Consider the following 113,272-nt stretch of genomic DNA (forward strand, 5'->3'; position numbering starts at 1 on the left):
GACGACGACGTTGATAGGCCGGGTGTGTAAGCGCAGCGATGCGTTGAGCTAACCGGTACTAATGACCCGTGAGGCTTAACCTTACAACGCCAGAGGCGTTTTTGAGAGACAGATTTTCAGCTTGTTACCGGATACGTTTGTGTCCTGCGGACCCGGGTCCGGAGGATTTTGCGCTGAGGCAAGGCGGCAACCGAGCGATACGAAGGAGCATACTGAAGTATGTGACGGAGTAGCGGGAGGGCGGCCAACGCAGCATCAGCACAAAAGACACAGGACAGAGCACAAAGAATTTGCCTGGCGGCTGTAGCGCGGTGGTCCCACCTGACCCCATGCCGAACTCAGAAGTGAAACGCCGTAGCGCCGATGGTAGTGTGGGGTCTCCCCATGCGAGAGTAGGGAACTGCCAGGCATCAAATTAAGACCAGCACGCTGGTCGTGACCACTCCGGTGACGCGGAGCGGGCGAAACACCTGAGGTCAGCGAGAGCGGGCCGCAGTACAGAATCGGTGGAGCGGTAGTTCAGTTGGTTAGAATACCTGCCTGTCACGCAGGGGGTCGCGGGTTCGAGCCCCGTCCGTTCCGCCACTTAATTGGAAAGCCCTGACTTAACGGTCAGGGCTTTTTCCATTGCGGTGAAGAAAGCTGGCGTGGTCTTACGGCAGCGCTGCGAAAATCTGCAATCGCACGTATAATCGGGCCAGTTAAGGTGATTCTGTCGCCGAACGATCCTCGATCCGCCAGGGTTGATCGGCGGTCCACTCACTGAGAAAATCGATAAAGGCGCGTACCCGCTGACTCAGACCAGTGTCACTGTAATAAACGGCATTAAAGGGCATCTCAACCGGCAAACGCTGCTCTGCCAGCACCTCAATCAGTTCCCCCTCAGCAATTTCGCGATCGATCATATAGTCAGACAGGCAGGCAATGCCGTTACCGTTCAGGCTCAACTGCTTGATGGTTTCACCGCTGTTAGACGCAATTTCCCACCTGATATCGTAAAGTTCGCCATTTTCCTGGGCGACAGGCCAGCGGTTGAGACGTGACGGGTCAGCGAAGCCGAGACAGCGATGTTGAGCCAGATCCGCGACTGTTTTCGGCATGCCGTATTCTGCCAGATAGGCTGGCGACGCAACCAGCTTGCGGTAGCTATTAAACAGCAGTCGTGCGCGCAGCGTAGAATCCGTCAGGCTGCCTGCGCGAATGGCCACATCAACTTTGCGTTCAATAAGGTTGATAAAGCTCTCTGAAGAGATAAGAGATAGCGTAATTTCCGGATAGCGCGCACGGAACGGTTTGATCATCGGCATCAGTAAATGCAGGATCACTGGCGTCGCGGCATCGATACGCAACAACCCTTTAGGTGCCTGCAGGCTCTCAATCAACTCGCTCTCCGCACGGGTCATCTCTTGCAAAAAGCGTTGCACATGACGGAAATAGCGCTCGCCCTCCTGAGTCAGCGCCAGTTGACGAGTAGTCCGGGTAAGTAACGCAATGCCCAGCTTGCCCTCAAGCTTTTTTATCGTCCGGCTGACAGCAGAGTTCGCCATCTGCATCTGCTCAGCAGCACGACTGAAGCTGCCACTTTCTACTACACTGACAAACACTTTCAGCTCGTCGGAAGACGCCTTCATGACTCCTCTCCGTATAGTGACGTAAAATCGGTTACCGGACCGATAGACTGGGGTGTGAGGCCATTATTTGTCATCATTATAGGGGCTTGTTCAACCTCTGGCCGAATAGCGCGGTGCCTTTTAGCGGGGTAACAGAGCCAGACCGGACAAAAAAGGCGGATTTGCTGATGAAAAGCGGCATGGATTCCGACATTGATCAGCATCCATTGAAACCCCGGTCTAAAATCCCTATAACAGATCAGTGTTATCTGTTTTTGAATCATCAGCCAGGCGGGAAAGTGCGCAAAAAAACTTATGCAATGCGATATGTTGCGGGACAACCAGCGGAACAGATTTTTCCGCCGGGCGCGATGCTACATCTCGGTCAGGGACTGCCACCCGGCGCGCCATTGCCCGCTCATCCCAACCTGAAAGTTCTGGTATGGAATATCTTCAAACAGCAGCGTGCCGACTGGATGTCAGTACTGGAAGGATTCGGCAAAGACGCTCATCTGGTGTTGTTGCAGGAGGCGCAGACCACACCGGAGCTGGTGCAGTTCGCCACCAGCAATTATCTGGCTGCCGATCAGGTGCCCGCCTTTGTGCTGCCTCAGCACCCCTCAGGCGTGATGACGCTGGCTTCGGCTCACCCAGTCTACTGTTGTCCACTGCGCGAGCGTGAGCCGCTTCTCAGGCTGGCAAAATCGGCGCTGGTCACCGCCTACCCGTTACCCACCGGCGATATGCTGATGGTGGTGAACATCCATGCGGTCAACTTTAGTTTAGGCATCGATGTCTACAGCAAGCAGCTGGGACCGATTGGCGAACAGATCATGCACCATCGCGGACCGGTGATCATGGCAGGGGATTTCAATGCCTGGAGCCGCCAGCGCATTAATGCGCTCTATCGCTTTGCCCATCGGATGAAGCTGGAGGAGGTAATGTTTACCGCCGATCATCGCCGCAAAGCATTTGGCCGTCCGCTGGACTTCGTCTTTTATCGCGATCTGGCGGTGAGTGAAGCCTCGGTGCTGGTCACGCGTGCGTCTGACCATAATCCGTTACTGGTGGAGTTTAACCCGAGAGGCTAATCGGTGCGGATGGCGTAAGTTAATCCGGCTGTCGCGGCAGGGCAGGAAGGGTGAACAAGCGGGGCAAATAAAAGAAAAAGGCTGACATTTGTCAGCCTTTTCAACGTATCAGGTATCAGGATTCGCGTTATTATTCACAAACAGCGTTAAGTTATCGCCGGGCTGAATATCTTTCGCATTGTCCAGCACACTGTTCCAGCGCATCACGTCTTTGATATTGACGCCGTGATGCCGTGCAATACTGGCAAGAGAATCACCCTTACGAACACGATAGGTGATGCTGTTGCCGTTATCAGCCAGTCGGGTGCCATTCGAACCGATAGTCAGAGTCTGACCCGGTCGGATATCAGCACCGCGCAGGTTGTTATCCTGCTTCAGTGTGCTCACGCTAACGCCAAGTTTCGAGGCAATCCCTGACAGGGTATCACCCCGTCGCACTTTGTAACCGCCACTGGCGCTGGCTTTCGCCAACTGGGTTGGTTGCACGGCTGCGATATCACCCGATGCCAGTGAGTTACGCAACTTCGCGACGTTGGACTTGGGCACCATAATATAGTGCGGTCCGTTTGGCGCTGTTGCACCGCCTTTGTAGCCAGTATTGAAGCTCTTTAACTTAGTGAGCGACATACCCGCCATTTCGGCAGCCTGCGTCAGTTTAATCTGCTGACCCACTTCCACCCGTGCCAGAGCACGGCTTTCGTTCGGTGTCGGCAGTTTGATACCGTAACGCTTGTTATTCTTGAGCAGCTCACTCAGGGCTAACATTTTCGGCACATACACCGTCGTTTCGCGTGGCAGCGATAAGTGCCAGAAGTCCGTCGGCTTACCGCGCGCCTTATTCTGCTTAATCGCCTTGAGCACCCGCCCTTCACCACTGTTGTAGGCGGCAATGGTCAGTAACCAGTCACCGTCAAACATGGTGTTAAGACGCTGCATCATATCCAGCGCAACTTTGGTGGATGCGACCACATCGCGTCGCCCATCGTAATATTGGTTCTGTTTCAAACCATAGTTTCGACCCGTTGCCGCAACAATCTGCCAGATACCAGCGGCATTGGCGGATGAGGTTGCATGAGGATCAAAAGCGCTCTCCACTATGGGTAGCAGTACCAGTTCCATCGGCATTTTACGTTTCTGTATCTGCTCGACTATCCAGTACATGTACGGCTCTGCCCGTAATGTTACATCGTGGAGATAGCTCTTATTTTTTAAAAATTTTCTTTTTTGTTCGCGGATTGCCGGGTTTTCCGGAATCCCCATCTTCAACTCGTCACTAATGAAACTCCAGAGATCTGCGTCTGCTGCGAGGCCAGTTCCATCTTCCTGCCAACGCGGCGACAAAAACTCGTCTCCGTACTTTCCATTTTCACCTTGACCAGCTGAAGACAGACTCTGGGCATGCTGTTCGGGGATATTGGCGTCATTCCGTGATGCCTGACATCCCACCAGCAAGACCGAGGCGAGTAATATCGCTTTAGCCTTCATGTGTGTGTCAATAGTTCGCTTAAAAGACGAGCAACTATACGTGACGACTTTTCACAACACAACCCGAAAAATCAAAAAGCGTCTTTCTTCTCGCGTAGAACGGCAAATGTTTGCCATACCGGCTCTGCAGGTGAATTAACGCTTAAAGCCCTTTGCAAATCAGGATCTTGCGTACGAAGAAATAAATTTATTGACCGTTCGTGCGCCAGTTTTGTTGGCAAACTAATGCCATTTTCGGCGCGTAAGTCCTTAATTTTCTGATATTCAGCCGTTATTTGCGGGTCATGGGGCAGAATAGCCGCAGCAAACTTCAAATTGGATAAAGTATATTCATGTGCGCAGCAGACCAGTGTTTCGCCCGGTAACTGATTAAGCTTTTGAAAGGAATGGTACATTTGCTCGGCGGTCCCTTCAAAAAGACGTCCACAGCCGCCTGAAAACAGCGTATCACCACAAAAAAGATAAGGTGCGCTGTAATATGAGATATGTCCTAAAGTGTGTCCCGGCGTGGCGATCACCTCAAAGGACAAACCCATTACCTCGACCCGATCACCTTCGCGAACCTGGGTTTTTGCCCCTTTACTGACGGTTTCCTCTGGACCGAAAACCTCAAGCTGCGGGAACTGCTCACACAGCGCTTTTACCCCACCGGTGTGATCGTTATGGTGATGGGTTAACAGAATGGCGACCGGTTGCCAGCCGTTGGCGGCCATTTTTTCCAACACCGGCTGTGCCTCGCCGGGATCGACAATCAGGCATTTCCCGTCATCATCTGTCAGTGTCCAGATGTAGTTATCCTGCAACGCAGGAATACTGGTAAGATTCATCATCACCTCTCGCAGGCCGAAGGAAAAGGAAGAGGGTAACGCATGAAGCCCGCTAAAACACGCCAGATTCTGAATGCGCCGCTCTCATGGCGCGATATGCCATGGGGAGACTATTTTCGTGACGCGCTGACGCAGCAGCTTCAGCCTTACCTCGGAAAGCTATATGGCTTTCATATGCTTAAGCTTGGCAACCTGAGCGCAGAAATCAACACCGAAAACTGCGCTATTTCACATCAGGTCAACGTCGGCAGTGAGGGCGAGCTGTTACAGGTGCTGGCCAATCCGATGCAGCTGCCGTTTGAATCGAAATCCATTGATGCCTGTTTACTGGCGCACACTCTGGCATGGAGTCAGGACCCGCATCGGGTATTACGTGAAGTCGATCGGGTGTTAATTGACGATGGCTGGATGATCATCAGTGGCTTTAACCCATTCAGCCTGCTCGGCGTCAGTAAAATCGTGCCGGGTTTACCGCGCAAAGCGCCGTGGAGCGGCAGGATGTTCAGCCAGATGCGGCTACTGGACTGGCTGGGATTGCTCAATTACGAAGTGGTCTACCGCACCCGCTTTCAGGTGCTGCCGTGGCACCGGCAGGGCGGGAAATTGATCAGCGCCCATCTGCCGGCGCTGGGATGTCTGAATATTGTGGTGGCGCGTAAACGCACCTTCCCGCTGATTCCGACCCGGGCGAAGAAAAGCCTCAGCACCAGTAAAATTCGTCAGACGGTCAACGCCACGCGCCAGTTCCGGCAGAAAGAGGATCAGGATTCGGTTTTATAACCGATGTCATCAAAGGCGGGATTCTCAGCGGCACTGCGCGCCAGTTCATCACAGCGCTCATTTTCCGGGTGACCGGCATGGCCTTTAACCCACTCCCACTGGATTTTATGGGTGCTGAGCGCCAAATCGAGACGCTGCCAGAGATCGACATTCTTCACCGGTTTTTTGTCGGCCGTCTTCCAGCCGCGTTTCTTCCAATTGTGGATCCAACTGGTAATACCCTGACGGACATACTGACTGTCGGTGCTGAGCACCACGTCGCACGGCTGTTTCAGCGCCTCCAGCGAGACAATCGCCGCCATCAGTTCCATCCGGTTATTAGTGGTAAGGTGATAACCGGCGCTGAAGGTTTTCTCATGCTGGCCGTAACGTAAAATGGCACCGTAACCACCGGGGCCGGGATTTCCAAGACAGGATCCATCGGTGAATATTTCTACCTGTTTGCGCATCTCTGGTAGACTTCCTCTCAAAAACGCTAAGTCTGACATAAAACGGGTCTTATGAGCACTGCAAATAACCGCCAGATCGTACTCGATACTGAAACCACCGGCATGAACATGATCGGGGTGCATTATGAGGGTCACCGCATCATTGAGATTGGTGCGGTCGAAGTGATCAACCGCCGCCTGACCGGTAACAACTTTCATATGTATCTGAAGCCCGATCGGCTGGTGGATCCGGAAGCCTTTGGCGTGCACGGCATTGCGGATGAGTTCCTTGCTGATAAACCGACGTTCAGCGAGATCGCCGATGAGTTTCTCGACTACATCCGCGGCGCTGAGCTGGTAATTCACAACGCGCCGTTTGATATCGGCTTCATGGATTACGAATTTGCCAAACTGCAGCGCGGCATCGAAAAAACCGAAACCTTCTGCAAAATTACCGACAGCCTGGCGCTGGCGCGCCGGATGTTCCCGGGCAAGCGCAACAGCCTTGACGCGCTCTGCTCACGCTATGAGATCGACAACAGCAAACGAACCTTGCACGGCGCACTGCTCGATGCCGAGATCCTGGCTGACGTCTTTCTGACCATGACCGGCGGGCAGACTTCACTCTCATTTTTATCGGAGAGTGAAAGCGCACGCCAGGCGCAGGGCGAAAGCATTCAGCGTATCGTGCGTCCGGCATCCGCCTTACGGGTGGTGACCGCCAGCGATGAGGAGATCGTTGCGCATGAATCGCGTCTCGATTTAGTAATGAAGAAGGGCGGTAGCTGCCTGTGGCGCGGCTGAGATCGATGATTTTGCGGGTAAAATCAACGAGAAGGTGAAAAAACCAGCAAACGATTTCTGCTGCCGGAAAAAGCGTTGACGTGTTAACAGCCTGCCATTAATATTCGCCTCGTTCTCGACGGGGAACAAAGCGCGGAGCGGTAGTTCAGTTGGTTAGAATACCTGCCTGTCACGCAGGGGGTCGCGGGTTCGAGCCCCGTCCGTTCCGCCAATCTCTTTAAAGAAGCCGATTCAGAAATGAATCGGCTTTTTGCTGTCTGCGCGCCAGGCCTTTAGGCGTGCTTAATCCTTCTGCACCGCCACATCACTGCGCCAGGCTGCAACGTCTTCTCCTTCACGCTCGTCACGGGCGATAAAGCGATAACAGCCGGCTGCCAGACCTGCACCGATAAACCAGCTAAAGTTCGCAACCTCATGCAGTGACGGAATAAAACTGATCACCAGACAGATCGCCACCGACGGCAGCAGGGCGCCAATGGCTTTAGGGTTAAAGCCGCCGCGATACCAGTAACGGCCTGCCGGAGTATCATTGAAGAGATCGTCGACATCGATCCGGCCACGTTTAATCAGATAAAAATCAGTCAGCAGGATGCCGAACAGTGGCCCGATAAAGGAGCCCAGCACGTCGAGCGTGTAGTGAATCAGTTCCGGTGACTGGAACAGGTTCCACGGCGTCAGCAGCACCGAACCCACCGCGGCGATCATCCCGCCCGTCCGGAAGCTGATCTTCTGCGGCGAACAGTTAGAGAAGTCGAAGGCGGGTGAAACAAAGTTGGCAACGATGTTGATGCCGATGGTGGCGATGATCATGGTCAGCAGGCCAATCGCCACCGCCAGATCGTTGCCGACCCGGCTGACCGTTTCGATCGGGTCGGTGATCATTTTGCCGAACAGGGACTGCGTACCTGAGACAATCACCACCGTAACAATCGAAAACAGCAGGAAGTTGAACGGTAAACCCCAGCGGTTGCCGCGACGGATCTCCGACATGCTTTTACCATAGCGTGAGAAATCACCAAAGTTCAGCAGCGGACCGGAGAAGTAAGAGACCACCAATGCGGTGGCGGTAATCATCTGCCAGGTCTGCTCACCCGCCGACAGCGACTTGCTGGCAAGGGTGAATGAGATACCATCAAAACCGGTCTTGTATACAATCCAGCCCGCCAGCGCCACCATCACGACATAAACTGCCGGTCCGGCAACATCAATAAAACGCTTAATGGCGCTCATGCCGTGCCAGAACACCATCGCCTGCAGCAGCCACATCGTACCGAAGCAGCACCAGCCCAGCAGCGACAGGCCCAGCCAGCTGCTTTCAGTCATGGATGACAGCGACGGCACAAACTTCAGCAGCACCAGCATCAGGGCGTTGGCGGCTAAATAGGTCTGAATGCCATACCACGCAAAGGCGATCAGGCCGCGAATCACCGCCGGAATATTGGCGCCAAACACGCCAAACGCCTGGCGGCAGATCACCGCGTAAGGTACGCCCGCCATCTGACTCGGTTTCGCCACCAGATTGGCGCAGAGCTGCACAATACAGATGCCGACCAGCAGACACAGCAGCACCTGCCAGCTGGCTAACCCCAGCGTAAAGAAGCTGGCAGCCACCACATATCCGCCCATGCTGTGCACATCTGACATCCAGAACGAAAAGATGTTGTACCACGACCAGTTCTGATCGCGGGTCGGTGCCAGGTCGTCGTTACACAGCCTTGGGCTGTAGCTGGCGTTGGCTTCAGAGGCCTTGCTGGCCACCGTTGAATGATTTGGCATGAAACCTGCTCCTCTACCCGGGAATGGAATGAATAATTGCGTGAAACGCTACTGCAGGATTCAGGCCAGATTTGATTTCTTGTATACAAAAATTATTGTTCACGTATACGATATGAGTGCGCACAGTCACCTACCGGAGCGGGTAATGAAGAGTGAAACAGGCCAGAGACAGGCTACCGAACGGCATGATAAAGATGAGGTTATCTACCAGGCGTTGATGAACGCCATCGTTGAACATCAGTTGCCGCCCGGCAGTAAGTTGCCGGAAGAGGCCCTTTCTGCGGTGTTTGGCGTCAGTCGGACCGGGATTCGTAAAGTGCTGCAACGCCTCGCCGCAGTGCAAATGGTCACGCTGACGCCCAAACGCGGTGCACAGGTCACCACCCCAGGCGTCGATGAGGCGCGCGATATTTTTCGTACCCGCAGCTTATTGGAGTGCGCCAATCTGCCTGCGGTGCTGGCGCATCTGCAGGCCCCGCATCTGGCGGCGCTGGCACAACTGATTGAGCAGGAGAATCAGGCGCACGCCGATCGTGACGGCGCGGCCGCGATTCGGTTATCGGCGGCCTTTCATATACAGCTGCAGGCGATCTCAGGTAACCAGGTGCTGACCGGGATCGTAACCCGCCTGACGCAGCGCTCATCGCTGGTGATTGCCGCCTATGGCGCGCCGTGGCAGCACGGCTGTCGCTGCGACGATCACAGCCGGTTGCTCAGCCTGCTGCGGGAACGCGCCTTAGCGCCGCTGACCCAGGCCCTGCAACACCATTTTGATCATATCGTCTCCAGCCTGCACTTTGAGCGCAGTGGCGAGACGCTGCCCGATTTCAGCCGGCTGTTTGGCAGCGACAAAGGAAACGCATCATGAGCCTGATTCAGGTCATCAACCCGAATACCAGCCTGGCAATGACCGAAACCATCGGTCAGGCGGCCCGCGCCGTGGCGGCACCCGGCACCGACATTCTGGCCGTCTGTCCGGCACACGGCGTGCCGTCGATTGAGGGGCACTTCGATGAAGCGATAGCCGCTATCGGCGTGCTGGAGCAGATCAAACTGGGTAAAGCGCAGGGTGTCAGCGGTCATGTCATTGCCTGCTTCGGCGATCCGGGCTTACTGGCGGCGCGGGAGCTGGCCAGCGGGCCGGTGGTGGGGATAGCGGAAGCAGCGATGCACACCGCGACGCTGCTGGCGACGCGTTTCTCGATTGTCACCACGCTGCCACGCACCCTGGTCATTGCGCGTCATCTGCTGCAACAATATGGCTTTACCCATCACTGCGCGGCGCTGCACGCCATCGATCTGCCGGTACTGGCGCTGGAAGATGGCAGCGGTGTTGCGCAGGAGAAGGTACGTCAGCGCTGCATTCAGGCGAAGCGTGAAGATGGCAGCGGGGCGATTGTGCTGGGCTGTGGTGGCATGGCAACGCTGGCCGCTTCGTTGACGCAGGAACTCGGTTTGCCGGTGATTGATGGCGTGGGGGCGGCGGTCAAAATGGTGGAGTCGCTGGTGGCGCTAGGCTTTGGCACCAGTAAACATGGCGATCTGGCCTGGCCTTTGCAGAAACCTCTCTCAGGTGCGTTTCAGCATCTAAACTAACGGAACTCTCCCGATTGATCACAGGAAGCGAGTAATGACTGACGCTGCAGAGAAAAAAGAGTACAGCTTTAACAAAAACTATCCGCGCGATTTAATCGGTTATGGCGCTAACCCGCCGCACGCCGCCTGGCCCAACAACGCCCGCGTGGCGGTGCAGTTTGTCCTGAATTACGAAGAAGGGGCGGAAAATAGCGTGCTGCACGGCGATGCCGGCTCAGAGCAATTCCTTTCCGACATCATTGGCGCGGCCAGTTATCCGGATCGCCACATGTCGATGGAGTCGCTGTATGAGTACGGCTCACGCGCGGGTTTCTGGCGCATCCATAACGAATTTCAGAAGCGCGGTCTGCCATTAACCGTGTTTGGCGTGGCGATGGCGCTGGCGCGTCATCCGGAAATCGTTGAGGCGATCAAACAGGCGGATTACGACGTGGTGAGCCACGGCTGGCGCTGGATCCACTATCAGGGCATGGACGCAAAAACCGAACGCCAGCACATGCAGCAGGCGGTGGACGTTTTGCTCGACCTGTTTGGTAAAGCGCCGACCGGCTGGTATACCGGGCGCGACAGCCCGAATACCCGACGTCTGGTGGTGGAGCAGGGCGGTTTCAGCTACGACAGTGATTACTATGGCGACGACCTGCCGTTCTGGACCCAGGTCACCTGCCAGGATGGTACGGTCAAACCGCATCTGATCATCCCTTATACCCTGGAGTGCAACGACATGCGCTTTGCCTCGCCACAGGGCTTCAACACCGCTGAACAGTTCTTCACTTATCTGCGTGATACCTTTGACGTGCTGTATGAAGAGGGCGAAACCGCACCGAAAATGATGTCGGTGGGGATGCATTGCCGCCTGCTGGGCCGTCCGGGAAAATTCCGTGCCTTACAGAATTTCCTCGACCATATCCAGCAGCACGATGACGTCTGGATTTGCAGCCGTCAGCAGATTGCCGATCACTGGATCAAAACGCATCCGGCACCCGACGCGTCCTGATGACTGCAAGGCGTTTCATTCAGCCGTCAGGGCGGATGAAACGCCTCGCCAGCCCGCTTAACTCATCAGGCTTACCTGCGCCGCAACGATGCACCAGCCGTGCGGCAACCGCACCCAGGTTTGCTGCTGGCGGCCGATTTTATCGCTGCCGGCGCGGGTAAACTCGGTGCTGCACACCGCGTAATCTTCGCCAAAGGTGGTGATCACCGTGTTGCGCAGCGTCCGGTCCAGCCCGGCGGAAGGGCGAGCCGCCCGGAATGCGCGGATCTCATCAATGCCATACAAATTCTCACCGGCACCCAGCCGCACGGTACGGGGATCATGCCAGAACAGCGCATCCAGTTCGGCGATATCGTTGCCGATCAGCGCCTGCTCGTAGCGGGTAAACTGCGCCGTCACTTCACTGACTATCTGCGGTAAATTGATCTGTTGAATGTCCATCAGGCTCCTGCCATGTTGATTTGCGCCACGGTGAACCCTTGCTGCTCCAGTACCCAGGCAGCCCGCAGCACCGCGGCTTCATTAAAGGGACGGGCGATTAACTGCAGGCCAATCGGCAGACCGCTTCGGGTCGCCAGCGGCACGGTACAGACCGGCAATCCCAGGAACGAGATCGGCTGCGTCAGCATACCCATGCTGGCTTTGGCGGGCAGTTCCTCCCCATTAATGGTGATCGTTTGCTGTCCAATGGTGATCGCGCTGCACGGCGTCGCCGGGGCAATCAGCAGATCAAACTTGCTGAACAGCGGCAGCACCTGCTGCTGGAAATGGCGGCGGAAACGCTGCGCCTGCAGATACCAGGCTGCGGGCATCATCGCCCCCGCCAGTAAACGCTCGCGCGAGTTGGGCTCAAACTGTTCCGGCATCTGGCGCAAGGCGGGCAGATAAGGCGTGCCGCCTTCCGCCGCCGTCATGATAAAGGCCGCAGAGCGTGCCAGCTCGGCTTCCGGCATCATCACCTCGTCCTGCGCGTTGAGCGCGGCGGCAACAACGGCCACCGCAGCCCGCGCCTCCTCATCACACCATTCACTGAAAAAGCCGCCCAGTACGCCGCAGCGTAGCCCTTCCAGACCCCGGGACAAGCCTGGCAGCGTCGCGGCAGCAGGACGACTGGCCTGAAACGCATCGGCGCTGTCTGCGCCCTGTAGCTGGTCATAGACCAGCGCCAGATCGTCGACCCGACGGGCGAAGGGACCGATGTGGTCAAGGCTGGCGACAAACGGATGGCTGCCGCTACGCGACAGGCGGCCAAAGGTGGGCTTCAGGCCAAAGGTGCCGCACAACGAGGCGGGAACCCGGATCGAGCCGTTGGTGTCAGTGCCAAGTGAAAAATGGACCAGACCGGCCGCCACCGCCGCGGCTGAACCGCCCGATGAGCCACCAGCTACGCGGCTCAGGTCGCGCGGATTACGGGTCGCGCCGTAGTGGCTGTTTTCGGTGGTAAAGCCATAGGCGTAGGCGTCCATATTCAGCATACCCGACAGCGTCGCGCCCGCCTGCCGCAGCCGGTCGATGGCAAAGGCATCGGCACGCACCGCGGGCCGCTGGCTGAACAGGCTGGCACCGGCCAGCGTACTGTAGCCTGCAACGTCAAACAGGTTTTTTACCGCGTAGGGAATGCCCGCCAGCGGCGGCAGATCTTCACCGCGCTGCCGCTTTGCATCAATACTCTCTGCCTCTTTCAGCATCCGCTGCCCGGTCACCTCAGTCCATGCATTGAGCTGTGGATTGTGCTGCTCAATCGCCTGCAGTGTGGTTTCAGCCACCTCTCTGGCGCTGATCTCACCGCTGTGGATCGCCAGCCGTAATGCCTGAATCGAAACGTCGCTCAATTTCATGCCTGATACACTCCCGCGACGTCCAGCCGATCGTCGAGCGGATAAGCCATCAGCGGCTCCGCCATCTGCGCAATTCGCGTGAGCTGGATTAATAACTCTGCGCGCCGGGCGTCATCCAGCTCCAGTTGCAGTATCTGCTCCATATGAGCGATGTAGTGGGTCCAGTCTGGTGAGTTCATGGTGGGCTCCTGTTAAAAACCGGCGGCGCTGCCGTTGCTGCGCGGATCGCTGGCGCCTTCAAACATGCCATTGCTGTGACGCACAATTGCGCCCGCATGGCCGACAAATTCACTGAAGGCCGGCAGCAGTTCGACCTGATGTCCCCACTGGCGCAGCTGCTCCACCGTTTCCGGTGCCAGGCGGCTCTCCAGTTTGAGCGAGTCGGAAGACTGGCCCCAGGTGCGGCCCAGCAGCCAGCGTGGCGCGCTCACCGCCTGCTGCAGCGGCAGGCCCTGAATCACATGACGGGTAAAAATCGCCGCCTGGGTCTGTGGCTGGCCGTCGCCTCCCATCGAGCCATAAACCAGCGTGCGGCCATCTTTCAGCCGCGCAGCCGCGGGATTCAGGGTATGGAACGGCTGCTTGCCAGGGGCCAGCGCCAGCAGATGATCGGGATCGAGACTAAAGGCCGCACCGCGGTTCTGCCAGGTGATACCGGTGCCGGGTAGCACCACGCCGCTGCCAAATTCGTGATAGATACTCTGAATAAACGATACTGCGAGGCCGCTGCTGTCCATCACGCCCATCCAGACCGTATCGCCCGGCCCGCGGCCGTTGCCCCAGGGCGCCGCCTGGCGATCGTCAATCTGGCTGGCGAGCGTGCGAAGATGATCGCTGTCGAGCAGCGCCTGCAAATCTTCGGTAACGTGACGCGGATCGGTGATGTGTTTGTCACGCAGCGCAAAGGCTTTTTTGGTCGCCTCAACGATGCGGTGGATAGTCTGCGCTTCAGTGGCGTCGCCCATCTCCAGCACGTCGGTGATGCCCAGGATCGCCAGCGACACCATGCCCTGGGTCGGCGGCGTCATATTCCAGATATCGCCTTCGCTGTGTGACAGATGCAGCGGCGTACAGCGGCGGGCGCGCTGCTGTTGCAGATCCTCAAGGGTGATCGGCATACCCAGCGCTGACAGCTCACTGGCGAGATGGCGCGCCAGCGGACCGCGATAGAAACTGTCGAGTCCCTGTTCCGTCAGCTGACACAGCGTTTGCGCCAGCGCTGGCTGAGTAAAGCGGCTGCCCGGTTGCGGCACATCGCCATCGGGCATAAACGTGGCGGCAAAGCCGGGCTGATGCTGCAACTCGTGGCGGAATGTCGTCGTGGCGGCGGTCTGCGAAGCGGTGACCGGAATGCCATCGGCGGCATAACGAATGGCATCGCGCAACAGACGCGCCAGCGGCAGCGGCGTACCGCCCAGCTCCGCGCCCAGCTGTAACGCTTCCTGCCAGCCGCTGACCGTGCCGGCAACGGTTAATGCGGCTTTCGGACCGCGATGCGGGATCTGTTGATGATCGGCGTAAAAGTCGAAGTGGGCCAGCGATCCGGCGGCGCCGCTGGCATCAATCGCGACAGGATCGCCGCCCGGCGGCATAATCAGCCAGAAGCCGTCGCCGCCAAGGCCATTCATGTGCGGATAGACCACGGCGATGGTTGAGGCCGCCGCCACCATCGCTTCAATGGCGTTGCCGCCGTCACGCAGCACCGCCAGCGCACTTTCACTGGCCAGATGGTGCGGCGTCACCGCCATCCCCTGCGGGGCCATATTGCTTTGATTCATGCTTTTCTCGTTCTGTTATCGGGTGACAGAACGGTATACAAAGCAAGAGCTGTTCCAGTTTTCATTCCGGCCGTTATGACAGCCGCGTTAACCTGGCGCAAATTATGCTAGCTTCAGCTGAAACAAAAGTTACAGGACCTGTTATGCAACAGCTTGATGAACGACTCAGAAGCCACTATTCCCAGCTCTCACCGCAAGAGCAGCGTATTGCTGACTTTGTTTTTGACCATTTTGACGATCTGATCAGCTACAACAGCGCCGAGCTGGCGCGGCTCAGCGGCGTGTCGAAAGCCACCGTCAGCCGGTTGTTCAAACGGCTGGGCTATGAAAAGTATAAAGAGATGCGCGATGAGCTGCGTACCCTGCGACAGAGCGGTATGCCGCTGACCGATAACCGCGATGCGGTGCAGGGCAACACCTTGCTGTCGCGCCACTATAAGCAGGAGATGGCTAACCTGACGCAATGGGTCAATAGCCTGGACGCGCAGCATTTCGGCGAGGTGATCCAGCAGCTGGCGCAGGCAAAACGGGTGTTTATCATTGGGATGCGGAACGCTTATCCGGTGGCGCTGCACCTGCGTCAGCAGCTGATGCAGGCGCGGCCGCAGGTGCATATTCTGCCGCAGCCAGGCCAGACGCTGGCCGAGGAGCTGGTGGATATTACGCCGGACGATATGGTGGTGGTGATGGCGTTCCGCCGTCGCACCCGGATGATTCGCCCGCTGATGCAGCAGCTACAAACCGCCGGCATCCCGCTGCTGGCGCTGTGTGAGCCGCAGGCGCAAACGGTGATTGCGCTGGCACGCTGGCAGCTCTGTGCGCCGCTCGACAGCGTCTCGGCCTTTGATAGCTACGCCTCGGCAATGAGCCTGATCAACCTGATCGCCAACGCGCTACTGCATGAAATGCTGGCGCAGGGCCGCCAGCGCATTCATCAGATTGCCGACCTTTACCAGCAGTTTGACGAGCTGGAGCACCGCTAACAGGCACCGTTTTGGTGCCTTGCCCCATTTTAGTACAACCTTTCCCGACGGCGTATCGCGGCGGATAACGCCGCTTTTCTCACCATCTCATTGCCACTCCACCTTTTTTCTCCCGCTGCGCTCATTGGCACATTAGTTGCAGATTGGAAGCTAAAGAATCTTTTGTTTCACACAATCTCACCGGGGTGCATAATGAAAAAAGTTTTGATGGCGGTTGCCGCAGCGGCATTACTGATGGCACAGGCGGGCAGCGCGCTGGCCGATCAACTGCAGGATATCCAGCAGCGTGGCGTGATCCGCGTGGCTGTGCCCCAGGATTTCCCGCCGTTTGGATCAGTCGGCACGGATCTGCAACCGCAGGGTTACGACATCGACATGGCGAAGTACCTGGCGAAGCAGATGAAACTTAAGTTACAGCTGGTGCCGGTCAGCAGTGCTAACCGGGTGCCTTATCTGCAAACCGACAAGGTCGATCTGGTGATCTCCAGCATGGGCAAAAATGCTGAACGTGAAAAAGTGATCGATTTCACCCGCGCCTATGCGCCGTTCTTCCTTGGCGTCTTTGGGCCGAAGGGCGAAGAGATCAAATCGGCGGCGGCACTCAGCGGCAAGTCGATTGGCGTCACACGCGGTGCGGTGGAGGATATGGTGCTGAGTGAGGTGGCACCGAAGGACGCCCAGGTAAAACGCTACGAAGATAACAACACCACGCTGTCAGCCTACCTCTCCGGTCAGGTGCAGTATGTGGCGACCGGTAACCTGGTCGTGGCCGCGATTGCCCGCCAGAACCCGGCCAAAGCCCCGGTGGCGCAGTTTATGCTGAAAGATTCGCCCTGCTTTATTGGCCTGAAGAAAGACCAGCCGGCACTGAAAGCGAAGATTGATGCGCTGATTGAGCAGGGTATCAAAGATGGCACCCTGAATAGCCTGTCAGAACAGTGGCTGAAAGCCCCGCTGCCCGCCAGCCTCGGCGCCTGAGGAACGGATAATGATCGGGCAACTTAACTTTCCCGCCCTGTGGCCTTACTGGCCGGAGCTGCTCTCCGGCCTGTGGGTCACCATCCAGTTGACGCTGCTGGCCACCGTCGGCGGCGTCAGCCTTGGCATTGTCGGCGCAGCATTGCGCAGCGGCAAACCGAGCTGGATGAGCCGTCTGTGGGGCGTCTACGTCGAGCTGATCCGCAATACGCCGTTCGTGGTGCAACTGTTCTTCATCGTGTTTGGTCTGCCTAACCTGGGCCTGAAACTCACCGCTGGCGAAGCGGCGCTGCTGGCGATGCTGATCAACCTCGGCGCCTACAGCACCGAGATCATCCGCGCCGGTATTCAGGTGACGCCAAAAGGGCAGTGGGAAGCGGGCCGGGTGCTGGGCTTAACCCGTAGCCAGACCTTTTTGCGGGTGGTGCTGCCACCGTCATTGCAGCGCATTTATCCGGCGCTGGTAAGTCAGTGCATCATTGTGATGCTCGGATCGTCGGTGGTGTCGCAGGTCTCCTACGAGGAGCTCACCTTCGCCGCTAACCTGATCCAGTCGCGCACCTTTTTAAGTTTTGAGGTCTATCTGGTGACCACGTTGATCTACCTGGCGTTGTCGATTGCGATGCGTCAGCTGCTGCTGGCCATTGGCCGTAAATGGTTTGGAGTGCAGGCATGATGACAACCTTCACCGACTGGGACATCGTGCGCAACCTGCTGCTGGCGGCGCGCTGGACCCTGCTGCTCTCTCTGGTGGCGTTTGTCGGCGGCACGCTGGTGACGCTGCCGCTGCTGTTTATGCGGCTGCTGCAGCGTAAATGGCTGACGCGCTGGGTGCGCGGCTATACCGCGCTGTTCCAGGGCACGCCGCTGCTGATGCAGCTGTTTCTCGCCTTTTTTGGCGTCGGCCTGTTCGGGATTGACGTCGCGCCCTGGACGGCGGCCTCGCTGGCGCTGACCTTCTACACCAGCGCCTTTCTGGTCGATATCTGGTACGGCAGTATTCGTGCGTTGCCGAAAGGGCAGTGGGAAGCGTCACGCTGTCTTGGCCTGAGCTTCGGTCAGACCCTGGCGCGGGTAATTGCGCCGCAGGCGATCCGCATCGGCATCGCCCCGACCGTGGGCTTCGCTGTGCAGGTGATCAAAGGCACGGCGCTGGCGTCGATTATCGGTTTTATCGAGCTGACCAAAGCCGGCACCATTCTGAACAACGTGACCTACCAGCCATTTAAAGTCTTTGGGCTGGTGGCGCTCGGTTACTTCCTGATGTGTTATCCGCTGTCTCGCTACAGCCAGTATCTGGAGAAAAAATTCAATGCCGCTCATCACCATTAATCAGGTACAAAAATATTACGGCGACAACCATGTGTTGAAAGGCGTGGATCTGGATATCGACATGGGCGAGGTGATCTCGATTATCGGTCGCAGCGGCTCAGGCAAAAGCACTTTGCTGCGCTGCATCAATGGGCTGGAAGGCTATCAGGAAGGCAGCATCAAACTGGGCGGAATGACTATTACCGATCGCGATTCGCAGGCCCGCGAGATCAGCCGTTCAGTCGGCATGGTGTTTCAGAGTTTCAATCTGTTCCCGCACATGACCGCGCTGGAAAACGTGATGCTGGCACCGCGTCGGGTATTGAAAAAGAGCGAGGCGGAGTGCCGGGCGCTGGCGACGCAGATGCTGGAGAAGGTCGGCCTGGGCGAACGCCTCGATTACTATCCCGCCAGCCTCTCTGGCGGCCAGCAGCAGCGGGTAGCAATCGCCCGGGCGCTGGCGATGACGCCGAAAGTTTTACTCTGTGATGAGATCACCTCTGCGCTCGATCCTGAGCTGGTCGGCGAAGTGCTCAAAGTGCTGGAGCAGCTGGCAGCAGAAGGAATGACGCTGATCCTCGTCACCCATGAAATGAACTTCGCCCGCGACGTGGGCGATCGCGTGGTCTTTATGCATCAGGGGCGCGTCTGGGAGCAGGGCGACAGCAAAACGCTGTTTGCACAGCCGCAATCGCCAGAGCTGAAACAGTTTATCTCCTCGGTCCGCCTGTAGGTCTTCAACAAGGAATTTATCATGGATATCACTCGCTACCCGCAACTCAATCCACCGCAACGTCTGCTGATGGGGCCTGGACCGATCAACGCCGATCCGCGCGTGCTGCGCGCCATGTCGAGCCAGCTGCTCGGCCAGTACGATCCCGCCATGACCCACTATATGAATGAGGTGATGGCGCTCTATCGCGGCGTGTTTCGCACTGAAAACCGCTGGACGCTGCTGATTGATGGCACCTCGCGCGCCGGGATCGAAGCGATTCTGCTCTCCGCCATCCGGCCCGGTGACAAAGTGCTGGTGCCGGTGTTTGGCCGCTTTGGTCATCTGCTGTGTGAAATCGCCCGCCGCTGCCGCGCCGAGGTCCACACCATTGAGGTGCCGTGGGGCGAAGTTTTTACTCCGGATCAGATTGAAGATGCGATCAAAAAGGTGCGGCCACGGCTGCTGCTGACGGTGCAGGGCGACACCTCTACCACCATGCTGCAACCGCTGGCGCAGCTGGGCGCGATTTGCAAACAGTATGGCGTGCTGTTCTACACCGATGCCACCGCGTCGCTGGCGGGTAATGCGCTGGAAACCGATGCCTGGGGGCTGGATGCGGTCTCAGCCGGGATGCAGAAGTGCCTGGGCGGGCCATCCGGCACCTCGCCGATCACCCTGAGCGAACAGATGGAAGCGGTGATCCGCAAGCGGAAGTGCGTCGAGCAGGGGATCCGCACCGCCGCGCATCAGGATGGCGAAGAAGAGATGATCTACTCCAACTATTTTGATCTCGGCATGATCATGGATTACTGGGGACCGGAGCGGCTTAATCATCATACAGAGGCGACCAGCGCGCTGTTTGGCGCCCGCGAATGTGCCCGTCTGATCCTGCAGGAAGGGCTGGATAACGGCATCGCCCGCCACAAACTGCACGGAGAGGCGCTGCTGAAAGGGATTCAGGGCATGGGCCTGGAGACCTTTGGCGATCTGCAACACAAAATGAATAACGTGCTGGGCGTGATGATCCCGTCCGGCGTGAACGGCGACCAGGTGCGCAAGCTGATGCTGGAAGATTTCGGCATTGAGATTGGCACCTCGTTTGGCCCGCTGCACGGTAAGGTGTGGCGCATCGGCACCATGGGTTATAACGCGCGTAAAGATTGCGTGATGCAGACGCTGGCGGCGCTGGAAACGGTGCTGACCTATCTGGGCTATCGCACGCCGCAGGGCGCTGCCGCGCAGGCGGCCTGGGACTACTACGGGAGCCAGGCATGATGATGAATGCCAGCGAAGCCCACGCCGCCGCGCAGCGCGTCATGGCGCGCTGTGATGCGCTGGCAGCGATCAGCGAAACGGCGCAGGGACTGACGCGCGTCTATCTGTCGCCAGAGCATCTGCGCGCCAACGCCTGCGTAGGCGAGTGGATGGCCGCCGCCGGAATGCAGGTATGGCAGGATGCGGTCGGCAATATCTGTGGTCGCTATGAAGCCGCGCAAGCCGGGGCGCCCGCCTTGCTGCTGGGCTCGCATCTCGACACGGTGCGTAACGCCGGTCGCTACGACGGGATGCTGGGCGTGCTGAGCGCCATCGAAACCGTGCAGTGGCTGCATCAGCACCAGCAGCGTTTGCCGCTGGCGATTGAGGTGATCGGTTTTTGCGATGAAGAGGGTACGCGCTTTGGCATTACGCTGCTCGGCAGTCGCGGCATTACCGGCAGCTGGCCGCAGAGCTGGGTAACCCATCCTGACGGCAACGGCATTACCGTGGCGCAGGCGATGGCGGATGTCGGGCTCGACAGCCGTGAAATCGCCTCAGCGGCGCGTCGGGTTGAGGATATTGTCGGCTACCTTGAATTGCACATTGAGCAGGGACCCTGCCTGGAGCAGGCGGATCTGCCATTGGGTGTGGTGACGGCGATCAACGGTGCGCGTCGGCTCAACTGCCGTTTCATCGGCGAAGCCGGTCATGCGGGCACGGTACCGATGGCCCACCGCAAAGATGCGCTGGCCGCCGCTGCCGAATGGATGGTGTTTATTGAGCAGGCGACCCGTGAGCAGGACCCGCAGCTGGTCGCCACCGTCGGTACAATTAACTGCGCGCCGGGTGCGGTGAACGTCATCCCTGGCGAGGTAGCGCTGTCGCTGGACGTGCGCGGGCCGCAGGACAATCCGCTGGAAGCGCTGCTCTCCAGCCTGTTAACTCAGGCAGAGGCGATTGCGCTGCGTCGCGGACTCCACTTTGAGGCGAACGAATATTACCGCATCGGGGCCACCGCCTGTGACTCCGCGCTGCAACAGGCGCTGAGTCATGCGGTGGAAACGGTACAGGGACGCAGCCTGTCGCTGCCAAGCGGCGCGGGCCATGATGCGATCGCGATTGCCGAACGCTGGCCGGTCGGGATGCTGTTTGTGCGTAATCACCGCGGCATCAGCCACCATCCGGCGGAGTCGGTAGCGGTGAACGACGTCGCCCCGGCGCTGCAGGCCTATCTGCAGGCGGTCTGTCTGATAGCTGAACGGAGCTGAGCATGGAATTAACCCTCTTTAATCAGTTACCGGCGGAGCAGGCGCTGGCGGCGATTGCCCACTGTGTGGCGATCCCACACTGGCAGCAGGCGCTGGTGGCGGCGCGGCCCTATCCTTCAGTGGCGGCGCTGCTCGCCACCGGCGACAGTCTGGCGCGTCAGTGGCAGAGCGATGATTTACAGGCGGCGCTGGCTGCCCATCCGCGTATCGGCGAGCGGGCCAGCGGCAGCGACAAACAGGCTACCCTGTCGCGCGGTGAACAGTCCGCCATGCAGCAGGCCGATCGGTCGCTGCAGCAGGCGATGCAGCAGGGCAATCAGGCTTATGAGGCGCGTTTTGGCCGGGTGTTTTTAATCCGCGCCAAAGGACGGAGTGCAGAGCAGATGCTGGCGGAATTGCAGCGTCGGTTACAGAATGATCAACAGGCTGAGCAGCAGGAAGCGCTGGATCAGCTGCGGGAAATTACCCTGTTACGCCTGGAGGAGAGTATTGAATGAGCACCGTCACCACCCATATTCTTGATACGGCGCTAGGCAAACCGGCCAGCGGCGTGGCGATTTCGCTGGAGCAAAACAGCCCGGAAGGATGGTTTCCGATTTCTCAGGGCGAGACCGACAGCGACGGTCGTCTGAAAACCTTAACCCCGGAACCGCTGGCGCCAGGCCACTATCGCTTAACGGCGGAGATTGGCGACTATTTTGCCGCCGCCGGTCGGGATGCGCTCTACGTCAGCGCCCAGATCGATTTTGTCATTGCCGAGGCGGGCAGCCATTTCCATCTGCCGTTCCTGATCTCGCCGTGGTCGTGGTCAACCTATCGCGGCAGCTGATCGTCTCCCCTGAACCTCAGCCGGGTCGTTTACAATGAAAAACGATCCGCATCCTGCCACGCCGGGAAGCGTTCACGATAGGCATTGAGCGCCTCCAGCGACAGCTCCGCATCCAGCCGGGCGCGCTGGAACGGCTCGGCGGCACTGAGGATCTCACCCTGCGGCGAAATAATCTGGCTGTCGCCGCGGTACTGATGCTGGTTGCCGTCACTGCCGACCCGGTTACAGCCCGCCACGTAAGCCTGATTTTCAATCGCGCGCGCCAACAGCAGCGCCTGCCAGTGCAACGCACGCGGCGCAGGCCAGTTGGCGACGTACAGCGCCAGATCGTAGTCGTTGCGATTACGCGAAAAGACCGGGAAACGCAGGTCGTAACAGATTTGCGGCAGAATGCGCCAGCCGCGCCATTCCACAATCTGACGCTGCTCGCCGGGCAGATAGTGATGATGCTCGTCCGCCATGCGAAACAGATGCCGCTTGTCATACTGATGCAGCGTGCCGTCCGGCTCGACCAGTAAAAAGCGATTTACCGCGCCGTTTTCGGTCTGGATCGCGGCACTGCCGCCGATCAGGGCGTCAGTCTGCCGGGCGTGCTGCTGCAGCCACTCCACTACCTGTGCCTGCGGCAGCGAATTTTTTGCCGCCTCCATCGCAAAGCCGGTGGTAAACATCTCCGGCAGCAGAATTAAATCGCGTCCGGTGATGCCAGCCAGTTGCTGATCAAAATGGCGCAGATTGGCTTCGCCATCCATCCAGCTCAGTGTTTCCTGCAATAGGGTGATGTTTAAAGCTGACATAGGCGCTCCGCGGCGGCATCCAGCGTCGCCGGCTGTTTAGCGAAACAGAGGCGAATCAGTTTATGAGGAAAGGGATCGGCGCAGAACACCGACAGCGGTATCGCCGCCACACCCACCTCTTTGGTCAGCCACTGGCAGAAACTGACATCGTCCAGATCGGAGATCGCGCTGTAATCCACCAGTAAAAAATAGGTGCCTTCGCACGGCAGCACGTTGAAGCGGCTGTGCTGCAATCCGGCGATCAGCTGGTCGCGCCGTGCCTGATAAAACGCTGGCAGCTCGCGATAATGTTCCGGCTGGTGGCGCAGCATATCGGCAATCGCCAGCTGCGCCGGGGTATTCACCGAAAAGGTCAGATACTGATGCACCTTGCGTACTTCAGCGCTGATTGCCGCAGGCGCAATGCAGTAACCCACTTTCCAGCCGGTCATATGGAAGGTTTTACCAAACGATGAGACGGCAATGGCGCGCTGACGCAGTTCAGGATGGGCCAGCACGCTGGCGTGACCGGCCGGATCGAAGCAGATATGCTCATACACTTCGTCGCTCAGCACATAGACTGGCAGCCCGGCAATAGCCTGCCACAGCGCGGCATAATCCTCGCGCTGCCAGACGGTGGCCGACGGATTGTGCGGCGTATTCAGGATTACCAGCCGGGTTTTGTCACTCAGCAGTGCACTAAAAGCCGTCCAGTCAACGCGAAAAGCCGGTGGCTGCAGGGGGATGCGCTTCAGCACGCCACCCGACAGTTCAACCGCCGGCGCATAACTGTCATAGCTGGGGTCGAAACAGATCACCTCATCGCCCGGCCTGATCAGCGCGGTAATCGCCGCATACAGCGCTTCCGTCGCCCCGGCCGTGACCGTAATCTCCTGATCCACATCCGGACGATAGTCATAAAGCGCCGCGGTCTTCTCCGCAATCGCCTCGCGTAACGGCAACGCACCGGTCATCGGCGCATACTGGTTCGCGCCCTGGCTAACGTGATACGCCAGCCGCTGCTGCAAATAGTCCGGTCCGTTAAAATCAGGGAAGCCCTGAGAAAGGTTGATGGCGTTGTGCTGCTGCGCCAGCGCACTCATCTGGCTAAAAATAGTGGTCCCAAGCGCCGGAAGTTTGCTCTCGGGAATCAGGTTGTGCTGCGTCATGGTTATCTGGCCTTCAGCGCGAATGTCGATGCGGAGTCACCCGGTGTTTGTGCCACTATAAACAGGATGGTAGTATTTGGCAATCGAGACGCTTAGACGGCTAAATGCGTCATGCTACGCACCTCAGCGGCGTTGGCTGCGTTTGCTCCTGCCGTCATGCTCCGCGCGTCAGCGGCGTTGGTTGCGCTTGCTTACCCCGGTCACTGACTGATGTCAGCTCGCGGGGATAAGCGCACTTACCGCCTTGCTGACACACGGATCATTTGGCAGGAGCGTGAGTCTTACTCCTTAAGAATGTAGCAAACATAACCTGTTGTATTTTAGAGGCCGTTACCGTTATCTGAGTCACCAGGCATCACATTCCACCGCAAGGAAATATTTGGCAGGGGCGTGAGTCTTATTCATTAAGAATGTAGCAAACATAACCTGTTGTATTTTAGAGGCCGTTACCGTTATCTGAGTCACCAGACATCACATTCCACCGCAAGGAAACTCTATGTCGGATATTCACCCGTTAGATCAACTGGTCGCCGCCTGTCACTGGATTGGCGCGAAGGGCTGGGCACCCGCGACCGGCGGTAATATGTCTGTGCGTCAGGATGCGCAGATCTGCCTGCTGAGCGAATCGGGTAAAGATAAAGGCACGCTGACCCGCGATGACTTTATTCAGGTTGATATTGCTACCAGCCAGGCGCTGTCAGGCCGTAAGCCGTCGGCGGAAACCGGCCTGCATACGCTGATCTATCGGCTCTTCCCCGAGGCGGGCGCGGTGCTGCACACCCACACCGTCAATGCGACGGTGTTATCGCGGGTCGAGCAGGGCGCTGCGCTGCTGCTGCACGGCTATGAGATGCAGAAAACCCTCACCGGTCAGCATAATCATCTGGATACTGTGGCCATTCCGGTGTTCGACAACTGTCAGGATATTCCGGCGCTGGCGTCGGAAATTGAAGATTACGCCGCCCGGTTTCCGCTGCGCTATGGCTTCCTGCTGCGCGGTCACGGCTTAACCTGCTGGGGCCGTGATGTCAGCGAAGCGCGTCGCCAGCTGGAAGGGCTGGAATTTTTATTTGAATGTGAACGTCAACGTCGCCTGCTGGAGAACGCATGATCCGCGCCATTGTTACCGATATTGAAGGCACCACCAGCGATATCCGCTTTGTCCATAACATCCTGTTTCCGTACGCGCGTCAGCATCTGGCGACTTTCCTGCGTGACCAGCAGCAGCAACCAGAAGTGCAGGCTGCGCTTCAGGCGGTGCGGGATGAGGTCGATCAGCCGCAGGCCGATCTCGCCACCCTGACGCAGATCCTGTTCAGCTTTATGGATCAGGATCGCAAATCTACCGGCCTGAAAGCGCTGCAGGGGATGATCTGGCGCGACGGCTATCTCAACGGCAGTTTTACCGGACATCTCTATCCCGATGTGCTGCCTGCGCTGACCGCCTGGCAGGCGCAAGGCCTTAAACTCTATGTATATTCCTCAGGCTCGGTGGCGGCGCAGAAATTGTTATTTGGCTACAGCGACGAAGGTGATATTACTGGCTTATTCAGCGGCTACTTCGATACTCATGTCGGCGCGAAACGTGACGTCACAGCGTATCACACCATTGCCGCACAGATTGGCCTGCCAGCCGAACAGCTGCTGTTCCTGTCGGATATCCATCAGGAACTGGATGCGGCTGCTCAGGCCGGCTGGCATACCCTGCAGTTGATACGCGGTGAGGCGGATGGCGAAAGCCGCCACCGTCAGGTCACTGATTTTTCTGAGATTAAACCGGAGTCGATTTAGAATGAGTGCACTGACTATTTTTACCGACAGCGAAGCCAGCCAGCCGATATGGCACAGCACCGAGGCAGAAGCGATTCGTGAGCGACTGAATGCCAAAGGCGTTCGTTTTGAGCGCTGGGAAGCCGATCGCGATTTGGGTGAAAATCCGGACCCCGAAACGGTGATCAACGCCTATCAGCACGCTATCGATCGGCTGGTGGCGGAGAAGGGCTATCAGAGCTGGGACGTGATCAGCATGCGCGCCGATAATCCGCAGAAAACCGTGCTGCGCGAAAAGTTTCTTTCCGAGCATACCCACGGCGAAGATGAGGTGCGTTTCTTTGTTGAGGGTGCCGGACTCTTTTGCCTGCATCTGGATGGCGAAATCCTGCAGATCCTGTGCGAAAAGAACGATCTGATCTCAGTGCCGGCCGGCACGCCACACTGGTTTGATATGGGATCGTCACCGCATTTCACCGCCATCCGGATTTTTGATAATCAGGAAGGCTGGGTGGCGAACTTTACCGGCGATAAGATTGCGGATGCTTATCCGCGTCTGGCGTAATCGGTCAGATCCTATCGGTGATCCCGCTGAGCGCAGCGGGATCACCGGCTGACTTACTGTGGCTGGAAAATCCCGGCCTGAACCTGCTCAGGTGTCACCACGCCGGTGTCCAGCACCCAGCCGCTGATCAGGGCGGCTGGCGTCACATCAAACGCCGGGTTATAGACGTTCGCCGCTTCAGGCGCCCACTGCACGCTACCAAAACTGCCAGCCACGCCGGTCACTTCGCTGGCGGCGCGCTGCTCGATCGGGATCGCTGCGCCGTTCGGGCATCCGCGATCTAGGGTGGTGTGCGGCGCGGCAACGTAAAACGGGATCTGATGGTAGTGTGCCAGCACCGCGAGGCTGTAAGTGCCGATCTTATTGGCAACGTCGCCGTTGGCGGCAATCCGGTCCGCGCCGACCCACACTGCATCCACCTGTTTAGTGGCCATCAGGCTGGCGGCCATGCTGTCGGTAATCAGGGTATAAGGAACCGCCAGTTCGCCCAGCTCCCACGCGGTTAACCGACCACCCTGTAACAGCGGGCGGGTTTCATCCACCCAGACATTATTAACCCGGCCCTGCTGATGAGCGCGAACAATCACTCCCAGCGCGGTGCCGACGCCCGCCGTTGCCAGCCCGCCGGTGTTGCAGTGGGTCAGCAACTGGCTGCCAGGTTTCACCAGCGCGCTGCCTGCGGTGGCAATCGCTTCGCACAGTTGCTTATCTTCTTCGACCAGCCGCCAGGCTTCTTCTGCCAGCGCGGTCGCGAACGCCGGCTGCGCCAGCGCCTGTTTCATCCGATCGAGGTTGTTCATCAGATTGACGGCGGTAGGGCGGGCGGCACGCAGGATCGCCAGCGACTCTGCCAGTTGCGTCTGGCTCTGACCCTGTTCTGCCAGCAACGCCAGCAGCAATGAGGCGGAAAGGCCAATCAGCGGCGCACCGCGTACCCGCAACGCGTGAATATGCTCAACCAGCTGCGCGACGCTGTGCGCCGGCAGCCAGTTTTTTTGCTGCGGTAATGCCTGCTGATCGAGTATCCAGAGCTGATTGTCACGAACCTGTAAGCTGGTGGTCTGAAGAGTCTGCATGGTGGGTTAAATCCCTGTTGCGTTAATGTCGGTTATTGTGCCAACATGCTCGGCGGATGTATAGACGTCTGAACGGCTTTTACACCGGGATTATTCCGCCTTCGAATGATGAGGAACAGGCAATGTCGCAATACCGTACCTTCACCGCTGCTGACGCGGTGGACTATGCCCGACAATTTGGCGGGCTGGACGATCCCTCCGTCCTGAGCCGTGCCGAAGAGATTGGCGACGGCAACCTCAACCTGGTGTTTAAAATTTATGATAACCAGGGCAACAGCCGGGTGGTGGTCAAGCAGGCACTGCCGTACGTGCGCTGTGTCGGTGAGTCCTGGCCTCTGACGCTGGATCGGGCGCGGCTTGAAGCGCAGACCCTGGTCGAGCATTACAAATATTGTCCGCAGCACACGGTGCAGATTACCCATTACGACGCGGATCTGGCGGTGATGGTAATGGAAGATCTCTCCAGCCATCATATCTGGCGCAGCGAGCTGGTGAAGGGCGTTCACTACCCTGACGCGCCACGGCAGCTGGGCGAGTATCTGGCGCAGACCCTGTTTCACACCTCCGATTTCGTGCTGCATCCGCATCACAAGAAAGCGGAAGTGGCGCGCTTTATTAATCCGGAAATGTGCGAAATCACCGAAGATCTCTTCTTTAACGATCCCTACACCGATCATCCGCGCAACAGCTATCCGGCAGCGCTGGAGCCGCTGGTTGACAGCCTGCGTCACGATGATGCGCTGCGTATTGCGGTGGCCGGTCTCAAGCACCGCTTCTTCGCCCACGCCGAAGCTCTGCTGCATGGCGATATTCACAGCGGATCGATTTTCGTCGCAGACGGCAGCCTGAAGGCGATTGATGCGGAATTTGGCTATTTCGGACCGATAGGCTTTGACGTCGGCACCGCGCTTGGCAACCTGCTGATCAATTACTGTGGCTTGCCTGGCCTGCTGCCACCGCGTGAAGCGGCTGATGGGCGCGAACAACGCCTCAGCGATGTGCATCGCGTCTGGACAACCTTCTCCAGCCGTTTCCAGGCGCTGGCTGCCGAGAAAACGGCTGACGTGGCGCTGGCCTATCCCGGCTATGTCGGGGCGTTTCTGCGCAAAGTATGGGCGGATACTATCGGCTACTGCGGAACCGAACTGATTCGCCGCACGGTAGGCATGTCACACGTGGCGGATATGAAGCTGATTGCCGATCCGGCGATGCGCACTGACTGCATCCGTAACGCGATTAACCTTGGACGCACGCTGATTCTGGCGGCCGATCACGTTGAAGATGCCGATGCGCTGATTGCCCGCATCCGTCAGGCAGGATAAAAAAAGGCCGACGTGATGTCGGCCTTGAGATAAAACAAAGATTGTCGGCGATGAGGGTGTGCCCGCGCCGGAAACACCATCAGATTAAACATTAAAGCCATCCCTGGCTCGCGCTGAGCGTGCCAGGGATGGCTTTTTTGCCTCTTTACGGAGGGCGTCGCTGAATTAACGGGCCGACATCACATCGGCCCGCAACCTTATGCCGCCTCGCTGGCGCGTGGCGAAGCGGATTGTGGTTTCTTCTCCGGCACCGGCACTGCCAGCGCATCCGCTTCAAACTCATCCACATTGATAGAACGCAGGCGGCTGGTTTCAGCGCGGCGCAATATCTCTGCTTCTTTATCGTCAATCCAGCCCTGCTCCAGCGCCCGTTTTGCCAGCTCATCCAGCCGGGTAAAGGAGAGATGCTGCTTGTGCTGTTTGCTCAGTCTGTCGTGAATCACTTCTGCGGCCATTACATCCTGCAACGCCTGTTCCAGCTGACCGGCCGGATTATTTTCCACCGGCGCCAGATACTGTCCGCGTCCCAGACGGGTACGGGTGGCAGACGGCAGCTGCAGTATTTTTGCCAGCTGATGATCCAGACGATCGGACGGGGCCGGGCAGTGGTGGCCACCGGCAAAAATCACCAGCCGTAATGCGCCTGCCACCATCCGGTTAGGGAAGTTGCGCAGCAGGTCATCGATCGCCACTTCCGCCTGATGCAGCGCATCCTGAACGCCCCAGTGCACCAGCGGCAGGTCCGCTTCATTGCGGCCTTCGTCGTCATAGCGTTTCAGGGTGGCAGAGGCCAGATAGAGCTGGCTCAGGACATCACCCAGTCGCGCCGAAATGCGTTCACGGCGTTTCAGGCTGCCGCCCAGCACCGCCATTGAGACATCCGACAGCAACGCGAGGTTAGCGCTGATGCGGTTGAGCTGCTGATAATAGCGGCGCGTGGCATCGCGGGTTGGGGTCGCGCTGGTGCGTCCGCCAGTTAAACCGAGCCACAGGCTGCGTACCTGATTACTGCCGACGTGGCCGATATGGCTGAACAGCGCGCGATCAAAGGCGTTAACGTCGTTACTCGCCGCGGCCGCCATCTCCTGCAGAATATAAGGATGGCAACGAATAGCGCCCTGACCGAAGATGATCATGCTGCGGGTTAAGATGTTGGCCCCTTCAACGGTAATGGCGATCGGTGCACCCTGATAGGTGCGTGCCAGGAAGTTGCTGTTGCCGAGCATAATGCCTTTACCCCCGGCAATATCCATCGCGTCGATGATCGCCCGCTGACCACGATGGGTGCAGTGATATTTCACAATCGCCGACAGCACCGCCGGTTTTTCGCCCTGCATAATGCCCGCGGTGATCAGCGTCGCCGCCGCATCCATCACGTAGGCGTTACCGGCGATACGCGCCAGCGGCTCTTCAATCCCTTCCATTTTACCGATCGACAGTCTGAACTGACGGCGGATATGGGCATAGGCCCCAATCGCCAGCGCCGCGCTTTTCAGGCTGCCGGTCGAGTTGGATGGCAGAGTGATGCCGCGACCCACTGACAGACATTCAACCAGCATACGCCAGCCCTGTCCGGCCATTTCCGGTCCGCCGATGATGTAATCGATCGGCACGAAAATATCCTTGCCGCGCGTCGGACCGTTCTGGAACGGTACGTTCAGCGGGAAGTGACGATGACCGATCTCGACGCCGGGGGTGTTAGTCGGGATCAGCGCGCAGGTAATGCCCGGACTGGCGTTGTCGCTGAGCAGATGGTCGGGATCGGAGAGTTTAAATGCCAGCCCCAGCACGGTGGCGATCGGTGCCAGCGTAATGTAGCGTTTGTTCCAGGTCAGCCGCATACCCAGCACCTGCTGACCCTGCCATTCACCCATGCAGACCACGCCGGTATCGGGAATCGCACCGGCATCTGAACCCGCTTCCGGGCTGGTCAGGGCGAAGCAGGGGATCTCTTCACCTCGCGCCAGACGCGGTAAATAGTGGTTTTTCTGTTTTTCAGTACCGTAGTGCTGCAGCAGTTCGCCCGGACCGAGTGAGTTCGGTACGCCAACGGTAATCGCCAGAATGCCCGATACGCCCGCCAGTTTCTGCAACACGCGCGCCTGAGCGTAGGCGGAAAACTCCAGCCCGCCATACTCTTTTTTGATGATCATGGCGAAGAAGCGATGCTGTTTCAGATAAGCCCACAGTTCCGGCGGCAGATCGGCCAATTCATGGGTAATCTGGAAATCATTCGCCATCCGGCACGCTTCTTCAACCGGGCCATCCAGGAAGGCCTGCTCATCTGGCGTCAGGCGAGGCTGCGGATAGTTGTGCAGCTTCTGCCAGTCCGGTTTGCCCTGAAACAGATCGCCTTCCCACCAGGTGGTACCGGCATCGATCGCCTCTTTCTCGGTGCGTGACATCGGCGGCATCACCTGCTGAAAACGCTGCAACATCGGTTTTGAGAACAGGTTGCGGCGCAGCGATGGCAGGTTAAACGGCAGCAGAATAATTGCCAGCGGCAGCAGCAGCCACGGCGTCCAGAGGTGTGCGGCCGCCATCGCTGCGGTCCACAGCAGCAGAATCAGGCTGCTCAGCCGCAATGACAGGCGGTGATAGAACAGGGCGCCAATCAGCACCACCGTGGCAAGTATCGAAACAACCATCATAATGAACCACTCCATAAGAAGTAAGAGGTCTGACCTGTTATGCATAGAGGTTTAGAATAGTTGGCTGTTTTTATCAATTCGTTTACATCGCAATTACAACCTGACTCACAAAATCAATTTTTCGACCCGTTTCGCTTCCGACTGTGCAGAGATAATGCCAGCGGCAGTCGGGTGGGGATGGCGTGATGCTTTGCGCTGCCCGGCCATTCCGTTAAACTTGCTGCGATTAACCTCTCCTAAAAAAGGACACGCCTATGTACCAGGACATCATCCGCTCTGAGCTTAACGAAGCCGCTGATACGCTAAATAAATTCCTTAGCGATGACGCCAATATCCATGCGATCCAGCGTGCTGCGGTGCTGCTGGCAGACAGCTTTAAGGCGGGCGGCAAGGTGCTCTCCTGCGGCAACGGTGGGTCGCACTGCGACGCGATGCATTTTGCTGAAGAGCTGACCGGCCGCTATCGTGAAAATCGTCCTGGCTATCCGGCGATCGCCATTTCAGACGTCAGCCATCTCTCCTGCGTCAGTAATGACTTCGGCTACGATTATGTATTCTCACGCTACATTGAAGCGGTAGGCCGTCCGGGCGACGTGCTGCTGGGGCTCTCCACCTCCGGTAACTCTGCCAACATTATCAAGGCGATTGAGGCGGCACGGGCGCAGGGGATGAAAGTGATCACCCTGACCGGCAAAGATGGCGGTAAGATGGCGGGCAGTGCCGATATTGAAATCCGGGTGCCGCACTTTGGCTATGCCGATCGCATTCAGGAGATCCACATTAAAGTGATCCATATCCTGATGCTGCTGATTGAAAAAGAGATGGTGAAGTAACTCGTTAGCCTCTCGCCTGGCGGGAGGCGTCTGACTCTAAGGCGGTGGCTATGTGCGAATTGCTCGGGATGAGCGCCAATGTTCCCACGGATATCTGTTTCAGCTTTACCGGCCTGGTGCAGCGTGGTGGCGGAACCGGCCCACATAAAGATGGCTGGGGCATTACCTTTTACGAAGATAAGGGCTGTCGTACCTTTAAAGATCCGCTGCCGAGCTTCAACTCACCGATAGCGCGGCTGGTGCAGGAGTATCCGATCAAATCGCATTCGGTGGTGGCGCACATCCGCCAGGCGAATCGTGGTCAGGTCTCGCTGGAAAATACCCATCCGTTTACCCGCGAATTGTGGGGTCGCAACTGGACCTATGCCCATAACGGACAGTTAAAAGGCTACCGTCTGCTTGAGACCGGCACCTTTCGCCCGGTCGGAGAGACCGACAGCGAGAAAGCGTTCTGCTGGATTCTGCATCAGCTGGCGACGCGTTATCCGCGCACGCCGGGCAACTGGCCCGCGGTGTTTCGCTTTATTGGCGAGCTGGCGGGCAGCCTGCGGCAGAAAGGGGTGTTTAACATGCTGCTGTCGGATGGGCGTTATCTGATGGCCTTCTGCTCCACCAACCTGTTCTGGATCACCCGGCGCGCGCCGTTTGGCCGCGCGCAGCTGCTCGATCAGGATGTCGAAGTTGATTTCCAGCAGCACACCACGCCGCACGACGTGGTGACGGTGATTGCCACGCAGCCGCTGACGGCCAATGAAACCTGGCAGCGGATTGTGCCAGGTGAGTGGGCGTTATTCTGCCTTGGAGAGCGCCAGGAATGAGCGTGAAGCAGCATCGGGATTGGTCACGACCGGGCTGCTGTTCATCACATACTTACCGCTGGTGACATTCACCGTCGGCGGCTGGTGATACTTCGCAAAATAAGCGTAACCCGGCTGCAACTGCTGCCAGAAACTGGCGTAGGTGGAGTAACGGTGACGCTGCATATTGCTGTCGGTCATGCGGAACGGATAGATACTGATGCTGATATCCTGCTGGCCGTTACGCAGCGCCGCATTCACATAAGTAAAAATCTCATCCATATAGGCGTTAGTCATGGCGTAGCAGCCAATCGATTTGCAGTCGCCATGGATCATCAGGTAGTTACCGCTGTAGCCCTGATTGCGATCGTACTGATTCGGAAAGCCGATGTTGATCGCGCGATAAAACCGGCTATCCGGTTTCAGCTGGTTCAGCCTGACGTTATAAAATCCTTCCGGGCTTTTGAAATCGCCTTCACGACGTTTCGGGCCGAGGCCACCAGAAAAATTACAGATGCGGTAGGTATCCAGCAGGCGGTATTCGTTACCAATTTTGCCGTACAGTTCGAGGGTACGCTCTTCCTTGAAAATCTGAATATAGACCGGCGTGCCGAGTAACTGTTTCTTTAATTCTTTACTGACCGGTGCCGCTTGCTGCGCGGGTTCGGGGGTCATTGCCATGCTGAGGGCTGGCAGTAAAATCATCGCAAACAGGAGTGCGATTTTGCCCATGCTGTGTGTACCTTGAGGTGAAGAGAACAATGACGCCATCGTGCGTCTCTGCTTGCATTATCGGAACTATCCGCTACCGCAGCGCAACATTAAACACTGTCTGTTTTTTTAGCAAGACAGCACGCCAGAAATTCGCAATTTCCTGAACAGAATACGGCCAGAAATTTGTAAACTTTAATGCCGGTCGCGACAAATATTGCAGTTACCTTCGCCAACTGTATACTTATCCAGTGCTGGAGGGGGTATGCGTAAAATCATTCATGTCGATATGGACTGCTTCTATGCTGCGGTGGAGATGCGCGATAATCCCCAGTTGCGTGACATCCCGATTGCCATCGGTGGCAGCCGCGAACGTCGCGGCGTCATCAGTACCGCTAACTATCCGGCGCGCAAATATGGCGTGCGCAGCGCCATGCCGACCGGGATGGCGCTGAAGTTATGTCCCCATCTGCGGCTGCTGCCCGGACGCTTTGACGCCTATAAAGAAGCCTCGGCGCAGATCCGCGAGATCTTCTCGCGCTACACACCATTGATTGAACCGCTGTCGCTGGATGAGGCCTATCTGGATGTCACAGACAGTCCACACTGTCACGGCTCCGCCACCCTGATCGCCCAGGATATTCGCGCCACCATCCTGCGTGAGACCCGGCTCACCGCCTCGGCCGGTATCGCCCCGATTAAATTCCTGGCAAAAATCGCCTCCGACCTGAATAAGCCGGACGGGCAGTTTGTTATCACGCCGGCGGAGATGTCCGGATTTTTACTGACGCTGCCGCTGGCAAAAATCCCTGGCGTCGGCAAGGTCTCGGCAAAAAAGCTGGAAGAGATGGGGCTGGTCACCTGCGGTGATGTCCAGAAGGCAGATTTAGCCCAGCTGCTGAAGCGCTTTGGTAAGTTTGGTCGGGTGCTGTGGGAGCGCAGCAACGGCATCGACGAGCGTGACGTGGTGGTTGAACGGGAACGTAAATCACTCGGCGTGGAGCGTACGCTGGCAGAAGACATTAACGACTGGGACGCCTGCCTGGAGATCATCGATTTTCTCTACGCCGAGCTGGATCGCCGGCTGGGCCAGATCCGACCTGATAAGCAGGTCGCGCGTCAGGGGGTGAAACTCAAGTTCAGCGACTTTCAGCAGACCACCCAGGAGCATATCTGGCCGGTGCTGAATAAAGAGGACATGATCGCGATTGCCAGAAAAACCTGGGATGAGCGCCGGGCCGGACGGGGCGTCAGGCTGGTGGGGCTGCACGTCACCCTGCTCGATCCGCAGCTGGAACGGCAGCTGCTGCTGGGGTTGTAACCGTCAGCCTCACCGACCGGTAAGGCTGACATCCGATTACTTCTTATATTTCGCCGCCAGCGTGGCAAACCACGGCGCGACGAAATCATCATTACCGCCCCATCCAGGCACGATTTTATTCAGCGAGGCAACGTTCACCGCGCCGGGCTGGCTGTTGAGCTGCTGCTGAGAGATCGACGCCGCCTTAAACTGATACGTGGCTGGCGTCGCTTCACCGGCAATCTTTTTCGCTACCAGACGCATGTTCACCGCGCCGATGGTTTTAGGATCGACCGCCACGGTCTGGACCCACGGGCTGTTCTTCTCACGCATCAGTTGCAGATCCTGGTTCGAGACATCAATGCTGTAGAGCTTGATCTCGGTACGGCCATTCTCCTGTAGCGCTTTATAGGCGCCCTGGCTGAACGCATCCCACGCGCCCCAGATCGCATCGATTTTGCCTTTCGGGTATTTAGCCAGAATGGCGCCAATCTTGTTGGCGGTATCGCCCTGAACATCGGTGGAGACGGCGCCAATCGACTCCAGCTGATGAATGCCTGGATTCTCCTTCAGCAGTTTCTCGTACACCACCTGACGGCGTTCCATAGGCGGGAAACCGGCGACCCACAGTTTGACGATATTGGCTTTGCCGTTGAAATCTTTAATTAACTGACCCAGCGACAGCTGCGCCAGAGAGGCGTCATCCTGCGCGGTGACGGTGACACCGTCAATCGGGCTATCAACCGGGGTATCAAACACTGACACTTTAATGCCCGCGTCGGCGATGCGCTTGACCAGGCCGCTGGCGTAAGGCGCTTTGCCGTGCGACAGCACGATACCGTCATACTTCTGGCTGATCGCCTGGTTAACGAAATCCTGGAAACGCGCATCGTCGCCGTTGCTCAGAAAGGTGCTGACCTTAAAGCCCAGCTGGCGACCCTGCTGAATGGCACCGGCGACAAACTGGGTGGTGTTATCGTCAGAACCGAGGTTACGGATCACCGCGATGCGGATCGGGCCGTCATGGCTGGCGATGGCAGCCGGTACCGGGGTGACGGTATCCGCGAAAGCGGCGCTGGCGTTCAGCAGGCTCAGTGCCAGCAGCGAGAGCGTTATTTTTTGCATTATTATCAACTCCGGGTAATGCGCCTTAGCGGCGCTGAATATAGGTCATGGCCAGTGCCAGAGCCAGCACCAGTCCTTTAATAATGTCCATGGCGTAGTAGGGGACGGAGAGCATCACCAGCCCGTTCTGCAGCACCCCGAGGATCACCGCACCGACCAGCGTGCCGAGCGCATTCGGTTTGCCCGATCCCGCCAGCGAGAAGCCGATCCACGCTGCCGCCACCGCGTCCATCAGATAGCCGCCGCCGGCGTTAACCTGCGATGAGCCGATACGCGAGGCGAGCAGAATGCCGCCCAGTCCGGCCAGCAGCGAGGCGATCACATAGGCCAGCACGCGATAGCGGGTAGTGCGGATACCGGAGAGCCGCGCCGCTTCGGGATTGCCGCCCAGCGCATACATCCGGCGGCCATGTTTGGTCAGCGACAACGCGAGCTGCGCCACCACCGTGACCACCAGCATAATAATGACGATGGTCGGCACCTGGCCCAGCAGGCCAAACGCTGCCGGAATGGTGCCTTCCGCCATATCGCCGCCTGGCAGCACCATGTTTTCGGTGATGGAGCCGCCAAAGCTGTAGGTCATCGCCACGCCCTGAATCACAAACAGCGTTGCCAGCGTCGCCAGCATGTCGGGGATGCGCAGGATCACAATCAGAAAGGCGTTAAACAGCCCGACCAGGGTGCAGAGCGCCAGGGTGATCAGGATCGCCTGAGTGGTGTCCATGCCGTACCAGACAAACAGCGATATCACCAGCGCGTTGGCCAGCGAAGCGGTTGAGCCGACCGACAGATCGAAGCCGCCGACGGTGAGTGAAATCGATACGCCAACCGCGATGACCGTGACAATCGCAATCGATCGCAGAATATTGATGATGTTATTGGGTTCGAGAAAACTGTCTGAGGCCAGACCAAAGGCAGCGATCAGGATCACCACCGTCAGTAACATGCCCCATTTATAGAGGAAATCGAACAGTTGATGACGCCACGACGTGGACGGCAGATTCAGGCTGGTTTCTTTGCTGCTCACGCAGGGGTTCCTCCGGTGGAATAAAGCAAAAGCGTCTCTTCGGTAACGTCGCGCGCGGCCAGTTCGGCTACGATGCGTCCATCCCACAGCACGCAAATCCGGTCGCATAAGCCGACCAGTTCAGAAAATTCACCTGACGCGTAGATAATGCCTTTACCTTCGCGCGCCAGGCTGTCGATCAGGGTGAAGAGTTCGGTTTTGGCTTTGATATCGACGCCTTTGGTCGGCTCATCGAAAATCAGGACATCGGCGTTGTTGCGCAGCCATTTACCAATCGCCACTTTCTGCTGGTTACCGCCAGAGAGGCGACGAAGCGGCTGGGCCGGGCCGGTGGTGCGCACCTGAAGCCGCTGAATCACCTGTTCTGCCCAGCGCCACGCCTGGCGATGCCCGAACAGGCTCCAGCGTGAGAAACTGTCGTCCGCACTGACGCTGAGGTTCATCGCTACCGACTCATCAATAAAAATGCCTTCTTTACGCCGTTCTTCCGGCACCAGCGCCATGCGCCGGCTGACTGAATCGTGCGGGGATTTCGGCCGCCACGGCTGACCGTGCAGCTCGCCTTTAGTGATGCGGCTTTTACTGGCGCCAAACAGCGCTTTACACAGTTCGGTTTTGCCGGCACCGGCCAGTCCGGCGATGCCGAGAATTTCCCCTTTGTGCAGCCGCAGCGAGATATCCTGCAGCAGATGTTCATCATGCAGCCCGTCAACCGCCAGCAGCAGCGGTTGCGGTTGCGGTTCACGCCGGGCGGGATAGATATCGGTGAGCTGATGCCCAAGCATTTTTTCCACGATCTGCTCGCCACTCAGCGCCGCCATCGGACCGCTCTCAATCAGCTGGCCGTCGCGCAGTACCGTCAGGCGATCGCAGATCGCTTTCAGTTCGTGAATACGGTGCGAGATAAAAATCACGCCGATGCCGCTGGCCTGCAGGCGACGCACCACGGTGAACAACCGTTCGCTCTCATGCTGATCCAGCGGGGCGGTCGGCTCATCCAGAATCAGAAAGCGGCAATGATGCGACAGCGCACGCGCCAGCAGAATCTGTTGCTTTTCAGCCAGAGTGCAGCGCTCAACCAGCCGGTTAACGTCCAGCGTCACCTCCAGTTGTGCCAGCAGAGTGCGCGCCTGGCGACGGATCTCGCCCCAGTGATAGCCGTGACCCGGCTCCGCCAGCCGATCCAGCAGAATGTTTTCCGCCACGCTGAGCTGCGGCACCAGTGCCACGTCTACTTCCTGCTGAACCAGATGGATACCGAGCTGTTTAGCATCACGCGGCGTGCGGATGGAGACCGGCTCACCGTCCAGCAGGATCTCGCCGCTGTAGTGGCTGTGCGCACCGGACAGTATCGCCATCAGGGTCGATTTGCCTGCGCCATTCGCGCCGGTCAGCGCGTGAACAGAGTGGCCTTCGCTGACAAAATCGACCGACGTGAGCGCGGCGAACCCGCCAAAAGCGATGGAGATGTTACGCATCTCAAGGCGGTTTAACGCAGCCATGTCACCATTCTCCTGAAGAATCACTGGCCGCATTTTTTCCTGAAGCTTCAGGCGCGGCAACGACCGAAAGCGCATAAGCTAGCACGAAACGGTCTTAGCCATCCAGACATCTGGACATAATGGTGGCTATAACCAGCGAAGCGCGAAAGCGTGGCGGTTTCAGGTGGGGAAGGGCGTTCAGGGTGGTGAATTATGCTATTGCGGCACGGCAGGCATAAAAAAACCAGGCCGGAGCCTGGTTAAACTTTTTGCGGTGAGATTACTTTTCTGGCACCGCATTCAGCAAGGTGGTCAGCAATTTCCAGTAAAGGCCGACGCTTTCAATATGCACCTGCTCATCCGGTGAGTGTGGACCGGTGATGGTCGGACCGATCGACACCATATCCATCTGCGGATAAGGTTTTTTGAACAGACCGCACTCCAGACCGGCGTGAATCACCTGAATGTTGGGCGTTTTGTCGAACAGCGCGATATAGGTCTGACGGGTCAGCGCCATGATCGGCGAGTCCGCGTCCGGCTGCCAGCCTGGGTAGCCGCCTTTCGCTTTGGTCTGCGCGCCTGCCAGTTGGCCCAGCGAGGTCAGCATCTGCACCACATAATCGCGTCCGGTGTCGATCAGCGAGCGGATCAGGCAGTTGATTTCGGCTTTATCCGCGTCCATCGTCACTACGCCGATATTCAGCGAAGTTTCGACCACGCCTTTCGCCACATCCGAATTACGGATCACACCGTTTGGCGTGCTGTTCAGCAGATTCAGGAAGCGATCGCGGCTGTCAGTGGTTAATGCTTCACCCTGATGGGCCAGCGGTTCGGTGACCAGCGCGATGTTCGGCTCTTTAATGCCGTGCTCGTTCTGGATGGCGGTCAGGAAATGCGCCGCAGCAGATTTCAGCGCATCGGCCTTGTGGCTCTCGACGGCAACGGTCGCAAAGGCTTCACGCGGAATGGCGTTACGCAGCGTACCGCCGCTGAACGCCAGCAGACGCAGGTCCAGTTCGGCAGCGTGCGCCGCCAGGAAACGCGCCAGCAGTTTGTTGGCGTTGCCGAGGCCCATATGAATATCGGCACCGGAGTGACCGCCGCGCAGCCCTTTCAGCGTCAGCTTCAGGGTCTCGAACGCAGCAGGCACCGCTTCACGGGTCAGTGGCAGGGTAGTGACGAAGTCAATACCACCCGCGCAGCCCATGTAGATCTCACCTTCTTCTTCCGAATCGGTGTTGATTAGGATGTCAGCCTGCAGCCAGTTCGGTTGCAGACCAAAAGCCCCATCCATGCCGGTTTCTTCGGTCATGGTCAGCAGCACTTCCAGCGGACCGTGAGTCAGGCTGCTGTCAGCCAGCACCGCCAGCGCCGAGGCCATACCGATGCCGTTGTCTGCGCCCAGTGTGGTGCCGCGCGCTTTCACCCATTCGCCATCAATCCACGGCTGAATCGGATCTTTGGTGAAGTCGTGTACGGTATCGTTATTCTTCTGCGGCACCATATCGAGGTGCGCCTGCAGCGCAACGGGCTTGCGGTTTTCCATCCCGGCAGTGGCGGGTTTACGAATCAGGATATTGCCGACCTGATCGCGCTCACACCAGAAGCCTTGCTCTTTGGCCCAGCCGACGATGTAACTCGCCAGCGCTTCTTCATGAAAAGAGGGATGAGGAATAGAGCAAATCTTAGCGAAAATATCCCACAGTGGCTGTGGAGAGAGTTGAGACAATTCAGACACGACAAGTCTCCTGTGTCAGTGCGCCGGACCAGCCGGACATCGCGAGTTTCCAGTGAAAGATCGCCGCCAGAGAATCTGGCGAGATGGCCTGAGAATATCACTGTTTTTCGTCGGGTGTGCACTCAGACGCGCTAAAAAGCCGCAACCGACGCGCGGGTGCTGGTTTTTAGCGCGTCAACTCCTTATAATCTCGCGCAACCTTTTCCCCGTTGCACATTTTTAAGCCACTCCGGTTGGCTGGGATTCCTATTCTATGAGCGAAAAATACGTCGTTACCTGGGACATGCTACAGATTCATGCCCGTAAACTGGCTCAGCGCCTGCTTCCTGTTGAACAGTGGAAAGGCATTATCGCGGTCAGCCGCGGCGGTCTGGTACCGGCTTCGCTGCTGGCGCGTGAACTGGGGATTCGCTATGTCGATACCGTCTGCATCTCCAGCTACGACCACGATCATCAGCGCGAAATGAAAGTACTGAAGCGCGCAGAAGGCGATGGCGAAGGCTTTATCGTGATCGATGACCTCGTCGATACCGGCGGCACCGCACAGGCGATCCGCGAGATGTACCCGAAAGCCCGCTTCTGCACCATTTTTGCCAAGCCGGCCGGACGCCAGCTGGTGGATGATTACATCGTCGACATCCCGCAGAATACCTGGATCGAGCAGCCGTGGGACATGGGCGTGGTTTACATTCCGCCAATCGTTAAAAGCTGATTGATGCGCCTCAAACAACGCCCGGTTTTCCGGGCGTTGTGCTTTCTGCACCTCGCACCCTGAGCTGGCGTACAGTAGACTTAGCCATCGCCGTTTCTGCCGCAGGAGAAGTGAGTATGTCCAGCAAAAATCTCAGCGAGGAGTTGTTCAAACCCCGCTTTAAACATCCTGAAACCTCTTCTTTAGTTCGTCGCCAGCATCACGCGACGCCCGAGCTGCACTCCGCCCTGGATGGCGACAGCCAGCGCGGCTGGTATCGTATGCTGAACAAGCTGATGTGGACCTGGCGCGGCCTCACGCCGCAGGAGATCAGCGAAGTGCTGGCGCGCATCGCCATCAGCAACGTAGAGCATACCGACGAGACGTTGCTGGACACGGTGATCGGTTTCCGTGGCGGCAACTGGAACTTTGAATGGTGTCGCCAGGCGGGTATCTGGCAGCAGAAAGCGCTGGAGTGCAGCGACGACAGTGAAGCGGGCGAATACTGGCTGCACGCGGCGCATCTCTATAGCGTGGCCGCCTATCCCTATATTAAAGGCGATGAGCTGGCCGATCAGGCGCAGACGCTGGCGAATCGCGCTTATGAAGAGGCGACGCAGCGGCTGCCGGGTGAGCTGAAGCCGCTGACATTTGCCATCAACGGCGGCAGCCCGGTCAGCGGTTTCCTGCATATGCCCGCTGGCGTCGAGGCGCCTTATCCCACCGTGCTGTTCTGCGGCGCGCTCGATTCACTCCAGAGTGACCACTATCGTCTGTTTCATGACTATCTGGCGCCGCGCGGTATCGCGATGCTGACCATTGATGTGCCGTCCGTTGGCAACTCGGTGAAGTGGACCCTGAATCAGGACACCAGCTTTTTGCACCAGCAGGTGCTGCGCCAGCTGGAAACCGTGCCGTGGATCGATCACACCCGCGTGGCGGCCTTTGGCTATCGCTTTGGTGCTAACGTGGCGGTGCGGCTGGCTTACCTCGAATCACAGCGGCTGCGCGCGGTGGCCTGTCTCGGCCCGATTGTGCATGCGCTGCTGACCCAGACGGCGCTGCAGGATGAGATTCCGGATATGTACATGGATATGCTGGCGAGCCGGCTGGGAATGGCTTCCTCGTCTGACCGCTCCCTGCGAACCGAACTTAACCGCTATTCGCTGAAAACTCAGGGACTGCTGGGCCGCCGCACGCCGACGCCGATGCTGTCCGGCTACTGGCAGAACGACCTGTTCAGCCCGGAAGAGGAGAGCAAGCTGATTGCCAACTCCTCGGCAGAGGGCAAAGCGTTGCTGATCCCGGTGAAACCGATGATGGCCAGTTTTGACCGGGCGCTAAATGAAATTTGCGACTGGCTGGAGAAGCGTTTAAAAAGGTAACTGGCAAAATTTACAGTATTTGCTACAACTATTACCTGAATTATTCCGACTGCGGTGCCGCACTTCACTCACCTCAGGCTGTGATGCCAGCGACATGACGTGGAGCAGACGGCGGCAGTCCGGATGATTGAGGATCGATATCGGTCAAAACCTATGGAGAATTAGCATGACGTTACCGAGTGGTCATCCCCGCAGTCGCCTGCTTAAGCGCTTCACTGAGCTGGGGCCGTATATTCGCGATGGGAAATGTGGTGAAACCCGTTTCTTTTTCGACTGCCTGGCTGCCTGCGTCAATGTGAAACCGGCACCGGAACTGCGTGAGTTCTGGGGCTGGTGGATGGAGCTGGAAGCGCAGGCCGATCACTTTACCTACGTCTACCATATCGGTCTGTTCGATAAAGAGGGCGACTGGTCGGTGGCAACCGTAAAAGGCAAAGAGAACACGGCGCGCGTGGAAGAAACCTTACGGAATTTCCATACCCGCCTGAAAGCGATGCTGCAGGAATTTGAGCTTGGGCTGATTCCGGCCAGCGATTTCGATGAGAAACCGGTTAAGCTCAGTGCCTGATCGGCGGGTTTAATAACAGAAAAGGGGCGAGTTAAACACTCGCCCCTTTTTTTATGCAGACACATTCAGATTAAGGGTAACGCACTGCGTACCCGCGTCCGCCACAGCAATCAACAGGGACGGCGCGGGTGCGACAGATATCAGAACTGGTAAGTCATACCCACGGCAACCACGTCATCGTTGTTGATTGACAGGGCGTTATCGTCATCCAGCTGGTTGATTTTGTAATCCACAAAAGCGGACATGTTTTTGTTGAAGTAGTAGGTGGCACCCACATCGATATATTTCACCAGATCCGCATCGCCGATGCCGTTCTCGATGTCTTTGCCTTTGGTCTGGACATAGCCGATAGACGGACGCAGGCCGAAATCAAACTGATACTGCGCCACCAGCTCGATGTTCTGGGCTTTGTTGGCGGCACCGGCTACGGCAGCACCGGTGTTGCGGTTGGTGCCGCTGATTGGCGTCATGTTGCGGGTGTCGGTATAGATAGCCGCCAGGTAAACGCTGTTGGCATCATACTTCACGCCTGCGCCCCATGAATCTGCACGGTCACCGCCGCCATAGGCACGCGCCTGCTGCTGGTTGGTGCGGTCAGAGGAGGTAATGGCACTCATCAGACTCACGCCGCTATCGCCCAGAGCATAGCCGAGTGACGCACCGTAACCATCGCCGTTCTGGCGGTTGATGTCGGTACGGCTGTTGGCGCTGCTGGCGTCATTTTTGCCCTGATACTGCAGTGCAAATTTCAGACCATCCACCAGACCGAAGAAATTGTTGTTGCGGTACGTCGCTACGCCGGTGGCGCGCTGGGTCATAAAGTTATCAGAACGCGCGGTGCCGTCACCACCAAACTCCGGGAACACGTCGGTCCAGGATTCAACGTCATACAGCACGCCATAGTTACGGCCGTAGTCGACAGATCCATACTGTGAGAATTTCAGACCGGCAAAACCGAGGCGGGTTTTGTTACCGTTGTTGGCATCGCTGCCTTCGGAGTTGTTGACGTTGTACTGATATTCCCACTGACCGTAACCGGTCATCAGGTCGTTGATCTGCGTCTGGCCTTTGAAGCCGATACGCACGTAGGATTTGTCGCCATCTGAGCCGGCATTATCGCTGAAGTAATGTTCAGCTTTCACTTTGCCGTAAAAGTCCAGTTTGTTGCCATCTTTGTTATAGACTTCGGCAGCCTGTGCGGTAGACGCCAGCGCCAGAGCGGAGATGATCATTGCCAGTGTGCTTTTCTTCATTTGCTATCAATCCCAATGTGTACGTCAAAAAGTTGTGAAAGTTTTTGTAAAACACCGACTTTTTACCGGTCGGCGATGAACTTTTTATGACACTTTTCGTGATTTCTTGTTAACCGTGAACTTTTGGTCTACGCCCTTGTCCGCGTAAAATCGTGCTTTTCCCCCGCTGGCTGTTGGCTTCCTTATCGACTCCTGTTAAAACGTCCTTTCGTAAAAATTTTTCACTACGGCAGGAAATATGAGTGGCAGTCAGACCTTAGTGGTCAAATTGGGTACCAGCGTTCTCACCGGCGGGTCACGCCGGCTGAATCGGGCGCACATGGTGGAGCTGGTTCGTCAGTGTGCTCAGCAGCATGCTGCAGGCCACCGCATTGTGATCGTCACCTCCGGCGCGATGGCGGCCGGACGCGAACATCTGGGTTACCCCGAACTGCCGCCGACCATCGCCTCAAAGCAGCTGCTGGCTGCGGTGGGGCAGAGCCGTCTGATCCAGCTGTGGGAGCAGTTATTCTCCATCTATGGCATTCACATCGGTCAGATGTTACTGACCCGCGCCGACATGGAAGATCGCGAGCGTTTTCTGAATGCCCGCGACACGCTGCGCGCACTGCTCGATAACCACATTGTGCCGGTGATCAATGAGAACGATGCGGTGGCAACCGCCGAGATTAAGGTGGGCGACAATGACAACCTGTCGGCGCTGGCGGCAATGCTCGGCGGCGCGGACAAACTGCTGCTGCTGACCGATCAGCAGGGCCTGTTTACCGCCGATCCGCGCAGTAATCCCGACGCTGAGCTGATCAGCGACGTGCATGTGATTGACGATGCGTTACGCTCATTAGCAGGCGGCAGCGTTTCGGGACTGGGCACCGGTGGAATGTCGACCAAGCTGCAGGCGGCGGATGTCGCCTGTCGTGCCGGTATCGATGTGATCATCGCTTCAGGCAGCCGCAGCGGCGTGATCGGTGATGTGATTGATGGCAAGCCGGTAGGGACGCTGTTTCACGCTCAGCAGTCGCCGCTGGAAAACCGCAAACGCTGGATTTTTGGTGCACCGCCTGCCGGTGAACTGACGGTGGATGACGGCGCGCTGGCGGCGATTATCGAACGGGGCAGTTCGCTGCTGCCGAAAGGCATCCGCGCTATCCAGGGTAATTTTTCCCGCGGTGAAGTGATCCGCATTCGCAGCCTGCAGGGACGGGATATCGCCCACGGCGTATCGCGCTATAACAGCGACGCCATGCGGATGATTGCCGGACACCACAGTCAGCAGATCAGTGAAATCCTCGGCTATGAATATGGCCCGGTGGCGGTTCACCGCGACGACATGATCGTCAGTTAAGGAGCAAACAATGCTTGAAGAGATGGGAAAAGCGGCCCGCGCAGCAGCCTATCGCGTGGCCGATCTGTCGACCGCAGAGAAAAACCAGGTCCTGATGACCATTGCCGATCGTCTGGAAAACGAAAGTGCCGATATCCTGGCCGCTAATGAACTGGATTTAGCCGATGCGCGCCAGAACGGCATGAGCGCAGCCCTGTTAGATCGGCTGACGCTGAATCCGCAGCGGCTGAGCGGCATCGCCAGCGACGTCCGTCAGGTCTGTCAGCTGGCCGATCCGGTCGGGCAGCTGATTGATGGCGGTCTGCTCGACAGCGGGCTGCGTATCGAGCGCCGCCGTGTGCCGCTCGGCGTAGTGGCGGTGATTTATGAAGCGCGCCCCAATGTGACGGTGGATGTCGCCAGCCTGTGCCTGAAAACCGGCAACGCGGCGATTTTGCGCGGCGGGAAAGAGACGTGGCGCACCAACGCCGCCACGGTGCGCGTTATCCAGAACGCCCTGCAGCAGCACGGCTTGCCGGCGGCGATTATCCAGGCGATTGAAAATCCCGATCGTGAACTGGTGAATCAGCTGCTCAGGCTGGATCGTTACGTTGATATGCTGATCCCGCGCGGCGGCGCGGCGCTGCACAAGCTGTGTCGTGAAAACTCCACCATTCCGGTGATCACCGGCGGCATCGGCGTCTGCCACATCTACATCGATGAAACCATGGAGATCGAACCGGCGCTTGAGGTGATTGTAAACGCCAAGAAACAGCGTCCCAGCGCCTGTAATTCGCTGGAGACCTTGCTGGTGGATCAGGCGATTGCCGACCGTTTTCTGCCCGCCTTCAGCGCTCGCATGGCGCAGGAAAATATTGTGCTGCACGCTGACAGCAACGTGCTGGCGCAGCTGCAACCGGGGCCGGCGCAGGTTAAACCGGTTAATCCGTCTCAGTATGATGATGAATGGCTGTCGCTGAATCTCAATGTGAAGCGGGTGGCGAATATGGATGAGGCGATCGATCACATCCGCACACACGGCACTCAGCATTCCGATGCCATTCTGACCCGCAGCACCCGCAATGCTACCCGCTTTGTTCGTCAGGTGGATTCTTCAGCGGTCTACGTTAACGCCAGCACCCGCTTTACTGATGGCGGACAGTTTGGGCTGGGAGCGGAAGTTGCCGTCAGTACCCAGAAGCTGCACGCGCGTGGCCCGATGGGATTAGAGGCGCTGACCACCTACAAATGGATTGCCTGGGGCGACGACACCCTGCGGGCATAATCCCCCTCTTTTCTTTAACAAAACGGGAGTCTTTTTACAGACTCCCGTTTTTTTTATCGGTCAATTCCGGTCCATTCAAAGTTAGAGTTTCTCGCCTGTAAGATAATTTTCTGCCGCTGTCGGGTCGCTTCAGCGGAAAAAGCTGACTGAATTTCACGCAATTCCTTACGGAAGATTCCTGAAAGCCGGTGCTATACGCGGCCTGAGGCAATATTTTTTGTTCAGGCGCAAACGGCAGAGGATAATGATAATTAGAAATGCTTGATAAAGCGGTTAGGTAGTAAACGGACGGTAATATAAAATGAACTGGTAGCAATAATGAAAATAACATCCAGTACCTCCTCTATGGCTGATTATTAACTAATGGTTAAAAAAGAAAGTACAAGACAAGCTTTCACCGCCAGGCTGATCGCGGCCTGTGAGAGTGCCGGCATTGTCGGACATGGACGAAACAAACAGGTTGCTAAGGCCCTGCAACAGCAAGGCTGTAAGATTTCAACGCCGGGGGTGTGGAAGTGGTTTAACGCCCAGTCAGTGCCCGATGGAGGTAACCTGCTGGCCCTCAGCCAGCTGCTGGGCGTCCGGGTCGAGTGGTTGCAGTACGGTATGGATCATCCGGCTGAACCGGTGACGTTCAGTGCGCTGACCAGCCATAAAAACGTGTTTCGCGTTGATAGCCTCGATATCGGCCAGAAAAGCGCGGCAGGCGTGCCTGCGCGCGATGAGTTTGTCGAAACCATCCACGCGATCGAATATGGTCAGGATGAGGCGCGGGTGCTGTTCAATGGCCGCCCGGCAGAAAATATCCGCTTAATTGCCATCAACAGCGATTCGATGGCGGACACCTTCGCGCCACGCGATCAGCTGTTTGTCGACATCAGCGTGCGGATGTTTGACGGTGACGGCATCTACATTTTCACGCTGGACGAGCAGCTCTACCTGAAACGCCTGCAGCTTCAGCATAAGAAAATAGCTGTTATATCAGACAATAAGCGCTACGAAACCTGGTATCTCAACCACGATGACGTGGCCAGCCTCAAGGTACTCGCCAAAGTCATCATGAGCCAGGCGCGAGACTATCAGATCCTCGGCTAAGCCCGTTGTCAGCGGTCCGGATCCGATTGCCTGCAAAAAAATAATCGACATAAATTCAAAAATTTAACCAGCGGTAAATAAAAAATTAACCAACAGTGTTTGATAAAGCATAAGAACCTGTTAATAATTTGAACATGGATGAACGAAGCAGTTCTTTCAGGGATGAGCCGCTCTTAAACAATTGAGGCGCTGCACAAGCGCGAATCAAACCACCCAAAAGTCAGTGAACTTTGGGATGGGGTGGATGCGCAAAATGCAGCGTCGTCAGATGCCGTTTATTCCCCTTCGCCTACTTTCCACCTGGCTGCTCACGCAGCCGGGCGGTGAGTGTGTGAGCGTGAATCGCGACATTCGGGCCCGTTCGGTTCGCCGAAAGCTCGCGCCTGCCACCCCATCGCCAAAGACTCATTCACAGGAGGAGTTATGGCGATAATTCACTATGGCAAAAGCGTTTTTATGGGCAACGCACGTACTCGTCGCCATCGGCGGCGCCAACCTCTCAGCAGCCTGAAACAGAGCATTGACCAGGCCCTGAACTTCCCACCGGAAACACCCACCCTGCGGCGAGCGGAACAAATCTGCCAGCGTCAGGTCACTCCGCGCGTGGATCGCGCTATCACCGCGCCACGCGCTAAAAATCAGGAAACGCCCAGTTTCGACAACTGCTGTCTGCCGCATGTGCATCTCTACGCAGTGCGCTGAATAGCGTCAGAAATCCCCCGTTTTACCCTCCGTTCTCCGTCTGTCACCTCCATTTTTAACTGGCCGCAATCCGGTTAATTACTGTTCAGTTTTGCTGCAGGGTTATCCCTCTCTGCGGCGGGCGTGGTGGTGGGCATTGATCAGCGGGCGTTATGTATTTTTTTCACAGGGCTGAGTCGCTCTGACCCGTCATTGAGGAATCGTTATGAGCCAGATCATTGCAATGCTGAACTTTGAAGAGGGGTATGCCGACGTGCCTTATCTCGACACGCTGGGCTTCCCGACCGTCGCGGGCGGCATCCGCATCGGCCCGAAAGGGGCTTCGCTGAGTAACTATGCGTTTCGGGTGCCGCGACGCGTCGGAGATGTCTGGAAGCAGTGCATCGTGGAAGGCAAGGTGCAGGAGATGCAGAGCCGCGAGCTGCTGCGCAATGCGCTGGCGAAATGTAATGACGCCCGCACCGATGTGCTGCTGAGCATGGCTTATCAGCTGGGCGTCGATGGCGTCTTGCAGTTCAGAAACATGCTCAGCGCCATCACCAGTGAAAATTTCAACGAGGCGGCTGACGCCATGATGAACAGCCTGTGGGCGCGTCAGACGCCGGGCCGGGCCAGACGTCATGCCGAAGTCATGCGCAGCGGCACCTATGCCGTTTATCGGGGGCTGCTATGAGATGGCTCATGTTTCTCATCGCCGTGCTGACGGCGATCATTATTCTCCTGCTGCTTCAGCGCTTTACCACGCTGCAGTTTGTCTCCCATGCCCGTCTGTTATTCAAAACCTGGTCAGTCTGGCTTGCGTCGCTGGGATCAATGCTCAGCGCCTGGGCGCAATCCTTTCCCTCAGCGGCGGTGGATGCCTGGAACGTGCTGCCGGAAGACGTCAAATCGATACTGCCGCACAACTACCTCGGACTGGTCGGCGCCTTCATGGTGGCGATGGGGGTCATTGCCCAGTTTGTTCGTCAGAAAAACCTGCTGAATGAGAAGCAGCAGGCGGAGGTAACCAAATCATGACCCTGTTAACCACTTTACTCGGCGGCGGCTGGCACTGGATCGCGGCGCTGGCTGCGGTGATTGCGGCACTGGGCGCCAGTTATTTTGGCGGAAAGAAAATCGGCAAAGTGCAGCAAAAAGCCCGTTCTGACGTCGATAACGCGCAACAACAGGCGTCCCGCGTCGAAGCGGTCGCGCAGCAACAACAACGTAACCGTGAGGAGGCCAACCGTGTGGCGACTGACAATCACAACCTTGATGACGCTGCTGCTCGCGACAAGCTGCAGCAGTCGAAATACCACAAACCCTGAGCCGGTAGCGATAACCGATTCAGCCTGCGTGCTGTTTTCCCCTCTTTATACCTACGGCGATGACGCACAAAAGATGGACGTTCGCACCGTGCGCGCTATCAACACCCACAACGACATGTGGGACACCCTCTGCGGCCATCCGGCCACTGCTAAGTAACCTGCTGATAATCAGTGTTTTATCTAAGTAATCCTGAGGAGGATTCTATGATCGAAGTTAACTCTTTTGCTGAACTGCGCACCACAGTCCCGTCAAAATCAGGTGAAGTTGCGATTCTGAAACGCTATTACGATAAAGATTCCAGTTTTCGTGGCGGCGCGGATTTTGTCGGCTTTCTCAGCACCACCGTCCTGAAGGATGATGGCGGTACGGTGGCGATTGGCAACGGTTTTTACTGGAAACGCACCATTAACGATCCCACTGAAGTGAATATTCTGCACTTTGGCGCGAAAGGGGATGGCGTCACCGATGATACCGACGCGTTTAAGCGGATGCTGGCGTGGACCCAGACCTACAACACCTACGTCAAAGCATTGCCGGTACGTTTTCCCGGTGGCCGCTTCCTGATTTCACCCATCGATCTCAGCGACACGGAAATCCCGTTCTTTGGCCTGTTAGGCGACGATCTGGAGCTGGGCTCGCTGCCGCGCACCACCATTGTTTCCGATAAAAGCGCCAATACCGTGTTTAAAGTAAAGGCCCGCCGTACCGCGATCAAAGGGATCGTCTGGAACGGGCAGGCCAGCGCCGATACCACTGCCAAAGTCACCATTTTACCCGAGCAGTGCAGCAACAATCAGCCATTCTTCGAAAATACCTGTATCGAAGGGCAAACCGTCAATATCAGCTGCTTCCGGGCGCAAAGCACTGGCGGCACGGTATTTAAACTGCAGGATACGCTCGACAGCAAGTTCGACCAGATCTACACCACCAGCACCTTCTCACGGGTGTTTGATGTTGGCTGGTCTAACTCGCCGAATGGCGTCTGGGATCACTCCACCGCTATTGAGTTAAGCAATGCCAACTTCCAGTCGGGTTATGGCGACGCCACGCTCTATATGCCGCGTATGACCCAGGGCATCCTGCGTAACGTCTGGATTGAGCATACCCGTAATCCAGGCGATCTGTCGGATGGCGGCTGGACCATCGATACGCTGAACATTGAAGATTGCGGTACGCCGCTCAATCTCAACAATGCCCGCGTCATCATGCGTCAGATCAATCTGCAGGCCGGGGCGAAAATCAGTAATGACCTGGCCGCCGGTAAATGGCTGTCGACCTTTGAATATGGTTATCGTCGTGATGAAAACCACGGCAGCTATTTAACCGGTTCGCTGCGTGTCGGCTATTTCAGCGGATATAAGGTGGTGAACAATACCGATACTGATAACTGGTATCGGCTGGGGCAGCTCTATTTCCCGGCACCTAATCAGGCGTGGGTTATGGAACTGATCGGGAAAGCGGATACCACGACGCCCTCCGGCACGGCGGGATCGCCGGTAAACCTGCCGGGAACCGGCAGAACGCTGATTAATCTGCAGCGACTGGAGACGGTGTGGGCGGATGCCTATCACATGGGCCAGCCGTCGGTGATGGATATCCGTTACAACCGGGTCGGCACCACCTATGCGGTGGTCTGGGTTAAGCTGCGGGCCAACAGTGGCGAAACCATGTTCAACCTCAAAACCACCGGGCCGACCCGCTTCGATACCGGTTCCTGTTCGCTGTTCCAGTCCGATATGTCGATGGTCACCGATATCACTAAAGTCGGGACGCTGAAACCGGCGGCACGCTTTGGTATGCATAACGGACTGGCGGGTATTGGTGCCAATGAAAAAGGGGTGGTGACGCTCGCCACGGCGGCGGGAACCCCGGCGAACAAAACGGCACCAACCGGGTTTGTGCTGATCAATATCAACGGCGTTGACCGTAAGGTTCCTTACTACGATTGATGATCGGCACTTTTTGGGCGAGGCGGCGGCCTCGCCCTTTTTTGTCTGAAACTCGCCCACCGCGGTCTCATTCTGGCATGAGGTGGTGCGAAAATCCGCAGTTGAATGGCCGCTCTCTTGACGCATTTCCGCTTTTTTTCTAAGGTATTTCCCCGCTAATCCCACCCGTTTGCCGTTATAGCTCAGTTGGTAGAGCAGCGCATTCGTAATGCGAAGGTCGGAGGTTCGACTCCTCTTACCGGCACCAGTTATATCAGTCAGTTACCTTCCAGCCGTATCTTCACTTTTATCCCCTACAATCGATCGTCAACAGCCGTTCTCCTGCTTCTATTAAGGAGGCCATAAAAATTGCAGCCAGATGATATATTCAGCCTGACCGGCCGAGCTGGCTCTCAGCCCGTGGCGCTAATGGAGTGATGCAGTGATGTACCGGACGACCTTCGCCCGACGTCTGAAGCATCCTGAACGAGGAAACGGAGATGAAAAAAATTCTGCTGGCTGCTGCCCTGACGATGGGGACATTTCTTGCGAATGCAGCTGACAAGCCTTACCTGTTTGATTTTATACAGGCTAAAGAGAGTGGGGCGGCTTATAACAGGCTGGTTGAGCGCTACAGGTTGCCCGCATGGGTCAGAAATGGCGGGACCAGCTTTCCGGCCGATGAGGTCGTGATTAAAGGCGTGAAGTATCAGGTTCTTTCCGGTTGTAAGCCTCATCACTGCCCGGTGCAATCTATCGCCATCCTTTATTCACCTGATAACGGGGCGATTCATGGTCTCTTCTCTGAGTACGATATGAAAAGCGACCGCCAGACGCTCAGCTGGATGAACTTTAATCCGACCGATTCTGCAGAGATGCGCAGCATTCTGTTTAACCGATTGAATGGTGGCGCTTCACACTGAGGCGCCTGCGGGCCCGTTGCGACCACGCTGGCGGCGATTCAATTAAGGGTTACTGACGATTAATTTGAATTGCTGCTTGCGTCACCCGGCGAAGTGTGGCCTAATGAATCGTCGGTTTGATTAACAGACACTATCAAAGTAAGTATCCAAAGCAGTTCTCATCTCTAAGTTTGTCGCGAGACATCCCTTCTTTTTGAGTCTTCTCTTACGTTCTGATTAAAATCTGTTCTCAGGCCATTATGCCGGAAGGCTCGATATATTAAGGATTTAAGCATGTCTAACAAAATTCGCGGTACCGTTAAGTGGTTTAACGCAGAGAAAGGCTTCGGTTTCATCTCTCCTCAGGACGGCAGCAAAGATGTATTCGTACATTTCTCTGCAATCCAGGGCACTGATTTCCGTTCATTAGATGAAGGTCAACAAGTTGAGTTTACAGTAGAAAATGGCGCCAAAGGCCCAGCTGCTGCGAACGTTGTTGGTCTCTAAGGACTGAAAATTACATTTAAATGTCCTCACTGTAATGGCTCACAGTTTCGTACATCACACTTTGATGTTACAAGAGCCAATCCGCATGGAGCGAAATGCATTTTCTGCAAATCTGTCGTTGTTCAGGTGAACGCGGCGAGGATTGCACTTCAGAACCAGCCTCGCGCTTTCTGATTTAAGGCTAACTGAGCTTTATAGCGTTGTTGCATTGACTGTAATGAAAGGCTGCCACTGGCAGCCTTTTTTGTTTCTGTCATTCTGCTTCTGCTTCTGCTTCTGCTTCTGCTTCTGCTTCTGCTTCTGCTTCTGCTTCTGCTTCTGCTTCTTCTTCCTCTGATGTTCCCGCTATTCCGTTTCTTACTCATGGCTCCGCGGGTTGCTGGCGAAAGCCCTGACGTCATCGTTTCTCAATGCCACCGATATTAACGCCAGTTCAGGCACTCATCCGGCCACAACGCGGCGGGATAACATCGTCACGGCCCGCCGAAGCAGGCCGCTGGATAGTGATCAGAAACCGACTATCACGCTGTGTGCGCAGCATTCAGCGAGAGCTGTCCAACTTTAAACACGCTCATCGCCTGCGCCATCCGCTCAGCCTGATCCTGCAACGCCTGTGAGGCCGCGGACGCTTCCTGCACCAGCGCGGCATTTTGCTGCGTCACCGCTTCCATCTGGGTAATCGCCATGTTGATCTCACTGATGCCGCTGCTCTGCTCGCTGCTGGCGATGGTGATTTCACTCATGATGTTTGCCACGCTCTGTACGCTGTTGACCACTTCGCCGATAGTTGAGCCAGCGTGAGTCACCAGTTTGCTGCCTTCATCCACTTTCGCCACTGAATCTTCAATCAGCACTTTGATCTCTTTGGCGGCAGAGGCCGAACGCTGCGCCAGATTGCGCACTTCAGAGGCAACTACCGCAAAACCCCGTCCCTGTTCACCGGCACGCGCTGCTTCGACGGCAGCGTTGAGTGACAGAATGTTGGTCTGGAAGGCGATGGAATCGATTACGCTGATAATATCGACAATTTTCTTCGACGACAGGGCAATGGCCTCCATCTTCTCGATCACCTGCTCCATCACCACGCCACCTTCGCGCGCGACGCTGGAGGTACTCGCCACCAGCTGATTAGCTTCACGGGCGTTATCGGCGTTGTGCTTCACGGTTGAAGTCATCTGCTCCATCGCAGATGCGGTCTCTTCCAGCGAACTGGCCTGCTGCTCGGTGCGGGTCGAGAGATCCAGGTTGCCGCTGGAGATCTGGTTTGATGCCACCGCAATGGTATCGGAACCGGTACGCACTTCGGTCACGATGGAGAGCAGGTTATCGTTCATCCGTTGCAGCGCCTGCATCAGCACGCCGGTTTCGTCGCGTGACGTCACCTGAATTTTTGAGCTCAGATCGCCAGCAGCAACGCGTTCGGCCACATCCACCGCGGCCACCAGCGGGCGCACGATCGAACGCGTCAGGAAAATACCCAGCATGATGGAGGCCAGAATCGCCAGCGCAGAGAAAATCAGCGTGATGGTGATAGCCGACTCACCATTCGCCACAATGCTCTGACCTTCACCGCGCAGCTGAGAATCCTGAGAATTGGCAAAAGCGACAGCATCATCAAGGAATTTGTTCTGGGTCGCGGTCATCGATTTCAGCACATAAGCGCTGGCCGCATCGAAATTGCCGCTTTTCACCAGCGTGATCAACTCCGCTTTAACCTTTTCAAACGCTTCAGCAGAAGCCAGCAAACCGGCAATTTTTTTCTTACCGACCGCGGTAACCTGAATATCAGCGATCTTTTTCATCGCGGCGTTAGTCCGCTGAGTGGCTTCATCCAGCTGACCATAACGTTTCACGTTCATTTCCGGACGGTTGGTGTCGATCACGATGCCGCGCAGGTATTTGATCTGATCGTTGACACCATCGCGCACATCAAATGCCAGTCGCACTTTTACGTACCGATCGTCAACGATCGAGGCAATGGCGGTGTTAATGCTGTTAATTTTGGTTATGGATGTCACACCAATAACTATCAGTAACGTCACAACAATACCGAAGGCTGCGCCGAGCCGCATACCCACCTTCATATTCCTGATACTGACCATGTTCTTTTCCCCGTTTTATTATTTATCACTCTGTTATCAGCAATCAGATTCCTTGCTGCTGTGCGCGATTCCACTGCTGTGCCCGGCGTCGTGGCGCCGAAAAAAAGGTGATCCCGCGCACACTGTTATCGGAGCGTTAAGCTTTACCTTTAATTTTTTTGAAGTAACAGGCAGGGAAAAGCGCACCATTAATCGCCTGGATTAATCGTGTTTAACAAAACCGTCCCGATAAAAGAGGAAAGCCGGATGGGATCGGCTGGGCTGACAGCCATGACACTGGCAGCCTGAACCGTCAGGGAGATGAAAGATTAGAAAACTAAAAAATAGAGGCCGACCCAGAACAGAATGCTAAGGGTCACTGCGCTGATCCAGGCAAGCTGACGTAAACGGCCACGCAGCACGTTTTGACGGGAGGTAACAGGTAAGGTTTCGCTGTGCATGGGTAAATTCCTGGCTAAAGAGTAAAGACGCAGTACGAAACAGACCAGAGCGGCAGACCGATGCTGAAACGCCTCAATCTGCCTTTTGCTTAGCGGGCTGCTTCGAGAACGTTAAAAATCACATCAGAGAGTTCGTTTAATTCGAATTTAGCGACATATCCGTCGGCACCCACTTTGCGCACGTGGTCTTCATTGGCGCTGCCTGATAGTGAAGAGTGGATCACCACCGGCAGACGCTTCAGTACTTCGTCACGCTTAATGTTGCGGGTCAGGGTGAAGCCATCCATCTCTGGCATTTCCAGGTCGGTCAGCACAAAGGCAATTTTGTCGTGAATCGACTCGCCCGCTGCCTGCGCTTCCTGACTCATCAGCTTGAGCTTTTCCCATGCTTCCAGGCCGGTATTGAACATCAGCGACGGGATGCCCATGCTCTTCAGGCCCTGTTCCAGCAGCTGACGCGCCACTTTGGAATCTTCCGCCACAATGGCGACGGCGCCAGGGCGATAGTTAAATTCACGCGCTTTGGTTGCTTCCGGTTCCACACCGCGAACAGAAGGAATGATGTCATACAGAATCTGTTCAACATCCAGCACCATCGCCAGATCGTTACTCTGTTTGTCACTGTCGAGACAGGCAATGCTGGTGATGTTGCGACCACCGATACCGGCTTCTGCGGTATGTACCTGGCTCCAGTCGAGGCGCACGATGTTTTCCACCGACTCCACCGCGAAGGCCTGCGTGTTACGCGCATACTCGGTGACCAGCAGCAGATTCAGGCCGGTCTCCGGCACGCAGCCGGCAACCGCCGGCAGATCGATAACCGGAATGAACTGACCGCGAATGCTGGCCATACCCAGCAGCGGTGAACGCATCCCGGCGGCTTTGGTGATGGCGGGCATCGGCACAATTTCACGCAGCTTGAAGACGTTAATGCCAAACAGTTCTGACTTGCCTTTCAACTGGTCGGAGCCTAAGCGAAACAGCAGCAGTTCAAATTTGTTCGATAACGCGAGGTTTGCTCTCTCATCAATCTCTTTTTGAAAATTATCCATCGTTGCCTCTGCATTAACGCAGCTGGTGAAATAGGGTGTGAACAGGTTATCGGCAGCAAAAGGAAAAAGGTGAGAACAGAAGGGTGAAATAAAACGGACGCCAATTATTGTGCCAGGCTTATCGGTGAAGGTTCGACATGGACACCTTTCCAATACAGGAGTGTGAAATGAAAAAAGTAATTTTAGCGTCGCTGTTGGTGGTAATGAGTGCTGGCGTGTATGCCGAAGAGGGGGGATACAAAGCGGGTGAAGCACCGCCGCCGCAGCACAAAGAGGATGCAGGCTATAAGGGATCGGAAGATACCGGGCAGACTCATATCAACCAGATTCGCGATTTCCGTCAGGGCGGATACGTGACGCTGGAAGGTTATATCGTAAAGAAACAGCAGGGTGATACCTATCAGTTCCGCGATAATACCGGCACATTACCGATCATTGCGCCGAAGAAAACCTTTGATGGTAAAACCTACAGCGCTGAGGACAAAGTACGCGTCAGCGGCAAGGTGCAGGGTAAAGGGGACAAAACCACGCTGCACGTCACGCAGATTGACGAGCCATAATAAACCGGGCGAGGCGTCAGCCTCGCCCTGAATATTAATCCTTCAGCAGAATCGCCCGGCAGGTTTTGCCTTTGATTTTCCCCTGCTTCAGCTTCACCAGTGCGCCTTTCGCCTGCGCGGCATCAATCGCGACGTAGGCGTGAGTCGGCGTCAGCACAATCTTACCGATCTGCTCAGCGCGATAGCCCGCTTCACCGGTCAGTGCGCCGAGGATATCCCCCGGACGGATCTTGGCTTTGCGGCCACCATCAATGCACAGGGTCATCATCGCGGCAGGCAAGGGTTTGCTGTTGCCCTTTTTCAGGGTGCTGGCGGCGATCCACGGCAGTTTCTGCTGCAGGAAATCTTCCAGCGCATGGGCGCGTGCCATCTCATCGGCCGCAACCAGGCTGACCGCGACGCCGTGCTCGCCGGCGCGGGCGGTACGGCCAATGCGGTGCAGATGCACTTCCGGGTCCCAGGCCAGCTGATAGTTCACCACCATCGCCAGCGATTTGATGTCGAGACCACGGGCGGCCACGTCGGTAGCGACCAGTACCCGGCCGCTGCCGTTGGCGAAGCGGATCAGCACCCGCTCACGATCGCGCTGCTCAAGATCGCCATGCAGCGGCAGGGCGCTGATATCACGCGCGTTCAGCGCTGCAGCAATCTCATCGCATTCACGACGGGTGTTACAGAAGACGACGCATGAGGCGGGCTGGCGCTCGCTCAGCAGGGCGATCAGCAGCGCTAATTTTTCGCCGTGGCTGGCCTCAATGAACTGCTGTTCAATCGACGGCAGTTCGCTGACTTCTTCCGTCACCACGCTCAGCGCATCGCGCTGGAAGCGGCTGCTGATGGCGGCAATGCCCTCGGGCCAGGTGGCGGAAAACAGCAGCGTCTGGCGTGACGCTGGCGTCGCCTCAATAATGGTTTCCATGTCGTCGCGGAAACCCATCTCCAGCATCCGGTCAGCTTCATCCAGCACCAGCGTACGCAGCTGTTCCAGCTTCAGGTTTTCACGCTTGATGTGGTCCAGAATACGACCCGGCGTACCGACCACAATATGCGGCGGATGCACCAGCGAATCACGCTGGGCGCTCATCGGCTGGCCGCCACACAGGGTCAGAACTTTAATGTTACGGGTGAAGCGTGCCAGCTGACGCAGCACGTTGCCGACCTGATCCGCCAGTTCACGGGTCGGGCAGAGAATCAGCGCCTGGGTCTGAAACCGGGCGCTGTCGATATGGTGCAGTAAGCCAATACCAAAGGCGGCGGTTTTTCCGCTGCCGGTTTTTGCCTGCGCGCGCACGTCACGACCCTGCAAAATGGCGGGCAGCGTGGCGGCCTGAACCGGCGTCATGCTGGTATAGCCCATCTCGCGCAGGTTATCGAGCTGGCTGTCGGGAAGGGTATTGAGGGTAGAAAAAGCGGTCACGGGCGCGGCCTCTGAGGCTAATAGTGAAGGGCAGTATTGCGCGCGCAAGTCTGGCAGAAAGCCGGGCTGACGGCAACGGGAACCTTGAGGTTAGCAGTATGAAACAATTTATGGCGGAACGACTAAAAATTAGCCGAAGTGGGGCTGAAATTGGTGGTTTTTTTTAATCCTTTATCGCTGGTGAAAGAACGACCTGCCGTTACGGTTATCCATCAAGGCCAGTTATTAGTTTATAACTCACCGTTTTTAAAACTTTATTTCATTGTTAATCAGATAACTCCTTAATAGTGACTCCAGTAAAAGAATTAATCATTAAAAAATATCACCCTTAATGCCGATAAAAATCTGGCGCTAATTGCTTTATATTTAGCGCGCCATATTCCTGGTACAACGACCGGTAGAGGGTATTTTCATTGAGTAATAGCATCCAGGGACCACATGAGAATGTGCTTAAAATAGTAGGCCGCGCCGTACTGACACTGCACGTTCATGGAGAGAGCTTATCAGCCGATAAGATCGCTTCAATGATCGGCTGTTATGCGGAAGATGAGCCCTGTGATCAGGAAGATCGTCGCTTATATGCGCTGGCAATGGAATTAATGTCGAATGATAAATGGGCTAAAACCGCCTGACGGTTTGGTCCATTCAGGTAAATGCAGAGCCTCCGATTCGGAGGCTCTGTTGTTTCAGGCAGAGGCCAGCGCAAAGACCGGCTTGCCGCGCGAAAAGGTCGCCACTACCGGTGAAATGCGGGCCACCGCTTCAGCAGAACAGCTCGCTGCAACCAGCATCATGCTGGCTTCATCACCCGATTTCGGCCACTGACGCTCGCCGGTCGCTGACAATGGCAGTTGATTAGCGGTGGCAATGGACAGCGCCCGTGACAGCGAAAACTCATCCGATCCCCGATAAAGCTGCGCGTACAGATTCGCTTTCTCCAGCATGCTGCCGGTGCCAAACGGCGACCAGTGATCGATCACGCTGTCGGTCCCGGTCATGACGTGAATGCCAGCCGCCTGTAACTGCGGAATCGGCATGGTGAGTTTACCGATCGGCAAAGTCGAGGCGACGCTGAACTGCTGCTCAGCCAGCCCCTCTATCATCCTGTCCAGCGCGCTGCCCTCCAGCGTGGCCAGCGCAAAACCGTGGCTCAGCGTTACTTTGCCCTTCAGCGCCGGGTTGCGGGCCACGGTATCGATCATGTACTGAATCGCGGCCACGCCGGCCGCGGACGTTTCATGCAGGTGAATATCGACGCCGCGCTGATAGTCGAGTGCTATCAGGAACATCGCATCCAGTGACTTTTCCATTGCGCCATCCACATTAGTGGGATCGAGGCCGCCGACATACTGAACGCCGCGCTGCATCGCTTCGCGCATCAGGCCATCGACCTGAGAATGCAGCAATCCATGCTGCGGAAACGCCACGATTTCGCAGGGAAAATTGGGGTGATTCGCCAGCGCGGCCTGCAGATGATCGAGGCTTTGCAGACCACTGACCGGATCGATATTGCAGTGGCTGCGGGCGCGGGTGGTGCCTTTGGCGTGTAGCAGCGCAATCAGGGCCTCGGCACGTGCCTGAGAATGTGGCAGCAACTGCGGGATCAGCACCTGTTCCCGGGCGATCATATCCATGATGGTTTTGCCCTGACGCGGACGCGGTGCCTGCCACGGGCCGCCATAAAAGGTCTTATCAAGATGGATATGCATATCCTGGGTCGAAGGCAGCAGCAGCGCGCCCTCTGCATCCCACGCCGGTAACGTGCCGTCGCCCTGGCCTGCGGGTTGCAGCCGATCGATTTTTCCGTTCCGCACGCTGATGTCATACAGCGCAGTCCGGGTGGCAATAATCTCATCGCCCTCGCGCTCAAATCCTTCTTCCAGCCGCACATTACGCAGCAGGTAGTGATCCTGTTGCGGCAGGGCAGCGGCGCGGTCGGCAACAGGGGATACGACGCGGGTCGCCACGCTGGCCTGGCTCAGGCCTGCGGCCAGTAAACCACCGGCTGCGGTCCAGCGTACGCTCTGGCCGAGGAAGTCACGACGGCTCGGAGAAGGGGAAGTGGGCATCAGAGGCTCCTGCAAAATGAACAAGACCCTAATCTGACAAACGGCAGCCCGGCTTGCTGCGCTATTTTCCACTGCTGGCTATTCGAAATGTCACTGCCAGCGCAACTGACCAAATGTTACCAGCGCCTCAGCCAGTTCACGCTGCAACGGATCCTGCGGCTGACGGCAGAACAGCGCCAGCTCGAAACTATCAATCACCGGCAGTCCCTGTTCGCTGCCCAATACCCGATGCTGCGGCAGGCGACAGCTGGCAGGCAGCAGCGTCAGACCGAGCCCCCCGGCGCTGGCGGCAGCAAGCGCCACCAGACTGGCACTGCTGTAGCTGATACGCCAGCTACGGCCCAGCGCGTCGAGCGTCTGGCAGACCTCATCGCGGTACAATCCCTGCTGCGGAAACAGCACCAGCGGCACCGGCGTCTGCTCAAAGCAGGGTGACGCGGCGCTGTCGAGCCACAGCAGCGGTTCCGGACGCGACGCCAGCGGCCGCTCGCCATAGGTCTGTTTGATCAGCATGATATCCAGCTCTTCACGCTGCCAGGCCCGCCGCAGCTCCACCTGCATTCCGCTCATCACATCCAGCCGCAGCTGAGGATGGGCACGACTGAAATTCGCCAGCAGGCCCGCGGTCGGCGCGGCGAAATCTTCCGGCACGCCGAGACGCAGCACGCCCTCGCGCCACTGATCGCTCAGCACGTCGTGCGCTTCAGCGTTCAGGGCGATAATCCGGCGGGCATAGCCCAGCAATTTTTCACCCTCTTCGGTGATCTGAACCTGATGTGACGAGCGCACCAGCAAATCTTTACCCACCATCTCTTCCAGCCGTCGCACCTGTTGACTGACGGTGGATTGCGACAGATGCACCCGCTCAGCGGCGCGGGTAAAGCTGGCCGTTTCACACACAGCCACAAAGCTCAGCAGTTGCTGCGGCGTAAACATCGGCTGACGATTCATTTTCCCACTACCTGACAGAGTAATATTTCATTTCCAGATAGTAGCGATGAGTGTCAGGCTGGCAACTTTTAATTCTGCGGATTTCAGATGAACAGAGAAAATAAGCTGCTGCTGGCGGCGCTGGTGCTGGCCGGGCTGAACATGCGCCCGCTGATGACCTCGGTCAGCCCGCTGCTGGAGCAGCTGCGACAGAGTATTGGCCTGTCGCCGCTGGCGGCATCGCTGCTGCCCGCGCTGCCGATGATGACGATGGGCGCGATTGCGCTGACCAGCGCCCGGCTGATGCAGCGCTTTTCGGTGCGTAACCTTTTGCTGGGCGGATTGTTTCTGCTGCTGCTGGCGCTGGTGAGCCGGCTGTTTATCAGCGACGGTCGCTGGCTGGTGCTCAGCACGATACCGGGCGGAGCGGGGATTGGCGTGGTGCAGATGGCGATGCCGGGTCTGATCCGTCAGCGCTTCAGCCGTCGCAGCGCGCCGGTGACCGGCCTGTGGGCTGGCGCGCTGATGGGCGGTGGCGGGATCGGCGCGGCGCTGACGCCGTGGCTGAATGCGCATTTCGGCTGGCAGGGCGCGCTGAGCAGCTGGACGCTGCCGGTGGTGCTGGCACTGCTGCTGTGGCTGTTTATTCCGACCGCTGCACCGGTAAAAGCGGCGGCGGTGGCGCAGCCTGCGTTATGGCGTAAAACCCGCGCCTGGACGCTGGCGCTGAGCTTCGGGCTGGTGAACGGCGGCTATGCGATCTGTGTCGCCTGGCTGCCCGATTTCTATCACCAGCTGGGCTGGAGCGCGCAGGCGGGTGGCTCGCTGCTGGGCATGATGATCGGTTGTCAGGTGGCGGGCGCACTGCTGCTGCCGCTGCTGGCACGCGGCAGCGATCGCCGGCCGCTGCTGTTGCTGACGCTGGCGCTGCAGCTGTGCGGGATGCTCGGTTTCCTGCTGGCACCCCAGGCGGCGCCGTGGCTCTGGGCGGGCATCGCCGGTGTCGGGCTCGGCGGCGCGTTTCCGCTAGCCCTGGTGCTGGCGCTGGATCATCTGGCGCAGCCGCAGGCGGGCGCGCGGCTGGTGGCGTTTATGCAGGGTATCGGTTTTATCATTGCTGGAAGTATGCCGTTTATCGCCGGACAGCTTCACGCGCTGACTCATCATTTCACCAGCGTCTGGCTGTTACAGACCACGGTGACTCTGGTGTTGATCGTGCTGAACCTGCGGTTTCATCCAAGCAGCTATCCGCGGGCATTTCCGCAGCAGCAGGGCTGAATCTGGTCCTACCAATTGCGGCAAAATTTTTCTGTAGTTCACACATCGGGAAAATTTACGCCGCTTTTGTTGCCTCTGATTAACAAAGAATTAACTATCTGTTGCCATAAAGCCCGATAATTCGATTTTTGGTCAGACCACTCATCGGCCGGGTTGATGGTGCGCGGCACACGGCTGGACGCGCACCACGTTTCCTCTTCTTCTGGAGATAGCGGCATGCAGGTGTGGCAACAAAATTACGATCCGTTAGGCAATATCTGGCTTTCAAGCCTGGTGGCGCTGATCCCGATTCTGTTTTTCTTCTTTGCGCTGATTAAGCTCAGGATGAAAGGGTATCTGGCCGCCAGCGTCACCGTGGTGCTGGCGCTGCTGGTGGCGCTGTTTCTTTATCAGATGCCGGTGGCGCAGGCAGTAGCGTCGGTGGTTTACGGCTTTCTCTATGGCCTGTGGCCCATCGCCTGGATCATTGTCGCGGCCGTTTTCGTCTATAAAATTTCAGTCAAAACCGGTCAGTTCGACATTATCCGCGCCTCGATTCTGTCGATCACCCCCGATCAGCGACTGCAGATGCTGATCGTCGGCTTCTCGTTTGGCGCATTTCTTGAGGGAGCGGCTGGCTTTGGCGCGCCGGTGGCGATCACCGCCGCGCTGCTGGTCGGTCTGGGTTTTAACCCGCTGTATGCTGCCGGACTCTGCCTGATTGTTAATACTGCGCCGGTCGCCTTTGGCGCAATGGGCATTCCGATTATTGTCGCCGGGCAGGTGACCGGGCTCGACAGTTTCGCTATCGGGCAGATGGCCGGACGACAGTTACCCTTGCTGACCCTTATTGTGCTGTTCTGGATTATGGCGATCATGGATGGCTGGCGCGGCGTCAAAGAGACCTGGCCGGCGGTGCTGGTGGCGGGCGGGTCATTTGCCATCGCCCAGTTCCTCAGCTCCAACTTTCTCGGCCCGGAACTGCCGGATATCATCTCGTCACTCGCCTCGCTGATTTCGCTGACGCTGTTTCTGCGCGTCTGGAAGCCGGTGCGCATTTTCCGCTTTGAGAATGGCGATGCCGCGCCGGTCGATCCCTCCGTACCCCAGCAAAAATATCGTCTGGGACAGGTGGTGCGCGCCTGGATGCCGTTCCTGTTTCTCACCGCCACCGTAACGCTGTGGAGCATCCCGCCGTTTAAAGCGCTGTTCGCTAAAGGCGGCGCGCTGGCGGAGTGGGTGCTTAACCTGCCGGTGCCGTTGCTGAACGAAGGGGTGGCGCGTATGCCGCCGGTGGTCGGCAGCGCCACGCCTTATCCGGCCATCTTTAAGTTCGATCTCTTCTCCGCCACCGGCACCGCGATTTTGATTGCGGCGATCGTCGCCGTCGTTTACCTGAAGATGAAGCCCAGGGCGGCGCTGCAGACCTTTGGTGAAACGCTGAAAGAGCTGGCGCTGCCGATCTACTCGATTGGCATGGTGCTGGCCTTCGCCTTTATCTCTAACTATTCCGGCCTGTCAGCGACGCTGGCGTTAGCGCTGGCGCACACCGGTCACGCCTTCACCTTTTTCTCGCCGTTCCTCGGCTGGCTCGGGGTGTTCCTGACCGGCTCGGACACCTCCTCAAATGCCCTGTTTGCCGCGCTGCAGGCTACCACCGCGCAACAGATTGGCGTGTCGGACGTGCTGCTGGTGGCGGCCAACACCACCGGCGGCGTTACCGGCAAGATGATCTCGCCGCAGTCGATCGCCATCGCCTGTGCGGCGGTCGGCCTGGTTGGCAAAGAGTCTGACCTGTTCCGCTTTACCGTTAAACACAGCCTGATTTTCACCTGTATGGTCGGCGTGATTACCACGCTGCAGGCATACGTCTTCCCCTGGATGATCCCATGAACACCGTTTCCGATCCGCTGGTGACGCGCCTTAGGGCGTATATCACCGAACACCAACTTGCGCCGGGTATGCGCCTGCCTGCCGAGCGAACACTTGCGGCTGAACTCGGCGTATCGCGCTCGTCGCTGCGTGAAGCGTTACAGCAACTGATCAGCGGCGGTATGCTGATCAGCCGTCGCGGCGGCGGCACCTGGGTCCGGCAGCAGCTGGGCCCCTGGTCGGAACAGCGCATCGTTGAACCGATTCGACAGTTACTGCGCGACGATCCGGACTACCGCTACGACATTCTGGAGGCGCGACATGCGATTGAAGCCAGCACCGCCTGGCACGCTGCGCTGCGCGCCACGGAGGCGGATCGCGAGCGGCTGCAGTACGCCTTTGACGCCACGCTGAAGCTGAAAGAGAGTGACGATCCTGACCTTGCCGCACAGGCTGACGTGCGCTTTCACCTGGCAATTGCCGAGGCATCTCACAATCTGGTGCTGCTGCAAACCATGCGCGGTTTTTTCGAACTGCTGCAATCCTCGGTGATGCAGAGCCGTCAGCGGATGTACACCCAGCCCGCGATTTTCGCCCGGCTGACCGAACAGCACCGGGCGCTGCTGGACGCCATTCTGGCCGGGGATGCCGAAGGCGCACGCCAGGCCGCGATGCAGCATCTCGGCTTTGTTCACACCACGATGAAAAATCTGCATGAGGATGAGGCGCGTCAGGCGCGTATCACCCGCTTACCGGACACTGAATCACGTAACCGTAAGGAATCTGATTGATGATTATCTCTGCTGCCAGTGACTATCGCGCCGCCGCGCAACGCATCCTGCCACCTTTCCTGTTCCACTATCTCGATGGCGGGGCCTATGCCGAGCACACGCTGCGCCGCAACGTCGAGGATCTCTCTGATGTGGCGCTGCGCCAGCGCATTCTGAAGAACATGTCTGAGCTGAGCCTGGAAACGACATTATTCAATGAGACGCTGTCGATGCCGGTGGCGCTGGCACCGGTTGGTTTGTGCGGCATGTATGCCCGCCGTGGCGAAGTGCAGGCGGCGCGCGCGGCGGCGCTGAAAGGCATTCCGTTTACGCTGTCGACGGTGTCAGTCTGTCCGATAGAAGAGGTCGCGCCGCAGATCAATCGCCCGATGTGGTTCCAGCTCTACGTGCTACGCGACCGCGGTTTTATGCGCAATGCGCTGGAGCGCGCCAAAGCGGCGGGCTGCTCCACGCTGGTGTTTACCGTGGATATGCCGACGCCTGGGGCGCGCTACCGCGATGCGCACTCCGGCATGAGCGGCAATCATGCGGCGCTACGCCGCTACTGGCAGGCGGTCACCCATCCGCAATGGGCGCTGGATGTCGGGTTGCAGGGACGGCCACACGATCTGGGCAATATCTCGACCTATCTGGGTAAACCGACCGGCCTGGAAGATTACATCGGCTGGCTGGCGAACAACTTCGATCCCTCTATCAGCTGGAAAGATCTGGAGTGGATACGTGAATTCTGGGACGGCCCGATGGTGATCAAAGGGATTCTCGATCCGGAGGATGCACGGGACGCGGTGCGTTTTGGTGCTGACGGCATCGTGGTTTCCAATCATGGCGGACGCCAGCTGGATGGCGTGCTGTCGTCGGCGCGCGCGCTGCCAGCGATTGCCGATGCGGTGAAAGGCGACATCACCATTCTGGCCGACAGCGGCATTCGCAACGGGCTGGATGTGGTGCGGATGATTGCACTTGGCGCTGACAGCGTGTTGCTGGGACGGGCCTTTATCTATGCGCTGGCGACCCACGGTCAGCGAGGCGTAGAAAACCTGCTGACCCTGATCGAGAAAGAGATGCGGGTTGCGATGACTCTGACCGGGGCGAAGTCTATCAGCGAGATCACCCGCGATTCGCTGGTACAGGCCGAGGCGGTGCTGAGTCCGCAGAGCAACCCGTCACGGCCGCGCGCGGTAAGTTAACCGGCGAAAACGGAGGCGTTGTCTATACTTAGCTTCTTTACCAACAGGAGGAATAACATGACCATTCATAAGAAAGGTTCGGCGCACTGGGAAGGCGATATCAAGGGCAAAGGCACCGTCAGCACCGAGAGCGGCGTGCTGAGCCAGCAGCCTTACGGTTTCAACACCCGCTTTGAAGGCGAGAAGGGCACCAACCCGGAAGAGCTGATTGGTGCGGCGCATGCGGCCTGTTTCTCCATGGCGTTGTCGCTGATGCTGGGTCAGGCGGGCCATCCGCCAGAAAGCATCGACACCACGGCAGACGTCTCGCTGGATAAGAAAGGCGATGGCTTTGCCATTACGAAAGTGGCGCTGACCAGCACCATCTCTCTGCCTGGCATTGATGCGTCCACCTTTGATGAGATCATCAATAAAGCGAAAGCGGGCTGCCCGGTTTCTCAGGTGCTGAATGCGGAAATCACGCTGGATTACACCCTGAATAACTGAGGCCGACGACAGGTCGCCTTTTCGCGGCCTGGGCGTTATGCTACGCAGTACCGGTCCTGCAGTTGACCGGAACAGATGCGCCTTGTGGCGCATCTTCGCATTCTGGCGGGGAGGGATTCGATGTGACGAGGTATCGGGCGGCCAAAAAGCACTGGAAAATGGTGCTGGTTCTGTTTTGCATTTGTGGCGCACTGCTGCTGATACGCTGGGCTGCAATGATTTGGGCCTGACCGGATGAACAGAATTGGTCGCCATACGCTGGGCATTTTATTAATGGTGATACTGGTACTGGAAGCGATTCACTTCTTACTGACGGCTTCATGGCTGCCGTGGCAGTAATGTCCTTCAGACACAGACATCTTCACGCCGCCGGGCACGCACGTCGCTGCGCGCAATGCGATACGCCTTGCGTGGGTCGCCGACCACGAACTCAAAGGTAGGCGTATAGTAAAATGGCAGCCAGCCGCCGTAGCCGCTTTCCCATTCCCAGCGAACGGGGCAGGGCCACAGAATGCCATCATACAAAATGTAATAAACCCAGCGTCCGTTTGGACGACGGGGACGTGATGTTTTCATGGGATTCACAACGGTATTGGTCAACAACAGCTCATATTTTGTACGCTACTGCGTCAGCTTGCAACGTTACAGCCGGGTTTATTGCTGCTGGCCCTGATTTAACGATGCACTTCACCACACAGCAGGACCACGTTGGGCCTGACTTTATGAATACGGTTTGCCATGGTTTCACAGGCGCTTTTGGTCGGAAAAATGTGCTCAGAAACCGGCAATGCCTCACAGGCATCGTAGCCGCACGCGCTCACTAATAACACAAATCCTATCAACATAGATCGACTCCTTTGCACGGTCTGGTGGTCCGGACGGCAGTGCTTTTTATCCCTTTTTTTGATCCAGTATAGTCAAACGCGTCGGGGCGGCATTACCCGCCCGAGCTATCGCCCTGAGCCGGGCAGGCAACAGGGGCCGATCAGCCCGCGAAATACCAGGCAGGCAGCAGGGCGATCAGGTTGTTGAGAGTGTGCAGAAAGATCGGCAGCGCCAGGCTATTGCTGCGTAGGCGCGCGTAGCAGAGCAGCAGCGAAAACAGCGTCAGGGCGATGATGGTCTGCCAGTGAACATATTGGGTATGCATCACCGCGAACAGCAGCGAGGTCAGCAGCATACAGGCGAAGCGGCTGCGTGGCGCCCACAGCAAAAAAGCCTGTAGCAGAAAGCCGCGAAACAGGACTTCTTCAAATACCGGTGCCAGCAGCACCGCCGTCAGCAGCAAAATCAGCAACGAATTACGTCCCTGCTGCGCCTGCATCACCAGCCAGCCTTCCGGCTGCATAAACTGCATCTGTGCCGCCATCAGCACAAACAGCCCGCCGGTGTACAGCAGGGTCTGTAGCGGACGCAGTTCACCCAGCGGCAAATCGGTCCGGCGCTGACAGTAGAAGCGATAAAGTGGATAGATCACGGCAAATTCAAACAGACAGAGCACCGGCACCAGCAGGCCGTCATTACGCAGCACGCCGTAATTCGGGAACAGGGTGATCAGCATGGTGACAAGGTAATAGACCACAAAGCTGCCGACGTAGAACAGCGTCAGTGTCACTCTGTCGGAATTGGTATTCATAGACGACCCAGCCAGCGAAGGTTAGCGCATAGTAGCAATGCGCCTGATCGCTGTCGAGTCAGCCAATAACACAATATTTAAGCGCTAAATTTTAACCGCAGGCTAAACACCCGACGTCACGGGCCGATAACTGAGGAAACTAATCTGGCTGGCCCGACGCTTTATGTCACGGACCGGCTGTTCCTAACGGACTTTATGTCGTGTAGTGAGTAGGCTTAATGACTTTTGACCCTCCGGCACCGCCGTCACCTTCTTTTGCGCACGCCGCCGAAGACCGCACTGTCCGCTTTACGCGGCGCAGCCTGCGCACGCTTTCGCTGCTGCTGTTCGGCGTGCTGTTTCTGTCGATGCTGATGGTACTGACCATCGCGCAACGTCAGAACAGCGCGTCGATTGAGCACGATCAGTTGCTGATGCAACAGACGTGGAAAACCCGTCAGGACGCGATGGTGACTGATATCCGGGACTACGCGTTCTGGGGAGAAGCCTGGCGTAATCTGCATCTGACAGTGAATAAAGTCTGGGCCTATGACGAAGAGAACTTCGGGCCGGGGCTGTATGAGGAGTATCACTACGAAGGTGTCTTCGTCGTCGACGGTCAGGGACGCACCAGCTATGCGGTGATTAACGGTCAGCTGACCGATACGCCGCTGGAAGCCTGGCTGGGCAGCCAGACCCACGGGATGATCGCGGCAGCACGTCAGCTCAATAACGCCGCTCTGACCCGTAACGCCATCATTAATCGGCAGCCCGCGATTGTGGTGGCTGCGCCGATCAGTCGGGGTAAAGTGGCTACGCTGCCGCTGAAAGCGGGCCCGCCGTCGATCATGGTGTTTGTGAACCTGTTTACTCCTGCCAAGCTGGAAGAGTTGGGTGCGGCGCTGGATGTGCGCGGGCCGCGAATGGCCAACAGTGCGCTGGATGCCGAACGTGAACCGCGCATGTTGCAGCCGATCAGCGGCAGCGCGCCGCTGGTGCTGCGCTGGACCCCCAAAATGCCGGGCATGGGGCTGATCTGGTTTCTGCTGCCGCTGCTGGTGATCATGGCGATTATCATCGCCTTAATTACCCGTCGCGTCAGCCGCCATGCGCTCTATAACGCCATTCTCTCCGACCGACGCTTTGCCATGCTGGCGATCAGTCAGCAGGAGCTGGCAAACAGCGAGGCCCGCTTCCGCGATCTGGCTGAAGCCGCGTCGGACTGGATCTGGGAGACCGATGAAGAGGGCCGGCTGATCTATTTGTCGGCGCGTTTTCACACCGTGACCGGCCATGAAATCTCACAGTGGCTCGGACGTCACATCGATCACTTACTGACGCATCCCAGCCATTCGCTGGTCACCTGGCTGCTGCGCCAGGAGCAGGAGCCGCAACAGATGCCGCTGCGCTGCCAGTTTATGTCGGCGCACGGTGACCGGCGCATTGGCCAGCTGGTGGCGAAAACCGTCTGGCACGATCGGCGCTGTATCGGTTTTCGCGGCACGGTCTCCGACATCACCCAGGGCATGGAAGCGGAAGCGCGTATTCAGTTCCTGTCACGTCACGACGTATTAACCGGGTTACCCAACCGCGTTCAGCTACAAGAGTTCCTTACCCATCATCTTGAGCTGGCCGACGACAGTCACCCGCTGACCATTATCAGCCTCGACCTCGATCAGTTCCGGCCAATCAACGAAACCTGGGGCCATGCGGCGGGCGATGGGGTGCTGAATCAGATGGCGCAGCGGCTGAAACGCTGCATCGGGCCGCATGAGCTGGCGGCCCGGCTGGGCGGCGATGAGTTCGTGCTGGTGCTGCGTGAAGGCAACCGTGACAAGGTCGATGAGCGCTGCGCCCAGCTGGTGCACGACGTTCAGCAGCCCGTTACCACCGGCCAGCACGTTCACTATCTGACGGCCAGCCTCGGTATCGCCTGTGCGCCGCAGGATGCCTGCCATCCGGAAGCGCTGCTGCGCATGTCAGACATCGCGCTGAATGAGGCGCGGGAAGCCGGGCGCAATCAGTGGGTGTGGTACGCCAATGAGATGGCCAGCCAGCGCAACAGCAAACGTGATATGGCACAACGCATTGAGAAGGCGCTGAAGAACAATGAGTTTCGTCTGCACTATCAGCCGCGTTATCAGCTGCTGAGCGGTCAGCTGGCCGGTGCTGAAGCGCTGATCCGCTGGCAGATCGCGCCCGATCAGTGGATCACGCCGGATCGTTTTATTCCGCTGGCGGAAGAGAGCGGACTGATTGCCACCATCAGCGACTGGGTATTGATGCGCGCCTGTGAAGATGCGCTGGCGTGGGGCGGCGACCGCTACGTCTCGGTTAATATTTCCCCGATGGAGTTTCGCACCAGTGACCTGGTGAAGCGGGTGGCGGATACGCTGGCAAAAAGTGGCTTGCCCGCCACGCGGCTGGAGCTGGAAATTACCGAAAACGTGACCTTTGAACATCCGCAGCATGCGCTGGAAGTGATGCAGGGCTTGCGTTCGCTGGGGGTGAGGCTGACGGTAGATGACTTTGGTACTGGCTATGCCGCGCTGGGTTATCTCAAAACATTCCCGTTCAACGGCCTGAAGATCGATCGCTCATGGATGAAAGATTTCCCGGAGTCGCAACAGGCACAATCGGTGGTCGCCGGGATTATCGCCCTGGCGCGCGCCTTTGCGCTGACCATTACCGCCGAGGGCATTGAGACAGAAGCGCAACTGAATCAGCTCAAGCTGCTATCGTGTGAAGAAGGGCAAGGCTACTTCCTCGGTAAACCGATGCCGCTGGCCGCATTCAGCACGCTTCTGGAAAGAACCACGCAAAGTCCGCCCGATCAGACTTAACGAACTTTGACAGCCACGGCGGTCATCAGCATGGCACAGACGATAAAGATAATAAGTTCCATGGTTACCTCTCTCAGTAGCTAGGAATGCTCTTAAAATATTGTAGCGTCTGAATGGGTTAATTTTGCGCACTACGTGCGATTAATCTTAAAAAACGGCAGGCGTTCCGGCGTGGGTTTCCGGTCATCGAAGATAACTTTACTTTTTTTGGGTTCAGTTCAGTGCGCCCGCTTTGCTACTCTTGGAGCAGGGTTTACCCCGTTCAACAGGAGATCAAACGTGAAACATTATGGAAAAGCGCTACTTATGCTGGGTCTGTTGACCCTCACGGCCTGTCAGTCTGCCAGCAAACCTGACACCGCCAGCGCGCCGAAGGACCCGGAAGCGGACCGCTGTGGCGCTTCTCAGTATCAGAATTATGTCGGCAAACCGTTAACGTCACTTCAGGGTCAGCATTTCGATCAGAAGGTGCGGGCTATTCCGTATAACTCGGCCGTCACGATGGATTTCAACCTCAGCCGGCTTAACTTCCTGGCCGACAAAAGCGGCAATATCAGTCAGGTTTATTGCGGATAGCGGAAAATCAGGCGTGTTGTCATAGCGTTGTCACAACGGCAGGCGAGGATAGTGCGGCGTTTAAGAGACTTCCTCGTCACTCCTGATAGACAATGCTCGTCTTATTTATTCCCGCTGCGGCGGGAATTTTTTTTGCGTTGTTCAGAATTGGCAGAGGAGCAGAGATGAAACGGACGATAAGGGCATTGCTGCCCGCTTTATTACTCAGCACCACGCTGGCGCAGGCCGCCAGTGATGAGGCCTGGCAACAGAGCCGTCAGGTCATGACGCAGGCCTGCATTAACGCCAGTACCCTGAGCAAAGTCAGGGTACTGGGTGAACCGATAGCGTATGACGACAGCGTCGGCTACAGCGCACTGCTGCTGGAAGGCCGCTATCCGCAGCCGCAGATGAAAAATAAGCGTGGACGGGAGCTCTGCCTGTTTCAGCGCAGCAGCGGACGCGCCAGCATCAGCGAGGCGGATCGACTGCGCTGGGTCAGGTAACGCGCTACTCCTCAGGCTGGGTTTCGATCAGCTGAGCCAGCAGGGTGCGGTAGTTCTGTAGTCGCGTCTCATCGCCTTCAACTTCCAGTTTATCAATCACCCGCGCGACAATCGCTTTCGTGGTGGCGGGCTGACCCGTCTCCATCAGTTCACGCAGGATCACCGCCAGCAGGTCAGACTCGGGCGGCACCCGCCAGTCCGGGCTATTGAAATAGTCGGTGATAGCTCGGCTGGCGCTGTTAGGTTGCACTCTCATTCACTACCTCCGCTAAAACAACAACACATCCCTTACGCACAGGCATAAGGGCTCGGTTTATCGATTGAGTCGGGTCACCTCACATCTCACAAAGGGTGGGTACCCTCATTGTGAGGCTATTGCGGCTGGCAGAAGGCTCGGCGCACCGCACGCAACTGGCGATTTTTTAAACATAGAACCGGGCGCGATGATTGTCAGTAACAGGCTGAAATATTTTTTCATACTGAGATTTACCGCTTCGCTTCGCCGCCGGTTCAGCCGCAGCAAGCTGCTGCGAACGCCTGTTCAGGGAAAATTTGTGCCGGGTTACAGCCGGAATCGCAGCGTAAAACCGTGTTTTACCGGCTGTAACATGTTTTGCCGGTCAGCCACAGCAACCACGCGGTAGACTTTAGCCTCTGTCTCCTGCAAGCCATCCGCTCATGCCACGCGTAATAGAACCCTGGAAAATTAACCTGATTTCGGTCTGGTTTGGCTGTTTTTTTACTGGCCTGGCGATCAGCCAGATCATTCCGTTTCTGCCGCTCTACCTTGAACAGCTTGGCGTCAGCGGCGGTGAGTCACTCAGCCTCTGGTCGGGTCTGACCTTCAGTATTACCTTCGTGATCTCGGCGGCAGTCGCACCGCTGTGGGGCAGCCTGGCGGATCGTAAAGGCCGTAAACTGATGCTGCTGCGTGCCGCTTTTGGCATGGGCGTGGTGATCCTGCTGCAGGCGTTTGTCACCGAAGCGTGGCAACTGCTGCTGTTGCGCGCGCTGATGGGGCTGACCTCCGGCTACATTCCCAATGCGATGGCGCTGGTGGCGGCGCAGGTGCCGCGTGAACGCAGCGGCTGGGCGCTGAGCTGCGTCTCGACCGGCCAGATTGGCGGGGTGATCCTCGGTCCGATGCTGGGCGGACTGCTGGCGGACTGGGTCGGGTTACGCACGGTTTTTATCGTTACTGCCGTACTGCTGATGGTCAGTTTCCTGGTCACGCTGTTTCTGATTAAAGAGACCGGTTATACCCCGGTCAGCAAGAAAGATAAGCTCAGCGGGCGCGAGGTGTTCCGTTCGCTGGACAACCCGAAGCTGATGATCTGTCTGTTTTTCACCACCATGGTGATTCAGATGTGCAACGGATCGGTGAACCCGATCCTGACGCTGTTTGTGCGCGAACTGGCACCGACCGCAGAAAATATCGCTTTCCTTAGCGGGGTGATCGCCGCATTGCCTGGGGTGTCAGCGCTGCTGGCCGCACCCCGGCTGGGGCGGTTAGGCGATCGCATCGGTACCCAGCGTATCCTGCTGGCCACGATGGTGATCTCGCTGCTGCTGTTTGTTGCCATGTCGTTTGTTACCAGCGCCACCCAGCTTGGGGTGTTGCGTTTTCTGCTGGGATTCGCCGATGGGGCGATGATGCCGGCGGTGCAGACGCTGCTGGTGCGCCACTCACGCGACAACATCACCGGCCGTATCTTTGGTTATAACCAGTCGTTTATGTACCTGGGCAACGTTGCCGGTCCGCTGCTTGGCGCAGCGGTGTCGGCGGTGGCGGGCTTCCGCTGGGTCTTCTTCGCCACCGCCGTGGTGGTGCTGATTAACGTGGTATTTCTGAAGCGCTTTTACCGGCGTCCGAAAACGCCGCTGCCGGCGTCGGTAGGCAAAGCGTCAGCTCCGCCTGCCAGCGCTGCTGAGTCAGTAAAAACTCAGGACTGACGCTCGGACTCCAGGAATCATCACCGCCCACGCCCATATGATGCAGGTCCAGATGCAGCCAGCAGCCCGCTTCGGGCTGCAGCAGGTGACGATGCGAGGTCTCACGCAACTGCTCCAGGCTGAAGCGGCTGAGGGAGAAGGCGAAATCCCCCTTCACCTGCCAGCTGCCGCTGTCGAGCTGGCGGGTACCGCTACGCAATCCGTTTTCACCCGGAAAGACATACGGCGTAAAGAGCTGCGCCAGCGGCAGTTGCCAGCGCGAGAACTGCGCGGCGAGCTGACGATCGGGGTAGTTTTCGTGTGGCCCCAGCCCCAGCCAGCTGACCTGCTGCGGTACCGTTGCCAGCTGACAGCGTAAACCGATACGCGCTGGCGGCGGTAAGCCGCGTGACTGTTCAACCGACAGCGTGATCTGCAGCTCGCCCTGCGGCGTAAACCGATAGCGCTTGCGGCTGATAAAGGCCAGCTGGTCATTGGCATACCAGCCATGCAGCGTCCCGATCTCTACCGCCTGCGGCAGTTCACTGGTTTCCAGGACGATCAGGCTGCTGCGCATCTGGTCATAACCCGCGGCCTTCCAGCGCTCAGCCCAGGCGTTGGGATCGATGCGTTCGGCTTCGCTGGTACCGATATCATTATCCAGCGGTGCCCGGATAAAGCAGTCACGCAGCGGTGACAGCAGCGTCGGCTGATCTTCTGTGTACCACTGCACCAGTTCACCGCTCTGGCGTGAGAAGCACCAGCGCTGTTGTTGATGGGTCACGATAATCTCATCGTCATTCTCATTTATCACAGGCGTCGCTGCCGCGGCGGGCTGCGTCGGCAGAAGCAGCGCTGACGGCAGTGGCCATTGCTGCCAGGCGACGCGCCAGTCTGCCGGACTCCAGTCGGTGGCTTCAATCTGATGTACCGCCAGATTGAGCCAGCACTCGCCCTGAAGCGCAGCGGGCGGGGTCAGGCTGATGCGCTGCTGGCCCTGCGCAGCGAGGTCCAGCCGCACTTCACCTTCTGCCACGGCCTCGCCTGCCTGCTCGATGCGCCAGCGCAGCACTTCATTGTCGCTGCGCCGGAACAGATAATCGCTGCTGACGGTAAAGCTAAACGGATCGTTTGCATCGGCTTCAAACTGATAAAACTGCTGAGCGCACTGTGCTTCAGACAGCGCCGGATGCGGTGTGCGATCGGCAAACACCAGCCCGTTCATGCAGAACTGGCGGTCGTTGGGTTTATCGCCAAAGTCACCGCCGTAAGCCTGCCACGGCTCGCCCTGCGGGTCATAGCGGGTCAGGCTCTGATCGACCCAGTCCCAGACAAAGCCGCCCTGCAAGCGGGGAAACTGACGAAAGGCCTGCCAGTATTTCGCGAAACCACCAAAACTGTTGCCCATCGCATGGGCGTATTCGCACAGGATCAGCGGGCGGGTTTCGCCCGGCAGACCAATCCACTTTTTCAGTGACCATTTCGGCACGGCAGGGAAGGGTTGATCCTGATCCACCCTGGCATACATCGGACAGATAATGTCGGTCGCGGCGCTATCGGCACCGCCGCCTTCATACTGCACCGGGCGGGTCGGATCGACACTTTTGATCCAGCGATAGAGCGCATCATGGGTGCTGCCGTGCCCTGACTCGTTACCCAGCGACCAGATGATGATGCTGCAATGATTGCGATCGCGCTGCACCATCCGGGTGACGCGTTCGCTAAAGGCGGCAAACCAGCGGGGATCGTCCGCAAGCCGGTTCATCGGCTGCATACCGTGAGTTTCGATATTGGCTTCATCCACCACATAGAGGCCGTAGCGATCGCATAACCGGTACCACAGCGGATGGTTTGGGTAGTGTGAACAGCGCACCGCATTAAAATTGTGCTGCTTCATCAGCATGATGTCGCGCCGCATCGTCGCCTCATCCATCACCTGACCTCGCTCAGGATGGTGCTCATGACGGTTAACGCCGCGGATTAACAGTGGTTTGCCGTTCAGGCACAGCAGGCCATTATCGATCGTGACCTGACGGAAGCCGACGTCCCAGGCTTCCACCTCAATCAGCTGCTGGTGTTCATCCAGCAGCGCCAGCGTGGCGCGGTAGAGATGAGGCGTTTCAGCACTCCACAAGCTGGGCTGCTCCACCCGCAGACGCAACAGCGCGCGTTCCGGGTAGTGGCCGCGCTCGTCAATAATCGCGCTGCCGAGCGGCTGCTGGCACTGGCCTATCTGCTGTTCACCCTGCCATAGCGTCAGGCGCAGCTGATATTCAGCCGGCGTGACGGCGGGCAGCGTGACCTTCACTTCCGCCCGCAGCTCGGCACTGGAGAACTCCGGACTCAGTCGGGTTTCCAGTTGCACGTCGGCCAGTTGTACTGCGGGTTTATGCAGCAGGGTGACGTCGCGGAAAATACCGCTCATTCGCCACATATCCTGATCTTCCAGATAGCTGCCATCGCTCCAGCGCAGCACCATCACCGCCAGACGGTTATTGCCGGGCAGCAGATGCGGCGTTAAGTCGAACTCCGCCGGTAAACGGCTATCCTGCGAATAGCCGATCCAGTGGCCGTTGCACCACAGATGAAAGGCCGAGTTAACCCCGTCAAAGATAATGCGGGTCTGGCCGCTGGCCTGCCACTGTGCGTCGGTGGCGAATGTGAGCGAGTAACAACCGGTTGGATTCTCCTGCGGCACGTAGGGTGGATTGACCGGGATCGGGTATTGCACATTGGTATAGATCGGCGCGTCATAGCCGTGCATCTGCCAGTTCGACGGCACCGGCAGCGTGGCCGCCTCCGGCAGATCCTGCAATAGCCAGCTGGCCGGAACCGCTTCAGGCTGCGCAAAGTAGCTGAATTTCCACTGCCCGTTGAGGCTCTTTTGTGAAGGTGAAGGGCGATCGTCGCGCGCCGAGATTTCGTCGCGCCAGCTGGCGAACGGCGGATGCGTATCGAGCCGATGCAGTGCGGTGATCACCGGGTTTTCCCAGTCGCGGCGGGAAAGAATGTCATGAAAAGCAGCCTGAGTCATAAGGGTATCCTTAAAATGTAATGCGCTCACAATGCGCAAAAAAAGCCAGGCTGTAAAGAGTCCGCCTTAACGTTTTGAACAAAATAAGCGGATCAGGGTAGGGCGAAAAGCCAGCGGATGTTGAGATTGTGACGTCGTACTGCCCGTAAAACGTTAAGCCTGGTCAGCAAAGATGAATAGCGGCCCGATACGGAGGATTCTCACTTGTCGGCCTGCAGGCGGCTCCCTACACTCAGCGCGATTTCTTTATCCTGAGGTTGATATGGTTCGAATGATTAAGCTGGCGGCCGTTGTGGCAGTGGTTACCGCGCTGAGCGGATGTATTTTTCCTCCACCGGGCGGCGGCTGGGGCGGACACGGCGGTGGACATGGTGGTGGACCGGGTCGCGGGTTTGTCGATCCGCGTTAAGGCGTAGCGGCCAATTTCAGGCGCGCGAAACGTTACGCAGCGTCACTTTTTGCCGGCAAAACGTTTCGCCTGCATCCACAGCCGGAAGCCGGTTAATAGCGAGGCGTAATCAGAGGGTTAGTGGCGTGACAAAAGCGGTATTACCCTCTGTTTTTTTTGTTGTACCAGTGCTAATTTCTGCTTTTCTTCTCTGCAGAGATGACAGCATGAAAAACCTGATTGCTGAACTATTGGTTAAACTGGCTGAAAAAGAGGAAGCGTCAAAAGAACAGGTCGCTCAGATTGAGGCGCTGGAGATCGTCGTGACTGCGCTGGTGCGTAAGCTGGACCCGCAACAGCATCAGGCGATAACCACCGGAATTGAAACGGCGATGGACAACGCTGCCGACGCCAGCGATGAAAATGCTCTGTTGCTGCGTAACTACATCAATAAACTGCTCAAACATCCCCGCGTATAATGGCGGCGGCGCAAGGTGGGGTGGCATCATTTGCGATCCTGGCGGCACTTCAGCCTGAAATTCCCCCGCTTTGCTTATTCACTGCCAGAATTAAGATGGGTAACTCACTGTGGAGAAGATGCAATGAAGATCGGTTTAATGGCAATGGTCATGGCGGGCCTGCTGGTCAGCGGAATGACCCATGCGGCGGAAAAAACGCCGCAGCAGCAAAAAATGACCATGTGTAATCAACATGCCACCTCACAAGATCTTAAAGGCGACGCCCGTAAAAGTTTTATGAGCGACTGCCTGAAGAAAGACAGCAAAATGGCGGGCATGTCGCCTCAGCAGATGAAAATGAAAACCTGTAACAGCGAAGCCGGGAATAAGAAGCTGGCGGGCGATGCCCGTAAGACCTTTATGAGCCAGTGCCTGAAAAAAAGCTGATGCCTGCCGGCCACCTGGGTGGCCGCCTTTTCCTCTCCGTTCCTGCCGATTAAAACATCCGATAAAACAGGCAACTAACCGCCTCGTTAACATTCCGACATGAGCATCTCGATTCCTTTGCCACACTTACTGTTTGTAGGGGTTTGCGCGGCAGGTCGTTTTTTGCTGCGCATCCGAAAACCAGAACGCAAAAGGAGCCATGTCGTGAACTATCAATTTACCGTAGCCCTGAATGAGTTGCCGCAGCGTCAGCCGGTTAAAAAAAAGCTGGGTGAGACAGAAGTGTTGCTGATCCGTGACGGTGAAAGCGTACGTGCCTTCCAGGCGAAGTGTCCTCACGCTGGCGCACCGCTTGAACAGGGCGCTATCTGCGGCGACCGTCTGGTCTGTCCGTGGCATAAGGCAGCGTTTAACCTGGCGGATGGCAAAATGCGCGAGCCGCTGGCGTTAGCCGATCTGAAGCAGTATCCGCTGCGAATTGAAAACGGCAACGTGCTGGTTAACCCTAAGGCGATGTCGCCTGCCGCGCCGATCGGCAGTGGGGCGAGCGCGCCGGTCTTCGTGGTGCTCGGCGGCGGCGCGGCGGGCAGCGCCGCGCTGTGGCGTCTGCGTCATGACGGCTTTAAGGGCCGCGTGGTGCTGGTCGAACGTGAGCAGGATGCCCCTTACGATCGCACGACGCTAACCAAATTTGTTCCCTCCGGCAAAATGGATATCAGTGAGGTTCCGCAGTTGCTGAAAGAGGATGTGATGGATCACGTAGAGCGCATCAGCGCCACCGTCACCCGCCTCGACAGTCAGCAGCAACGGTTGATTTTCGACTCGGGGGAGTCGCTGCCGTTCGACAAACTGTTGATCGCCAGTGGTGCCACGCCGGTTCTTCCTGAGCTGCCGGGCAACGATCTGCCCGGCGTGCACCTGCTGCGCAGTAAAGACCAGACCGAGGCGCTGCTGCAGGCGGTAGATGCCAGCCAGCAAATTGTGATTATCGGCAACAGTTTTATCGGCACCGAAATGGCTTCGGCGCTGCGTAATCGCAATATCGACGTCACGGTGATTGCCCGTCAGCCGCTGCCGTTTGTAAAACAGTTCGGCGAACAGATTGGCCGCTATTTTTATCAGCTACATCAGGAAAATGGCGTCAAATGGGTTGAGGGGGAGATCGAGGCGTTACAGGGCGACAAACATGTCACCGGCGTGCGGCTAAAAACCGGGCAGCAGCTGGCGGCGGATGTGGTGCTGTTTGCCACCGGGGTAAAACCGGCAACGCCCTTTATCCACGATCTACCGCTGGCGGAGGATGGCAGCCTGCAGACGGATGAACAGCTCCGGGTGGCAGAAAACATCTGGGTAGCGGGCGATATTGCCACCTGGCCGTCGGCACAGGGGCCGCTGCGCATTGAGCACTACCGCGTGGCGCACCAGCAGGGTCAGACGGCAGCGCGCAATATGCTGGATCAGGCGGTCGCTTACGATCGGGTGCCGTTCTTCTGGACCACTCAATATGGCACGCGTTATGAATATCTGGGCCATGCTGCCGAATGGGATGAATACCAGCTGCTGGGATCGCTGGAAGATAAGACCTTTATTGCGTTGTATGGTCAGCACGGGCAGCTGGCTGCGGTCTGCTCATGTGGGCTCTACACCCTGACCGCTGAACTGATTGAGCGGATGCAGCAACCGATGACGCTGGCGCAGGCAGTCGCGCTTTATCAGGCGCAGCAGGGCTAATTCGTCGCGGAAAAGAGCAGGCGCGGGCCTGCTCTGTTTCTGCGCCATGAAATGCGGCGTTAACTGCGGCTCAGTTTTTCCGATTTCGCCATGCACTGCTGCATCGCTTCGATAACCGCCGAACGCAGTCCTTTCTCTTCCAGTACCTTTACTGCTTCAATGGTGGTTCCGCCAGGCGAACAAACCATATCTTTCAGCTCGGCCGGATGCTTACCGGTGGCTAATACCATCTGCGCCGCGCCTTTTACCGCCTGCGCCGCAAACTGATAGGCCTGGGCGCGCGGCATCCCGCCCGCCACGGCCGCATCGGCCATCGCTTCAATAAACATAAACACGTAGGCTGGCGCAGAACCGCTGACGCCAACCACCGAATGAATCAGATACTCATCCACCACAGCAGCTTTGCCGAAGCTCTCAAAAATCGCCACCACCTCATCCGTTTCACTCTGATCAACCAGCGCGTTAGGGGTGACGGAGGTCATGCCTTCGCCCACCAGTGACGGGGTATTTGGCATCGCCCGGATAATTTTGCGATCGTAACCCAGCACTGAAGAGAGCGAATCCAGCGTTACGCCAGCGGCAATCGACACCACCAGCGCCTCTTTCTTCAGGTTGCCCGCCAGATCTTTCAGCACTTTAAGGATGACGTTGGGTTTGACCGCGCCAAACAGGATATCGACGTCACGCGCCATCGCCTCGGCGCTCTCGGCGGCGTTAATGCCGTACTGCTGCGCCATCGCCTGGTTAGTCTCGGCTTTACGATCGTAAATAAAGATATCAGACGGCGCGATTTTGCCACTGTCTACCAGTCCGCCAATAATCGCTTTTGCCATGTTGCCACCGCCAATAAACCCGATTTTCTTTGCCAGCATCGCCATCTCCTTAGTCATTATTCGCTGTTCTTAACGGGCTAGCTTACTGCAGCCAGCCTGAATAACAAGTCAGCCGCGCCCAGGCCAGGCACCGCGCTGCAAATAAAATTTGCCATTGCGGATGAGTCCGGCAAGATCGATGCATTCTCTGATAAGAAGGAATCATGATGGCTATCTGGGTCGATGCTGACGCCTGTCCGAATGTGATCAAAGAGGTGCTCTACCGTGCTGCGGACCGCACCGCAACCACCGTGACCTTTGTCGCCAACCAGTTTCTGCGCGTACCCTCTTCGCCTTATCTGCGTACTTTGCAGGTACCGGCGGGATTTGATGTGGCGGATAACGAAATTGTCCGGCGGGCACAGCCGGGCGATCTGGTGATCACGGCGGATATTCCGCTGGCGGCTGAAGTGATTGAAAAGGGGGCGGCGGCGCTGAATCCGCGCGGTGAACGCTACTCACCGGCCACCATTCGTGAACGGCTGACGATGCGTGATTTTATGGATACCCTGCGGGCAAGTGGCGTGCAGACCGGCGGCCCCGCGGCGATGAATCCGCGTGACCGCCAGCAGTTTGCTAACGAACTGGACAGCTGGCTCAGACAGCAAAAACGCTGAGCTTAGACGAAGTTATCGTCGTCGAAATCGTTACCGCCAAAATCGTTGAGATCGCTGTTATCGGCGAAGCCATTATCCCAGCCCGCATTCTGATCGAGGAATGCGCTGTCCTCACCGCCACCATTAAAGGTGTTGAGGTTGTCATTAACATCCGGCAGCGGCGGCTCGTTAATGATGTTCACAATTTCTTCCGGCTGGGAGTGATGAAACATGCTGGTCAGCATATCCGCCATCACCACGCCGCCCGCAACGCCCACCGCGGTTTGCAGCGCACCGCCCAGGAAACCGGTACCGCGTGCGGCTGGCGCACTGGCATATTGCGGTGGCTGTGCCGCCTGCTGCTGCGGCGCACTGTTCCACGCCGGAGGCTGCTGTTGCGCAGGCGGCTGCTGGCGTGATCCGCTGCCAAATAAGCCCGACAGAAACCCTCCGCTGCTCTGTGCCTGCTGTTGCTGCTGTTGCTGTTGCGCCAGTCGGCTCTCCAGCTCAGTTACCCGATCATTGAGTTTTTTCAGCGCGGCTTCCTGAATCAGAATCGCCTGCGCCATGTAATAGGGCGCGCCCGGCTGCGCCTGCAGATGCTGGTTAATCAGTTGTTCGGCAGCGGCATCGCGTGCCACGGTCTGGCTTTCTGCCTGTTTAAGACGGCTGAACAGCCCTTCGATCAGTTGTTGTTCTTCGCGTTGCATGATGACTCTCCTGTTGCGATTCTATTCAGTATATGGGGCTGCCAGGCTGCAAAGTAAAATTGTGGCGGTAAGCAAATGTTGCGGACGTCACCACGCACCCTCCATGCACAAAACGTGCATGCGTTTCGCTTTGAAAATAAAGGAATTGTCTGAAGTTGTCGGGTCTGGCTGCGCATTTCATGCTTGATGGGTAGAGGCAAAAAAGAAATCCAGTTATCATGCGTCGCATTATTGAGCGAAATATCCAGCCGCAGCATGCGGCAAGGCGGAGGAATGGCCCTGATGTCTCTACCCATCTTTTTGATTGGCGCACGCGGTTGCGGCAAAACCACTGTCGGCAAAGCGTTGTCGCAGGCGTTGGGCTACGCCTTTTGCGATACCGATCATCATCTGCAGCTCACCACGCAGCGCAGCGTGGCGGAGATTGTGGCAGCTGAAGGCTGGGAAGGGTTCCGTGCACGGGAAACCGAGTCGCTCAGGGCGGTGACCGCGCCGTTGACGGTGATTGCGACCGGCGGTGGCATGGTGCTGGCCGAAGAGAACTGCCGCTTTATGCAGGAGCAGGGCCGTGTCATCTGGCTTAGCGCCTCGCCGGAGGTGCTGGCGGAGCGGCTGGAGAGCCAGCCCGAAACGGCACAGCGCCCAACGCTAACCGGACGCCCGATTGCCGATGAGATGGAAGAGGTGCTGCGTGAGCGCGCCCATTTATACCGCGCGGCAGCTCATCATCAGGTCAATGCCATGCAGTCGCCTGATGGCGTCGTCGATGAGATCCTGCACTCGTTATCGCTGGCGCGCGCCAGCTAACCCTCAGATTTTTCCCGCTTTGATCCCGCTTACAGTGCGGTTGTCTATACTTAGCTTCTGACAGGCATCGGCCTGTCTTGTGGAATGTGATTCAGCTAAGAGGGACACAGTATGCCGACAAGACCACCGTACCCACGCGAAGCGCGAATTGTGCCGGTTGAAAAGGGCACCGAAGCTAATAAAGTCACATCGTATGAATTACGTGCTGACCATCCCAAACCAAATTCATTAATCAGTGAGCACGAAACGGAAGAGGAAGCGCGTGACGCCAAGCTGCGTTACGAAGACGTCGAAAAAGAGTAAAACGTTGCCGCTGGCAGGGATGCCAGCCGACATCATGCCAGAATGACGCAATTTTTTGGCTGAATCCATTTAGCCTTCCCTTCTGTTCTGCCTCACCGGACTCCCGCCAGATAAAGCCCCGCTAATCATTCTTCCGCCCTGATTTTGTCCGCCTGTCGATCGGTTCAGCTAAAAATTGTCTCTTGACCGATTCAGCGCAACGTTTTATTTTCGATTTACCGAATCAGGAACTCAGTTCCATATAGTGAAACTCGCTGCATGACCACACTCGAAAATGCCGCCGCCGTACTCAGACTGTTCCAGCGCAAAGGCGTGACTCAGGGACATGTCGGGCTGACATTTAGTGAAGTGGTTGATGCGCTGACGCTGCCGAAAAGCACCGTTTCACGTCTGCTGGCCACGATGGAGAGTCAGGGGCTGCTGGAGCGGGATGCCGAAACGCGTTGCTTTCATATTGGTCGCGTCCTGTTGGCTGCAGCCGGACATTATCTCTCGGCGCCGCTGGTTGATAGCGTCTCCGCGGCCATGGTCAGGCTGGCAGAGAGCACCGGCTGTATGGGCTATGTCTCTAAGCTGGCCGGACGCGAAATATTAGTCATGCGTATGTTTCATGGTCGCCATTTCACCCAGATGGTGACGCCGCCAGGCAGTCGTATGCCGGCGGCCGCAACCTCAACCGGCCGGGCGCTGTTAGCCCAGCTGAGTGATGAAGAGGTTCAGGCGCGTTATCTCGATAACTGGCAGGTGGTTTCCGCAAATTCACCTCAAACGCCTGACGCGCTCTGTGCACGATTAGCTGAAGTGCGTCAGCACGGCTGGTCACTGGCGCGCAATGAGTCACTGCCCGGCATCAGCTCGCTGTCGGTCTGCGTGCATAACAAACATCATGGCGAAACGGTGGCGCTCTGCCTCTCGTTTCTGTCGCAGGAGAGTGAGCCGGGCTACCCGTCAGACCTGCTCGAAGCATTACGCGCAACGGCTGCAGAGATAGCCGAAAAATATGGCGCGTAACTTCACAACGATTTTATCGGCGTAATATTTCGCCACACCAGGGAAAACAAAGGCCTTCGGGCCTTTTTCTTTCAGTCTGATCGTCACTCTTTGCGCAGCATCGGTTGCTGTGCGCGCCTCCCCACGTCTTTTTACGGCTTAAAGCCTGGGCTGCGCGCGCCTGTAGCTGGCTGCTGCGGCGTGTCCGATCGGTGAAATATAAAAACGACGTAAGCCAGCTGGCTGGCAATACGTTATTTCATTTCGTCTGGGTAGGGAGGGGTGGGAATATATGGAACGGGTCAATCCGATTAAGCACGCTGGCGTTGCGCTGGTTTTAATTTTTCTTTCAATTGCGGGTGCCATTATTGGTATTCAGCTGATCACCACCATTGGGGTGACACCCAATACCTCCATTATTGGCGCGCTGTTTGCCATGCTGCTGGCGCGCATTCCGCTACAGGCTTTTCGCCGTTATCGCTCAATTGAAATCCAGAACCTGGCGCAGACCGCCATCTCCTCGGCCACCTTTGGTGCGGCAAATAGCCTGCTGATGCCGATTGCCGTGCCCTGGGCGCTGGGTGAACCGCAACTGGTACTGCCGCTGTTCTGTGGCGTCAGTGCGGCCATGCTGCTGGATGCCTGGCTGCTCTATCGACTGTTTGATACCCGCGTCTTCCCGGCCAGCAATGCCTGGCCGCCGGGCGTTGCGGCGGCAGAAGCGATTAAGGCTGGCGATAAAGGCGGACGTCAGGCGTGGCTGCTGGTGATGGGCATTGTGGGTGGCATCGTCGGCGCGATGCTGAAGATTCCGATGTCCGCTTTCGGCACGGCTTTTATCGGCAACATCTGGGCGCTGTCGATGCTGGGCATCGGCTTCCTGCTGCGCGCTTATGCTCAGCCGGTGGCCGGTATTGATATTAACGCCCTCTACATTCCGCATGGCGTGATGGTCGGTGCCGGTCTGGTGGCGCTGATTCAGGTGGTGATGGTGATCCGCAGCCGCAAAAACGATGCGCTGGTGGTCAGCCGTAATGGTAATGAGGTGCAGCGGGCGCTGGGACTGGGCAGCGTTGGCTACATCCTCATCTCGGCGCTGCTGGCGCTGGCCGGCGGATTATGGAGTGAAATGGGGCTGGCGATGCTGCTGCTGTTTATTCTGTACGCCGCCTTTGCCGCCTTCGTTCACGAACTGATTGTCGGCATTGCCGCCATGCACTCCGGCTGGTTCCCGGCGTTTGCGGTGGCGCTGATCACCCTGATTATTGGCATCCTGATTGGCTTTCCACCGCTGGCACTCTGCCTGCTGTGCGGCTTTACCGCCGCCACCGGACCAGCCTTTGCCGATATGGGTTACGACCTCAAGGCGGGCTTTATCCTGCGCGGTAACGGCGCAGATATGCAGCAGGAGCTGTGGGGCCGCCGCATCCAGCTGATCGCCGCGATGATCGCCTTCGTGGTGTCGATTCCGCTGGTCTGGTATGCCCACACGCTGTTCTTCACCGATAACCTGCTGCCGCCAGTGGCGCGGGTCTATGCCAAAACCATTCAGGCTGGCGCAGAGCCAGGCATTGCCGGCAACCTGCTGATCTGGGCGATCCCTGGCGCGATAATTCAGCTGATCGGCGGGCCAAAGCGCCAGTTAGGCGTGCTGTTAGCCACCGGTTTACTGATCAATAACGCCATGGCCGGCTGGGCGGTGGTGGTGGGGATCGCGCTGCGTATCGTGATCATTCGCGTCTGGGGCGAGCGTGGCCGTTCGCCAATGGAAGTGATGGCCGCGGGCTTTATTGCCGGTGATGCGCTCTTCAGCTTCTTTAATTCACTGTTTGCCAGCAGCAGTAAAAAATAGCTAAGGATTAACCATGAGTTTACAGCAGACCTTGCAGGTCTTTGAGTTACTGGATAGCGCCCTGATTGACGGGCAGCAGGTAGTGGATCTGTTCGCCGCGTACCCGGAAGTGCAGGCCAGCGTGAAGCGGGTTTCCGGTCCCAAAGGCCGGACCGATTTTGTACGCATCGCGATTGCTGGCACGCAGGGCAAAGCCAGCGGCGGGACGGCACCGACGCTGGGCATTATTGGTCGTCTTGGGGGCATCGGCGCCCGGCCTGGGCGCATCGGCATGGTATCCGATGCCGACGGAGCCGTGGCGGCGATCGCCAGTGCGCTCAAGCTGGCGCAGATGCAGAGCAAAGGCGACCGGCTGGCGGGTGACGTAATTGTCACCACTCATATCTGCCCGGATGCGCCCACCCGGCCGCATCAACCGGTCGACTTTATGGATTCGCCGATTGACGATATCACCATGAATGATAACGAAGTGGTCGAGGGCGTGGAGGCGATTCTCTCCATCGACACCACCAAAGGGAACCGCATCATCAACCACAAGGGCTTTGCGCTCTCGCCCACGGTGAAAGAGGGTTACATTCTGCGGGTCTCTGAGGATCTGTTGCGCATCATGGAGATGACCACCGGTCGTCCTGCCGTCACTTTTCCCATCACTACTCAGGACATCACCCCTTACGGAAATGGCATCTACCATCTGAACAGCATTCTGCAACCGTCGACCGCCACCGATGTGCCGGTGGTGGGGGTGGCGATCACCGCAGAATCGGTGGTGCCGGGCTGCGGTACCGGTGCCAGTCATGAGGTGGATATCGCCGCTGCGGCGAAATTTGCGGTGGAAGTGGCGAAAGAGTTTGGTCGCGAGACCTGCCACTTTTATGACGCAGAAGAATACGCGCGGCTGCTGGCGCTCTACGGCAGCCTGGGACATTTGCGTCAGCGGAATCACTGAGATGGCTAAATCCCTGGTCACTCTGACCATCGGTCAGTCACCGCGCAGCGACATTCTGCCGCTGCTGCGTCTGCATCTGCCGGACGCCGTGACCGATCATGCCGGCTTGCTTGATGGATTAAGCGCGGCCGATATCGCGGCGCAGTATGGTCCGGCGGCGGGCGAGAAGATCCTGGTTTCCCGGCTGCAGAGTGGTGAGCAGGTACGGCTGGCGGCATCCAGAGTGGAGCAGGGATTGCAGCGCAAGATCAGCGCCCTGGAGCAGGCGGGTTACGACACCATTCTGCTGCTCTGTACCGGCGAATTTGGCACCTTACGCACCCGGCGCGCGCTGCTGCTGGAGCCGGATCGCATTATCCCGCCGCTGATCTGCGCGATGGTTCAGCAGCAGCGGGTCGGGATTGTGGTGCCGGTTGAAGAGCAGGTAGTGGAACAGGCGGCGAAGTGGCAGTTGCTGCCCACGCCAGCCCATTACGCCGTCGCCAGCCCCTATCAGGCCGATGAGGCCACCTTCGCGGCGGCGGCCCGCACGCTACAGGCTGCCGATGTCGGTCTGGTGGTGCTGGACTGTTTTGGCTATCACCAGCAGCATCGGGCTGCGCTGCAGTCGCGGCTCGGCGTACCGGTATTGCTTTCGAATCAGCTGGTGGCCAGGCTGGCGGCGGAACTGCTGGGCTGACGGGAGAGATCACAAACGACCATCATTTCGCGTGACAGATCAGCGAGTTCCCTTCTACACTGCCAGACACCTTAATGTGCTGTGAGGAAGTATTATGCTCAACATTAGTGAGTATTTTGACGGAAAAGTTAAATCCATCGGTTTTGACAGTGCGAGCACCGGCCGTGCCAGCGTGGGCGTGATGGCTGAAGGCGAATATACCTTTGGTACCGGTCAGCCGGAAGAGATGACCGTGGTGAGCGGCTCGCTGAAGGTACTGCTGCCGGGTGAAACCGAGTGGCAATGGTTTGAGGCGGGTTCGGTGTTTAACGTGCCGGGCCACAGCGAATTTCACTTACAGGTTGGCGAACCCAGTTCTTATCTCTGTCGCTACCTGAAAGGATAAAAAAATGGCCGCAATGCGGCCATTTTCTTTCAGAGCGACGCCAGCTTAACGCTGGGCTTCGCCGCCTAACGCTTCCACCAGGTTGCTGGTCAGCGCAGCCAGTTCGCTGGTCATCAGAATAAAGTCGGCGTCAAAACGCTGGGCAAAATCTTCCCGATCAATATCATCGTTCTGGTCGCGCAGCGTGTCGCTGAACTTCAGGCGTTTGATTGAACCGTCGTCGGCCAGCATAAACTGAATGCGCTCCTGCCAGTCCAGCGCCAGTTTGGTCACCAGTTTACCCGCTTCGATGTGATTCGCGATCTCATCACAGACCAGATCCTGTTTCTTGCAGCGGATCACGCCGCCATCTTCCAGCAGCGCTTTCAGCTCGGCTTCATCCATCAGGGCGAAACCGGCGGGCACCTCGCCAGAACGTACCCATTCGGTCAGGGTCAGTTCAATCGGGCTTTCCAGCGTCAGCGGCACCACCGGCAATGAGCCGAGGCTTTTGCGCAGTAGCGCCAGCGTATCTTCCGCTTTTTTGGCGCTGGCGCAGTCAACCATAATCAGGTTGTTCACCGTGTCGATCCACAGCCAGGTCTGGCTAAAGCGGCTGAAGGCACGCGGCAGCAGGCTGTGCAGCACTTCATCTTTCAGCGAATCTTTTTCGGTCTTCTTCAGCTTGCGGCTCTGCTCCGCTTCCAGCTTGTCGATTTTCGCTTCCAGCGCCTGTTTCACGACCGGTGACGGCAGCATTTTCTCTTCTTTGCGGGCGCAAATCACGATCTGACCGTTGTTTTCATGGGTCAGCGCATCGCTGCGGTTGCCCATCGGCGGCACCCAGCCGGTTTTGCTCATATCCTGACTGCCACACGGCGAAAAAGTGAAGGCGTCGAGCTGTTTTTCCATCTCATCTGCGGACAACGGAATGTCACGATTCAGACGATAAACCATCATATTTTTAAACCACAACATCGGGATTCCTTACCGTGGCGCGATCGGGCGCACAAGTCTAACAGAGTCAGCGCGCATGATAGCGAAACATCGGAGTGGTTTCATTGCCTTTCCGGCTGACGCCTTCTACTGTATGTTCCACCTGAACGAATAACGAGGAATAAACCGTGCGCATAGGCATTGATTTGGGTGGCACCAAGACAGAAGTGATTGCGTTATCCAACGCCGGACAGGAGCTGTTTCGTCACCGGGTCAATACCCCGCGTGATGACTATCAGGCAACGGTCCAGGCGATTGTCGATCTGGTCAGGCTGGCAGAGCAGAAAACCGGTCAGACCGGCACCGTTGGCCTCGGTATTCCCGGCACGATTTCGCCCTACAGCAAGCGGGTCAAAAATGCCAACTCCACCTGGCTTAACGGTCAGCCGCTGGATAAAGATCTGGCGCAGGCGCTGAATCGTGACGTGCGCATCGCCAACGACGCGAATTGTCTCGCCGTTTCCGAGGCGGTTGACGGAGCGGGTGCCGGACAGCCGCTGGTGTTTGCGGTAATCATCGGCACCGGATCGGGTGCCGGGATCGCAATCAACGGCCAGTCTCGTATCGGCGGTAACGGCAATGCTGGCGAGTGGGGCCACAATCCGTTGCCGTGGATGGATGAAGATGAGCTGCGCTATCGGCAGGAAGTGCCCTGTTATTGCGGGCAGCAGGGCTGCATTGAGACCTTCGTCTCAGGCACCGGTTTCGGTATTGATTATCAGCGGCTGAGCGGCGTGTCACGTAAAGGGGCGGAGATCGTGGCGCTGCTGGAACAGCAGGATCCGATCGCTGAACTGGCGATGAGCCGATATGAACTGCGGCTGGCAAAATCGCTGGCGCAGGTGGTGAATCTGATCGATCCGGACGTGATTGTGCTGGGCGGCGGCATGAGCAATGTGGATCGTCTCTATCAGACGGTGCCGACGCTGATGAAAAAATGGGTATTCGGTGGCGAATGCGAAACGCCGGTGCTGAAGGCGCAACACGGCGATTCGAGTGGCGTGCGTGGAGCAGCCTGGCTCTGGCCGCTCAACCACTGATTTTAGCTAGCCTGTCCGGGGCGCGACCTCAGGCCGCGCCCTGCTATTCACCCACCAGCATACTGTCCTGCGGCGCGCGATCGCGCTGTGCCTTAGTCGCCAGGAAGTAGAGATAGCCCACCAGCATAAAGGCGACGAACAGCGCGCCGATTACCGGGTTAAACCACAGCATCGCCAGCAGGCAGACCACCGATAACAGCAGGGCGATGCCCGGCACGATCGGATAACCTGGCGCACGGAAGCTGCGCGCCAGATCCGGTGCCGAACGGCGCAGCCGGAACAGGCTCAGCATACTCATGATATACATCACAATGGCGCCGAACACCGCCATAGTGATCATCGCCGCCGTCAGCGTCATCCCCTGCAGATTAATAATTCCGTCGCTGTAAATGGCGGCGATCCCCAGTATCCCGCCGGTAATAATGGCGCGATGCGGCGTCTGAAAGCGCGACAATTTCGCCAGCCCGGGCGGCAGATAGCCGGCGCGGGCCAGCGCAAAGAACTGGCGTGAATAGCCGAGGATGATGCCGTGGAAGCTGGCGATCAGGCCAAACAGGCCGATCCACACCAGCATGTGCATCCAGTTAGAGTGTTCGCCGACGATCATTTTCATCGCCTGCGGCAGGGGATCGTTGATGTCGGACAGTTTACGCCAGTCACCCGCGCCGCCCGCCATCAGCATCACGCCAACTGCCAGCACCACCAGCGTCAGAATGCCGCTGATATAGGCTCGCGGGATGGTACGGGTCGGATCTTTCGCCTCTTCCGCCGCCATCGCAGCACCTTCAATGGCAAGGAAAAACCAGATGGCGAATGGGATTGCGGCAAAAATACCGGAAAACGCCGGCATACCGAAGCTGTCGCTGCCGGCCCAGCCGTGCGCGGCAAAGTTCGCCAGGCTGAAACCGGGCGAGACTACGCCCATAAACACCAGCAGCTCAATCACCGCCAGAATGGTCACCACCAGTTCGAACATCGCCGCCAGTTTTACGCCAAGAATATTCAGCGTCATAAACAGCAGATAAGCGCCGACCGCGGCGGTTTTCGGGTTGAGTGCCGGATACTGCACGTTGAGGTAGGCACCAATTGCCATCGCAATCGCCGGTGGCGCAAAGACGAACTCAATCAGCGTGGCCAGACCGGCAATCAGCCCGCCGGTTTCGCCAAAGGCGCGGCGGCTGTAGGCAAACGGCCCGCCGGCGTGAGGAATTGCGGTGGTCAGCTCGGTAAAGCTGAAAATAAAGCAGGTATAGAGCGTGGCGATCAGCGCGGTGGTGACCAGGAAGCCCAGCGTGCCCGCCACCGCCCAGCCGTAACTCCAGCCAAAATATTCGCCTGAGATAACCAGGCCAACCGCAATTCCCCACAGATGCAGGGTGCCCAGCGTGGGCTTGAGTCTGTTTGTCATACTGTTATCCCCGTCGTTGTTGGTGCCGCGCGGCAGTGATACCGCACTTCATGGTTTACGCTACAGTGAAGGGATAATGCCGTTGCCTGGCGGGCCGCGACTTGACGCCGGCGCGGTCAATGCTGTCCTCCACGGTCAACTCACAGGCAACACCGGGCCAGATGCACGCTGCGGTCAACTTTGACTCCTCTGCGGTCAAGCAGCTCAGGTTCTGGCAACGCATGCTGAGGTTACGCAAGTGACAGGAGCCGGAATGATGAGCGCGAAACAATATGACAACCTGACTGATTCTCAACTTACCGCACTGGCGCAGCAGGCGCTGGGCTGTTATCCCGCCGCGCTGCAGGGCACGCTGCGGCTGCTGTGTCGTTCGGAGAACGCCACGTTTCTGCTGCAGGCGGGCAGCCGGCGTTATGCGCTGCGGCTGCATCGCGGCGACTACCATCAAAAAGCGGATATCCTCAGCGAGCTGCTGTGGCTGGACGCACTGCGCGAAACCGGCATCGTAGTACCCGAGGCGGTGCCGGACAGCCAGGGCGAAAGGGTGCTGACGCTGCGTTTGCCGGACGGTGGCGAGCGGTATGTGGTGCTGTTTCACTGGATTGACGGCGAGATGCCGACCACCGAGGTGGACCCGCGCGCCTTTCAGCAACTGGGGCAGATTACGGCCCGGCTGCATCAGCACAGTAAACAGTGGCAGCCGCCGGCTGGTTTCCAGCGCATCCTCTGGGATCACCACACCATGACCAGCGCGCAGAGCCACTGGGGCCGCTGGCAGGATGCGCCCAATCTGCCTTCCGCCGATCATGGGATCATCGAACAGGCGATCGCTCAGGCGGGCGAGGCGCTGACGGCGTTTGGCAAAGGATCGGATCGGTTTGGCCTGATCCACGCCGATCTGCGACTGACTAATCTGCTGCTGCATCAGGGGGAAACCCGGGTGATCGATTTCGATGACTGCGGGCTGGGCTGGTATCTGCACGATCTGGCGGCAGCGATCAGTTTTGTCGAGCATCATCCGCGGGCGGCAGAGTGGATCGATCACTGGATTCGCGGCTACGAGCAGGTGTCGCACATCAGCGATCGGGAGATGGCGATGCTGCCAACGCTGCTGATCCAGCGCCGTATCCAGCTCACCGCGTGGGTAGGATCGCACGCCGAAACGGAGATGGCGCAGAGCCTGGGTCCGGAATGGGCCCGCCATTCAGTGCGGCTCTGCCGGCGTTATCTGGAGAGCGAGCAGTTGCCGGTCGGGGTCTGATGCACCAGCGGCGGGCGCAGGTGCGCCGCCGCAGTGCTGTGCGTCCAACCGCCGCGGTCTAACCCGCTGAAATCCTGAAGGATTAAGCTGGTACGGAAATTGCTCAGTCTGTTAATGGGTTTTCCCCTGAATCTGACTGAGGCGACCATGAATCCGATGATGATAAAACAGCCCGATGCATTTGCTGCCTGCTCCGCTGCGGCGGAGGCCGGTAATCACGGCGTGCTGGCCGCTGCGGCCACCGGCCTGAGCGATTTTATTCATACCCGTGGCGGTGACGTGGACCGTATCTTCGGCATCAGCGGTATCGATCCGGAGCGGCTCACCAGCCCGACGCTGAGCCTTGGGCTGGTTAACTACTGTCGGGTGCTGGAGGAAGCGGCACGACACTCCGGTTTTGATAACTTCGGTTTGCACTACGGCAGGCAGTTTAAACCGCAGTCATTAGGCCTGATTGGCTACATCGGCCTCTGTTCCGCCACGCTGGAACAGGCGCTACACAATGTGGTCAACGCCTTTCCGTGGCATCAGCACGACACCTTAACCCGGCTGGTGGACAAAGGAGAGTGCTGGCGGCTCGACTATCAGGTTCGCCACGGGGCGATTCTGACGCGCCGTCAGGATGCGGAGCTGACGCTGGGGATGTTCATGAATCTGATTCGTCATGTGGCGGGTAAAAACTGGGCACCGCGCGAGGTGCATTTTGAACATCCGCGCCCGGAACAGTGGCACGATCACGGGAAAGTGTTTGATGCGCCGGTCTGGTTCGATCAGCCCTTTAACTCGCTGGTGATCCCAAAGCGCGATCTGCTGCGCAGCATGCCGGAAAGCGATCCCATGTTGCTGATGGTGATGCAGGATGCCATCCGGCGGCTCAATCGGGCCGCTTCACAGCAGAGCATGGTGGAGCAGGCGCGCTCACAGGTAAACCTGTCGCTGATGCAGGGCGAACCGGTGCTGGAGGAGGTGGCCGATAAGCTGGGGTTATCGAGCTGGTCACTGCAGCGGCGGCTGCGTGAAGAGGGCTGCAGCTTCAGCGCGCTGGTGGATCAGGTACGCTGCGAAATGGCGACGCACTATCTGCAGCAGAAGCAGCTGCCGATCTCCGAAATGGCACTGCTGCTGGGCTACTCGGAAGTCAGCGCCTTCTCACGCGCGTTTCGGCGCTGGTTCGGCATCAGTCCGCGTCAGTGGCGCCAGCATGGGCTGGCAAGCTAGCCTTGCGCGGCGCAAAGCCAAACCACGCCGGCTGAGTACGCACCGGCGGCGGCGGCAAACCTTTGGTCTGCGCAGCCAGCTGCCAGGCCCGTAAGCACAACGCCTCATCGCCCTGCGTCTGCGTCACCGCATAGCGTCCACTCTGTTGCCACTCCAGCCGGACCAGACATTGCTGGCCCGCATAGCGCGCCGCATCGCTGAACTGCTGATTCAGCCGGTGCTGCATTTGATTAGTCCACTGACAGGATGCGCTGTTGGGGTCCTTCGCGGGCTGACAGAGGTTGACCACACTATCCCGTTGCTTTGGTTCAGAATGCTGGCAGCCGCTCAGGACGATGGCAATAATTACGCCCGGCAATACTTTCATCTTTATATTAATTAAATTCATTGAACTGACCAATTCTGATTAAAGTTCTCTTCTTCTGCTGCCGACAGTCTACAGACCGGACTGGCGAATGCTATGGCATTACTCCGACTGTCGGCAGAACCAGAATTTACCGCCCCGAGCGCGGTTTCTTATTATTTATTCATGGAACAGAAATGCAGAAAAAATATGCCGTTGCGGCACTCACCTTACTCAGTGCTTCGCTGCTCAGCGGCTGCGCGACTGAATCCTCCCGTGCGATTGAAGCACCCCAGGTTCGTGCAGCCAGCCAGCCCGCTTACCAGGGCGTGCGCAGCCCGATTGCGGTTGGTCAGTTTGATAACCGCTCCGCTTACATGAACGGGATTTTCTCGGATGGCGTTGATCGGCTGGGTAATCAGTCAAAAACCATTCTGATCACCCATCTGCAGCAGACTAACCGTTTCAGCGTACTGGATCGCAGCAACCTGAAAGAGCTGGAGCAGGAAGCCGACTTCAAACGCAGTCAGCAAAATATCAAAGGCGCGAACTATATCATCACCGGTGATATCACCGAGTTTGGTCGCAAAGAAGTGGGTGACCAGCAGCTGTGGGGCATTCTGGGCCGCGGTAAGAGCCAGATCGCCTATGCCAAAGTCAATCTCAACGTGGTGGATGTCACCACCTCTGAAGTGGTGTTCAGCGCGCAGGGCGCTGGCGAATACCAGCTTTCAGCCCGTGAGATCATCGGTTTTGGCGGCACCAGCAGTTATGACTCGACGCTGAATGGCAAAGTGATGGATCTGGCGATTCGCGAAGCAGTCGATCATTTAGTGGATGGAATCAACAACGGCGCCTGGCGTCCGGCTAAATAAGGAAGTTATAAATGAAAGCGATCACACTGGGCGGCCTGCTGATGGCGGCTGCACTGCTGGCTGGCTGCGCGCCAAAAGCGCCGAAAACGATTTACTACTGGGGCGACTATCAGCAGCAGCTGTATAGCTACTATCAGAAGGATAGCGATCCACTGAAGCAGATCGACGCGCTGAATCTCGACGTTGAAAAAGCCCGTGCGGCAAACCAGCCGGTTGCGCCAGGGCTGCACGCGCAACTCGGCCTGCTCTACGCCAAAACCGGCGATACCCATAAAGCCTTCGGCCAGTTTGCGACCGAAAAGCAGCTGTTTCCGGAAGCGGGCCCATACATGGATTTTCTGATGAGTAACAAACAAGGAGTGACCCGGTGAAAAAACTGATTGTTCTGTGTGGCGCCCTGGCCGCGCTGCTGCTGACCGGCTGTGCGCAGCATAAAAAACCCTATGACTATAGCGCGTTCCGTGCCAGTAAACCGGCGTCGATTCTGGTGTTACCCGCCGAGAACAAAGCGCCGGATATCAATGCCGCTCACAGCCTGACGTCGCTGGTTACCCGGCCACTGGCTGAAGCGGGTTATTACGTTTTTCCGGTGGCGGTGGTGGAAGAGACTTTCCAGCAGAATGGCCTGACCAGCGGCAGCGAAATCCAGGCGGTCAGCCCGGCGCGTCTGAATAAAATCTTTCACGCCGATAGCGCGCTCTATATCTCCATCAGCGAGTACGGCAGCAGCTACCGGGTGATCGACAGCGTCACCACCGTGTCGGCCACCGCGCGCCTGGTGGATCTGCGCAGTGGCAAAGAACTCTGGCAGGGCTCCGCTTCCGCCAGTGACAATGAAGATGGTAACAACAATAGCGGTGGTCTGGTCGGCATGCTGGTCAGTGCGGCAATCAACCAGATCGCCAGCAACGTCAGCGACAAAGCCCATTCGATTGCCGGTCTCACCAGCAATCGCCTGCTGGCGCAGAACGAGCAGGGCGGTTTGCTGACCGGCCCGCGCTATACGCTGATCAGCGCCCGCTGATCGGTGGCAGAGCGGGCGCTGCGGCGCCCGCTATCCCTGCGGCAGCTCCAGCTGGCTGTAGCCCAGCCCGTTCATTTTCCGCACTTTAATCTGCACCGGTATCCGCTCTTTCATCGCTTCAACGTGGCTGATCACGCCGATGGTTTTGCCGCTGGCGTTGAGCGCATCCAGCGCGTCGAGCGCGGTATCGAGCGTTTGCGCATCCAGCGTGCCAAACCCTTCATCCAGAAACAGCGATTCAATGCGGGTCTTGTGGCTGACCAGGTCAGATAACGCCAGCGCCAGCGCCAGGCTGACGAGGAAGCTCTCGCCACCCGACAGCGTCCGGGTATCGCGCGCCGTGTCAGCCTGCCAGGTATCCACCACGTCGAGCTCCAGCAGATCCTGCGCGCGACGCTGCAACAGATAGCGGCCATGCAGCCGATCGAGCTGGCGATTCGCCAGCGCCACCAGATGATCCAGCGTTAAGCCCTGAGCAAAGCGGCGGAACTTATCGCCGCTGGCCGAGCCAATCAAATCGTTAAGCAGTCCCCACTGCGCCAGCACTGCTTCATCCCCGGCAATCTGCGTCATCAGGCTCTGCTGCTGGTCACGCAGGTGGGCATCGCTCTGCAACTGCTGCTGGATCTGGCCCTGCTGGCTGGCATTGTCACGCAGCGCCAGCCTGAGCTGTTCCAGCTGCTGCGCCAGGACCTCGGCCGAAGCGGGCATCGCGGCAGGCTGTGCCTGCTGGTGGGTCGCCAGCCGCTGATGCAGATCCGCCAGCCGCGCCTGCTGCTGCTGCCGTTGCTGATCGATCTGCTGTAGCTGCTGGCGCAGTTGCTGCACCGTCTGTTCATCGAGTAGCGCGGCGCGCAGTCGGGCTTCATCACTGAAACCGGCGGCGGCCAGCGCCTGCTGCAACCGCTGTTCCGCCTCGGCCAGGCGCGCGGTAAGCGTCTGCTGCTGACTCGCCACTATCGCCAGCTGACCCTGCAGGCTGCTGACCTCGCTTTGCGTCTGCTGTAAGCCATCCCGCAGCTGCGCGAGCTGCGCCTCGTGCTGGCGGAGGCTCTGCTGCATCTGCTGACGGGCGTCAGCCACCTCGCGATCGCCAAACAGCGCCTGGCGCTGCTGGCGCATCTCATCGAGCCGGGTCTGCTCGTGGTGCAACTGCTGCTGCTGAGCGGTCAGCTGCTGCTGTTCCCGTTCTGCCTGCTGTTGCAGGGCAGCCAGCTGGGTTTCGCCGCGCAGCAACTGCGGCTGCAGGTTAGCGAGTAACTGCTCACTTTCCTGCCAGCGCTGCCAGCGGGCCTGCTGAGTCTCCAGCCATGACGCGCGATCAGCGGCGGCAGGCAAGGTAAGGTTATGCTGGCTGAACTGCTGTTGCAGCCCATCCTGCACCTGCTGCCAGTCATGCTGTTCCTGCTGCTGGTGCTGTTGTAGCGCGCTGAGTGCCTGCTGCAGGTTATCCAGCGACTGCTGTGCCAGCTGCTCAGCCTGCAGATGCTGCTGCCAGATCTGCGCCTGCTGAAGATGATGGTCTTTAGCCGCCTGGCGCGCCTGTTCTGCGGTTTCCAGCGCCAGCCGTTGCTGCTCAAGCTGCTGTTCCCGTTCACTTTGCTGCTGCTGCCACTGGGCTAATGCGTCAGCGTCTGACAAGGTGAAGGTAAGTGCCAGCTCACCGCTGAGCGCCTGCCATTGCTGCTCCAGCGCGGTGATATGCCGCTGGGTTTCTGCAATATCGTCGCGCAGCGACTGCTGCTGGATCGCCGACTGTTTCAGTTGCTCTTTTTTGGCGGTGCCCGCTTCGCGAAGCGCGTCGACCTGCTGTTGCAGAGCCGCACGCCGCTGCTGACTGGCACTGATTTCCAGCGTGCTGTAAGCCTCAATCGCCGGATGGCTGCAGGAGCCGCACAGCGGGCAGGGCTGGTCAGGCGTCAGCTGGGCGCGATAGTGCGACAGATCGGCAATCTGCTGCTCCAGCGCGCAAATTTTCTCCACATCGTCCAGCTGCTGTTTTTCGCGTTTCCACTGATCGCGCAGGCTCTGTAATTCCACCTCCGCCTGCTGGTGGGCCTTTTCCAGTCCGGCCAGCTGCTGCTGGCGCTGACTCTGTTGCCGATGCAGCGGTTGCCACTGAGTCGAGAGCAGCAGCAGCTGCTGGCGCGCCGCGCGGCTGGCGTGCAGCTGGCTCAGCGCTTCACGCAGCGCCGCTGGCGGGTGCTGCTCCTGGAGCGAAGTTAGTGCTTGCTCCGCTTGCAGCAGCGCCTGTGCAGCGGCCTGTTCGGCTTGCTGGCGCGGTAATGCTTGCTGCGCCTGCTGCTCCCGTTCGGCCTGCTGCGCCGCGATCTTCTGCTGCTGTTGCTGCTGCTGTTGTGCCAGTCCGGCCAGCGTCGCTTCACGCTGCGCCAGCTGGGCGAAGCGTTCCTGCCACAGCGGCAGCAAAGCGCCCCATTGCGCCATATCGGCTAACTGCTGTCGCAGGGTTTGTTGCCCGGCGATCGCCTGTTGTAACGCGGTTAGCTGGCGGGTCTGTTCCGTTAACGCGCTTTGGGTCTGATCGTACTGCTGCTGCTGGCGATCTTTTTCCTGCTGCTGCCGGGTCAGCTGTTGTTGCAGCACGCGCAGTGACTGATCAAGCGGGATGACCTGTTCGTTGAGCAGGCTCTCCTGCTGCTGCTGTTGCTGGTGCGCCTGTTCAGCGGCGGCCTGCGCCGCGGCGGTAAGCTGCTGCTGGCGCTGTTGTTCAGTCTGCGCCCGCTGATGGGCCTCGGTGAGCTGCTGCTGGCGGCCGCGCACTTCATGCTGCTCCTGCGCCAGCTGGTCGCGCTGTTGCAGAGCTGGTCGCAGTTTTTCAGCCGGTTCGCTGCGCGCCAGTCGCTGCCGATCCGCTTCGGCGGCCTGTGCTGCTGCTTCAGCCTGCTGCAGAGCAGTGTTCGCCGTGGCGATCTCCTGCTCTAATTGCAGCGCCTGTTGCTGCCACTGCTGCTGCTGCTGAGCCTGCTGATAGTCGCGGCTCAGCGTCTTTTCCGCCTCGCTCAGCCGGGCGATCTGCTGTTGCAGCGCGGTGCGTGTTTCATCATCCAGCAGCGCCATCGCTCCCGCCCGGCTGCGCAACAGATCCAGCGCGGTCCTGGCCTCTTTATGACGTTCATAGATCGCCGTGGAGATCAGGCCGTAAATTTCGGTGCCGGTCAGCTCCTCCAGCAGTTCGGCACGTTCGCTGGCTTTGGCGTTGAGGAAAGCGGCGAACTGGCCCTGTGACAGCATCATAGAGCGGGTAAAGCGTTCAAAGTCGAGACCGGAGAGGGTCTCGATCAGCCTGAGCTTGTCGCCGACCTTGTCGGCGACAATGGTGTCATCGGCACAGCGCGCCAGCTCAACCCGTGGTGCCTGCAGTTTGCCGTCGGCGGTGCCGCGGGCGCGGTTCTGGCTCCAGAAGGCGCGCCAGGCTTCGCCTTTGATCTCAAATTCGACTTCGGCCAGACACTCGGCGCAGTCGCGGGTCATCAGCGCATTCTGACTCTGTGAAATGGCACCGAGGCGCGGCGTCTGGTGATAGAGCGCCAGACAAATAGCATCCAGCAGGGTGGTTTTGCCTGCGCCGGTTGCGCCGGTAATCGCGAACAGGCCGTTGCTGGCAAAGGGTTCGGCACGGAAATCGATAAACCATTCGCCGCGCAGTGCGTTGAGGTTTTTAAAGCGTAGCGTGAGGATCTTCATTGTGGCTCCCCGATATCGGCCAGCGTCTGGCGGAATAGCGTGGTCATCTGGTCGATCTGCTGCGGCTGCAGTTCGCTATCCAGCGCCAGCCGACGGGCAAACACCTCTTCCACTTTCAGCTCGCTCAGGGTTTCGTTATCCAGCCGCGCCAGGCTGTGCTGACGCTGCTCACGGCTGCGGCGTAACAGTAAGACTTCCACCGGCAGTTCTGCGGTCAGGGTTTCCACCTGTCGCTGCAGATCGCTGAGGTACTCCTGGGTCGTGACTTCGATATCCAGCCAGGTCGGCTTTTCCTGCGGCACGTCGCTGAATGCGCTGAGCTGCTGCGCAATCTGCGCCAGCGAGCCTTTCAGCACCTGCATTGGCTGCACCTGCGGCACCACCAGCGGGCTCACCGATTGCAGACCGCTGGCGGTAAATTCCAGCAGGAAGACGCTTTTTTCACTGCCCAGCTCATCAAAACTGAGCGGAATCGGCGAGCCGCTGTAGCGGATATGCTCACTGCCCGCTACCCGCTGAGCACGATGAATGTGGCCCAGCGCGATGTAATCAGCGTCCGGAAAGGCGGAGGCCGGAAAGGCGTCCAGCGTGCCGATATAGATGTCACGCACCGAGTCGCTCTGGCTGACGCCGACGGTGGTGAGATGGCCGGTCGCCACGATCGGCAGTGCCGGCTCCAGCGCCCGTGCGGCGGCAACGCGCTGCTGATAGTGGTGAGCAATCGCCTCCAGCAGCGACGTCTGCTTGTCACGTCCGGACTGACCGGCGCGGCTGCGCAGGATGTCGCGCGGTCGCAGGTAAGGAATGGCGCACAGCCGCACGCCCGGTTCGCCCTGACGGGTAGTGAGCACCATCACGTCACTCTCCGCCTGCGGCGTGGCGATCACCCGGGTATTCAGACAGGCGAGCAGCTCGCGCGACTCATTGAGCGTCGCCACCGAGTCGTGATTACCCGCCAGCACAATCAGCTGGCAGCCGCTGGGTTGCAGCGCCACCACAAAGCGGTTGAACATTTCGCGCGCGTAGCTGGGCGGGGTGCCGGTATCGAACAGATCGCCGGCGACGATTAACGCATCCACCTGATGCTGTTCAATCTGGATCAACAGCCAGTCGAGAAACGCCTGATGTTCCGCCGCCCGACTTTTGTTGTAAAAGAACTGCCCCAGATGCCAGTCCGCAGTATGAATGATGCGCATAAGAGTCCCTGCCGTTGTGATTCGCCCGGCGATTATACTGGCTCTGCGGCCAAAGCAAAAAATTGTCGCTGCGCTGTCATAAATGATTACCAACGGGGTTACAGGCGGGTTATGTTTTTCATAAAAGTGTCACAAATCTGACGCATAATGGCGCCGCGAATCTCAGTGACAGCCGTCATATCAGCAGGAGTAATAATGGCTAAGCGCATTTTGGTTGTGGAAGATGAAGCCCCAATCCGTGAAATGTTGTGTTTTGTTCTGGAGCAGAACGACTATCAGCCAATCGAGGCGGAAGATTATGACAGCGCAGTGGGTAAGCTGATTGAACCCTGGCCCGATCTGATCCTGCTGGACTGGATGTTACCTGGCGGCAGCGGCATTCAGTTTATCAAACACCTGAAACGCGAAGCGATGACCCGTGATATCCCGGTGATGATGCTGACCGCCCGCGGTGAAGAGGAAGACCGGGTGCGCGGGCTGGAAGTCGGTGCTGACGATTACATCACCAAGCCTTTTTCGCCGAAAGAGCTGATGGCGCGCATCAAAGCGGTCATGCGCCGTATCTCTCCGATGGCGGTGGAAGAGGTGATTGAGATGCAGGGGCTGAGTCTGGACCCCTCCTCGCATCGGGTGATGTCGGAAACCACGCCGCTGGAAATGGGACCGACCGAATACAAACTGCTGCACTTCTTTATGACGCACCCGGAGCGGGTCTACAGCCGCGAACAGTTGCTGAACCACGTCTGGGGCACCAATGTGTATGTTGAAGATCGCACCGTCGATGTTCACATTCGCCGTTTACGTAAAGCGCTGGAAGTCTCCGGCCACGATCGCATGGTACAAACCGTCCGTGGAACAGGGTATCGTTTCTCTGCCCGCTACTAAACGGAGTTTTCACCGTGCTGGAACGCCTCTCCTGGAAGAGATTACTGTCAGAACTGCTGCTGGCCTGTTTGCCTGCGTTGCTGCTCGGTCTGCTGTTCGGCTATCTGCCGTGGTGGCTGCTGCTGAGCGTGCTGGCGGTGCTGCTGTGGCATTTTCACAACCTGATGCGGCTGTCGCACTGGTTGTGGCTCGATCGTACCATGACGCCGCCTGCCGGACGCGCCAGCTGGGAACCGCTGTTTTACGGGCTTTATCAGATGCAGTTACGCAACCGGCGGCGGCGGCGTGAGCTCGGCAACCTGATTAAACGCTTTCGCAGCGGCGCCGAGTCGCTGCCGGATGCGGTGATCCTCACCACCGAAGAGGGCACCATCTTCTGGTGCAACGGGCTGGCGCAACAGCATCTCGGGCTACGCTGGCCGGAAGATAATGGCCAGAACATCCTTAACCTGCTGCGTTACCCGGAGTTCTCGCGCTATATCCGCCAGCGTGATTTCGATAAGCCGTTAACGCTGGTGCTGAATAACCAGTATCACATGGAGTTTCGCGTCATGCCCTACAGCGAAGGGCAGTGGCTGCTGGTGGCGCGCGACGTGACGCAGATGCATCAGCTGGAAGGCGCGCGGCGTAATTTCTTTGCCAACGTCAGCCATGAGCTGCGGACTCCGCTGACGGTGCTGCAGGGCTATCTGGAGATGATGAACGACTCGGTGATGAACGAGCGTTCGCGCGGCAAAGCGCTGCACACCATGTCGGAGCAGACGCGCCGCATGGACAGCCTGGTCAAACAGCTGCTGACGCTGTCGCGAATTGAAGCCGCACCGGCGATCGACCTGAAAGAGAAGGTTGACGTGCCGGTGATGCTGAAGCTGCTGCAGCATGAGGCCGCGACCCTGAGCAACGGGCGGCACGACCTCCATTTCCATACCGACCCGCATCTGAAAGTGTTCGGCAACGATGAGCAGCTGCGCAGTGCTATCTCCAATCTGGTCTACAACGCGGTGAACCACACGCCAGACGGTACCCGCATCGATATCAGCTGGCTGCGCAGCAAGCAGGGCGCCACCTTCCGGGTCTGCGACAATGGACCGGGCATCGCCGCGGAACATATTCCCCGTCTCACCGAGCGCTTCTACCGGGTCGATAAAGCGCGATCGCGCGCCACCGGCGGCAGCGGGCTGGGGCTGGCGATCGTGAAACATGCCCTGAGCCACCATAATGCGCGGCTGGATATCACCAGCGTGCCGCATCAGGAGACCTGTTTTACCTTTACCCTGCCAGCAAGGTTGATTGTCAGCGGTGGGATGCAGGAGAATGCCGTTCATTAATCGCTGCCGGATCTCCCTGATGCGCCTCTTTCTTTTATTGATCGTTACGCTGCTGCCGGGCATGGCGCTGGCACAGTCCGGCGCGCTGTCGGGCAACCTCAGCAGCGTTGGCTCCGATACCCTCGGTTATCTGATGACGCTGTGGGGTGAAGATTTCAGCCGACAGGCACCGGGGGTTAATGTGCAGGTGCAGGCATCCGGCTCCTCGACCGCACCCACGGCGCTGGCGGCTGGCGCCGCGCAGCTCGGCCCGATGAGCCGGCCGATGCAGGCAGATGAGCGTCAGGCGTTTGAAGCGCGCTATGGTTATCCGCCGCTGGCGGTGCCGGTGGCCATGGATGCGCTGGTGGTGGTGGTGAATCAGCGCAACCCGCTACAGCAGATCACGCCGCGTCAGCTCGACGCCATCTTCTCCATTACCCGACTGTGCGGCGCAACGTCAGTGCCGCAGCGCTGGGGCGATCTCGGTGCCCAGGGCGCCGGGTGGGCCCGACGACCCATCCAGCGCTACGGCCGCAACTCCGCCTCGGGCACCTGGGGTTTCTTCAAGCAGCAGGTGCTCTGTCAGGGCGATTTTCGCAACGACGTCGCGGAATTTCCCGGATCGGCGGCGGTGGTGCAGGCGGTGGCCGGCAATCCCCGCAGCATTGGCTACGCCAGTTTTGGCTTCCATCTCAGCGGCGTAAAGATGCTGTCGGTGGTTAACCCGCAGGGCGAAGCTGTGCCACCCGATGCGGAAGCGATCCGCAGCGGCCGCTATCCGTGGGCGCGTCCGCTCTATCTCTACGTCAACAAGGCACCGGGTAAGCCGTTACCGCCGCTGGTCGCCGCCTTTCTGCAACAGGTGCTCTCGGTGCAGGGACAGCGTCGCGTCAGCGAAGCGGGTTACCTGCCGCTCTCTGATCGTCAGATGGCAGAGGCACGCGCAGCGCTGCACTGATTGGTAACGGCGATGCGCTGCCGCCTTGCTGCCATCAACATGAATTTTCTTCACGTCTGTTGAATTTTCTTCTGTTGCAACGGGACGCAACCCATGTCACTCTCCTCTTAGACGTTTAGCCATCCAGATGGCTATTTATATCAGAATGCAATTATTTCCTGCCGTAACCATCGGCAGGCGAGTCAGGAGTGATCATGCAAAGACAAACCGCCCCGTTCCGTGCCGATACCGTTGGCAGTTTCCTCCGTCCCGCCGCCATTAAGCAGGCGCGTGAGCAGTTTGCTGCCGGAGAGATTGATGCCGCCGCCCTGCGCCAGGTTGAAGATGACGCCATTCGTGATGTGGTCGCGAAGCAGCGTGAAAATGGTCTGCAGGTGGTGACCGATGGCGAGTTTCGTCGCGGCTGGTGGCACTTCGACTTTTTCTACGGCCTGGATGGGGTAGAAGCATATGAAGCCGAGCAGGGGATTCAGTTCAACGGTGTGCAGACCAAAGCCCATGGCGTGAAAGTGGTAAGCAAGCTCGGCTTTTCCAGCCATCCGATGCTGGATCACTTCCGTTTCCTGCAAAGCGTTGCCGGTGACGCCGTGCCGAAAATGACTATTCCCAGCCCCAGCGTGCTGCACTTCCGCGGCGGGCGCAAAGTGATCGACGCGCAGGTTTACCCGGATCTGGCGGATTACTTTGACGATCTGGCCCAGACTTACAAAGATGCGATCAAAGCGTTTTACGATGCGGGCTGCCGTTATCTGCAGCTGGATGACACCGTCTGGGCTTACCTCTGCTCAGAAGATCAGAAGCGTGAGATCCGGGCGCGTGGCGACGATCCGGAAGCGCTGGCGCGGACCTATGCGCAGGTGCTGAACAAGGCGCTGGAAGATAAACCGGCCGACCTGACCGTGGGCCTGCATGTCTGTCGCGGCAATTTCCGTTCAACCTGGATCTCAGAAGGCGGCTACGAGCCGGTGGCGGAGATCCTGTTTGGCAGCGTCAACGTCGACGCCTTCTTCCTGGAATATGATAATGCCCGCTCCGGCGGTTTCGAGCCGCTGCGCTTCATTAAGCCGGGACATCAGCAGGTGGTACTGGGTCTGATCACCACCAAATCGGGTGAACTGGAAGATCCGGCGCAGGTGAAAGCGCGGCTGGCCGAAGCCGCACAATATGTGAGCCTCAGCCAGATCTGCCTTAGCCCGCAGTGCGGCTTTGCTTCCACCGAAGAGGGCAACAGCCTGAGCGAAGATCAGCAGTGGCAGAAGATTCGGCTGGTGGTCGATATCGCAAAACAGGTGTGGTAATGCTGTAAAGCTGTGCAAACAGGCGCGTAAAACGCGCCTTTTGTGCATTTATCAGCGGCCTGATGCGGGTAATTCTCGCGGTCTGTTTATTATTTAGGCACATCATCTTGGGTGCCTGCGCTAAAAATCAACGCTATCCACTGGCTCCGTTCTAAATAGCGGGATATCCTTCTGGTTTTCCGATCCCGTATTGCCTTTCCCCGCTATAAACGTTTTACTTAGCCCCGTTGTCGATCCATCCCTCCGTGAACAGAAAAAAAGCAGTTTAAATCACCTGCGCTTCACCTCACGACGAGCATAATGCGCTGACATTGGCTGGCTGGTCGGGGTTTTAACGCAGCAAGGGGACAACACTCACTCAACTTCCACCGCAACATCAGTGACAGGCCGTATGACACATCGTTTAACTTCGAAAGACATTCTCGCGCTGGGCTTCATGACATTTGCCCTGTTTGTTGGCGCGGGCAACATCATTTTCCCGCCGATGGTGGGCATCCAGTCTGGTGAACACGTCTGGACCGCCGCTATTGGCTTTCTGATCACCGCTGTGGGTCTGCCGGTAATGACCGTGGTCGCGCTGGCGCGCGTCGGCGGCGGCGTCGATGCGCTCAGTACGCCTATCGGTAAGGTTGCCGGTCTGGTGCTGGCTACCGTCTGCTATCTGGCGGTCGGGCCGCTGTTCGCCACGCCGCGCACCGCGACCGTCTCGTTTGAGATGGGGATTGCCCCGCTGACCGGTGAAGGCGCGATGCCGCTGTTTATCTACAGTCTGGTCTACTTTACGCTGGTGATTGGCGTGTCGCTTTATCCAGGCAAACTGCTCGATACCGTGGGCCACTTCCTGGCACCGCTGAAAATTGTGGCGCTGACCGTGCTGGGCGTTGCCGCGCTGGTGTGGCCAGCAGGCGGCACCATTCCGGCCACGGCCGATTATCAGCGTGCGGCCTTCTCCAGCGGCTTTGTTAATGGTTATCTGACCATGGATACGCTGGGCGCGCTGGTGTTTGGCATCGTCATCGTCAATGCTGCCCGTTCACGCGGCGTGGATAATGCCGCGCTGCTGACGCGCTATACCGTGCTGGCCGGCCTGATTGCCGGTGTTGGCCTGACGCTGGTTTATCTCTGCCTGTTTAAACTGGGCGCGGGCAGCGGGGCGCTGGTGGATCAAAACGCCAACGGTGCAGCGATTCTGCATGCCTATGTTCAGCACACCTTTGGTAACATGGGCAGCTTCTTCCTGGCCACGCTGATCTTCATCGCCTGTATGGTCACTGCCGTGGGTCTGACCTGCGCCTGTGCGGAATTTTTTGCGCAATACCTGCCGTTGTCGTATAAAACGCTGGTGTTTATCCTTGGTCTGTTCTCGATGGTGGTGTCGAACCTCGGCCTGAGCCACCTGATTCAGATTTCCATCCCGGTACTGACGGCAATTTATCCGCCCTGTATCGTGCTGGTGGTGCTGAGCTTCACCCTGAACTGGTGGAACAAGAGCAGCCGGATTATCGCGCCTGCTATGCTGATCAGCCTGCTGTTCGGTATTGTGGATGCGATTAAAACTACCGGGTTTAAAGATTTGCTGCCTGCATTCAGTCAGCATCTGCCGCTGGCCGATCAGGGTCTTGCCTGGTTGCCGCCATCGCTGGTGATGCTGCTGATTGCCGCCGTGGTCGATCGGGTTAAGGGACGCGAACAGGTCACCGTTCACTCGTAACAGACGGCACTGATTTTTCTTTAACCACGGGCTTGCCCGTGGTTTTTTCATTTCACAGGTACAGGTTGTTATGCAAGAAACCAACAAGCTCAAACGCGGACTGAGCACGCGCCACATCCGCTTTATGGCGCTGGGATCGGCGATTGGCACCGGGCTGTTTTACGGTTCCGCCGATGCGATCAAAATGGCCGGACCCAGCGTGCTGCTCGCCTATATTATCGGCGGGGCAGTGGCCTACATCATCATGCGCGCGCTGGGCGAGATGTCCGTCAACAATCCCCAGGCCAGCTCCTTCTCACGCTACGCCCAGGACTATCTCGGCCCGATGGCCGGTTACATCACCGGCTGGACTTACTGCTTTGAAATCCTGATTGTGGCGATCGCCGATGTGACGGCGTTCGGCATCTATATGGGCGTCTGGTTTCCTGAGGTGCCGCACTGGATTTGGGTACTGAGCGTGGTGCTGATTATCGGCGCGGTCAACCTGATGAGCGTGAAGGTGTTCGGCGAAGTGGAGTTCTGGTTCTCCTTCTTTAAGGTCGCCACCATTATCGTGATGATCCTCGCCGGTTTCGGCATGATTATCTGGGGCATCGGCAACGGTGGCCAGCCGACCGGCATCCACAATCTGTGGACCAACGGCGGCTTCTTTGCCCACGGCGTGGTCGGGATGCTGCTGTCGCTGCAGATGGTGATGTTTGCTTACGGCGGGATCGAAATTATCGGTATCACCGCCGGGGAAGCGAAGGACCCGGAGAAGTCGATTCCCCGTGCCATTAACTCGGTGCCGTGGCGCATCCTGGTGTTTTATGTCGGCACCCTGTTTGTGATTATGTCGATCTATCCGTGGAACCAGGTAGGCACCTCTGGCAGTCCGTTTGTGCTGACCTTCCAGCACCTGGGAATTGCGGCGGCGGCCTCGATTCTGAATTTTGTGGTGCTGACCGCCTCACTCTCCGCCATTAACAGCGACGTGTTTGGCGTGGGCCGTATGCTGCACGGTATGGCCCAGCAGGGACATGCACCGAAGATGTTTATGAAAGTCTCTTCCCGCGGCATTCCGTGGGTGACGGTGGTGGTGATGATGTTCGCGATGCTGATTGCGGTCTATCTCAACTACCTGATGCCGGAGAAGGTGTTCCTGGTGATCGCCTCGCTGGCGACCTTTGCCACGGTCTGGGTGTGGATCATGATTCTGCTGTCGCAGATCGCCTTCCGCCGCAAAATCGGCAAACAGGCCGCCAGCCAGCTGAAGTTCGCGCTGCCAGGCGGCAGCTGGACCGCCGGTGTCGGTGTCGCCTTCCTCTGCTTCATCATTGCGCTGATTGGCTATTTCCCGGATACCCGGGTGTCGCTCTATGTCGGCGTGGTGTGGATAGTGGTGCTGCTGCTGGGCTATAAGCTGGTGCGTAAGCCACACTAATCCCTTTGTGGCTCCCCGGCATCCGGGGAGCCACAGGCGGCATGCCGCCTCTGCCATTCTCTTCCCTGATCCCAACCTTTGACCTTCCCGGCATCATCTTCTCAGCAACCTCCCTGCGCCAGAACAGGCGTGACGGCGGCAGGTTGCAGAGGGTGGAATATCCTTTAGCGTGGGCAACGGATGATTGACAGGGATTGAGCTGGCCGTCAGGTAAAACCCGGCGGTGAGGAGGTCAGGCTGGAGGATGAGTGCATGGCAGGGAGCGGAGAACAAATAAAAAACGGCGAAACCAGTCGCCGAAATATTCAAGAGAATCAGAGAAATAAAAAGGGATGATTGACGGGGTTATCGTAAAACAAAATTAACGCCGCTGGTAGCCAGGCTATTTTAAATAAGAAAACTCCCCGCCCGCGCTGATTCAATTAATTAATCGTGGCAGCGCTGCACAGCCACAGCGGCGTAAATTTGATTAGCCGCAGGATCAGGGCAATCTGACCGAAACCGGCATCGTGGCGCTGTTGTCCAGCCGTTTTTGCCATTGCGTCAGCGTCGATTGATAAGGGCAAAGCAGACCGACATCGGTGATCCTGCAGTCTGGCTGATGCCACTCCTGACGTAATAAACCCTGTGTATCATCAATCGGCTGTAACTGCCGCAGGCCATCCAGGCTCTGCGCCTGGAAGTAAAGCCGCAGAAAACGCTCGCCGCTCTGGCTGTCGCGCCAGCGCTCCAGCACCAGGCTGCTGCCGGGCGGGATATTGCCACGGGCGTAGCCGGGCAACTGCCAGTCAAATCCCAGCAGCGTACGCACCATCGCAATATTGGTGTCATGCGCCACCAGAATCAGCCAGCGGGTAGAAGAGGTTGTGCTGGTCATTTCAGTCAGCATCGCGTTAAGCAGAATTGAGCCCCGACGCTGCGCCTGATAGAGCAGGTCGTTGCTGAGATCATAATTAGCGGTCAGCAGCGGCAGCAGCGAGGTGATCTGCGCCGCACGGGTGATATGTCCCCACGCCAGCTGATCGAACGGCAGATTTTCGCTGTAACCCAGCCGCAGCGTCTCCACCATGCTGGCCATCACGCTCAGCCCCTGAACATAGGTGTTGCCGCTGCGGGTTTGTTTGAATTGCCATGGCCGATCAAAAAAATCACAGCGATCGGTGGGTGGGCAGACCGCCGCTTTCAGCTGCTGAATCGCCGGCTGCAGTTGCTGCTGTAGCTCTGCCAGATCGCCCGCTTTCTGCTGCTTTGCCGCTAACTCCCGATCGGGATCGGTTTTTGCGATTGCCAGCTTATCGCTCTGGAACAGTGGATCAATCTCACCCGCCACGTAATGGATTGGCACGCCGCAGCCCGGAAACGCGCTGTCAGCGATCGCCTGAGCGGTGGCACGGGTGCGCTGGAGCGGGCTGGCGCGCAGATAGACCTCGGCTGAGGAGGGACAGCCAGCCGGCAGCAAACCGAGCTGGCGATAGTGCTCGCCCTGCCAGCGCCCCTTGTTGACTACGGCGCTGTAACCGTGACCGGTCAGCTCGCCATCCGCCGTTGACCACACCGGCCAGGATTGCTGGCTGGCGGCTTCGATCTCTTTCCGGTTGCCGGGCGTCGGTGGCCGCACGCCGTGGCGGCTCAGCTCAACCACTTTCTCCAGCTGGTAGTGGGGCTGCGGTGCCGCCTGCAGCGGCAGACTCAGCAGCCAGAGTGAACTTAGCGTTAACACCCAGCCGCGCCACCGGTTACGCATCATTTATTCATCCAGCGCGCGATTGCCGGTCAGCGCTTTGATCTGTGGATAGAGTGCAGCGTTCGCCAGCAATACCGGATTGCCGTTTTTCAGGCCGTCGTTAGCGAGGTAATCGTTGGTCATGCCGCCCGCCTCGCGCATCAGCACGATACCCGGCAGGCTATCCCAAGGATGCATATGCGCTTCGTAGTAGCCAATCAGCCGGCCCGCCGCCGCCCAGGCACTGGTCAGCGCGCCGGAACCGATGCGGATAAACATCCCGCCCTGTTGAATCAGTCCGCCGATCAGTCGGGTGACGCTTTCCGCGCCGGTGCGGCTGGAGTTGCTGATGCCGAGCAAGCCTTCGTTGAGCTGCTGCGCGGCGTGAACCTGCAGCCGGGTCTCATTGACCCATGCGCCCTGGCCCTGTCGGGCATGGAACAGCTCCTGATGATTGGGATCGCATACCACGCCAATCACCGGTTCACCGTCACACACCACCGCCAGTGAAACGCACCAGTTAGGCAGGCCGTTAACGAAACAGGCGGTGCCGTCAATCGGATCGACGACCCAGATAAACCGGGCATGACCCATTTCGCCGCCGCTCTCTTCACCGTAAACGGCATCCTCCGGGAAGCGCTCCTCAATCAGCGTTTTGATTAAGGCTTCGACGTTGCGATCGGCTTCGCTGACCACGTCCTGCAGATCCCTCTTGTGTTCCACCACCAGGTTTTGACGCTGCTGATACCAGGAATAAGCCCGGCTGGCCGCCGCACGGGCGATGTCGCAGGCGTAACGATAACGCGCGTCAATTTCAGAATGCGAAGCGGATGACATCTTTCCCTCTTATGATTTTTTTGCCATAGCGAACGGAAGTCGCGCCTGAACAGGCGTTCTGGCTGTGTGGTTTGCTTAACTATTGTTAAGAAAGGCTTCATTAAGCCGCAGATGAGACGCGATGGCAAGATGGGGAAGGGGCGGTCAGCCCGCTTTTTTGTGCGTTAATGGCCGGCAGCCGCCGGCTGACAGAAGAGAATCAGGTTTTACAGCGTTCTGGCCGTCGCCAGCGCCATTAAACGCGGATAAAAAATGAAAAACAGCTCTTCGAGCTGATCGTAATTTTCCGTGAAATCCTGATAAGAGTCGCGCAGCGCCGCCAGGCGCGGGCGGCGACTGGCCATACCCTGCAGCACTCGCTCCAGACGTGCAGGCTCGGCATAGTGCTCAAACCAGCGCTCGCGCCACATCACCGCGTTCAGTTGCTGAAAGGGTTCGGGCGTCGCCGCCAGCTGCGGCATGATTTCGCGCTCGGCGGCGGCCGAAAATTGCGTCAGGGTCAGGTCGGGAGTGAATTGCGGCCAGTGACGGGCGAGAAAATGGTCCCAGATGACATCGAGGGTGATCGGGGCGACGCGGTAGGTTTCCGGGCGGAACAGCTGACGGGCACGGCGGACTTCCGGCAGCGCATCG

General features: G+C 57.9%; 111 protein-coding genes, 3 tRNA genes and 2 rRNA genes (1 of these 116 cut by a window edge). 76 read left to right on the forward strand and 40 right to left on the reverse strand.

All coding sequences use genetic code 11. The annotated features are described in order from the left end of the window. The 3 genes from WFK59_RS00005 to WFK59_RS00015 all read left to right on the forward strand — a co-directional run. Positions 1-83 (forward strand): 23S ribosomal RNA (locus WFK59_RS00005); the annotation flags it as partial. 210 nt (positions 84-293) lie between these two features. After that, positions 294-409: ribosomal RNA gene (rrf, locus tag WFK59_RS00010) — 5S ribosomal RNA — on the forward strand. 99 nt (positions 410-508) lie between these two features. After that, positions 509-585 (forward strand) — tRNA-Asp (locus tag WFK59_RS00015). Positions 586-701: 116 nt separating this feature from the next. On the opposite strand, the gene yafC is transcribed toward WFK59_RS00015, so the two are convergent. Next, on the reverse strand, positions 702-1,631 hold the full coding sequence (gene yafC / locus WFK59_RS00020) for a DNA-binding transcriptional regulator YafC (RefSeq protein WP_233985225.1): 930 nt from the start codon (positions 1,629-1,631) through the stop codon (positions 702-704). A gap of 278 nt (positions 1,632-1,909) precedes the next feature. On the opposite strand from yafC, the gene WFK59_RS00025 reads away from it, so the two are divergent. Continuing rightward, positions 1,910-2,701, forward strand: a complete 792-nt coding sequence (locus WFK59_RS00025) for an endonuclease/exonuclease/phosphatase family protein (protein WP_094120479.1) — start codon at positions 1,910-1,912, stop codon at positions 2,699-2,701. 108 nt (positions 2,702-2,809) lie between these two features. Here WFK59_RS00025 and mltD read toward each other — a convergent pair whose 3' ends face one another. Further along, on the reverse strand, positions 2,810-4,186 hold the full coding sequence (gene mltD, locus WFK59_RS00030) for a murein transglycosylase D (RefSeq protein ID WP_233985224.1): 1,377 nt from the start codon (positions 4,184-4,186) through the stop codon (positions 2,810-2,812). A gap of 71 nt (positions 4,187-4,257) precedes the next feature. Continuing rightward, complete coding sequence (gene gloB, locus WFK59_RS00035; RefSeq protein WP_336755120.1) at positions 4,258-5,013, reverse strand: hydroxyacylglutathione hydrolase; 756 nt, start codon at positions 5,011-5,013, stop codon at positions 4,258-4,260. Between the two features lie 42 nt (positions 5,014-5,055). Here gloB and WFK59_RS00040 point away from each other — a divergent pair, with 42 nt between their 5' ends. Next, on the forward strand, positions 5,056-5,793 hold the full coding sequence (locus WFK59_RS00040) for a class I SAM-dependent methyltransferase (protein ID WP_233985223.1): 738 nt from the start codon (positions 5,056-5,058) through the stop codon (positions 5,791-5,793). Here the strand turns inward: WFK59_RS00040 and rnhA are convergent. Next, on the reverse strand, positions 5,775-6,242 hold the full coding sequence (gene rnhA, locus WFK59_RS00045) for a ribonuclease HI (RefSeq protein WP_233985222.1): 468 nt from the start codon (positions 6,240-6,242) through the stop codon (positions 5,775-5,777). The genes WFK59_RS00040 and rnhA overlap by 19 nt on opposite strands. A gap of 51 nt (positions 6,243-6,293) precedes the next feature. Here rnhA and dnaQ point away from each other — a divergent pair, with 51 nt between their 5' ends. Then, positions 6,294-7,025 carry a DNA polymerase III subunit epsilon gene (dnaQ, locus tag WFK59_RS00050; RefSeq protein ID WP_069727889.1) on the forward strand — a complete coding sequence of 244 codons (732 nt, stop codon included), beginning with the start codon at positions 6,294-6,296 and terminating at the stop codon, positions 7,023-7,025. Between the two features lie 134 nt (positions 7,026-7,159). Next, a tRNA-Asp gene (locus WFK59_RS00055) sits at positions 7,160-7,236 on the forward strand. A gap of 71 nt (positions 7,237-7,307) precedes the next feature. Here the strand turns inward: WFK59_RS00055 and WFK59_RS00060 are convergent. Continuing rightward, positions 7,308-8,801 (reverse strand): NCS1 family nucleobase:cation symporter-1, encoded by a 1,494-nt coding sequence (locus tag WFK59_RS00060; protein ID WP_233985221.1) that lies wholly within the window; start codon positions 8,799-8,801, stop codon positions 7,308-7,310. Between the two features lie 145 nt (positions 8,802-8,946). On the opposite strand from WFK59_RS00060, the gene WFK59_RS00065 reads away from it, so the two are divergent. The 3 genes from WFK59_RS00065 to puuE are packed head-to-tail and all read left to right on the forward strand — an operon-like array spanning position 8,947 to position 11,394. After that, positions 8,947-9,669: a GntR family transcriptional regulator gene (locus tag WFK59_RS00065; RefSeq protein ID WP_233985220.1), complete on the forward strand. Its 723-nt coding sequence runs from the start codon at positions 8,947-8,949 to the stop codon at positions 9,667-9,669. Next, on the forward strand, positions 9,666-10,397 hold the full coding sequence (gene hpxA / locus WFK59_RS00070) for an allantoin racemase (RefSeq protein WP_094120433.1): 732 nt from the start codon (positions 9,666-9,668) through the stop codon (positions 10,395-10,397). The genes WFK59_RS00065 and hpxA overlap by 4 nt, the downstream gene beginning before the upstream one ends. Positions 10,398-10,431: 34 nt before the next feature. Further along, positions 10,432-11,394 (forward strand): allantoinase PuuE, encoded by a 963-nt coding sequence (gene puuE / locus WFK59_RS00075; protein ID WP_233985219.1) that lies wholly within the window; start codon positions 10,432-10,434, stop codon positions 11,392-11,394. A 57-nt stretch (positions 11,395-11,451) separates the two neighbouring features. On the opposite strand, the gene hpxZ is transcribed toward puuE, so the two are convergent. From hpxZ to WFK59_RS00095, 4 genes are read right to left on the reverse strand one after another with little or no spacing between them, the layout of a single operon-like run. Then, positions 11,452-11,835: an oxalurate catabolism protein HpxZ gene (gene hpxZ / locus WFK59_RS00080; protein WP_094120435.1), complete on the reverse strand. Its 384-nt coding sequence runs from the start codon at positions 11,833-11,835 to the stop codon at positions 11,452-11,454. Continuing rightward, positions 11,835-13,232: an AtzE family amidohydrolase gene (locus WFK59_RS00085; protein ID WP_336754751.1), complete on the reverse strand. Its 1,398-nt coding sequence runs from the start codon at positions 13,230-13,232 to the stop codon at positions 11,835-11,837. Before WFK59_RS00085 ends, hpxZ begins: the two co-directional genes overlap by 1 nt. Continuing rightward, positions 13,229-13,411 carry an oxalurate catabolism protein HpxX gene (hpxX, locus tag WFK59_RS00090; RefSeq protein ID WP_233985217.1) on the reverse strand — a complete coding sequence of 61 codons (183 nt, stop codon included), beginning with the start codon at positions 13,409-13,411 and terminating at the stop codon, positions 13,229-13,231. The genes WFK59_RS00085 and hpxX overlap by 4 nt, the downstream gene beginning before the upstream one ends. Before the next feature lie 12 nt (positions 13,412-13,423). Then, entirely contained in the window at positions 13,424-15,010 is a 1,587-nt protein-coding gene (locus WFK59_RS00095) for a gamma-glutamyltransferase family protein (RefSeq protein WP_233985216.1), read from the reverse strand. A 143-nt stretch (positions 15,011-15,153) separates the two neighbouring features. Here WFK59_RS00095 and hpxU point away from each other — a divergent pair, with 143 nt between their 5' ends. The 9 genes from hpxU (at position 15,154) to uraH (ending at position 22,351) form a co-directional block, all read left to right on the forward strand. After that, positions 15,154-15,993: a MurR/RpiR family transcriptional regulator HpxU gene (hpxU, locus tag WFK59_RS00100; protein WP_031374964.1), complete on the forward strand. Its 840-nt coding sequence runs from the start codon at positions 15,154-15,156 to the stop codon at positions 15,991-15,993. A 192-nt stretch (positions 15,994-16,185) separates the two neighbouring features. Further along, positions 16,186-16,971: a transporter substrate-binding domain-containing protein gene (locus tag WFK59_RS00105; protein ID WP_233985215.1), complete on the forward strand. Its 786-nt coding sequence runs from the start codon at positions 16,186-16,188 to the stop codon at positions 16,969-16,971. 10 nt (positions 16,972-16,981) lie between these two features. Continuing rightward, positions 16,982-17,647, forward strand: a complete 666-nt coding sequence (locus tag WFK59_RS00110; protein ID WP_233985214.1) for an amino acid ABC transporter permease — start codon at positions 16,982-16,984, stop codon at positions 17,645-17,647. Then, entirely contained in the window at positions 17,647-18,303 is a 657-nt protein-coding gene (locus tag WFK59_RS00115; RefSeq protein WP_233988218.1) for an amino acid ABC transporter permease, read from the forward strand. The genes WFK59_RS00110 and WFK59_RS00115 overlap by 1 nt, the downstream gene beginning before the upstream one ends. Then, positions 18,284-19,015 carry an amino acid ABC transporter ATP-binding protein gene (locus WFK59_RS00120; protein ID WP_233985213.1) on the forward strand — a complete coding sequence of 244 codons (732 nt, stop codon included), beginning with the start codon at positions 18,284-18,286 and terminating at the stop codon, positions 19,013-19,015. Before WFK59_RS00115 ends, WFK59_RS00120 begins: the two co-directional genes overlap by 20 nt. A gap of 21 nt (positions 19,016-19,036) precedes the next feature. Beyond that, positions 19,037-20,272 carry a pyridoxal-phosphate-dependent aminotransferase family protein gene (locus tag WFK59_RS00125; RefSeq protein ID WP_336754752.1) on the forward strand — a complete coding sequence of 412 codons (1,236 nt, stop codon included), beginning with the start codon at positions 19,037-19,039 and terminating at the stop codon, positions 20,270-20,272. Next, complete coding sequence (hpxK, locus tag WFK59_RS00130) at positions 20,269-21,522, forward strand: allantoate amidohydrolase (protein WP_336754753.1); 1,254 nt, start codon at positions 20,269-20,271, stop codon at positions 21,520-21,522. The genes WFK59_RS00125 and hpxK overlap by 4 nt, the downstream gene beginning before the upstream one ends. A 2-nt stretch (positions 21,523-21,524) precedes the next feature. Continuing rightward, entirely contained in the window at positions 21,525-22,019 is a 495-nt protein-coding gene (gene uraD, locus WFK59_RS00135) for a 2-oxo-4-hydroxy-4-carboxy-5-ureidoimidazoline decarboxylase (RefSeq protein ID WP_233985210.1), read from the forward strand. Then, on the forward strand, positions 22,016-22,351 hold the full coding sequence (gene uraH, locus WFK59_RS00140) for a hydroxyisourate hydrolase (protein WP_233985209.1): 336 nt from the start codon (positions 22,016-22,018) through the stop codon (positions 22,349-22,351). Before uraD ends, uraH begins: the two co-directional genes overlap by 4 nt. Positions 22,352-22,380: 29 nt before the next feature. Here the strand turns inward: uraH and WFK59_RS00145 are convergent, their stop codons facing one another. Both WFK59_RS00145 and WFK59_RS00150 read right to left on the reverse strand, forming a co-directional pair. Next, positions 22,381-23,148: an amidohydrolase gene (locus WFK59_RS00145; RefSeq protein ID WP_233985208.1), complete on the reverse strand. Its 768-nt coding sequence runs from the start codon at positions 23,146-23,148 to the stop codon at positions 22,381-22,383. Continuing rightward, positions 23,136-24,296 carry a pyridoxal phosphate-dependent aminotransferase gene (locus tag WFK59_RS00150; protein WP_233985207.1) on the reverse strand — a complete coding sequence of 387 codons (1,161 nt, stop codon included), beginning with the start codon at positions 24,294-24,296 and terminating at the stop codon, positions 23,136-23,138. Before WFK59_RS00150 ends, WFK59_RS00145 begins: the two co-directional genes overlap by 13 nt. 496 nt (positions 24,297-24,792) lie before the next feature. On the opposite strand from WFK59_RS00150, the gene WFK59_RS00155 reads away from it, so the two are divergent. Genes WFK59_RS00155 through WFK59_RS00165 form a run of 3 tightly spaced genes read left to right on the forward strand, consistent with a single transcriptional unit; the run spans position 24,793 to position 26,631 of the window. Continuing rightward, complete coding sequence (locus WFK59_RS00155) at positions 24,793-25,407, forward strand: methylthioribulose 1-phosphate dehydratase (protein WP_233985206.1); 615 nt, start codon at positions 24,793-24,795, stop codon at positions 25,405-25,407. Then, positions 25,404-26,087 carry an acireductone synthase gene (mtnC, locus tag WFK59_RS00160; protein WP_233985205.1) on the forward strand — a complete coding sequence of 228 codons (684 nt, stop codon included), beginning with the start codon at positions 25,404-25,406 and terminating at the stop codon, positions 26,085-26,087. Before WFK59_RS00155 ends, mtnC begins: the two co-directional genes overlap by 4 nt. A 1-nt stretch (position 26,088) precedes the next feature. Continuing rightward, a complete protein-coding gene (locus tag WFK59_RS00165; protein WP_233985204.1) occupies positions 26,089-26,631 on the forward strand; it encodes a 1,2-dihydroxy-3-keto-5-methylthiopentene dioxygenase in 543 nt (180 codons plus the stop codon). Positions 26,632-26,684: 53 nt separating this feature from the next. Here WFK59_RS00165 and mtnA read toward each other — a convergent pair whose 3' ends face one another. Then, entirely contained in the window at positions 26,685-27,707 is a 1,023-nt protein-coding gene (mtnA, locus tag WFK59_RS00170) for an S-methyl-5-thioribose-1-phosphate isomerase (RefSeq protein ID WP_233985203.1), read from the reverse strand. 122 nt (positions 27,708-27,829) lie between these two features. Here mtnA and mtnK point away from each other — a divergent pair, with 122 nt between their 5' ends. Next, positions 27,830-29,029 (forward strand): S-methyl-5-thioribose kinase, encoded by a 1,200-nt coding sequence (mtnK, locus tag WFK59_RS00175; protein ID WP_233985202.1) that lies wholly within the window; start codon positions 27,830-27,832, stop codon positions 29,027-29,029. Positions 29,030-29,226: 197 nt separating this feature from the next. On the opposite strand, the gene fadE is transcribed toward mtnK, so the two are convergent. Next, a complete protein-coding gene (gene fadE, locus WFK59_RS00180) occupies positions 29,227-31,680 on the reverse strand; it encodes an acyl-CoA dehydrogenase FadE (RefSeq protein WP_336754754.1) in 2,454 nt (817 codons plus the stop codon). Positions 31,681-31,934: 254 nt separating this feature from the next. Between fadE and lpcA the strand changes: the two genes are divergently transcribed. Together lpcA and WFK59_RS00190 are read left to right on the forward strand one after the other, a co-directional pair. Then, positions 31,935-32,513, forward strand: coding sequence for a D-sedoheptulose 7-phosphate isomerase (lpcA, locus tag WFK59_RS00185; protein WP_003851153.1), 579 nt, complete (start codon positions 31,935-31,937; stop codon positions 32,511-32,513). Positions 32,514-32,563: 50 nt separating this feature from the next. Next, positions 32,564-33,331 carry a class II glutamine amidotransferase gene (locus tag WFK59_RS00190; RefSeq protein WP_336754755.1) on the forward strand — a complete coding sequence of 256 codons (768 nt, stop codon included), beginning with the start codon at positions 32,564-32,566 and terminating at the stop codon, positions 33,329-33,331. Here the strand turns inward: WFK59_RS00190 and dpaA are convergent. Next, positions 33,302-34,042, reverse strand: coding sequence for a peptidoglycan meso-diaminopimelic acid protein amidase (gene dpaA, locus WFK59_RS00195; RefSeq protein ID WP_233985200.1), 741 nt, complete (start codon positions 34,040-34,042; stop codon positions 33,302-33,304). The two genes, WFK59_RS00190 and dpaA, sit on opposite strands and share 30 nt — an antisense overlap. A gap of 244 nt (positions 34,043-34,286) precedes the next feature. Here dpaA and dinB point away from each other — a divergent pair, with 244 nt between their 5' ends. Then, the gene (gene dinB, locus WFK59_RS00200; protein ID WP_336754756.1) at positions 34,287-35,342 is read left to right on the forward strand and encodes a DNA polymerase IV; all 1,056 of its coding nucleotides are present in this window, start codon (positions 34,287-34,289) and stop codon (positions 35,340-35,342) included. Between the two features lie 36 nt (positions 35,343-35,378). Here the strand turns inward: dinB and WFK59_RS00205 are convergent, their stop codons facing one another. From WFK59_RS00205 to pepD, 4 genes are all read right to left on the reverse strand, one after another. Beyond that, positions 35,379-36,446 carry a sugar ABC transporter substrate-binding protein gene (locus WFK59_RS00205; RefSeq protein ID WP_336754757.1) on the reverse strand — a complete coding sequence of 356 codons (1,068 nt, stop codon included), beginning with the start codon at positions 36,444-36,446 and terminating at the stop codon, positions 35,379-35,381. Positions 36,447-36,471: 25 nt separating this feature from the next. Continuing rightward, the gene (locus WFK59_RS00210) at positions 36,472-37,473 is read right to left on the reverse strand and encodes an ABC transporter permease (RefSeq protein ID WP_293001199.1); all 1,002 of its coding nucleotides are present in this window, start codon (positions 37,471-37,473) and stop codon (positions 36,472-36,474) included. Further along, positions 37,470-38,975: a sugar ABC transporter ATP-binding protein gene (locus WFK59_RS00215; protein WP_336754758.1), complete on the reverse strand. Its 1,506-nt coding sequence runs from the start codon at positions 38,973-38,975 to the stop codon at positions 37,470-37,472. The genes WFK59_RS00210 and WFK59_RS00215 overlap by 4 nt, the downstream gene beginning before the upstream one ends. 259 nt (positions 38,976-39,234) lie before the next feature. Further along, positions 39,235-40,692, reverse strand: a complete 1,458-nt coding sequence (gene pepD / locus WFK59_RS00220) for a beta-Ala-His dipeptidase (protein ID WP_233985195.1) — start codon at positions 40,690-40,692, stop codon at positions 39,235-39,237. Positions 40,693-40,945: 253 nt separating this feature from the next. Between pepD and gpt the strand changes: the two genes are divergently transcribed. From gpt to crl, 3 genes are all read left to right on the forward strand, one after another. Further along, positions 40,946-41,404: a xanthine phosphoribosyltransferase gene (gene gpt, locus WFK59_RS00225; protein ID WP_233985194.1), complete on the forward strand. Its 459-nt coding sequence runs from the start codon at positions 40,946-40,948 to the stop codon at positions 41,402-41,404. A gap of 116 nt (positions 41,405-41,520) precedes the next feature. Then, the gene (frsA, locus tag WFK59_RS00230) at positions 41,521-42,768 is read left to right on the forward strand and encodes an esterase FrsA (RefSeq protein ID WP_336754759.1); all 1,248 of its coding nucleotides are present in this window, start codon (positions 41,521-41,523) and stop codon (positions 42,766-42,768) included. Between the two features lie 166 nt (positions 42,769-42,934). Beyond that, complete coding sequence (gene crl / locus WFK59_RS00235; RefSeq protein WP_094120461.1) at positions 42,935-43,336, forward strand: sigma factor-binding protein Crl; 402 nt, start codon at positions 42,935-42,937, stop codon at positions 43,334-43,336. Between the two features lie 140 nt (positions 43,337-43,476). Here the strand turns inward: crl and ompC are convergent, their stop codons facing one another. Further along, positions 43,477-44,589, reverse strand: a complete 1,113-nt coding sequence (ompC, locus tag WFK59_RS00240) for a porin OmpC (RefSeq protein WP_233985192.1) — start codon at positions 44,587-44,589, stop codon at positions 43,477-43,479. Between the two features lie 238 nt (positions 44,590-44,827). On the opposite strand from ompC, the gene proB reads away from it, so the two are divergent. The 12 genes from proB to ymcF all read left to right on the forward strand — a co-directional run bounded on the left by proB (position 44,828) and on the right by ymcF (position 53,811). Then, complete coding sequence (gene proB / locus WFK59_RS00245; RefSeq protein WP_233985191.1) at positions 44,828-45,931, forward strand: glutamate 5-kinase; 1,104 nt, start codon at positions 44,828-44,830, stop codon at positions 45,929-45,931. Between the two features lie 10 nt (positions 45,932-45,941). Continuing rightward, the gene (gene proA, locus WFK59_RS00250) at positions 45,942-47,195 is read left to right on the forward strand and encodes a glutamate-5-semialdehyde dehydrogenase (protein ID WP_336754760.1); all 1,254 of its coding nucleotides are present in this window, start codon (positions 45,942-45,944) and stop codon (positions 47,193-47,195) included. Between the two features lie 363 nt (positions 47,196-47,558). Next, positions 47,559-48,290 carry a S24 family peptidase gene (locus tag WFK59_RS00255; RefSeq protein WP_233985189.1) on the forward strand — a complete coding sequence of 244 codons (732 nt, stop codon included), beginning with the start codon at positions 47,559-47,561 and terminating at the stop codon, positions 48,288-48,290. A gap of 423 nt (positions 48,291-48,713) precedes the next feature. Continuing rightward, positions 48,714-48,992 carry a transcriptional antitermination N peptide gene (locus WFK59_RS00260; RefSeq protein WP_031374992.1) on the forward strand — a complete coding sequence of 93 codons (279 nt, stop codon included), beginning with the start codon at positions 48,714-48,716 and terminating at the stop codon, positions 48,990-48,992. Positions 48,993-49,197: 205 nt separating this feature from the next. Continuing rightward, on the forward strand, positions 49,198-49,665 hold the full coding sequence (locus WFK59_RS00265) for a glycoside hydrolase family protein (protein ID WP_233985188.1): 468 nt from the start codon (positions 49,198-49,200) through the stop codon (positions 49,663-49,665). Further along, positions 49,662-50,009, forward strand: coding sequence for a DUF7940 domain-containing protein (locus WFK59_RS00270; protein ID WP_233985187.1), 348 nt, complete (start codon positions 49,662-49,664; stop codon positions 50,007-50,009). Before WFK59_RS00265 ends, WFK59_RS00270 begins: the two co-directional genes overlap by 4 nt. After that, positions 50,006-50,299, forward strand: a complete 294-nt coding sequence (locus WFK59_RS00275; protein WP_233985186.1) for a hypothetical protein — start codon at positions 50,006-50,008, stop codon at positions 50,297-50,299. Before WFK59_RS00270 ends, WFK59_RS00275 begins: the two co-directional genes overlap by 4 nt. Before the next feature lie 204 nt (positions 50,300-50,503). Next, positions 50,504-52,249, forward strand: a complete 1,746-nt coding sequence (locus tag WFK59_RS00280) for a glycosyl hydrolase family 28-related protein (protein ID WP_336754763.1) — start codon at positions 50,504-50,506, stop codon at positions 52,247-52,249. A gap of 171 nt (positions 52,250-52,420) precedes the next feature. Next, positions 52,421-52,496, forward strand: a tRNA-Thr gene (locus WFK59_RS00285). Between the two features lie 232 nt (positions 52,497-52,728). Further along, positions 52,729-53,151, forward strand: coding sequence for an Ivy family c-type lysozyme inhibitor (locus tag WFK59_RS00290; protein ID WP_336754764.1), 423 nt, complete (start codon positions 52,729-52,731; stop codon positions 53,149-53,151). A gap of 273 nt (positions 53,152-53,424) precedes the next feature. After that, positions 53,425-53,637, forward strand: coding sequence for a transcription antiterminator/RNA stability regulator CspE (gene cspE, locus WFK59_RS00295; RefSeq protein ID WP_009091867.1), 213 nt, complete (start codon positions 53,425-53,427; stop codon positions 53,635-53,637). A 3-nt stretch (positions 53,638-53,640) separates the two neighbouring features. Beyond that, entirely contained in the window at positions 53,641-53,811 is a 171-nt protein-coding gene (ymcF, locus tag WFK59_RS00300; RefSeq protein WP_143807302.1) for a cold shock small protein YmcF, read from the forward strand. 347 nt (positions 53,812-54,158) lie between these two features. Here the strand turns inward: ymcF and WFK59_RS00305 are convergent, their stop codons facing one another. The 3 genes from WFK59_RS00305 to WFK59_RS00315 all read right to left on the reverse strand — a co-directional run bounded on the left by WFK59_RS00305 (position 54,159) and on the right by WFK59_RS00315 (position 57,231). Beyond that, the gene (locus WFK59_RS00305; protein ID WP_336754765.1) at positions 54,159-55,739 is read right to left on the reverse strand and encodes a methyl-accepting chemotaxis protein; all 1,581 of its coding nucleotides are present in this window, start codon (positions 55,737-55,739) and stop codon (positions 54,159-54,161) included. A gap of 308 nt (positions 55,740-56,047) precedes the next feature. Beyond that, positions 56,048-56,179: a hypothetical protein gene (locus WFK59_RS00310; protein WP_336754766.1), complete on the reverse strand. Its 132-nt coding sequence runs from the start codon at positions 56,177-56,179 to the stop codon at positions 56,048-56,050. Positions 56,180-56,268: 89 nt separating this feature from the next. Next, the gene (locus tag WFK59_RS00315; protein WP_336754767.1) at positions 56,269-57,231 is read right to left on the reverse strand and encodes a chemotaxis protein; all 963 of its coding nucleotides are present in this window, start codon (positions 57,229-57,231) and stop codon (positions 56,269-56,271) included. A gap of 167 nt (positions 57,232-57,398) precedes the next feature. Between WFK59_RS00315 and WFK59_RS00320 the strand changes: the two genes are divergently transcribed. Next, a complete protein-coding gene (locus WFK59_RS00320; protein WP_233985181.1) occupies positions 57,399-57,791 on the forward strand; it encodes a YgiW/YdeI family stress tolerance OB fold protein in 393 nt (130 codons plus the stop codon). A 34-nt stretch (positions 57,792-57,825) separates the two neighbouring features. Here the strand turns inward: WFK59_RS00320 and dbpA are convergent, their stop codons facing one another. The 3 genes from dbpA to WFK59_RS00335 form a co-directional block, all read right to left on the reverse strand. Continuing rightward, positions 57,826-59,208: an ATP-dependent RNA helicase DbpA gene (gene dbpA / locus WFK59_RS00325; protein WP_233985180.1), complete on the reverse strand. Its 1,383-nt coding sequence runs from the start codon at positions 59,206-59,208 to the stop codon at positions 57,826-57,828. A 686-nt stretch (positions 59,209-59,894) separates the two neighbouring features. Continuing rightward, entirely contained in the window at positions 59,895-61,277 is a 1,383-nt protein-coding gene (locus WFK59_RS00330; protein ID WP_336754768.1) for an amidohydrolase, read from the reverse strand. Between the two features lie 90 nt (positions 61,278-61,367). Next, complete coding sequence (locus tag WFK59_RS00335; protein ID WP_233985178.1) at positions 61,368-62,228, reverse strand: LysR family transcriptional regulator; 861 nt, start codon at positions 62,226-62,228, stop codon at positions 61,368-61,370. 87 nt (positions 62,229-62,315) lie between these two features. On the opposite strand from WFK59_RS00335, the gene WFK59_RS00340 reads away from it, so the two are divergent. The 6 genes from WFK59_RS00340 to yniD all read left to right on the forward strand — a co-directional run bounded on the left by WFK59_RS00340 (position 62,316) and on the right by yniD (position 68,030). After that, the gene (locus WFK59_RS00340) at positions 62,316-63,485 is read left to right on the forward strand and encodes a cyanate transporter (protein ID WP_336754769.1); all 1,170 of its coding nucleotides are present in this window, start codon (positions 62,316-62,318) and stop codon (positions 63,483-63,485) included. A gap of 216 nt (positions 63,486-63,701) precedes the next feature. After that, positions 63,702-65,357: an L-lactate permease gene (gene lldP / locus WFK59_RS00345; RefSeq protein ID WP_336754770.1), complete on the forward strand. Its 1,656-nt coding sequence runs from the start codon at positions 63,702-63,704 to the stop codon at positions 65,355-65,357. After that, positions 65,354-66,127: a transcriptional regulator LldR gene (gene lldR, locus WFK59_RS00350; protein WP_336754771.1), complete on the forward strand. Its 774-nt coding sequence runs from the start codon at positions 65,354-65,356 to the stop codon at positions 66,125-66,127. The genes lldP and lldR overlap by 4 nt, the downstream gene beginning before the upstream one ends. Beyond that, entirely contained in the window at positions 66,127-67,314 is a 1,188-nt protein-coding gene (gene lldD / locus WFK59_RS00355; protein WP_293001143.1) for an FMN-dependent L-lactate dehydrogenase LldD, read from the forward strand. The genes lldR and lldD overlap by 1 nt, the downstream gene beginning before the upstream one ends. Before the next feature lie 57 nt (positions 67,315-67,371). Then, on the forward strand, positions 67,372-67,800 hold the full coding sequence (locus tag WFK59_RS00360) for an OsmC family protein (protein WP_233985173.1): 429 nt from the start codon (positions 67,372-67,374) through the stop codon (positions 67,798-67,800). 122 nt (positions 67,801-67,922) lie between these two features. Next, complete coding sequence (yniD, locus tag WFK59_RS00365; RefSeq protein WP_233985172.1) at positions 67,923-68,030, forward strand: small membrane protein YniD; 108 nt, start codon at positions 67,923-67,925, stop codon at positions 68,028-68,030. A gap of 115 nt (positions 68,031-68,145) precedes the next feature. Here the strand turns inward: yniD and WFK59_RS00370 are convergent, their stop codons facing one another. The 3 genes from WFK59_RS00370 to WFK59_RS00380 all read right to left on the reverse strand — a co-directional run bounded on the left by WFK59_RS00370 (position 68,146) and on the right by WFK59_RS00380 (position 69,436). Next, complete coding sequence (locus WFK59_RS00370) at positions 68,146-68,376, reverse strand: hypothetical protein (protein ID WP_233985171.1); 231 nt, start codon at positions 68,374-68,376, stop codon at positions 68,146-68,148. A 98-nt stretch (positions 68,377-68,474) separates the two neighbouring features. Then, positions 68,475-68,645 carry a hypothetical protein gene (locus WFK59_RS00375; RefSeq protein WP_089562355.1) on the reverse strand — a complete coding sequence of 57 codons (171 nt, stop codon included), beginning with the start codon at positions 68,643-68,645 and terminating at the stop codon, positions 68,475-68,477. A 140-nt stretch (positions 68,646-68,785) separates the two neighbouring features. Continuing rightward, positions 68,786-69,436, reverse strand: coding sequence for a CPBP family intramembrane glutamic endopeptidase (locus WFK59_RS00380; RefSeq protein WP_233985170.1), 651 nt, complete (start codon positions 69,434-69,436; stop codon positions 68,786-68,788). A 218-nt stretch (positions 69,437-69,654) separates the two neighbouring features. On the opposite strand from WFK59_RS00380, the gene WFK59_RS00385 reads away from it, so the two are divergent. From WFK59_RS00385 to WFK59_RS00395, 3 genes are all read left to right on the forward strand, one after another. Then, the gene (locus tag WFK59_RS00385; RefSeq protein WP_336754773.1) at positions 69,655-72,258 is read left to right on the forward strand and encodes a bifunctional diguanylate cyclase/phosphodiesterase; all 2,604 of its coding nucleotides are present in this window, start codon (positions 69,655-69,657) and stop codon (positions 72,256-72,258) included. A 279-nt stretch (positions 72,259-72,537) separates the two neighbouring features. Then, the gene (locus tag WFK59_RS00390; protein WP_233985168.1) at positions 72,538-72,834 is read left to right on the forward strand and encodes an I78 family peptidase inhibitor; all 297 of its coding nucleotides are present in this window, start codon (positions 72,538-72,540) and stop codon (positions 72,832-72,834) included. A gap of 164 nt (positions 72,835-72,998) precedes the next feature. Then, a complete protein-coding gene (locus WFK59_RS00395) occupies positions 72,999-73,319 on the forward strand; it encodes a hypothetical protein (RefSeq protein WP_336754774.1) in 321 nt (106 codons plus the stop codon). A 4-nt stretch (positions 73,320-73,323) separates the two neighbouring features. Here WFK59_RS00395 and WFK59_RS00400 read toward each other — a convergent pair whose 3' ends face one another. After that, the gene (locus WFK59_RS00400) at positions 73,324-73,575 is read right to left on the reverse strand and encodes a biofilm development regulator YmgB/AriR family protein (protein WP_233985166.1); all 252 of its coding nucleotides are present in this window, start codon (positions 73,573-73,575) and stop codon (positions 73,324-73,326) included. Between the two features lie 422 nt (positions 73,576-73,997). Between WFK59_RS00400 and WFK59_RS00405 the strand changes: the two genes are divergently transcribed. Beyond that, positions 73,998-75,272, forward strand: coding sequence for a multidrug efflux MFS transporter (locus WFK59_RS00405; RefSeq protein ID WP_293001136.1), 1,275 nt, complete (start codon positions 73,998-74,000; stop codon positions 75,270-75,272). Here WFK59_RS00405 and WFK59_RS00410 read toward each other — a convergent pair. After that, on the reverse strand, positions 75,154-78,285 hold the full coding sequence (locus WFK59_RS00410) for a beta-galactosidase (RefSeq protein ID WP_336754775.1): 3,132 nt from the start codon (positions 78,283-78,285) through the stop codon (positions 75,154-75,156). The genes WFK59_RS00405 and WFK59_RS00410 overlap by 119 nt on opposite strands. Positions 78,286-78,547: 262 nt before the next feature. On the opposite strand from WFK59_RS00410, the gene WFK59_RS00415 reads away from it, so the two are divergent. From WFK59_RS00415 to WFK59_RS00430, 4 genes are all read left to right on the forward strand, one after another. After that, a complete protein-coding gene (locus WFK59_RS00415; RefSeq protein ID WP_233985164.1) occupies positions 78,548-78,694 on the forward strand; it encodes a hypothetical protein in 147 nt (48 codons plus the stop codon). A 206-nt stretch (positions 78,695-78,900) separates the two neighbouring features. Continuing rightward, on the forward strand, positions 78,901-79,152 hold the full coding sequence (gene iraP / locus WFK59_RS00420; protein ID WP_233985163.1) for an anti-adapter protein IraP: 252 nt from the start codon (positions 78,901-78,903) through the stop codon (positions 79,150-79,152). A 123-nt stretch (positions 79,153-79,275) separates the two neighbouring features. Then, positions 79,276-79,578, forward strand: a complete 303-nt coding sequence (locus WFK59_RS00425; protein WP_336754776.1) for a PsiF family protein — start codon at positions 79,276-79,278, stop codon at positions 79,576-79,578. A 204-nt stretch (positions 79,579-79,782) separates the two neighbouring features. Next, entirely contained in the window at positions 79,783-81,309 is a 1,527-nt protein-coding gene (locus WFK59_RS00430) for an FAD-dependent oxidoreductase (protein ID WP_336754777.1), read from the forward strand. A 59-nt stretch (positions 81,310-81,368) separates the two neighbouring features. On the opposite strand, the gene proC is transcribed toward WFK59_RS00430, so the two are convergent. After that, on the reverse strand, positions 81,369-82,181 hold the full coding sequence (proC, locus tag WFK59_RS00435) for a pyrroline-5-carboxylate reductase (protein WP_233985160.1): 813 nt from the start codon (positions 82,179-82,181) through the stop codon (positions 81,369-81,371). A gap of 167 nt (positions 82,182-82,348) precedes the next feature. Between proC and WFK59_RS00440 the strand changes: the two genes are divergently transcribed. Further along, positions 82,349-82,798 carry a YaiI/YqxD family protein gene (locus WFK59_RS00440; protein ID WP_031377593.1) on the forward strand — a complete coding sequence of 150 codons (450 nt, stop codon included), beginning with the start codon at positions 82,349-82,351 and terminating at the stop codon, positions 82,796-82,798. A gap of 2 nt (positions 82,799-82,800) precedes the next feature. On the opposite strand, the gene WFK59_RS00445 is transcribed toward WFK59_RS00440, so the two are convergent. Further along, positions 82,801-83,487: a DUF2076 domain-containing protein gene (locus tag WFK59_RS00445; protein ID WP_233985159.1), complete on the reverse strand. Its 687-nt coding sequence runs from the start codon at positions 83,485-83,487 to the stop codon at positions 82,801-82,803. Positions 83,488-83,769: 282 nt separating this feature from the next. Here WFK59_RS00445 and aroL point away from each other — a divergent pair, with 282 nt between their 5' ends. The 7 genes from aroL to ppnP all read left to right on the forward strand — a co-directional run bounded on the left by aroL (position 83,770) and on the right by ppnP (position 89,449). Beyond that, complete coding sequence (gene aroL, locus WFK59_RS00450; protein ID WP_336754778.1) at positions 83,770-84,294, forward strand: shikimate kinase AroL; 525 nt, start codon at positions 83,770-83,772, stop codon at positions 84,292-84,294. 111 nt (positions 84,295-84,405) lie between these two features. Beyond that, complete coding sequence (locus WFK59_RS00455) at positions 84,406-84,597, forward strand: YaiA family protein (protein ID WP_031377596.1); 192 nt, start codon at positions 84,406-84,408, stop codon at positions 84,595-84,597. Between the two features lie 258 nt (positions 84,598-84,855). Continuing rightward, positions 84,856-85,608: an IclR family transcriptional regulator gene (locus tag WFK59_RS00460; protein WP_233985157.1), complete on the forward strand. Its 753-nt coding sequence runs from the start codon at positions 84,856-84,858 to the stop codon at positions 85,606-85,608. 271 nt (positions 85,609-85,879) lie between these two features. Then, positions 85,880-87,439 (forward strand): OPT/YSL family transporter, encoded by a 1,560-nt coding sequence (locus WFK59_RS00465; RefSeq protein WP_233985156.1) that lies wholly within the window; start codon positions 85,880-85,882, stop codon positions 87,437-87,439. Positions 87,440-87,452: 13 nt separating this feature from the next. Continuing rightward, on the forward strand, positions 87,453-88,385 hold the full coding sequence (locus WFK59_RS00470) for a DUF1177 domain-containing protein (RefSeq protein ID WP_233985155.1): 933 nt from the start codon (positions 87,453-87,455) through the stop codon (positions 88,383-88,385). A gap of 1 nt (position 88,386) precedes the next feature. Then, complete coding sequence (locus WFK59_RS00475) at positions 88,387-89,064, forward strand: AroM family protein (RefSeq protein WP_233985154.1); 678 nt, start codon at positions 88,387-88,389, stop codon at positions 89,062-89,064. Between the two features lie 94 nt (positions 89,065-89,158). Beyond that, a complete protein-coding gene (ppnP, locus tag WFK59_RS00480) occupies positions 89,159-89,449 on the forward strand; it encodes a pyrimidine/purine nucleoside phosphorylase (RefSeq protein WP_094121675.1) in 291 nt (96 codons plus the stop codon). 45 nt (positions 89,450-89,494) lie between these two features. Here the strand turns inward: ppnP and rdgC are convergent, their stop codons facing one another. Continuing rightward, the gene (rdgC, locus tag WFK59_RS00485; RefSeq protein ID WP_094120152.1) at positions 89,495-90,406 is read right to left on the reverse strand and encodes a recombination-associated protein RdgC; all 912 of its coding nucleotides are present in this window, start codon (positions 90,404-90,406) and stop codon (positions 89,495-89,497) included. Between the two features lie 146 nt (positions 90,407-90,552). Here rdgC and mak point away from each other — a divergent pair, with 146 nt between their 5' ends. After that, entirely contained in the window at positions 90,553-91,464 is a 912-nt protein-coding gene (gene mak / locus WFK59_RS00490; protein ID WP_233985153.1) for a fructokinase, read from the forward strand. 43 nt (positions 91,465-91,507) lie between these two features. Here mak and eat read toward each other — a convergent pair whose 3' ends face one another. Further along, positions 91,508-92,872 carry an ethanolamine permease gene (gene eat, locus WFK59_RS00495; RefSeq protein ID WP_336754780.1) on the reverse strand — a complete coding sequence of 455 codons (1,365 nt, stop codon included), beginning with the start codon at positions 92,870-92,872 and terminating at the stop codon, positions 91,508-91,510. Positions 92,873-93,128: 256 nt separating this feature from the next. On the opposite strand from eat, the gene WFK59_RS00500 reads away from it, so the two are divergent. Beyond that, complete coding sequence (locus tag WFK59_RS00500; RefSeq protein WP_233988216.1) at positions 93,129-94,133, forward strand: phosphotransferase enzyme family protein; 1,005 nt, start codon at positions 93,129-93,131, stop codon at positions 94,131-94,133. A gap of 147 nt (positions 94,134-94,280) precedes the next feature. Continuing rightward, a complete protein-coding gene (gene qhpR, locus WFK59_RS00505; protein WP_233985151.1) occupies positions 94,281-95,351 on the forward strand; it encodes an AraC-like transcriptional regulator QhpR in 1,071 nt (356 codons plus the stop codon). Here qhpR and WFK59_RS00510 read toward each other — a convergent pair. After that, positions 95,311-95,739, reverse strand: a complete 429-nt coding sequence (locus WFK59_RS00510) for a cell envelope integrity TolA C-terminal domain-containing protein (protein ID WP_336754781.1) — start codon at positions 95,737-95,739, stop codon at positions 95,311-95,313. The two genes, qhpR and WFK59_RS00510, sit on opposite strands and share 41 nt — an antisense overlap. A gap of 152 nt (positions 95,740-95,891) precedes the next feature. Here WFK59_RS00510 and WFK59_RS00515 point away from each other — a divergent pair, with 152 nt between their 5' ends. From WFK59_RS00515 to WFK59_RS00525, 3 genes are read left to right on the forward strand one after another with little or no spacing between them, the layout of a single operon-like run. Beyond that, positions 95,892-96,569 carry a CsgG/HfaB family protein gene (locus tag WFK59_RS00515; protein ID WP_233985149.1) on the forward strand — a complete coding sequence of 226 codons (678 nt, stop codon included), beginning with the start codon at positions 95,892-95,894 and terminating at the stop codon, positions 96,567-96,569. An 11-nt stretch (positions 96,570-96,580) separates the two neighbouring features. Further along, on the forward strand, positions 96,581-96,940 hold the full coding sequence (locus tag WFK59_RS00520) for a DUF4810 domain-containing protein (protein WP_233985148.1): 360 nt from the start codon (positions 96,581-96,583) through the stop codon (positions 96,938-96,940). Then, positions 96,937-97,593, forward strand: a complete 657-nt coding sequence (locus WFK59_RS00525) for a DUF799 domain-containing protein (RefSeq protein WP_336754783.1) — start codon at positions 96,937-96,939, stop codon at positions 97,591-97,593. Before WFK59_RS00520 ends, WFK59_RS00525 begins: the two co-directional genes overlap by 4 nt. Before the next feature lie 30 nt (positions 97,594-97,623). Here the strand turns inward: WFK59_RS00525 and WFK59_RS00530 are convergent, their stop codons facing one another. Beyond that, positions 97,624-101,298 carry an AAA family ATPase gene (locus WFK59_RS00530; RefSeq protein ID WP_336754784.1) on the reverse strand — a complete coding sequence of 1,225 codons (3,675 nt, stop codon included), beginning with the start codon at positions 101,296-101,298 and terminating at the stop codon, positions 97,624-97,626. Then, positions 101,295-102,494, reverse strand: coding sequence for an exonuclease subunit SbcD (gene sbcD / locus WFK59_RS00535; RefSeq protein WP_233985145.1), 1,200 nt, complete (start codon positions 102,492-102,494; stop codon positions 101,295-101,297). The genes WFK59_RS00530 and sbcD overlap by 4 nt, the downstream gene beginning before the upstream one ends. Before the next feature lie 195 nt (positions 102,495-102,689). On the opposite strand from sbcD, the gene phoB reads away from it, so the two are divergent. The 6 genes from phoB to proY all read left to right on the forward strand — a co-directional run bounded on the left by phoB (position 102,690) and on the right by proY (position 110,079). Beyond that, complete coding sequence (phoB, locus tag WFK59_RS00540; RefSeq protein ID WP_003852491.1) at positions 102,690-103,379, forward strand: phosphate response regulator transcription factor PhoB; 690 nt, start codon at positions 102,690-102,692, stop codon at positions 103,377-103,379. Positions 103,380-103,393: 14 nt separating this feature from the next. Then, positions 103,394-104,707 carry a phosphate regulon sensor histidine kinase PhoR gene (phoR, locus tag WFK59_RS00545; protein WP_233985144.1) on the forward strand — a complete coding sequence of 438 codons (1,314 nt, stop codon included), beginning with the start codon at positions 103,394-103,396 and terminating at the stop codon, positions 104,705-104,707. 19 nt (positions 104,708-104,726) lie between these two features. After that, positions 104,727-105,647: a PstS family phosphate ABC transporter substrate-binding protein gene (locus WFK59_RS00550; protein WP_233985143.1), complete on the forward strand. Its 921-nt coding sequence runs from the start codon at positions 104,727-104,729 to the stop codon at positions 105,645-105,647. A 194-nt stretch (positions 105,648-105,841) separates the two neighbouring features. Next, positions 105,842-106,945 carry a cobalamin-independent methionine synthase II family protein gene (locus tag WFK59_RS00555; RefSeq protein ID WP_233985142.1) on the forward strand — a complete coding sequence of 368 codons (1,104 nt, stop codon included), beginning with the start codon at positions 105,842-105,844 and terminating at the stop codon, positions 106,943-106,945. A gap of 391 nt (positions 106,946-107,336) precedes the next feature. Further along, positions 107,337-108,656 carry a branched-chain amino acid transporter carrier protein BrnQ gene (gene brnQ / locus WFK59_RS00560; protein WP_233985141.1) on the forward strand — a complete coding sequence of 440 codons (1,320 nt, stop codon included), beginning with the start codon at positions 107,337-107,339 and terminating at the stop codon, positions 108,654-108,656. Positions 108,657-108,726: 70 nt separating this feature from the next. Beyond that, a complete protein-coding gene (gene proY, locus WFK59_RS00565) occupies positions 108,727-110,079 on the forward strand; it encodes a proline-specific permease ProY (protein ID WP_233985140.1) in 1,353 nt (450 codons plus the stop codon). Positions 110,080-110,560: 481 nt separating this feature from the next. Here proY and WFK59_RS00570 read toward each other — a convergent pair whose 3' ends face one another. From WFK59_RS00570 to WFK59_RS00580, 3 genes are all read right to left on the reverse strand, one after another. Continuing rightward, positions 110,561-111,826 (reverse strand): histidine-type phosphatase, encoded by a 1,266-nt coding sequence (locus WFK59_RS00570; RefSeq protein WP_442956290.1) that lies wholly within the window; start codon positions 111,824-111,826, stop codon positions 110,561-110,563. Beyond that, positions 111,827-112,639: an inositol monophosphatase family protein gene (locus tag WFK59_RS00575; protein WP_336754787.1), complete on the reverse strand. Its 813-nt coding sequence runs from the start codon at positions 112,637-112,639 to the stop codon at positions 111,827-111,829. A 206-nt stretch (positions 112,640-112,845) separates the two neighbouring features. Further along, on the reverse strand, positions 112,846-113,272 hold the 3' portion of the coding sequence (locus tag WFK59_RS00580) for an acyl carrier protein phosphodiesterase (RefSeq protein WP_336754788.1). Its footprint extends 155 nt past the window's final position; the window shows 427 of its 582 coding nt (coding positions 156-582); the start codon falls outside the window, past its right edge; its stop codon occupies positions 112,846-112,848.

The organism is Pantoea sp. USHLN298 (genome assembly GCF_037149395.1).
GTDB lineage: Bacteria > Pseudomonadota > Gammaproteobacteria > Enterobacterales > Enterobacteriaceae > Pantoea > Pantoea astica.

Bases quoted from the DNA above. Each gene is read 5' to 3' on its own strand.
- yafC (WP_233985225.1), bottom strand. From the start codon at position 1,631: ATGAAGGCGTCTTCCGACGAGCTGAAAGTGTTTGTCAGTGTAGTAGAA.
- mltD (WP_233985224.1), bottom strand. From the start codon at position 4,186: ATGAAGGCTAAAGCGATATTACTCGCCTCGGTCTTGCTGGTGGGATGT.
- gloB (WP_336755120.1), bottom strand. From the start codon at position 5,013: ATGAATCTTACCAGTATTCCTGCGTTGCAGGATAACTACATCTGGACA.
- WFK59_RS00040 (WP_233985223.1), top strand. From the start codon at position 5,056: ATGAAGCCCGCTAAAACACGCCAGATTCTGAATGCGCCGCTCTCATGG.
- rnhA (WP_233985222.1), bottom strand. From the start codon at position 6,242: ATGCGCAAACAGGTAGAAATATTCACCGATGGATCCTGTCTTGGAAAT.
- dnaQ (WP_069727889.1), top strand. From the start codon at position 6,294: ATGAGCACTGCAAATAACCGCCAGATCGTACTCGATACTGAAACCACC.
- WFK59_RS00060 (WP_233985221.1), bottom strand. From the start codon at position 8,801: ATGCCAAATCATTCAACGGTGGCCAGCAAGGCCTCTGAAGCCAACGCC.
- WFK59_RS00065 (WP_233985220.1), top strand. From the start codon at position 8,947: ATGAAGAGTGAAACAGGCCAGAGACAGGCTACCGAACGGCATGATAAA.
- hpxA (WP_094120433.1), top strand. From the start codon at position 9,666: ATGAGCCTGATTCAGGTCATCAACCCGAATACCAGCCTGGCAATGACC.
- puuE (WP_233985219.1), top strand. From the start codon at position 10,432: ATGACTGACGCTGCAGAGAAAAAAGAGTACAGCTTTAACAAAAACTAT.
- hpxZ (WP_094120435.1), bottom strand. From the start codon at position 11,835: ATGGACATTCAACAGATCAATTTACCGCAGATAGTCAGTGAAGTGACG.
- WFK59_RS00085 (WP_336754751.1), bottom strand. From the start codon at position 13,232: ATGAAATTGAGCGACGTTTCGATTCAGGCATTACGGCTGGCGATCCAC.
- hpxX (WP_233985217.1), bottom strand. From the start codon at position 13,411: ATGAACTCACCAGACTGGACCCACTACATCGCTCATATGGAGCAGATA.
- WFK59_RS00095 (WP_233985216.1), bottom strand. From the start codon at position 15,010: ATGAATCAAAGCAATATGGCCCCGCAGGGGATGGCGGTGACGCCGCAC.
- hpxU (WP_031374964.1), top strand. From the start codon at position 15,154: ATGCAACAGCTTGATGAACGACTCAGAAGCCACTATTCCCAGCTCTCA.
- WFK59_RS00105 (WP_233985215.1), top strand. From the start codon at position 16,186: ATGAAAAAAGTTTTGATGGCGGTTGCCGCAGCGGCATTACTGATGGCA.
- WFK59_RS00110 (WP_233985214.1), top strand. From the start codon at position 16,982: ATGATCGGGCAACTTAACTTTCCCGCCCTGTGGCCTTACTGGCCGGAG.
- WFK59_RS00115 (WP_233988218.1), top strand. From the start codon at position 17,647: ATGACAACCTTCACCGACTGGGACATCGTGCGCAACCTGCTGCTGGCG.
- WFK59_RS00120 (WP_233985213.1), top strand. From the start codon at position 18,284: ATGCCGCTCATCACCATTAATCAGGTACAAAAATATTACGGCGACAAC.
- WFK59_RS00125 (WP_336754752.1), top strand. From the start codon at position 19,037: ATGGATATCACTCGCTACCCGCAACTCAATCCACCGCAACGTCTGCTG.
- hpxK (WP_336754753.1), top strand. From the start codon at position 20,269: ATGATGATGAATGCCAGCGAAGCCCACGCCGCCGCGCAGCGCGTCATG.
- uraD (WP_233985210.1), top strand. From the start codon at position 21,525: ATGGAATTAACCCTCTTTAATCAGTTACCGGCGGAGCAGGCGCTGGCG.
- uraH (WP_233985209.1), top strand. From the start codon at position 22,016: ATGAGCACCGTCACCACCCATATTCTTGATACGGCGCTAGGCAAACCG.
- WFK59_RS00145 (WP_233985208.1), bottom strand. From the start codon at position 23,148: ATGTCAGCTTTAAACATCACCCTATTGCAGGAAACACTGAGCTGGATG.
- WFK59_RS00150 (WP_233985207.1), bottom strand. From the start codon at position 24,296: ATGACGCAGCACAACCTGATTCCCGAGAGCAAACTTCCGGCGCTTGGG.
- WFK59_RS00155 (WP_233985206.1), top strand. From the start codon at position 24,793: ATGTCGGATATTCACCCGTTAGATCAACTGGTCGCCGCCTGTCACTGG.
- mtnC (WP_233985205.1), top strand. From the start codon at position 25,404: ATGATCCGCGCCATTGTTACCGATATTGAAGGCACCACCAGCGATATC.
- WFK59_RS00165 (WP_233985204.1), top strand. From the start codon at position 26,089: ATGAGTGCACTGACTATTTTTACCGACAGCGAAGCCAGCCAGCCGATA.
- mtnA (WP_233985203.1), bottom strand. From the start codon at position 27,707: ATGCAGACTCTTCAGACCACCAGCTTACAGGTTCGTGACAATCAGCTC.
- mtnK (WP_233985202.1), top strand. From the start codon at position 27,830: ATGTCGCAATACCGTACCTTCACCGCTGCTGACGCGGTGGACTATGCC.
- fadE (WP_336754754.1), bottom strand. From the start codon at position 31,680: ATGATGGTTGTTTCGATACTTGCCACGGTGGTGCTGATTGGCGCCCTG.
- lpcA (WP_003851153.1), top strand. From the start codon at position 31,935: ATGTACCAGGACATCATCCGCTCTGAGCTTAACGAAGCCGCTGATACG.
- WFK59_RS00190 (WP_336754755.1), top strand. From the start codon at position 32,564: ATGTGCGAATTGCTCGGGATGAGCGCCAATGTTCCCACGGATATCTGT.
- dpaA (WP_233985200.1), bottom strand. From the start codon at position 34,042: ATGGGCAAAATCGCACTCCTGTTTGCGATGATTTTACTGCCAGCCCTC.
- dinB (WP_336754756.1), top strand. From the start codon at position 34,287: ATGCGTAAAATCATTCATGTCGATATGGACTGCTTCTATGCTGCGGTG.
- WFK59_RS00205 (WP_336754757.1), bottom strand. From the start codon at position 36,446: ATGCAAAAAATAACGCTCTCGCTGCTGGCACTGAGCCTGCTGAACGCC.
- WFK59_RS00215 (WP_336754758.1), bottom strand. From the start codon at position 38,975: ATGGCTGCGTTAAACCGCCTTGAGATGCGTAACATCTCCATCGCTTTT.
- gpt (WP_233985194.1), top strand. From the start codon at position 40,946: ATGAGCGAAAAATACGTCGTTACCTGGGACATGCTACAGATTCATGCC.
- frsA (WP_336754759.1), top strand. From the start codon at position 41,521: ATGTCCAGCAAAAATCTCAGCGAGGAGTTGTTCAAACCCCGCTTTAAA.
- crl (WP_094120461.1), top strand. From the start codon at position 42,935: ATGACGTTACCGAGTGGTCATCCCCGCAGTCGCCTGCTTAAGCGCTTC.
- ompC (WP_233985192.1), bottom strand. From the start codon at position 44,589: ATGAAGAAAAGCACACTGGCAATGATCATCTCCGCTCTGGCGCTGGCG.
- proB (WP_233985191.1), top strand. From the start codon at position 44,828: ATGAGTGGCAGTCAGACCTTAGTGGTCAAATTGGGTACCAGCGTTCTC.
- proA (WP_336754760.1), top strand. From the start codon at position 45,942: ATGCTTGAAGAGATGGGAAAAGCGGCCCGCGCAGCAGCCTATCGCGTG.
- WFK59_RS00255 (WP_233985189.1), top strand. From the start codon at position 47,559: ATGGTTAAAAAAGAAAGTACAAGACAAGCTTTCACCGCCAGGCTGATC.
- WFK59_RS00260 (WP_031374992.1), top strand. From the start codon at position 48,714: ATGGCGATAATTCACTATGGCAAAAGCGTTTTTATGGGCAACGCACGT.
- WFK59_RS00265 (WP_233985188.1), top strand. From the start codon at position 49,198: ATGAGCCAGATCATTGCAATGCTGAACTTTGAAGAGGGGTATGCCGAC.
- WFK59_RS00270 (WP_233985187.1), top strand. From the start codon at position 49,662: ATGAGATGGCTCATGTTTCTCATCGCCGTGCTGACGGCGATCATTATT.
- WFK59_RS00275 (WP_233985186.1), top strand. From the start codon at position 50,006: ATGACCCTGTTAACCACTTTACTCGGCGGCGGCTGGCACTGGATCGCG.
- WFK59_RS00280 (WP_336754763.1), top strand. From the start codon at position 50,504: ATGATCGAAGTTAACTCTTTTGCTGAACTGCGCACCACAGTCCCGTCA.
- WFK59_RS00290 (WP_336754764.1), top strand. From the start codon at position 52,729: ATGAAAAAAATTCTGCTGGCTGCTGCCCTGACGATGGGGACATTTCTT.
- cspE (WP_009091867.1), top strand. From the start codon at position 53,425: ATGTCTAACAAAATTCGCGGTACCGTTAAGTGGTTTAACGCAGAGAAA.
- WFK59_RS00305 (WP_336754765.1), bottom strand. From the start codon at position 55,739: ATGGTCAGTATCAGGAATATGAAGGTGGGTATGCGGCTCGGCGCAGCC.
- WFK59_RS00310 (WP_336754766.1), bottom strand. From the start codon at position 56,179: ATGCACAGCGAAACCTTACCTGTTACCTCCCGTCAAAACGTGCTGCGT.
- WFK59_RS00315 (WP_336754767.1), bottom strand. From the start codon at position 57,231: ATGGATAATTTTCAAAAAGAGATTGATGAGAGAGCAAACCTCGCGTTA.
- WFK59_RS00320 (WP_233985181.1), top strand. From the start codon at position 57,399: ATGAAAAAAGTAATTTTAGCGTCGCTGTTGGTGGTAATGAGTGCTGGC.
- WFK59_RS00330 (WP_336754768.1), bottom strand. From the start codon at position 61,277: ATGCCCACTTCCCCTTCTCCGAGCCGTCGTGACTTCCTCGGCCAGAGC.
- WFK59_RS00335 (WP_233985178.1), bottom strand. From the start codon at position 62,228: ATGAATCGTCAGCCGATGTTTACGCCGCAGCAACTGCTGAGCTTTGTG.
- WFK59_RS00340 (WP_336754769.1), top strand. From the start codon at position 62,316: ATGAACAGAGAAAATAAGCTGCTGCTGGCGGCGCTGGTGCTGGCCGGG.
- lldP (WP_336754770.1), top strand. From the start codon at position 63,702: ATGCAGGTGTGGCAACAAAATTACGATCCGTTAGGCAATATCTGGCTT.
- lldR (WP_336754771.1), top strand. From the start codon at position 65,354: ATGAACACCGTTTCCGATCCGCTGGTGACGCGCCTTAGGGCGTATATC.
- lldD (WP_293001143.1), top strand. From the start codon at position 66,127: ATGATTATCTCTGCTGCCAGTGACTATCGCGCCGCCGCGCAACGCATC.
- WFK59_RS00360 (WP_233985173.1), top strand. From the start codon at position 67,372: ATGACCATTCATAAGAAAGGTTCGGCGCACTGGGAAGGCGATATCAAG.
- WFK59_RS00370 (WP_233985171.1), bottom strand. From the start codon at position 68,376: ATGAAAACATCACGTCCCCGTCGTCCAAACGGACGCTGGGTTTATTAC.
- WFK59_RS00375 (WP_089562355.1), bottom strand. From the start codon at position 68,645: ATGTTGATAGGATTTGTGTTATTAGTGAGCGCGTGCGGCTACGATGCC.
- WFK59_RS00380 (WP_233985170.1), bottom strand. From the start codon at position 69,436: ATGAATACCAATTCCGACAGAGTGACACTGACGCTGTTCTACGTCGGC.
- WFK59_RS00385 (WP_336754773.1), top strand. From the start codon at position 69,655: ATGACTTTTGACCCTCCGGCACCGCCGTCACCTTCTTTTGCGCACGCC.
- WFK59_RS00395 (WP_336754774.1), top strand. From the start codon at position 72,999: ATGAAACGGACGATAAGGGCATTGCTGCCCGCTTTATTACTCAGCACC.
- WFK59_RS00400 (WP_233985166.1), bottom strand. From the start codon at position 73,575: ATGAGAGTGCAACCTAACAGCGCCAGCCGAGCTATCACCGACTATTTC.
- WFK59_RS00405 (WP_293001136.1), top strand. From the start codon at position 73,998: ATGCCACGCGTAATAGAACCCTGGAAAATTAACCTGATTTCGGTCTGG.
- WFK59_RS00410 (WP_336754775.1), bottom strand. From the start codon at position 78,285: ATGACTCAGGCTGCTTTTCATGACATTCTTTCCCGCCGCGACTGGGAA.
- WFK59_RS00415 (WP_233985164.1), top strand. From the start codon at position 78,548: ATGGTTCGAATGATTAAGCTGGCGGCCGTTGTGGCAGTGGTTACCGCG.
- iraP (WP_233985163.1), top strand. From the start codon at position 78,901: ATGAAAAACCTGATTGCTGAACTATTGGTTAAACTGGCTGAAAAAGAG.
- WFK59_RS00425 (WP_336754776.1), top strand. From the start codon at position 79,276: ATGAAGATCGGTTTAATGGCAATGGTCATGGCGGGCCTGCTGGTCAGC.
- proC (WP_233985160.1), bottom strand. From the start codon at position 82,181: ATGCTGGCAAAGAAAATCGGGTTTATTGGCGGTGGCAACATGGCAAAA.
- WFK59_RS00440 (WP_031377593.1), top strand. From the start codon at position 82,349: ATGGCTATCTGGGTCGATGCTGACGCCTGTCCGAATGTGATCAAAGAG.
- WFK59_RS00445 (WP_233985159.1), bottom strand. From the start codon at position 83,487: ATGCAACGCGAAGAACAACAACTGATCGAAGGGCTGTTCAGCCGTCTT.
- aroL (WP_336754778.1), top strand. From the start codon at position 83,770: ATGTCTCTACCCATCTTTTTGATTGGCGCACGCGGTTGCGGCAAAACC.
- WFK59_RS00455 (WP_031377596.1), top strand. From the start codon at position 84,406: ATGCCGACAAGACCACCGTACCCACGCGAAGCGCGAATTGTGCCGGTT.
- WFK59_RS00460 (WP_233985157.1), top strand. From the start codon at position 84,856: ATGACCACACTCGAAAATGCCGCCGCCGTACTCAGACTGTTCCAGCGC.
- WFK59_RS00465 (WP_233985156.1), top strand. From the start codon at position 85,880: ATGGAACGGGTCAATCCGATTAAGCACGCTGGCGTTGCGCTGGTTTTA.
- WFK59_RS00470 (WP_233985155.1), top strand. From the start codon at position 87,453: ATGAGTTTACAGCAGACCTTGCAGGTCTTTGAGTTACTGGATAGCGCC.
- WFK59_RS00475 (WP_233985154.1), top strand. From the start codon at position 88,387: ATGGCTAAATCCCTGGTCACTCTGACCATCGGTCAGTCACCGCGCAGC.
- ppnP (WP_094121675.1), top strand. From the start codon at position 89,159: ATGCTCAACATTAGTGAGTATTTTGACGGAAAAGTTAAATCCATCGGT.
- rdgC (WP_094120152.1), bottom strand. From the start codon at position 90,406: ATGTTGTGGTTTAAAAATATGATGGTTTATCGTCTGAATCGTGACATT.
- eat (WP_336754780.1), bottom strand. From the start codon at position 92,872: ATGACAAACAGACTCAAGCCCACGCTGGGCACCCTGCATCTGTGGGGA.
- WFK59_RS00500 (WP_233988216.1), top strand. From the start codon at position 93,129: ATGAGCGCGAAACAATATGACAACCTGACTGATTCTCAACTTACCGCA.
- qhpR (WP_233985151.1), top strand. From the start codon at position 94,281: ATGAATCCGATGATGATAAAACAGCCCGATGCATTTGCTGCCTGCTCC.
- WFK59_RS00510 (WP_336754781.1), bottom strand. From the start codon at position 95,739: ATGAATTTAATTAATATAAAGATGAAAGTATTGCCGGGCGTAATTATT.
- WFK59_RS00515 (WP_233985149.1), top strand. From the start codon at position 95,892: ATGCAGAAAAAATATGCCGTTGCGGCACTCACCTTACTCAGTGCTTCG.
- WFK59_RS00520 (WP_233985148.1), top strand. From the start codon at position 96,581: ATGAAAGCGATCACACTGGGCGGCCTGCTGATGGCGGCTGCACTGCTG.
- WFK59_RS00530 (WP_336754784.1), bottom strand. From the start codon at position 101,298: ATGAAGATCCTCACGCTACGCTTTAAAAACCTCAACGCACTGCGCGGC.
- sbcD (WP_233985145.1), bottom strand. From the start codon at position 102,494: ATGCGCATCATTCATACTGCGGACTGGCATCTGGGGCAGTTCTTTTAC.
- phoB (WP_003852491.1), top strand. From the start codon at position 102,690: ATGGCTAAGCGCATTTTGGTTGTGGAAGATGAAGCCCCAATCCGTGAA.
- WFK59_RS00550 (WP_233985143.1), top strand. From the start codon at position 104,727: ATGCGCCTCTTTCTTTTATTGATCGTTACGCTGCTGCCGGGCATGGCG.
- WFK59_RS00555 (WP_233985142.1), top strand. From the start codon at position 105,842: ATGCAAAGACAAACCGCCCCGTTCCGTGCCGATACCGTTGGCAGTTTC.
- brnQ (WP_233985141.1), top strand. From the start codon at position 107,337: ATGACACATCGTTTAACTTCGAAAGACATTCTCGCGCTGGGCTTCATG.
- proY (WP_233985140.1), top strand. From the start codon at position 108,727: ATGCAAGAAACCAACAAGCTCAAACGCGGACTGAGCACGCGCCACATC.
- WFK59_RS00570 (WP_442956290.1), bottom strand. From the start codon at position 111,826: ATGATGCGTAACCGGTGGCGCGGCTGGGTGTTAACGCTAAGTTCACTC.
- WFK59_RS00575 (WP_336754787.1), bottom strand. From the start codon at position 112,639: ATGTCATCCGCTTCGCATTCTGAAATTGACGCGCGTTATCGTTACGCC.